Below are 113,743 nucleotides of genomic sequence, written 5' to 3'. Positions count from 1 at the left end.
ACGAACTCGCGCTCAAGGTCGAAGCCAGGTGGAAGCGCGAGTACAAGTAGCGCCGCCAACCGTCGCCTGTGTCTGGCCGGCACGCGCTCCCTTCCCACGCACCTGTTCGCCTCCCACGAAAGGGCTCAACCGATGATTCTGTTCGAAACACTGGAAGACCTGGTCTACCACTACCTCGAAGATCCCGTCCGGCCCGGCTCGGCCGTCGGCAAGGTCAATGCGCAAGACCTGGTCAGCCACGTCGTGCAACACCTCGCCGAACGCGGGGTCGACGTGGGATTTCAGGACGGTTCGCGCCTTACCCTGCTGGGCGGCACGCCCCAGCGATCGGAGCCCGAGCGGCACCGGCTTCCCTTGGTACTACAGGAAGACGACGACGGACACGTTCGCATCTACTGCGACGGACGCGACTGCGTCTGGTCCTGGCCGCTCTACCAACACGCAAGCGCCCAGACCAACGGCGACACGATCACCAACGCCGTCGATCACGCCATTCGGTGCCACCGCCACTCCTGACCACTCCGTCGACCAGATACACGCATCGGCGCGATGCCCTCCCCAGCGTTGGAAGCCCACCAGGGGAGGGCATCGCGCTGTCTGCGCACCCACTCACGCACGACCCAACGACACCAAAGTCCACTCAGGACTCCAATCGCATCACGTTGATGAAAGGGGTGACTCATGCACGCGTCAACCACGGAAGTGCCGAACCTCGCAGCCTATGACGTCATCCTCGTCAACAGCAGCGGCGGCAAAGACTCGCAAGCGATGCTCGACGAAGTCTGCACCCTCGCCGAGGCCACGGGAGTGCTCGATCGCATCACCGTCCTGCACTGCGCGCTCGGCCACGTCGAGTGGCCCGGCACCAGCGAACTCGCCCGCAAGCAGGCCGAGCACTACGGGGTGCGCTACGAACAACGCCACCGCGAGCAAGGACAGCTCCTCGACCAGGTTCGCCGCCGCGGGCGCTGGCCTTCGGCCGCGGCTCGCTACTGCACTTCGGATCAGAAGCGAGGCCCTGCAAGGAAACTCATCACGCAACTGGTCGCCGAGCTCGGCGATCTCGGCCGTCCGGCCCGCGTGCTGAACTGCATGGGCCTACGCGCCGAGGAATCGCGGGCACGGCTGAAGAAGGCAAGCCTGAGCCGTGACGAGGCCGCCAGCAGCGGACGGCGCACCGTTGACACCTGGCTTCCGATCCACGACTGGACCGAAACCCAGGTATGGCAACGCATCCGTACGTCCGGTGTGCCGTACCACCCGGCCTACGACCAGGGCATGACCCGCCTGTCGTGCTCCCTCTGCGTGCTCGCCAGTCGTGCGGATCTCGTGCGCGCCGCGCAACTACGCCCGGAGCTGGCCGCCGAGTACGCCGATCTGGAAGCCGAGATCGGACACCGGTTCCGCAACGACATGTCCATGGCCGAGATCATCGCCGCCGCCGAGCACCACCCAACCTCGGAACACACCGAGGAGACCGCCACGATCGAGCTCGGCCAGGGCGAACTGTGGTGGCCGAGGTCCGAGCGCCAGACCGACCGTTACGGCACCGTCTTCCTGCTCACCGGCCCGGACGCCGAGGACTACGTCTCGTTCGAGAACGCACCCGTCGGACAACCTGGACGACTCGTTGCCGTGGTTGTCGAGACCCGTCGCTCCGGCCACTGTGGCGATATCGCGCGGTCCCTCGCACCCGTCACGCCGATGGTTGGCGAGGAGATCACACTCGGCGCCGGCAGGTTGTTCACCGACACCGATGCCGACCTCGGCGTGCCCACTGCCGTCGGTCTCGCGCCGGACGACCACCGGAACACCGACTGGCTCGACCCACGCGCCTTGTACTGCTGCCACAGCCAAACCGTGCGGCTCGAACTCCGCATCGGCAGCCAGGCCAACGGGTGCGCACGCGACTCCACGTCACGCGCAGCCTGACAGCTCGGCAGTCGAATCAGACGCGGGCAAGTCGCGTGGCCGTCATTCATCCACCTTCAGCGTCGCGCACGTGCCTTCGCGTGCGTGCGCGACGCGACAACCCAATGGAGAAAGGATCATGAACGACATCGTCGTGCCCCCAATTCCGTTGTCGCTACAGCATCTCCCGACTGCGGGTGGACTGGTCGTGCCCTGGATCACGCCTCGCACGGCCGACGGGCGGTACCTCTTCGGCTCGGTCGATCGCGATCGGATGGGCCACGCCTTGGTCAACCGGTGGTGCGGCGTGTGCGGACGGCCGTTGGAGCACCGCGCCTTGCTGATGATGCGGTTGTCCGACCTGCCACGGCAGTGCACGAGCGAGCCAGCACTACATCCCTGGTGCGCCGCGTACACCAGCGAGTCCTGCCCGATGATCGGCGGACAACTGGATCACTACCGCTCGTCCCTGCCACGACTGAACACGAACATGCTGTCGGCGCCCGACGCGTCGGCTCGCCGAGGCGCTGCTGCCGAACCGTGGTTCGCCGTGTGGCTCGCCGGCTATCGGGTCATCACCGACCACGGCAACCTCGCCGCCTCCTACGCAGGCACGCGGCCCCTGCGTATCCGGCCCATCACCTGGCGCCTGCCGAACATCTTCTAACCACTGCAGGCGATCCACGCGGATCGACTGTCCGCACGGAAATCACGACGGAGGACAACATGCAAGGGAGGACACGAACAACCGCCGAACCCCTCGATCGGATGCCCTACATCTGGTCGTACGGGATGGGTGCGGAATCAACAGCCGGCATCCTCCGCATGCTCACCAACACGGCCGCCCGACCCGACACGATCGCGCTGGACTTCTCCAACCTGATCGTCGTCATCGCGCAGACCGGAGACGAGTGGAGCACCACCGGAAGACTGGTCCAGCACCACATTCTTCCCTTGCTCCGCAAACACAACGTTCGCCTGGTCGAAGTCGCCCGCAACGGCCCGACCAAGCAGGACGGCGTCGCCGTCCTCCAGGACACCCGGCAACCGTACCGGCTGCACCTCGACGGGGTGTACAAGCTCTCCCGCGAGAACCGCGTCACCGGCACCATGCCGCAGCTCGGCGGAGTCCGCAAATGCAGCCAGAAAGCCAAGGGAACGCCACAGGATGCCTGGCGGGCCAACGAGTTCGGCGACAGACCCTACATCCACGCGCTCGGGTTCAACGTCCACGAGCACACCAGGATCACGCGGGACTCCGCTTATTCCATGGGCGGACAACGCATCCCGACGTACCCGATCTACGAATGGGGATGGAGCCGACAGGACTGCCTCGACTACCTGTACCGCAAACTCGGCGTGGCGTGGCCGAAAAGTTGCTGCCGACACTGTCCCTACGCTGGCAACAAGTCGGGCTGGCCCGAGCAACTCGCACGGTTCGCCGCGCTCCCAACCGAAGCGGCACAGCACATCATCGACGAGTACGTCTGTCTGGCGCTCAACCCTCGATCGGGCCTGTTCGGGCCCGGCAAGTCACTGATCACCCGACTGCGCCGTGACCAGGTGACCGAGCCCATCACCCTCGCCGTAACCCGCATGAAGACGATGCCGTGGGCCATCTACCGCGTACGCCGGGTCTACTACGCACCGGCCAACGCGGCCCGATCCGTGGACAGCGTCCTGCTCGGCGGGCACCGCACCGTCCACAACGCACTGGCCGAAGTCAGCCGGCTCGTCGACATCCCGCTGACGAAGAACGAGGAGATCGCCGGAGCACCGGCCCGCGATGGCGATCGAGATACCCACCGCCGGCTATGGCTCCGCAAGCGCTGCGACGGGAACTATCCGACCCAGGAGGAGTTCTACACCGTCGCTCCCGCCCAGGCGCAGGACAAGAAGATCGACAGCTTCGCCGACGCCTGGGCCGACAACACCGACGAGGCACTGGCCCGGCTGGAGCGCCGCGTCGACACGGCCATTGGCACCGTGCAGCAAGCCCTCATCGAAAGCCAGGGCCGCAGCAGCGCGGCCTGAACCAGCCACCGCTCTTTCCGTCTCTTGAAGGGATACCGCCATGTCTCGGTTCGACCTGCACCCCGCCCACATCGATGGACTCGTCAATGCCGGTCTGCAATTCGGCTTGATCGGCGTTCTCGACGATCTCACTCCGGTCGGCCAGATGCTTCTTCAGCAGCACCGGCCCGTTCGCGACGCCGAGCAGGAGGACAGCGAGCCGCCGGACTACGTCGCGACGGTGACCGACCGCGCGCTGCATCCGATCGCAGTGCTGTGCCTGCTGGACTGCTACGAGTACCAGACCAGCGGAACGATCGGCTGGCCCACCAGCGAAGCGCACGCCTGGACAAACACCCTGCGCAAGACCGTGCTGACCCGGCTGCCCGCTGAGGCCACAACCACTGTGCGCCATGGCGCCGCCTACATACCGGCCTACCGGATTCTGGCTTCCTACACCGAAACACCCTGGGGCATCACAGAACTCGACCAGGTCCCCGAACTCGGGGACGGCGTCATCGAAGTGCCAGTCGTCCGGAAAGGACTGCGTGCGGAGATCCTGACCGGCCCATTCCACAGCCCTAACAAGGGCCTGTCCTCCCGCGTCCGCTACGTGACGATCCTCGGCGTTGGCGAGGATCGGACACTCCCCGCTGTCGCCCGGATTTCCGAACCCTCGGACGACGCACCGGGCGTGTACCTGCTGTTCGAGTACGGCCGCTACGTCGCACGCCCCCGCTGACGCCCCGTCAGGAACGTGGTTCATGGCCTCCGGTGCTCACGTGCACACCAGCGACTCCCGCTGGCGCGAACTGATCGGTCACAGCCTGCCCATCCCGCTGCACGACCGCACCGAGCCCTAGCCCGGACCAGCGCCGGCCAAGCACGGAACCCCACCGAACCGCCACACCGACCCATCCAGGAGTTTGACCATGCCTTCACGCGATGAACTGCACGCCAGGCTGTTCCTACTGCGCGCAGCCGAACCACCAGCACCAGCCATCCACCAGTACGTCGCCGTCCACGGGCCGGTCGACGCCGTCGCCCAGATCCGGCACGGAACCGCCCCCGCCACCGTGCGCAGCGAGATCACCCGGCCCGAAGCCCGGATCGACGACGACCTGCGAGCCCTCGACGACGGAACGGCGCGTTTGCTCACGCCCGAGAACGACGAGTGGCCGTTCGGCCGGCTGACCAGCCTGGCGACCGGCCACGGCGCTCCGCTGGCGCTGTGGATACGCGGCAGCGGCTCGTTGGCCGAACTCACCAGTCCCGCGGTCACGGTCACGGGCGCCCGCGCGTCCTCGGCGTACGGGAACACGGTAGCCGGGGACATGAGCTGTGAGCTCGCTCGCGCCGAGGTGACCGTCGTCAGCGGCGGCGGTCTCGGAGTGGACGAGGCGGCGCACCGTGGCGCACTGGCAGGCCAGGGCAGGACGATCGTCGTACTCGCCAACGGTGTCGACCTGACCTACCCGCACCAGCACGCCCGCCTCTACCAGACGGTGATCGACCAGGGCGGACTGCTCGTCAGCGAATATCCGATCGGCGCGCCGCCGACCCGCGTCCGCTTCCACGCTCGATGCCGGCTACTGGCTGCGCTCAGCACAGCGACTGTGATCGTCGAAGCCGGGCAGCGCAGCGGCGCTCTCACCGTCGCCCAAGCCGCCAACGAGCTCGGCCGTCGGGTCTACGGCGTACCGGGACCGATCCACTCTGCCACGTCGAAGGGCGTTCACGAGCTGCTGCGCACCGGCGCCGCGATCGTGGCCAGCTCTGTCGAGCACATCAACTACCAGGAGGGAGTGCGATGACGGCCCCTGATGCCTTCCTGGCCGCCCTGGCCGACCTCGACCTGCCGCCCGAGTGGCGGGTCGAGGTGGCCATCCGTCCGCGACGGCGGTGCACCGGCATCCAGGTCAATCCGGGAGGCGGTGTTGCCGTGCTGGTCCCGCCGGCTGCCGCCCCGGAGCAGGTTGCACGGTTTGTCGGCAATCATCGTCGATGGATCACCGAGAAGGTCGATGCGGCCAGGCGGTTGGCCCCGGATCACGCGGTTAAGGAGTTCGTCGACGGCGAAGAATTCGACCTGCTCGGCCGACGCTACCGGCTCCAGCTGGTCGACGGGTTGCCGGCGAGTGCCGCACAGCTGCCTCTGATCACGCCTGACGGCGTCCTGTCCGCGCAGAGGCAGCGGCCGGAGCTGGTCCGCGGGGCCGTGATCGGGCTGTACCAGCAGGTCGGGCTCGCCTGGGTAGAGCGCGAAGGCCGTCAGTACGAGCTGGACGGCCGGATCGACAGTCTCGACTACGTCGTGCGTGACCTGGGCCGCCGTCGGTGGGGTGCCTACTACGGGCCGCCCAAGCACACGACGACGCTCCACTGGGCAGTGTTCGGACTGCCCCTACGACTGATCGAGTACGTGCTCGTGCACGAACAAGCCCACGCGACTCAGCCACCCGGTCAAGCCCACGGTCCGGCATGGCAGCGACGGCTGAGCCTGTGGATGCCGGACTGGAAGCAGCGCAAGGCCGAGCTCGACGAAGCCGGCCGACATGCCTGGCTCGGCGACTACCAGCCACGCCAGCCATCTGCGCAGATGTCCTAGTTTATGAGGTGATAGACATGCGTGATAGACAGTCCGCGATGACCAAGTGTCGTCGTACGCGAAACGATGACGCCAGGCGAGAGAGGCTCCCCGATGAGCGAGAACGTCCCCGAGGAAGTCCTGCAGCTCCGCGCCGCTCGGGCCGAGGTCGAGGGAGTCAAGGCCGATCTGGAAGCCGCCCGCACCAGGCAGGCCGCGCTCGAAGCAGACATCGAGAGCCTACTCGCGAAGCAACGAGAGGCTCGTAAGAAACGCCAGCAGGCCGTGCTCGCGGCAGACGCAGCAGGAGTTCCGCGCTTGAGGATCTCCAAGGAGGTCGGCATGCAGCGCAGCAACGTGTACAAACTTCTCGAAGGTGCCAGCGACGAGTCCTGAGTTCCGCATGATCACATCGAATCGTCGAGGATCGAGAGCGCGTGCGCACGTATGGGCCGCTATCGGAAGGAGACGTTGACCGCGATGTCGCGCAGCAAGTCACCGTGCCAGCTCTACGAGCGGGGCGCGACGGTGTCCGGGAACCAGCTGCACGCGGACTACTTCGCCGCCGTGGAGCTGGAGAACCTGCCGACGCGTGAGCTGGCGAACCAGGGGCACATCGTCGAACGCGGCTACGCGGTCGCGACCGCCGGACAGTGGTTCTTCTTCCCTGCCAGGGAACCAGCCGTGGCATTCGGGATCGCAGCCCGCATGTCGACTGACTGTCGCAGCTGGGACATCCTCCATGCGGTCCGTGAAGTCGTTTACTGCGAACGGCACGAGATCGACGAGACCGTGCTGCTTCTCGGTCCGCGCGATGTCGTCGAACGAACTGACCGCGCCGCGCAACTGACGGCACTGAAGCGGTTCGTGCAGGCGGTGAAGGAACATGCCTGGTCCTCACACTGGCACGAGCCCACTGGCTACATCACCGACTACAACGGCGGGAAGCCGGTGAAGACCTCTCGCAAGTCGCTACCACTGTGATCAGTGCGCTCATTCGGGGCGGTGTCTTTGAGCACGCCATCGACGGCGCAGCGTCCATATTGGACTATCTGCTGAGTTTAGGTGGTGAACGATCAGCGTGAGCACTGCAGCTGAGCCGCGATGGCGTTAGAACGCGTATACACCGTGCCGCTCATCCAGAAGCTCCCGCCACCGCGGGATAGGGATCCGGGTGCGGGCAAGGCTTACCCAGCCTTCGTGTAGTGCGCGGATGGTCACGTCTTCGAGGATGTGCCAGTCAGCCTGGCACCGGCAGGAACGACACGAATTTGGGTTGAAGCTGGAGCCGCGTGCTCTCTGTGGACGTTGCCGGAGCTGCGCAGCCAGGTCGGTTAGTCCAGCTTCGTCGAGGATCAAGCGGGCGGTGTCCACGGCATTGGGCTGGTCGCATGTCACCAGTTCGCCGACCTGCGGCCGATGCCATGGCCGAAGCCCGAAAACCCAAGTCATCCCGGCACCACACGAGCTGCACGGATGGTCGTAACCCCAGACCTCGACAAACAGCTTTCCGTCGCCCAACGCGAGCCCTTCAATGACGTGTTAGCCGGGACCGACAGCCAACACTCCAACGCAGTCCAGCCTACCTCGCGCCGAACTGGTGGTCCGCCAAACCTGTGATGCCGATACGTCTCACAGCTCGGAGCCCTGGGCTTTCCGAGACCGCACATCGGCTACAAGCGCTGTAGGTTCCGGCTGAATCTGATCACGGGCCTCAGTCCCAACTGGCATTTCCGGGCCACTTGCTGGCACAACCGTAGCGATGCTGGCTTTCGCATCACGCGAACTTGCTGGCGAAGCTGACTGCGGTCCCGCACGTCTCACCGAAACGGCGCTGACCAGTTCGGTCAGCGCCGTTTCGGTGAGACAGGATCAGCCCTGGGAGCAGTAGTGATCGCCGGGGGTGATCACGTTACCGCCGGACACGATGTTGTACACGTCGTGCTGACTGGGACTCAATTGGGCTACCTGCTGGAGCGCGACGTGTCCCGCGTTGGCGTTCCAGTTGCCAAGCGCGCCCACTCCCGCCTCCTGCGAGGCCCCGAGGCACAACGGGATGCCGGGACCAGAAGGCTGAAGGTCGTCGATGGGGTCTGCCTGGGCCGCAGGGGCGATAGCCATCATCGTGGCGGCAGCGAGCAGGCTCGTAGGAATCAAACGCATGACGTAGATCTTTCCGTCGAACAGAGCAGCCGTCGACATATCGAAAGCGTGAAACTTCTTCAGCCGGACACCTCGGCCAGCAACAGGCGCTTGCCTTCTATCACGCCGATGCCGACTACGGCGACGAACTGCACAAGCTGCGCGGCGTCACGAGGAGCAGCCGTCGAGCTAGTACAGGTCCCCGTCGGCAACTGATCATTCGGCGTTGTGCCACCTGGTGATTCCGCGCTTCCTGATTAGAGTCCGCATCAAGGTTCTCCTGGTTGGTGAGCCCGGTAGTCGCCCTTGCTTCGTCTTTCCTGCTGTCGCAACAGGTCATGACCCCGGTGTTTCCGTCATACTTGATCAGGCGGTCATGTTGTGGTCATCCGCACGCGGAGAAGGTCAAGTGCGCGTGGAAACTACAAGCGCGCGTTGCCAACTGGTCGGCTGGCCGCAAGGTAGTCGTCCCCGTTCCAGCGATACCCGCCAACCTGTACTGGCTCACCGAACGTCGGAGCGTGCACCATCTTTCCCGCGCCGATGTACAGGCCAACATGGTGAACATTGCCGGGTGTGCCGTAGAAGACGAGATCGCCGGGGAGCAGCGGCTCGTTGGCGGGTACCAATGGCCCAGCGTTGTACTGTGTCTGCGCAGTGCGGGGCAAGGAAATTCCGGCCGCGTTGTATGCGGCCATTGTCAGCCCCGAGCAGTCAAACCCAGCGTCACCGCCAGCCGGTCCATTGCCGCCCCAGACGTAGGGCAGACCGCGCTGGCCGCAAGCGAAGTTGATGGCCACGATCGTCGCACGGCTGGGCGCCTGGATGTTGTTGCAGTCGCCGGTGCCGACCATTGCGTCGCCATACTTCTTGGCTTGCGCGAGGACGTCGTTGACGTACCAGTCCGCGTGGTTGTAGGCGAAGATCGCTTTGCGAATGTCTGTTGGCGCACCGGAATCGCAGAGGTAGAAGGACGCCGCGTAGATCGCGTCGTGCTTGTTCCACGGTGACGGAGGAGTTTTCCCTCCAGGTGGCAGCGGATGTCGATCAACAACACTGTCGAAAGTGGACTGAAGAAACTGCATCGGCCCTCGTGCCCCAGCCAAATTCTGAGTTCCCTCGGCGATACCGATCAGCGTACTGCGGCCGTGATCGCTCTCGATTTTGCCGATGGCAGCGAGGATAGTCCAGTCCAGGCCAGGACACACGGGGGCCGCTGCTTGATAGAGGTCGAGGTAGTCACCGGGGATGTCGGCGAGGGCTTCCTGACTGGGCTGAGTGCTGCTGCTGCCGAAGAGGGCCTTGACGACGGCTTGCCCGATGCCGCCGATGAGCATGGGGATGGTGATCATGGCCGTAACGGCGGCGATGGCGATCTTCAAGGGGTCACCTCCGGAAGCGGCTGGCGGTTGGGGATGGTGGGAGTGGCCCTGGCGCGGTGAGTTCCGCCGGCACCTGCTGGGCCGGGAGGGATGTCGTCGACGGCGCTGCGGTGGGTGTCTCGACATGGGGCCAGAGTTGGGCGAGTTCGACGAGCCGCATCCGGCCCGGTCGTCGTGATGACGGTCCGGAGATCGGCAGCCACCGGGCGACGGCGGGGTTGTTCTCGCCGACCACGCCCGCGATGTCCGCGGCGCTGGTGGCTACCGGCACCAGCGTGGGGCGATCCAACTGGGACAGTGCGTCAGCGAGTGCTCGGCGTGCGTTGGTTTCGCGGCGGTTGGTGGGCAGCCAGACCAGTACTGGTGTGGTGATTCCTGTTGTGGTGGCGAGTCTTTCGTAGCCGTGGAGCTTGCGGCCGAGCTTGCTGAGGTCTTCGGTGCCGAAGTCGAATTCGAGGAAGAACTCGATTTGGTGGCCGTCTTCGCGCCAGCGTCCGTATGCGTCGGGGCGGACCACGTCGCCGAAGAGCCGCCCGCAGCGGAGTTCGGACCACCACGCGGTCAGCCGTCCCCGTGCGCCGGGCCGTCGGCTGAGGGCCACGAGGGTGGTGAAGAACCCGTTGACGCCCACGGTGTGCGCCAGGCGTAGCGAGTGTGCGATGCCGATGGCGTCTTCGTGTCGGTAGCCCAGTTTCCTGGGATCGAGGCCGTCTTCGTAAGCCAGCGCGACCGAGCCGGCGATGTCGAGCACGTAGTGCATCGGGGCGGTGCCGGAGGTGACGAACGGCTGGAACCTGTCGAGCACTCGCCACTTGTAGAGGTCGAGAAGGCGGTGGTTGGCCGAGCGTACGCTCGGGTAGCAGAGTTCGATGATCTGCTGGGTGGTGAGCACCTTGTGCTCGTGCAGCATCCGCGCCAGCCATCGGTCCCGGAGGGTGAGCCGCCTGGCGAGCTGGGCGTGGTGCTCTCCGGTGGTGGCCGCGCGTGGCGTGGGCCGTTGCGGCATGTGTCCACGCAATGCCCGTTGAGGCGTGGGATTCGAAATCATGGGTACGCACCTCCGAGGTTTGGGCAGAAGTTGGCGAAGGCCGAGGCAGCGCAGGGCTGGCTCAAGGGCCGCGACGTGCGCTCTGGGTGACCCGCATGCGTTGCGGGAGAGCGAAACCGGCGGGCTATACCGCTCGGCGAGGGTCTACGGTTGCATGTCCGAGCCGCGCCGTCGTGTTGTCTGCGGCGGCGACCGGCGGACGGGTGTTGATCTTTGCTGCTGTGCGGATTGCCTTGGCGCGTCCGGGAATCGCGGGCCGGAGCTTTTCGGTGACAGCGGTGAACGGTGGTGCTTCCTCGCCGCCCAGGACCAGGCGGGCGGCGACGTGGTAGACGCCGAGGTTGGACAGGTCGTGATCAGAGAGCCGCGGCATGGTGTGCCGTGCGAGCCGTTTCGCGTCCTCGGGGCTGGCGTTGAAGAAGATCTTCGACCGGGCGTTGGTGCTGATGCCCTCTTCGAGCTCCTTCGGCAGCTGTCCGAGGTACTGGTGCGCCAATGCAATGGAGAGCCGGTAGCCACGGGCCTCGGCGAGCATGTCCTCCAACGGATACGCGAGGTTCAGGAAGTTGTGGCACTCGTCCACGTACAACCCGCAGTCACGGCGGTGCCGCTGCGGGACGCGAGCACGGCGGGTGGCGGCCTGCCAGGTGCGCGCCACGACGATCGAGCCGACCAGTCGGGCGGTTTCCATGCCCAGGGCGTCGCGAGCGATCCGGACGAGGCAGATGCCACCGGTGTTGAGCACCTCGTCCATATCCACTGTGGACGCGCCGCCCGCGATGGCGGCGCGGACGAATGGGCGCAGCAGGAAGCCGCGGATCTTGTTCATCAGTGGCGCGATCACCTGTGCGCGTGAGGCGTCGGACAGGTCGTCGTACCAGGACCAGAAGCCTTTGAGCACGTCGTCGTCGATCTGGTCGCAGGCCCGTTGCCGGAACGCAGGCACGGTCAGCAGCTTCGGCAGGTCGATCAGGGTCGGTGTGCCGGGCATCGCGGTCAGCGTCAGCAGCCCGGCGCGCAGGATGTCGTCGGTGCGCGGTCCCCACGAGGAGGCGTAGATCCGGGAGAAGATGCTGACGAGGTTGTCGACTGCGCGGGCCTTGTCCTTTCCTTCCAACGGGTTGAGCACCGGCGGGCGGGCTCGTGAGTCGGCGTCGAACAGCACGACCTTCTCACCGAGCTTCTCGGGCAGCCGCATCAAGATGTCCGAGACCAGGTCGCCCTTCGGGTCGACCACGACCACACCGCGGCCGGCCTCGGCGTCGGCAAGGATCATCCGCGCCATCAGCTCGCTCTTGCCGGAGCCGGTGGCGCCGAGGATGTGCAGGTGGTGCCGCGCGTCGGCGACGTGCAGGCCGACCGGGCGCGAGTGCCCGGAGTCCGACAACCCCAACGGCTTGATCAGATCACCGGTTGTCGCGATACCCGGCGGTGGCGGCACGGCCTTCGCACCTGCCCGCTGCAGGCCGGGCGTGGCCTCGTCGATCGGCAGGTGCGCGATCGCGGCCAGCTCCGGAATCGAGAGGAGATCGCCCTTGCCGAGCCGCCGCTCGGCCAGCACCCTAACCGTGTTGCGGCGGAGCCGGACCCGGCGGTAGTGGTTGTGCTCGGAGTAGGCGGCGAACGCCGAGGCGATCGCGTGCCCGCGGCCCCGTAGTACCTCCCGCACCGCTTGGATCTCGCCTGACGTCGCGTCGCTGGGGACGGTGGTGGCGACGGCGTAGCGAATGCGGGTCTCGAACTGGTTCGCCCGCAGCTTCTCCACAACAGCCCGGTCCTGGGCGGCGTACTCCAGGCTGGTCTGCCGATCGAGCTGTGGCGTCCGCGTACTGGTCGACGACTGGGGTGTCGTGCCCGGCGTGATGGCATCGAGCAACCGGCCGACCAGGTTGACCGAGCCGCCCGCGTGCACGCGCCGTGCGGCCCGGCGTGCCTTGGTTACCCGGTGCCCGGCGACCGGGCGGGCGAGAACCTGTACGCAGGCCCGCTCGTGCGGGCCGAGCCCGACCGGCGCGCCGAGCAGCGCCCGGATCGGGTCGGCTGGGTGATCGGTGCGGATAGGTAGCGCCTCCGGCCGCGCCAGCCGCAGCTCACCGCCGACCGCTTCGACCCGTCGGCCTGCCGCGGCGGTGAGCGGGATCGGTGGCCTGGCCGGGGTGGTGCGGGTATGTGCGCCGGGCCAGGCCGCTTCGATTGCGCGCTCGACCATGCCGGGTGGCACGAGGCCGGGCACCCACAGCCTGATGTGCACGCCGTCCGCGGTGAATGTCAGCTCGAAGCCGAGGTGTGGTTGCCCGCTGAACCGGCGCAGCCAGCCTGGCCGTAGCAGACCGACCAGGTTGGACCACACGGTGATCGCCCCGGATGGGTCGACTGTTGGCGGCGCCAGCACGGTGACCAGGCGGGCATCAATGACCAGCTTCTCGTGGTAGCGGCGCCGCCACCGGCACCGCGCGACGACCGCGGCGGTGATGGCGACTACGAGGAACGGCCCGACAATCGGGCCCCAGGTCAGCGCGAAGTCACGCAAGTAGGCCAGTACGTTGTGGACCGAGCCGAGCGGGTCGCGCAGGTAGTCGCCGACCGGCGAAGCGACCACACCCACTGCCAAATCGGCGCGCGGTTGCGGGACAGAGGACACGGGCGCGGCGATGATCGACCAGGACATCGGGGACCTCCGATGAAGTCGGTGACGGAGTTGGGCATGACTGGATGTGCTCGGGTCAGGCGGCCCGCGGCTTGTCGATCTGCGTCTGTACGCGATCAGTTGTGCCGGGTTCGGTGGCGGTGCGGGTGTTGTCGACGTCCAGGCGCAGATGCCGGCGGCCGTGGCGGGCGGAGCGTTCGGATCGACCTCGGCCTGCCACTCGGAGAACCGGCGGCTGGCCAACCGTTTGAGGTAGGCGGGGATCCGATTGGCCGGGACATCCACGAGTCGCGGGCCGAGTACAGCGAGCAGATCGCTGGCTTCCTGGGAGGCCCACCCGGCGGCAGTGATCGCCGCTTCGTCGGAAACACATCGGCCACGCGATCTGCGTCCGGTGTTCAGGGCGGTGCCCTGGGTTCCCCCGTAGGAGTAGACCCGCAGAGAGATTCGCGAGCGGATTCGCTTCGCTGTCGAAGGCCTCCAGGATTCCGACGTCGTGCGGAAGTGGGCGCGTTGTCAGCGTGATCCAGTCGGGTCGTGATCGGTACATCCATTGGCCGGCAGTGTGATCACGAACTTAAGGCCCCCACTATCCCGGCGGTGTTCCCAGATCGCGACGACGGCGCCAATCGCCACCAGGATGACAATGCCGAGATAGACCACAAGGGACTGGAAAGGCCAGTGTGCGACGACCGCGATCAGGATGATGAATGCTCCCAGGCGAAGTAGGAGTGCCAGCGCGCGCCAGCAGGATGCCGAATTACCGTATGTTCGTTGAGATTGCATGACTAACTCCCTGAGTAGGTGGATCGATAGGGTTACCTTGTTGTTGGCTATCACGTGGTATCGCTCTATGCTGCGTCGAGTTCGATCTGCGACGCGCCGTCGTCGTCGAACGTGTCCGCGATTCTCGCGGCGTCGTCGGTGCCGAGTTCGACGTAGGAGTTCGGGATTCCCGACAAGTTGTCGTGAATCCCGAAGATCTCTGCGGGATTAGTCGTGACCAGCTCGTGCTCGACTGGTGAGGCAATGGACTGGAACGCGACCCTTTGCGTCCCGGTCGACAGGAGCCCCTGGCCGCGATCCGCGGAGAGCAGGAACTGGCGTTCCCCCATGGACAGATCGAAGGTGCGGGTGATCTCGTCGATCGCCTGCGAGGCTTGCCTCAGCAGGATCTGCGTCGCCGCGTTCGCGACGACCGCCTTGCCCAGATCCGAGCCCAGCACGTCGGCGGTGTCCTGTGTGGCCACCGTGAGGCCCGCCCACTGCTTGCGTGACGCTTTGGCCATACGGAATAGGAATTCGGCGCCTGCGGGTTCCTTCATCAGCAGCCAGGCTTCGTCGACCACGACCAGCCGGGGTTTGCGGATGGCCGGGTTGGAGACTTGCCGCCAGACCGCGTCGAGCGTCAGCAGGGTGCCGATCGGCTTGAGCTCGTCGGCGAGATCCCGCAGCGAGAACACCACCAGGTGCCCCTCGGGCCGGGTCGAGGTAGGGCCAGAGAACATTCCGGAGAACGCGCCGGTGACATACGGGTGCAGTCGCGCGGCGAGCTCGACCCCGGCGGGGTCACCGCCGTCGGCGAGGACATCGGCGAGGTTGGCCAGCAGTGGTGCCGGGCGGGTCCAGGTCCGCGGATCGGACGTGATGCCGATGCGCTGGTAGGTCGCGGTGATCGCCCGGTCCAGCGCAGCGCGTTCGGTTGCCGTGAGCTCGCTCCCGAGTAGCACTGAGATGACGGTGTGCAGGAACAGCGACCGTCGGATGAGCGCGTCGCGGGGTGCGGTGCGGCGTCCGTCCGGGCGGGTGTGGATCGGCAGGTCCATCGGGTTGAGCCGGACCTGCTCGGCACCGAGGTGGACATGCGTCCCGCCGACCGCGGCGGCCAGCCGGGCGTACTCGTCCTCGGGGTCGATGACGTGGATCTCGATCCCGCGGTACAGCGACCGCAGCAGCTCCAGCTTCACCAGGTACGACTTGCCCGCGCCGGAGCGGCCGAGGATCACCGAGTTGTGGTTGTCCAAGGCGAACCGGTCGTGGTGCACGAGACCTTGGCTTCCGACGTTGAAGCCGTAGAGCACCCCGCTCGGTGCGCCGACCGACGTCGGGTCCGGCGGCGGCAGGTCTGGCGATGTGAACGGGTATGCGGCGGACAGCGCGCTGGTGTCGAAGGTGCGGCGCATGCCGACCAGGTCCAGGCCCATCGGCAGGCTGGTGACCCAGCCCTGCAGACTGCGGTAGGTGGTCGGTTTGCAGTCCAGCAGCAGGGACGCCGCCAGCGCACGGACTGCCGCGACCTCGTCGCCGAGGGCTTCCTCTGTTGGGGCGTGCACCGTCAGGTACAGGCCCATCCGGTACAACTTGCCCTCCCCGCGGGCGACCCGCGCGGACAAGTCATAAGCGTCCTCCGTAGCCGCTTCAACCTGGGGGTCGAACAGCCTGCCCTTCTCGCTGGTGTGCCGCCGTCCGGACTCCAGTTTGGACAGCTGTTTCTTCAACCGGTCCGCCGCGGTGACCGGGTCGATCGGCTCGATGTGCAACGAGACGTCCACGCGGCCGGGGTAGGTCAACAGCGGCTGCAGCCACCCGTTGTGCACCTCGCGCGGATAGCCGGTGACGGCGAACGACGAGACCCATTCGCCACCGACTTCCAGCGCGCGGGGGCGGACCGAGATGGCGTCCGGGGTGAACGCGCCGGCCCGCCCGAGCGGCGGCTGGACGGTCGGGGGCTTCCCGCGTCGCTTGTCCTTGGCCTTCATGAGCAGTACCTCCCTGCGGCGTTGTCGTAGTCGTCGGGCTCCTCGGCGGTGTCGTCGAAACCGTCGTCCCAGCCGTCCTCGGTATTGGGAAACTCGTCGTGAGTGGTGAGCGCGGAGCGGCCGAACGCGGTCTCGTCCCAGCCCTCATCCGGGGCGGTGGTGATGACCTCGTCCGACCCCGCCAACCCAGCGCCCGGCGGAATCAAGCTGTCGGGGTTGCAGGCCGCGGCCAGCACCGCGGTGGCCTGCCCGGCATCCAGCGGAGTGACCGTGATCCCTGACGGCGAGAGCAGCTCGACCGCCTCCCCGAGCCGGCGCAGCAGCCGGGCCTCGGCGGCCCGCCGGGTGGCGTCGTCTACCAGGCCAGCCTGTTTGGCGGCCTTACGTCGCGCCGACAGGGCGGCCAGCGGCGAGGCACCGCCCAGCCCGTCGGCCAGGCCACCGGCGAGCAACGGCTCGCGCAGGACCAGCAGGACCTGACGGCGCAGCAGATCGGTGGCGCGGCCGAGCTGGTCGAGGTACTCGGCGTGCTCGCGCGCCGCCTGTTCCAGCGCCGGGTGCGGCAGTCCACCGGCCTGCTCGCGCAGCTCTGCGATCTGCTCGGACAGGTCCAGCCGTTCCGCCCGGATGAGCACCTGCACCGGCGCGGTAAGCGAATGCAGATACCGCCCGAAACTGGCCACCAGGGACTCCTGCTCAGCAGGCGTGCGGAGCCCGAAGTTGATCGTGGAACAGACCGCGACCACAGCGACGCCGTCCTTGCCAAGGTCGATGACCCCGGTGTCGGTGACCCCCTCGGCGGGCAGCCGCAACGCGGCCGGCGACACCACCGCGCCCGCGCTCTGCTTCCGCTTGGTGTTGCCCCTGCTGCTGACGTCGACGTGATTGGTGAGCCACTCCGGTGCGGGGCGGATGCCTTCTGGTGCGGTCACCCGGTGCTGCGGACTCATCCACTGCCGCAACGCCGCCAGGGCCAGCCGGTCCAGGGTGATGCCATCGCGCTGACCGAGCGCGAGGAACGCGGCGACCGCACCGATCGGGATGGCGACGATCAGGAACACCGCCAGCGGAACGAACGCGCGGATAACCGTGTACGTCCCGTACAGCACGATCCCGGTGACGGCAAGGATGAGCAGCTGCCGCGCGGTCAGCGAACCGATCACCCTGTCCTCGCGATCGACGTCGGCGGGAATCCTTACCGGCAAACTCATTGCCCTTCACCTCCTGGGGCTGGCCTCGGCGCGCGGAACACCGGCGGCGGAGCAGAGTGCGTCCGCCGGTAGGCGTCACCGAGACGAGGCTCCGGCTGCGCCTGCCGGAACACCGGCGCAGCGGGCGCGGACGCCGGCCTGGCAGGACTCGCGGGCTGCGGCGGTGCAGACGTGACCGATTGGAACCGCAGCTGCGGCGGCACTGACGCCACCCGGATCGGACGAGCCGACGGCGATGCGGCACCACGTCGGCGCGGCCCACCTGCGACCTGGAACTGTGGTGCCGAACCGGGCCGCGGTCCTCGCCGCGACGACCGGCCGACAGGGGTGTCCGGCACGGAGGCGGAGCTGAACTCGGGCTGTGTCGGCCCCAGGGTCGCCGGAACGACAGCGGGATCGTGCACAGTCTGCTGAGGCTGCGGCTGCAGGAACTGGGGCGCCTGCGACGGCACGCGCGATCGGCGCGCGGCCCGAATGCGTTCCGCGTCGTAGGCCGCCCTCAGCCGCCGGGCGACCATCTCCGGAGTGACCAGACGTCGTGTATGCACCGGGGCTGACCGACGAGATGCGGGCACGTGGCGAGGACCGCCGGGCGAGGCGGTCGCGGAGGCAGTGGCCACGCGTCGTCCCCAGCCGCGTCCGCCGAGCAGGCCCATCGCCTTGCCGAACACAAACGCACGAACCAGCCCGCCGACAAACGAGCGACGTCCGCCGATGATCTGGGCCTGGCGCAGCACCCAGGTCGGGATCTTCACCAGGATCCACACCAGGGCGATCAGCACGATGAGGTTGATGATCCCGTCCGGAGTGGGGGCGCCGAAGAACGTGAACCCGCCGGGCTGCAGAAACACCTTCAGCGCGCAGATCAGCGTCAGGCTCTGCCCGACCTGGATGCCGAGCACCCCGGCACCGGTGCGCCAGAACCAGTGCGCCACACCCTCGGTCTGTGGCAGGCCGTGACACATCAACGCCAGCGGCGCCCCCGCGAGCAGGATCACCGTGAGCGCGACCCGCACGACGTAGCCGACCAGTAGGGCGACCAGCAAGATGGTCAGCACCAGCGACAGGAACCCGGCGAACATCCCGCCAGTGAGCAACGAGTTGGTCACCATCGTGACGAACAGTTCGCTGACCGCCCGGCCCGTTGTCTGCGGATCGAGGCTGTCACCCAGCACGGCGACCGAGACGGCGTTGGCGAAACGGATCGCCTGGTCGCCGAGGAACAGGCTGAGGTTGGCGGCGATGAACCCGACCACGACCCGCGGGGCGATCTCGCGGACCGAGTAGCGGGACTGCACACTCTCGTGCCCCATCAGCACGATCCCCGCGATGAGAACGAGCAGGGAGTAGGCGGCGACCACGAACAGCCGCGACTGCTCCCAGATCTCGCCGATGCGCGGCAACTGGTCCAGCGTCGGCGTGGACAACAACGTGCTGCCGATGAACCGCAGCAGCATGTTCAGCGACTCGCCGACCAACACATCCACAAAGGCCGCGACGCCCTCCCCGACGCACGCACTCGGGTTCGTGATGCCGCACTCCCCACCCGACGCGGCCGGTGCAGCGCTCACCGGCGGGACCGACGACGGCGTCGGCGAGGACGTGGTCGGCTGCGGCAGGCACCCTGGGGGGCGGGGCTGACCTGGCGGGGACGTCGGGCATAGGGACGACGTCGTCGGGTTCGGGGTGGGGGTGGGTTGGCATGGCGCGGGCGGCTGCGGCCCCGCGCACGGGTCGGCTGGGTTCGACGGTGCGGTGCTGGGTGTCGTGGGCTGCGCCGACGCGGAGAGCGTGAACACGCCGCCGAGCACGACCAGCAGGCTGGCGAGCAGCATCCACACCACCCGCTGCCGCGCACGACCGGCTCGCGCCACACCGGTGGGACGCTCGGCCGTCGACACGTCGAGCCTCGCGGGTACCGGCTGCCGGGGACGGCGCTGGGTGGGGTGGGTGCCGGTCATGGTCAGGCCCCCACGATCCCTTTGAGGATCTCCACCACCAGCGGCGCCAGTGCCGCGCCGCCGTAGCCCCAGCAGGCCGACTTGAAGGCAGTCTTCGACTTCTCGATCTCACCGGGATCACCCGAGCCGGCGATCCGGCGCACGAACGCGATCGACAAGAACACCGTCGCCAGACCCGCCAGGATGCCCATGATCCAGTTGCGGATGTTGGTCAAGACCTGGTCCACCGTTGCCGCCAGCGCCACTACGTGCACGGTGTCGGCCGCAGCGGACGACGCCATGCACGCGACCGTGAGCGCCACCAGCGCTGCGGTCAGCAACAGCCGCCGACACCCAGACATCGGAGTGCTGTGCGTGGTCCCGGAAGTCGGCTCGGTGAGCTCGGACTCGGTCGACAACGGCTCCGGCGCGACTGAGTATGAGCTCGGTCGATCCGATGGGATCCGCTCGGACGCGGTGGACAGGAGAGTGGTCAGGCGCATTGGGGCACCTCCGAAGGTCGGGCAGAGCGCGGGTGTGTCCCGCAGCCCTTAACTCCGGATTTCGCGTCCGTTTTGGACACCGGGCCCTGAACTTTCTGCGCGCGTCCGCCCAGCCGTGCATATACGGAAAGTGATGTCCCTTCCGGCACGCGAGTCACAGAGGCCGGTCGGGACAGAGCAACTGAGGTAGTCACTTGAGCAGTCAAGGAATCGGTTTCGCCTTCGTCGACCGCGCCATCCCGCAGGTAGGTGAGCAGGCGCGCCTCGGCACGTTTACGAACCTTGTACGCAGCCCAGACCGGGGCGTCGTGCCTAGCCGCCCAGTCCGAGAGAGCGACAAGTTCGAGCCGGGTTGTGCCGATGAGTTCGGCTTCGGTCTGGGTCAGGACGCCGTCCGCAACCGCACGGGCGAGCACCAGATCCGGGTGCCCCCACGGCGCGTGCGGCGGGGTGGATCGGAAGCCCGGTGCGACCGGAGTCGGACCCGACAGCGCCTCGGCGAGCGCGTCATAACCGGACCGATACGCGTCCCATCGCAGCCGCAACATGATCCGCGGCGGACGCAGATCGATGGTCGACAACGCGGACAGGAATCCGCGCAACACCTCGGCGTGCACGTCCGCCGGATCGCCTGCGAACCGGTCAGTCAAGGTCGCCGCCACGGAGGTCAACGCGGGTAGCGCGACCCCGACAGCGGCGACCGTCCAGGTCGCTCCTTCAGTACGGGACCGCAGTACCAGATGCGCCCACACCGCATCCCGCGTCGCCTGCGAACACTGGCGCGCCAGCAGCCGGTCGCGGACCTCGTCCAGCGGGACGTACCGGTCGGGCAGTCCCGGAAAGAGCCGACCGTTCAGCGACAGCGGATGAGGCCCGGTCACCAGCCAGTTAAACGTATCCTGCGCGATATCCAACGAGTTCGGGACAGCCCTGTCGCGACCGCGATGAAGAACAGGTTGTGCCGCCATGTCGTGACTCCTCGGCGTCGATGCAAACAACAACGACGTCAGGAAGCCACGACCGATACCAGCGAAATACCACGCCACTACTAGCAGCCAACTAGTGCGCCGCCGCAGGCACCACTAGCGAACTACTATTTCACCTAGGGCGCACCTCCAAGAAAGATCCATATCGTCACACGTTGAACGTCGAGCTTGATCAGCACTAGTAGGCACTGAACTGCGTTTATAGTCGCACACTAGTAGCGCGCTGGTATCCGACATCGCACGAGAAGCTCTCGACACAGCCCTCGCCGCAAGATCAGCGGCTTGGCTTCGGAAAAATCTTGGAAAACTTGGCCGCGTCACGTCCAGAACGCGGCTCGGAAGCCTGCCCCGATACCGCCGGATGGCCCCAATGTTCGGGCCCCGGCAAGAACCGAAGAGCCTGCTACCCGCCGGGTCCAAGCAAACCTCGGCATTCGTCAAGAAATTCAGTTCGGAGTGTCCAAAACGGGGCCGAAAAGCGGAGTTAAGGGGTGTCAGGACACACGGCACCCATCCGCCGGAGGACACCCACGATGACCCCAACACACGGCAACGGATCCCCAAGGGACGACTCTGAGCACGGTTCCACCGAGTTCCCGGCCGTCCCGATCTCGCTACCACGGACGCGGCGAACACCGCGCTCACGCACGCGGCACCTCGCGCTGCCCCACCTCCGTCCCGTCCGGCCGAGCACCGTCTGGATGTGCGCTCAAGAGGACCTCCGTGAAGGAACCGGCTCGCTCGCTAACTGGCTGCTGGCCGCAGTCATCAAGATCGTCACCACCTATACCCAGCCCGGCCAGCGGGTACTGCTGCTCGCCCCGGCTCCGTACCTCGCGCCGCCCGCGTCACGACCGACGACGCTGGTACACCACCGACCTCAGCACGACCCGTATGTCGGACTGCACGAAGCGGGCTGGACCGTGGCCCGACTCGGCCGCGGCGTCCAGACGCAGACCGCCGTCGCGCACTCCGAGCCCGTCGCCGAGTGCACCGTCAACGAGCCGGCCGAGTCGGAGTCCGGACCCGGACTGACCACCGAAAGCCCGTCCGTCGGACACACGGTCGGACCGTCCGCGGACCGCCTTCGCGAATCCGACTCGGCCACGACCGGACACGGTTCGGACCACTACGACCTGATCATCACCGCAGTCCAACCCCGCACGCTCGACTGGTTCCACCCAGCCGACTGGGCGGACGTGCTTACCCCGACCGGCACCCTCGCCATTGTTACTCAAGGTGATCGTTCGAGTGGTCGGCTCGCCGACCCAGCTGGGGCGCTCGTGCGCGCCGCGCACCACGCCGGACTGAGCTACCTCGATCGCATCGCACTGCTGCGCGAACCCGTCCGCGACGGAGCGCTCGCCGTAGCGGCACCAGCCGTACGTGACCGTTCCTCGGCCGCGTCGGGACGGTCGACGACTTCCGTTCGGCACATCCAGGTGCATGAGGACCTCTTGGTGTTCGCCCGCCAGCCCACCCCGACAGGCATGGCCGACGGCGAGGAGACCTCCGATGACTGACCGTCGCACACCGCCCTGGCTGACTCCGCCGTTGTCGGTATGGCCGACTGGGCAGCGTGCCCCTCTGGCGCAGCTGCGTGACGCCGGCTGCGTGCTCGGCACCGAGACCGACACCGACCGGATCCCGCCCGCCGTCGCCGCCTACGCGGTCGCGACCTACACGCGTCCTGGCGACCTCGTTCTGGACCCGGATTGCGGTGCCGGGACCGTGCTGACCGAGGCGTTGCGTGCTGGCCGTCACGCGCTCGGGCTGGCCGCCCGCACCCGGTGGTGGACGCTCGCCCGCGCGAACATCACCGCCGCCAAGGCTGCAGGCGCGTGGCGCGACGGCTCGGTCCTCGACGCCCGGCCGAAGATGCTCGCGACCGTCCAGGCTGCCGGGTTGGTCGGACGAGTCGGACTTGTCCTCACCACCTTGCGCACCGCGTCGGACCGCCTGAGCGGTCCGAACCACGACCCGGTCGAGTCCGCCATCGCCGACCTCACCACGACACTGCTCTACTGCGAGCCGCTGCTGCGTTCCGGCGGACACCTCGTCGTCGTCGCGCGACCTCTCCGACACCCGGACGGCTCGCTGGTCGACCTGCCCACCCCCATCATCGCCGCCGGAATGTCGGCCGGGTTGGCGCCGATCGAGCGGTGCATCGCGCTGACCGCCGGACTGCGTGGCAGCCGACTGGTCACCCGCGCCTCACTTGCCGAGCGCCGCGCCGCCGACCGAGCCCGCGCCGCCGGTGCGCCGACCGCGCTCACCGCGCACCACGAGGTGCTCGTCTTCCAACTCGCACACGACGCCGAACTCGCCGTAGCAACGGCAGCCGGCGTCCCCTGGCCGGCCGAGGACGAGGTCATCCGGCCCGCCGTCAACGGCGTCGAGTACCCCGGCTGGAGGCGAGCGGCATGACCACGCGCCTGTACTGCCGCGAGTGCGGCTGGCACCCCGCGTTCCGACGCAAGCGCGCCGCGCTGCGCGCCGCAGCTCGCCACCACTGCACCGGCACACCAGTGGTCGAGACGCGTCCACCGTGGTGGTCCCGACTGTGGACATACCTGTGGACAGACCCGGCAGATGCCTCGGCCATCGACACCGCAGGCGGTGCGGACGGCCAGCTGGTCGATGCCCGCGGTAACCGCATCCAGTGGGCCGTGCTCTCCGCGCACCACGCCGAGACCACCTTCCGCGCCCACCAGGCGATGGTCGACATCGTCCGCGCCGGCTACCAGATCGGGCCGCCGCCCTACGGATACCGCGCCCTGAGGATCCGGGTCACTGCCCCAAGTGGACACAGCAAACTGCGCGCAGTTCTCGTCCCCGACTGGCAGACCGCCGCCGTCGTCAAGCAGATCTTCAGCTGGCGCGCCGACCACGGCCTGAAGTTCGCCGTCATCGCCGCACGACTCAACAGCGACCCGCGTCAGTACCCACCCCCGATGCCCAACGGGCGGTGGACCGCCAAGTCCGTCCGACGGATCGTCACCAACGTCAAGTACACCGGCCGCCAGGTATGGGCGCGCACCATCGCCGGTCGCCCGGCACCGGTGGAGCAGTGGGTCACATCAGCTCCGAAAGTGCACGAGCCGCTGGTCGACGAGCGCACATTCCACCGTGCTCAGCCCTCACCCGCCGCGCCCCCGCCCGGCACGGTGGATCCGGTCGATTCCCCGCCGGGCGCGGCATGACTACCCGTCGGTGGACGCTCGCCGCCGTGGTCCTGTTCTCCGGTTACGCGGCGACGGTCGTCGGGGCGAACTGGGCCTCGACATTGTGGCCAGCGATCGCGGTCGCGGCCCTGCAGATTCCTGCGGGAGCACTCTTCGCCGGGCTCGCGTTCACTGTCCGGGACCTCCTACAGGATGCCGTTGGCACCCGGACAACGCTGCTCGCGATCGCTCTCGGCGCGGCGTTGTCCGGGCTGGTCGCCACACCGCGCATCGCGCTTGCCAGCGCGGCGGCCTTCGCCGTCTCCGAACTGGTCGACCTCGCCGTCTACACGCCGCTGCGCCGCCGAGGTCGCATTACCGCGGTGGGCCTGTCGAATGCGGTCGGGCTGCTTGTCGACAGCCTGCTGTTTCTGCCGCTGGCGTTCGGCTCGCTGACCTACCTCGCCGGGCAACTCGCCGGGAAGACCATCACCACCGTCCTTGCGGTCGCCGTGCTCGCGAGCGCACGCGCTCGTCGGGGGGCGGTGCCGGCGTGAAGTTCTTCCTAGGCATTCACCAACCCATCTGGCTCACACGCGTACGCGACATTCCGCTGCTGGTCTCGCACCGGCGGCTCGGCCACCGCCGCACCCTGCCCAGGTCCGTCACCGAATGGGCGCTCGACTCCGGCGGCTTCACCGAACTGCAGCTCCACGGTCACTGGCAGACCAACGAGAAGGACTACGTCCAGGCGGTCCGGCGCTACGCCGACGAGATCGGCAACCTCGCCTGGGCCGCGCCCCAGGACTGGATGTGTGAGCAGAGCATCCTCAAGCGCACAGGCCTCACGGTCCGCGAGCATCAACGGCGCACCGTGCGCAACCTCGTCCGCCTCCGGGAACTCGCGCCCGAGGTTCCTTGGGTGCCCACCTTGCAAGGTTGGAAGCTGTCCGACTACGAACGCTGCGCCGACCTTTACCACCGAGCCGGCATCGATCTGGCAGCCGAGCCCCTCGTCGGAATAGGCACGGTGTGCCGACGCCAGAGCAGCGCCGACGTCGAGCTCATCATGCGTACGTTCGCCACGCGCAACCTGAACCTGCACGGCTTCGGCATCAAGATCACCGGCCTCAACAGGTACGCCGAAACTCTCTCCAGTTCGGACTCGATGTCATGGAGTAGGCGTGGCCGATACATCCCCGGATGCGGCCCGAGCCATCGCACCGAGTCGAACTGCCTGCGCTTCGCGCTGAGCTGGTATCGGCGAATCCAAACCACGCTGGGTTCGACAGGACTACCTGCGGACGACCCATCCCCAGAGCCGTTGGCGAGGGTCGCATGAGGACCGTCGCCACGTTACCGCTGCAGGTTCGCTACTCGCCGCGCGACTCCATGCTGTCCGGTTCAACGAGCGAGACCTCATGTGGCGTATCGATACCGAACAGCTCATTGGGCGTGCACCGCAGCGTCGTACACAGCGCCTGCAAAGTCGCCACCTTCACCTGGACCGGCTGCTTCTTCATCAGGTCGGAAACCGACTGGAGGGACAGCTCGAACCCGGCGCGCTGGATGAGGAGCTCGCGCAGTTCTGTCGCGGTCCAGACGTCGCGGGAGGCCATGACCTTCCGCAGCCGCCACTCGATCTGCACCTGCTGCCGTCCCGCGCTCGTCGCTCCGCGGCGCTTCGCGCCGTCGCCAACTGACGCTCAGTGTCCCCGATGGCGGCGGACGCCTGTCGCCCATGTCCGGCGTGTTCAGCAGACACACATCCACAAACAGGTAATACATGAGTAGAACAGGCTGCACTAGATTTATTCAGGTGTTACCTTAGTTGAATGGCAGACCTGCACACGGATCGACAGAGAGGAGACGGCACGGCACCCATCACGTTCAACTCCATGCCGACGCCAAGCCGCTCCAGGTCCGCGTCGGTACTGATCGTCCGGACTCGCGTCGACCGCCCATCTCGTACGTACGAGGTGCTCCAGCACGAGTTCGGCAAGGCCTCCGGTCCTGCCGAACGGCAAGAGTCCAACACGGCCACGAGCGCCGGCTCCGCACAGACGCACTCAGGGAGCAAAGGCCCGTCGGTCGTGACAGCTTCGGCGGTCCCAGCTCATTCAACGCACGTCATGGTGCGTGCCCGCGTCGCCGCGAAACCCGCTTCGTGCGGACCGGTGACCGCAGGTGTCGACGGCTGGGAGTGCCCGCTGTGTCGACGGTTCCTGTCGCCGACCAGCAGCCCCGTGAACCTCCGCCAGTCGCGGGCTTCATGGGCACGAAGGGGGCGCTCATGTGCGCTCAACCTCACAACCCCGACCAGGCCAACTCCAACTGCGCCGACGTTCCTACTCCGGCCGACCAGGAGCAGGGAAGCCCCGTCAGCACGCCGCGCAGGCAACCCCGACGGCGCGTTGGCGCGGGCAGGACTGTGCGCAACGTGGTGGTGCGTGGCGTTCGCCGCGATCCACCGGACATCCGCAAGCTCGCGCGGGTGGTCGCAAGCCTCGCGGCAGACATGTTGGGTGCCGAATCCGGCGAGCAACCGACACCCGCCGAGCCGGACAGCGCGGGCGCCAGTCATCGCGATCACCGCAGCGATGCGGCATGACGCCGTGCGTTCGCGCTCGCTCAAAGAACGCAGCGGATCGAAGTCGCTCGTCAATGTCCCGATAGGAGGGTTCAGCACAAGGCCACCTGCCACTTGCGATCCCCACAGTCGTCGAGACGAAGACCCGCGGGCTCGACGCGCGGTGCGCGTCGGCCTTTACCAGCGCTGGCCCAATCCCCTCGAAGGCGACCGCCTGCAGACCTACGTCGAGTCCCAACCCGGTTGGCGCATCACTCTTCGCAGCAGCGACTATGCATCCGGCGGCACGTTGAAACGGCCTGGGCTGCAACGGGTATTGACGGCAGCCCGATCTGGAGTCATCGACGTCCTCGTCGTCAGCCACCTGTACATCCTTTCCCGCAAGACACAGCAGCTCGCCTTCGTGCTCAACGAGATGACGTCCCGAGGTGTGCGTGTCGTCTCGGCCGCTGACCCCACCCTGGACACCGAGACCGCGCACGGCCTCTTCCTCATGCGTGTGGTGAGTGCAGTCGCGGAGATCGAACAGGCGGGCGCGCTCGCAGATCGTCGCGACCGTCTTCGTCACGAGCAGCAATCCGCCGATGAGTCACCGCTCGCGGGATAGCCGCAATGCCCTGGGGCTCACTGCACCGAACAGCACCATCCCAGCCAGGCCGACTCACAACGAGGTGTCATGACCAGCGCTTATGCCGACTTCATCGATGAACTGCAGCAGGACGTCACCGTCCCGATCCAGCCACCGTTGGACGACCTTGCACCCGGCACTCGCGCGGTGATCTACCTGCGCGTGTCCTCGAAGGGACAGGTCGAGACCGACTACAACCCGGAAGGCATCTCCATTCCGGCCCAGCGCGAAGCGTGTCTGCGTAAGGCTCGGGACATGGGTGTCACGGTCATCGACGAGTACGTCGAGCCGGGACGCTCTGCCCTGGAGATGACCAAACGCGAGGCGTTCCAGCGCATGCTCGCGCGGGTCCGCAGCCAGGGCGACGTTGACGTCATCATCGTCTACCAGCTCTCGCGCATGGCGCGTAACCGCTACGACGACGCGATCGTCATGGCGGACCTTCGCAAGCGGGGCGTCACCCTGATTTCGGCCACCGAGGCCATCGACGACACGCCGGTCGGCCAGCTGATGCACGGAATCCTGGCCACGTTCAACGAGTACCAATCCCGCCAGTCCGGTGCGGACATCGCATACAAGATGGGCAAGAAGGCCCGCAACGGCGGCACTCTCGGCCGCGCCAAGCTCGGCTACCTCAACCACATCGATCACTCCGAAGGCCGCGTAATCCGCACGATCATCGTCGACCCCGAACGGGCGTCCTTTGTCCAGCTGGGTTTCGAGCTCTTCGCGACAGGCGACTACACCCAAGAGGAACTGGCCGACGAGCTCTACGACCGCGGCCTACGAACCAGGGCCACCCGGCGCCACCCCTCCAAGAAGGTGTCCGAGAACAAGATCTCGCAAATGCTGCGCGATCGCTACTACCTCGGATACGTCGAGTACGAGGGCGAAGAAATCCGGGGACGGCACGAGGCGCTCATCGACGAGGACCTCTTCGACACGGTCCAGGAGATCCTCGACTCCCGAACGACGGCACAAGAACGCCGCCGCGTGCACCACCACTACCTCAAAGGATCGCTCTTCTGTGGGCGCTGCCAACGCGAGGGCATCAAACGGCGGATGATCATCCAACGGACCATCAACTCGAAGGGCTCCGAGTATCTGTATTTCTTCTGTCGCGGCCGGCAGAAGGGAACCTGCCAAGCACCCCACGTCAACGTCGTGCTCGTCGAGGACGCCGTAGAGCGCCACTACAGCGCGATTCGGTTCAGCCAGCCCTTCATCGCTGAAATGCGCGACCAAATCGATGCCGTGATCGGCGAGCAGGAAAAGTCCGCACGACTGCTGCGCAAGCAGATCACCGCGCAACTCAAGGAACTCGACACAAAGGAGGAGAACTTGATCGACCTCGCAGCCGACAGCACGCTCCCACAGACCAAGGTCAAAGAGCGGCTCCGCGACATCGCCCGCGACCGCCGACGCCTGGAGGGGCGCCTCGACACCGCCAACGCCGATCTCACTGACAGCGCCCAGCTCGTCGACGCCAGTCTCACCCTGCTCGAACAGCCCGACAAGCTGTACCGACGCTGCGACGACCAGCAGCGGCGTCTACTCAACCAAGCAATCTTCTACGCCATCTACATCGAGGACGAGAAGATCACCGACGGCGAACTCCGAGAGCCCTTCGGGGAACTCCACGCCATCCAACGCCAGCGGGGCGCAGCAACCACACCACAGCTCACAAACGACAAGGCCACCCGCAATGCGGGTGGCCCATGCTCGCCATCAGGCGTCGCGGTCCTACTCCGTGGCCTTCATTCAGGCACTTGTTCTAGTAAGACCCCTAGGGTGGAGCTGAGGGGACTCGAACCCCTGACCCTCACACTGCCAGTGTGATGCGCTACCAGCTGCGCCACAGCCCCTTGAAGGTCCACGTTCCGGCGAGGTTTCCCTGCCGTTCTCGTGTGGAGATACCGTACAACACGGGCCCGAACAGATAAAAATCGGGGGTCCCCAACCCCCATCGGGCCTGGTAGGAGCCTCAGGCCCGACGGAGCCGCGATCAGCTCTTGAGGATGTCGGCCAGCCAGTTGGAGTTCTGCCAGTCGACGACCTTGCCGTCGGCGACGACGGTGGGCGTCCCGCGGAAGGACCCGTTGCGCGACAACGACGGTTCCTTGCCCACTCGAGCCATCTCGTCGTCGAGGATCTTGTTGTAGGTGCTGCCCGTGACGCACTGTTCGAACGACGGGTCGGTCAGGCCGATGTCCTTGCCCAGCTTGACGAGCGCCGCCTTGTCGTGGCCGGGGCCGCCTTCCTGCGGCTGCGCGGCGAACAGGCTTTCGAAGTACGCCGGGAACTTGCCCGCGTCGGCCGCGCAGAGGCCCGCGTTGGCGGCGTCCTGGGAGTAGCCGGGCGGCACCGACGCTCGGTTGAGCATCGGCAGCATGTGGTAGCGCACCTTCAGGGTGCCGGCGTCGAGTTCCTTGCGGATCGCGGCGCCGTACTCCTTTTCGAACGCGCCGCACGCCGGGCAGAGGAAGTCCTCGTAGAGGTCGACCGTCTTCTTCGCGGAGTCCTTGCCCACGACCACGACGGCGCCGTCGCGCACGGACGGTGCGGCGGTCACGTTCTTCTGGTCCGGCGCACCGAGATCGGCTCCGCCCCGGTTCAGGAATACGTAACCGATCACGCCCACGGCCAGCAGCGCCACTACGACGATGCCGGCGATTACGGCCGTGCGGTTGCCGGAGTCCCGAGCCTGAGTCACCGCACGCGCGGCTTGCTTCTTTTTCCGCGCATTGCGCTCTGCACCACCCACGGCGGCGAGGGTACCGAGGGAAACTGAGCAAAGCCTGAGTGGGACGTCACGCCTCCGGGTGACGTGGCCGGCCGCCTACGCGTTCGCCCGTCGGGATTTCCGCGCCCTCGTCGAGGCAGCCGCACTCGCTCGCCACCTGCTCCGCGGTGTGCTCATCAACGTGCTCCGGCAGCGTCTCCGGCGCGATCACCCAGAAGCCGAGCGCCGCGATCATGGCTATGCCCGTGGCCGTGAAAGCGGCCTGGTAGGAGAACTGGTCAGCTAGGAAACCAGCAAGCAGCGGGCCGATGATCGCGCCCAGGTCGGTGACCATCTGGAAGCCCGCCAGCACCGGGCCGCCCTTGCCCTTCGCGCCGATCACGTCCGCGACCACGGCGTTCTGCGGCGGGTTCAGCAGGCCCGCGCCGATGCCCGCGACCAGCGATGCCGCCATGAACATCGGGACGGTCGACGTGAAACCGAGCCAGATCGTGCCCGCCGCGGCGGTGGCCAGGCCCGCCATGCCGACCGGACGGCGGCCGTAGGTGTCGGCGATCTTGCCGGACACCATCAGCACTGAGGCGTTGCCCGCTGCGAACACAGAGAGCGAGACACCGGCGACGGCCGGCGAGTGGTGCAGCGCCTGCACCACGAACAGCGGGATCAACGAGATCCGCACGCCGAAGACCGCCCAGCCGTTGGCGAAACCCGAGGCCAGCGCGGCGCGGTACGCCGCCGAACGCAACGCCGTCCGCAGCGTCATCGTCGGCGCATCGGAGCGGTCCAGCGCCGCCAGGGTCGAGCGGCGCAGGAAGAACCACACGAAGGCAGCTGCCACGCAGAGCATCACGCCGTACGCGACGAACGGCACACGCACCGAGAACGACGCCAGCCCGGCGCCGATGATCGGGCCCGCGATGTTGCCCAGCAGGAACCCGGTCGCCCACAACCCCGACGCGCGTCCGCGCATCGGTGGCGGTGTGATGCGGATCAACAGGCCGAGCGCGGCGACGGTGAACATCGTCGAGCCGACTCCGGCCGCCGAACGGTAGATCAGCATCTCCGGGTAGCTCGACGCGAAGCCGCAGGCCGTCGTGCCGAGGGCGACGATCAGGATGCCGGCGATGTAGACCCTGGGCTCGCCGAAACGGCTGACGAGCCGCCCGCTCACCGGGGCGAACGCGAGCCGCACGAACGCGAAAGCGCTGATCAGGGCGGATACCGCGGTCGTTCCGACGTTGAACGCCGCGGCGTACGTCGGTAGCACCGGCGCGACGATGCCGAAGCCGACGGCGATGATGAAGCTCGCCGCGACCAGTACCCACACTTCGCTCGGTAACCGCTCCCGCACCCGCGCCTCCCTTAGCCCTGCTAAGGATATGTCACGCGGCAACTAAATATTCCCCGCAAATCGGATGCAACCTCCGTGCCCCCTCGCGCGACCTATCTGCAGCGACAACTGGGGGAAAACCAAATATGAGCACGTCAACCGACCGGCGTCCGACGGACGTCGGGCCGAAGGCTGCGGCCACCACAAGCCGTGGCAACGGATTTCGCACGGACATCCAGGCACTGCGGGCGGTCGCGGTGCTGGCCGTCGTCGTCAACCACCTGTGGCCCAAGGGCCTGACCGGCGGTTACGTCGGCGTCGACGTCTTCTTCGTCATCTCCGGCTACCTGATCACCTCGCACCTCGACCGCGAGATCATTCGCACCGGACGCGTACGACTGAGACGCTTCTACGCCAGACGCGTGCGGCGGCTGCTGCCCGCCGCGTTCGTCGTCCTCGGCCTCAGCATCGGCCTGGCGTACCTGCTGCTGCCCTACCCGCGCTGGGAGGCGACGGCCTGGGAGTCGTTCGCCGCCGCGACCTACTGGGAGAACTGGCTGCTCGCGGCCAAGTCCGTCGACTACTCGGCGGCGAACGCGGCGGCCAGTCTCGTGCGGCACTACTGGTCGCTGTCGGTCGAGGAGCAGTTCTACCTGTTCTGGCCACTGCTTCTGCTGCTGTTCTTCAAGATCGGCCGCAGGCGCTGGGTCGTCGCGGGCGTCGCCGTGATGGGCGCGCTGTCGCTGGCGTTCAGCGTGTACTGGACCAGCGCGCACCCCAGCGAGGCGTACTTCATCACACCCGTGCGCGTCTGGGAGTTCGCGATCGGCGCGGGCGTCGCGCTGGCCGCGAGCAAGCTCGTCTTGTCCGAGAAGATCGCCGGGCTCGCGGCGTTCCTCGGCTTCATGTTGATCGTCTTCTCCGCGCTCGCGTACGACCACCACACGCCGTTCCCCGGCTACACCGCGCTCGTGCCGGCCGCGGGCACCGGTCTGGTGATCATCTCCGGACTGCGGTCCGGACGGCAGTGGCACACCGCGGTGACCGCGTCCTGGCCGGTGCAGTTCGTCGGCGGCATCAGCTACTCGCTGTACCTGTGGCACTGGCCGGTGCTGCTGGTAGCGCCGTTCGTAGTGGGCGAGCTCACGACGCCGCAGCTGCTCGGGGTGCTCGCGGTGTCGCTGGTGCTCGCCTGGGTGTCGAAGGTGGTGATCGAGGACCGCGGCATGGAGTGGGGGCCGCTGGTCCGGAGCTCGCGGCTCACCTTCGCGGGCATGGTGGCCGGGCTCGTCGTCGTGTCGGTGCTGGCCGGCGGCCTGCAGTGGACCTACACCAGGCACGTGGCGCAGGCCGAACGCGACGCGGCGGCCGGTATCGGCGGCCCGTGCCACGGTGCTGCCGCGATGATCGCGACGAACGGCTGCCCGAACCCGCTCGGACCGGCTCGCACGGTCGCGATGGGGCCCGTCAACGAGTACTGGCGCAACGCGCCCGAGTGCCGCCTGACCGACGAGCACAAGGCGGGCGACAAGCCCACGACGTCCATCTGCGACTTCAGCGGTGGCGCGTCATCGGCCGAGAAGGTCTGGCTGGTCGGCGACTCGCACGCCCAGCAGTGGCAGGCACCGCTGTTCGAGCTGGCGCGCGAACGGAGGTGGGTGCTCAAGCTCGGACTGCTGGGCGGCTGCCCGTTCGCCGACGTGCGGTTCACCGGTTACCGCGGCAAGGCGTCCGAAGAGGACACGAAGCGGTGCACGGACTGGACTTCACGGATGACCGACGTGGTCGCGGCCGACATGCCGTCGATGGTGTTCCTGTCGTTCTTCGCACGCCGGGAGTCCGTGGACGACCGCAGCGGCCGCTCCCAGACCGAGCAGTACCGCGCGGGCCTGGAACCGCGCTGGCGCAAGTGGACGGACGCGGGCGCGCGCGTCGTCGTGCTCACCGATCCGCCGCTCAACGGCGAGGTGCGCTCACCGGACTGCGTCGCGCTCAACCCGGCGAACCCCGGCGCGTGCGCGGTCGAACGTTCGAAGGCGCAGCCGGCCGACCCGCTCACCGAGGTGGCGCGGTCGAACCCGAACGTGACGCTCGTCGACCTGACGGATCACTTCTGCGACGAGCAGCGGTGCCACGCGGTCGTCGGCAACGTCGCGGTCTACTACGACCAGGACCACCTCAACGCCGAGTTCAGCCGCACCCTGAAGCCGATGCTGGCGGCCTCACTCAAGTAGCTCGTCGACCCGGCGCACGTAGGCGGTGACGGGGTAGGCGGCGGTGAAGCCGCACGCGTCGGCGAACCGCTCCCCCGCACCGCCCTCGTCGACCTGGGCCGCGACCAGCAACGCCCCGGCCGACCGCAGCGCCATGACCGTGCCGTGCACGAGGTCGCGCCCGACGCCACGCCGGCGCCGGGCGGGCCGCACGACCACCTGCTCGACGAGCCCGACGCCGCGTTCGGCGAAACCACCGGCGAACCCGGCCAGGCGCTCGCCGTCGTCCACGACGAGCAGCACGCACCGCGGATCGTCCAAGCGGTGGCCGAGGTGCTTGAGCAGCCGCGACCTGGCGCCGACCAGCTCGTCGGACAGCAGCTCCGCGATGCCCGGCAGGTCCGCGTCGACCGCGCGCCGGACGTTCGCGACCTCGACGGTTCCGCGGTGCACCATGGCGAGCAGTTCCTCGACGGCGTACCAGCCGGAGTCGTCCGCGATGCCCTCGATCTCGTCGACGGTCGTCGGCGACGCGTACACGACGGCCTCGGCGCGACCCACGTCCGCAAACGTTTGCTCCAGCCGCAGCAACGTGCCCGCGACCTCGACGGACGATCCGTCCAGCGCGCATGCGAAGTTGCCGGACGGCAGCGGGTTCTCGCGGTTGACCACGACCTGGGCGCAGCCGACGCGGCCGACCTTGCCGTAGCGCACCGCGCCGGAGGCGAGCCGCGTCGTCTCGATCAACGACGCCAGCTCGCGGGCCCGGTACGGGTCGAGCAGTTCCGGGTCGTCGGGGTCGCGGAGCGGGTCAACCAACGCGGCGGCCCTTCCACGTCGTGTCCCGGTGCAGCGCGCAGTCCAGCAGGAACACGCCGATCGCGGCCCACGAGAACGGCGCCAGCACGGCCGAGGCCTTCGGCTGGCCGACGCGGCGGACGAACTCGAGGTGCGCCGCCGACTGCGCCGCCCACGCGATCAGCGCGAGCTTCGACCGCCGGGCCGCGAAGACCGGCGCCAGGCCGTACAGGATGTGCAGCACGCCGGCGATGCCGAGCAACAGCTTGGCGCGGTCACCGAGGATCTCGTGCGATCCCCCGACGATGCTCTTGCGCAGCGACCGCCAGGTCTGTCCGACACCGGCGAGGCCGGACGTCGTCAGCGCCGCGCCGCCGTCCACGAACCGCGGCACACCACCGGAGTCCCGGATCGCGGTGGCGATGCCGACGTCGTCGGCGTGCGAGGCCGCCAGCGCCTCCCAGCCACCGGCGAGCTCGAAAGCCTTGCGCCGCACCAGGATGCAGTGCCCGACAGCGAGCGCCGTCACGCCCCTGCCGTCCGGCGGCGAGCCCTCGAAGACCAATGTGTTGAACGCGGGCAGCAGGAACCACCACCCCGGGTCGGCCGTTTCCGATCGTGCCGATATGGACACCAGATCCGCGCCGAGCTCCTCGGCGGTCGCGACGAGGCGCGGCACGAGGTTCGGCGCCGGGACGCAGTCCGCGTCCATGAACAGCAGCCACTCCTCGTCGTTCGTCGCCCGAACACCGAGGTGCATCGCGTGCACCTTGCCCGCCCAGCCCTCCGGCGGCCCGTCCGCGTGGACGACCTCGGCGTGCTCGCCCGCGATCTCACCGGTGCGGTCGGTCGACCCGTCGTCGACCACGATCAAGCGGCTGACCTGGCGCTTCAGTGCGGGCAGGAGCTCAGGGAGCGTCGCCTCCTCGTTGCGCGCGGGCACGATCGCGGCGACCGTGGCCGTCGCTTCCGCCGCGGACAGGTCCGGCACGCGCCGCCACTGTGCGAGCGTCCTCGCTGTCCGCGCGACCGCCGCCAGAGCCAGCACACCCCTCAGCACCATGGTCCAACCCTGACACACTCACCTGCTGTGGAGCTGCCCGATCTGCCGGTTCGTGCCGTCCTGCCGGACATCGTCGCCACGCTGTCGTCGGCCGGCTGCGCGGTGCTCGTCGCGCCGCCGGGCACGGGCAAGACGACGCTCGTGCCGCTCGCCCTGCCCGGCCGCGTCGTCGTTGCCGAACCCCGCCGACTGGCCGCCCGAGCCGCCGCCGCGCGCATGGCCGCCCTGCTCGGCGAACCCGTGGGGCGGACCGTCGGCTACTCCGTGCGCGGCGACCGCAAGGTGTCTCGCGCTACTCGCATCGAGGTGGTCACCTCGGGTCTGCTCGTGCGGCGGCTGCAGAACGATCCCGAGCTGTCCGGTGTCGACACCGTGCTGCTGGACGAGTGCCACGAACGTCACCTCGACGCCGACCTGCTGCTCGCTCTGCTGCTGGACGCTCGCGCCGGTCTCCGTCCGGACCTGTCGGTGCTCGCGACGTCCGCAACCGTTGCCGCGCAACGCCTCGCCGCTCTGCTGGGTGACGCTCCCGTGCTCTCGGTCGCGGCGCGTACCTATTCGACTGTCGTGTCGCACGTCCCCCCGGTTCGTGGTGAACAGCTCGCCGGAACCGTCGTGCGGGCTGTTCGATCAGCTTTGTCCGAAGTGGACGGTGATGTGCTCGTGTTCCTGCCCGGTGTCGGGGAGATCAACCGGGTGGCCGCCGCGTTGGATGTGGACACCGTGGTGTTGCACGGGCGGCTCGGCTCCGCCGCGCAGGACCTCGCCTTGCGGCCCGGTCCGCGGCAACGGGTCGTGCTGGCGACCTCGATCGCCGAGTCGAGTCTGACCGTGCCGGGTGTGCGTGCCGTGGTCGATTCCGGGTTGGCCCGCGTGCCCCGTGTCGACCATCGGCGTGGCCTGTCGGGGCTGGCGACGGTCCGGGTGTCCGCCGCCGTGGCCGACCAGCGCGCGGGCCGGGCGGGGCGTGAGGCGCCGGGGCGGGTGTATCGGTGCTGGCCCGCGCACGAGCACGCGACGTTGCCGCGTTATCCCGAGCCCGAGATCCGGACGGCCGACCTCACCCGGCTCGCGCTGGAACTCGCGTGTTGGGGTACGCCGGATGGTGCTGGACTGGCTTGGTGGGACGCGCCGCCTGCCGGTGCGCTGTCGGCTGGGCGAGAGGTGTTGCTGGCGCTCGGGGCTTTGGATTCCGACGGGGCCACCTCGCGTGGGCGGCGGATGGCTCAGGTCGGGTTGCACCCGCGGCTGGCGCGGGCGTTGCTTGATGGGGCTCCGTTGACGGGGGCGCGGACGGCCGCCGAGGTGGTCGCGTTGCTGGACGACTCCTCGGCGACCAGTACGGATCTGGTGGCCGCGCTGCGATCGGATGGGCGGTGGCGGCGGGAGGCGCGCCGCCTGGAGAAGCTGGTCTCGGCGAACGCTTCGCAGAGGTACTCCCCGTCAGGGGGTCCCCCTGATTCAATTCTCCCACGCGACACCGACAATTCCGGGGCCGCGCGGAACGACCCGGCCCTCATCGTCGCCCTCGCCTACCCGGAACGCATCGCCCGACGCCGCACCCCAGGCAGCCCCGTCTACCTCATGGCCGGCGGCACCGCGGTGGAAGCCCAGGGCTTCGGCGACGCCGAGTGGCTCGCGATCGCGACGGCGGACCGCGAACCGGGCCGGACCCACGGCAAGGTCCGCCTGGCCGCACGAGCCGACGAACAACTGGCCAGAACCGCCGCCCCGGCCCTCATCCAGACCGAGGACGTCATCGCCTGGGACGGCGACGTCAAAACCACCAGGCAACTCAAGCTGGGCGCGATCGTCCTCGAAGAACGCCCCATCAAAGACCCGGCAGCCACCCGACAAGCACTGAAACTGGGCCTGGAACAGGAAGGCATCAGCCTCCTGAACTGGACCGAAGAAGCCAAACGCCTCCGGACCAGACTCGACTTCCTACACCGGACGAGCAACTGGCCGGAGATCACCGACGAGCACATCATCGCCCGCATCGACCTGAGCGAGGCTCGCAAACGCTCCGACCTCGCCAAGATCGACGCCAAACACGTTCTCCGACAGCTGCTGCCGTGGCCGGAAGCGTCTCAATTGGACGAAAAAGCGCCCGACCAGATCGTCACCCCGAACGGCAGACGAGCCAAAGTGGACTACACCGGCGACGGGCCACAGATCAGCCTCAAGCTCCAGGACGCCTTCGGCTGGCGGGAAACCCCTCGTATCAACGGAATCCCGGCCACGATCCACCTGCTCTCCCCCGCCGGACGCCCGGCCGCCGTCACGAGCGACCTCAAGGGGTTCTGGCAGAACGGCTACCTCCAGGTCCGCAAAGAGCTCAAAGGCCGATACCCGAAACACGACTGGCCCGCCTATATTGATCCAACATGAAACTGACCCGCCGGTCCTTCCTGACGGCAGTGGGCCTCGCACCACTCATTCCCCAGCCCGAACCGCAGGCGATCATCGTCGGCACCGGCTACGGAGCCGCCGTTGCCGCCAAGCGGCTGGGTGAAAAAGGCATCAAGACCCTGATGCTCGAGATGGGCCAGTCGTGGGACCAGAAAGGTCCCGACGGCAAGGTCTTCTGCGACATGCTGCACCCGGACCGGCGGTCGATGTGGTTCAAGGACCGCACCGAGGCTCCACTCGAGACGCTGCTGTGGCTGGACGTGGTCAACCGCGACATCGAGCGGTACGCGGGCGTCCTCGACAAAGTGCACTACCCGAACATGTCGGTGTACGTCGGCCGGGGCGTCGGCGGCGGGTCGCTCGTCAACGGCGGCATGGCCGTCACGCCCAAACGTGAGTACTTCGAGAAGATCCTGCCGCAGGTCGACGCGGACGAGATGTACGGCACGTACTTTCCGTTGGCCAACAAGAATCTTCGCGTCAACACGATCGACCGGACGTTCTTCGAGACCACCGAGTACTACCACTTCGCGCGCGTCTCCCGTGCCCACGCGGGCAGAGCCGGCAAGAAGACGACCTTCGTGCCGAACGTCTACGACTTCGAGCACATGCGCAAGGAAACACTGGGCGAGGCGCCACGATCCGCGACGGCGGGCGAGGTGATCTACGGCAACAACCACGGCAAGGCGAGCCTCGACCAGACCTACCTCAGGGACGCGCTCGCCACCGGCAACGTCACGATCCTGCCGCTGCACCGGGTCACCCGCATCCAGCCGGGCTACCGGCTCACCGTCGAGCAGATCGACACCGACGGGAAAGTGTTGCGCACCAAGGAGTTCAGCTGCCGGTACCTCTTCCTCGGCGCCGGCAGCCTCGGCACCACCGAGCTGCTCGTGCGGGCACGCGAGACGGGCGACCTGGACCTCAACGAGCACATCGGCCAGGGGTGGGGCCCGAACGGCAACGTCATGACCGCACGCGCGGTACCGACCGGGTTCCGGCAGTCCACGATCCCGGTGCTCGCCATCGACGACTGGGACAACGGCGTGTTCGCCGAGATCGCACCGATGCCCGCGGGAATCGAAACGCTCACGGCTCTGTATCTCGCGATCACCGACAACCCCGAGCGCGCCGGCTTCCGGTACGACCGGAACACGAACACGGTCACTCTCGACTGGACGAGCGAGCAGAGCCGGCCCGCGGTCCAGAAAGCCAAGGCACTCTTCGACGAGCTCAACCGGTCGAATCTCACCACATACCGCTACGACCTGTTCGGGAACAACAAGGCGTTCTCGGACGACTTCACCTACCACCCGCTCGGCGGTTGCGTGCTGGGGCGCGCAACTGATGAATTCGGGCGGGTCCGCGGGCAGCAGAACCTGTACGTCACGGACGGTTCGCTGATCGCCGGGTCGGTCGGTGCGAACCCGTTCGTGACGATCACCGCGCTCGCCGAACGGAACCTCGCGCGGATTTTGACCGAAGACTTGAACCGTTAGGAACCGAACAACGTTAATGACAACATGGCGCACATAGCGGTTTTCGTCCTGCCGGAACGGGGTCACGTGTACCCCGTTCTCGGGCTGCTCGCCGAGCTCGTGCGCCGCGGCCACCGCGTCAGTTGCCCGGTCACCGACCGATTCACCGACGCGGTCCGCAGCACGGGCGCGTGCCCGGTCCGGTACGAGTCGACGATCCCCGAGATGCTGCCGCCATCGCTCTACGACGCGGCCCGGCTCGTCTACGAGGAGACGGTGACCACGCTTCCCGTGCTCGGCAAGGCTTTCGAGCACGACCTGCCGGACATGGTGTTGTGGGACATCGGCTCCTGGGCGGGCGCGCTCATCGCCCGCCGCCACGACGTGCCGGACATCCAGCTCGCCACGATTCTGAGCAGCAACCAGGTGTGGTCGCTCGGTCAGGCCGGCGTACCGGTGGACTGGGGCAAACCCGAGGTCATGACGTTCTTCACCGACGTGCACGCGCTCGTCGGCGGGCCGCTGCCCGAGTTCATGTCGTTGTCGCGCCGCAGGATCGCGTTGTTCCCGCGCGAGTTCCAGTACGAGGGCGACTCGTTCGACGACCGCTTCGCGTTCGTCGGGCCGTGCGTCGGCGACCGCGGCTTCCAGGGCTCGTGGACCCCGCGCAACGGCGGCGATCCGGTCGTACTGGCGTCGCTCGGCGGGTTCGAACACGAGTGCGTTGGCGCCGTGGAAGGCATGCCGTGGCACATGGTCGTCGTCGGCCGCCCACCCATGATCGTGCCGCCGAACGTCGAGGTGCACGCGTGCGTGCCGCAGGTCGACGTGCTCGCGCACGCCGGCGTGTTCCTCACCAACGGCGGCATGAGCGGGGTGATGGAGGCGCTGGTGCACGGCGTGCCGATGATCGTCGTGCCGCGCATGGCGGACCAGGCCCTCAACGGCATGCGCGTCGAGGAGCTCGGGCTCGGCGTGTTGCTCGATCCCGACGCGGTGAGCGCGGAAAGCCTGCGATCCTTGGCGCACCAGGTGATGGCCGACCCGGCGATCACCGCGCGCCTCAAGGACATGCAGGCGATGATCCAACTGGCCGGCGGCGCATCAGCGGCAGCGGAAGTGATCGAGGCCGAGCTCCGGTGAGGGAGGAGTGGCTCGCGGCGGGCGGTTCCGAGGACGGCGCTGACGAGCTGGAACAGCGTTACGCCGAGCCACATCGCAAGTACCACAACGCGGACCACGTGAACGCCGTGCTGCGCGACGTGACGTTGCTCGTCGAGGACCTCGGCCTGGGGATCGTGGATTTCGCGGTGCTCGTGCTGGCCGCGTGTGCGCACGACGTGATCTACGACGGCAAGCCGGGCGACGACGAGCGGGCCAGCGCGGCCTGGGCGCGCGAGCACGTACCCGCGTGGGCCGCGGACCGCGTCGAGCACATCGTGCTGGCCACGATCACGCACTCGTCGGAAGACCCGGTGGCGCAGGCGTTTCTGGACGCCGACCTCGCGATCCTCGCGGCGGACCGCGACGAGTACGACCGGTATGCGAGCGCCGTACGCGAGGAGTACTCGATGTACGACGACGAGGCCTGGCGCACCGGCCGCGGGAACGTCCTGCGGCGCCTGCTCGCCCGCGACCCGATCTACCAGACCGAGGCCGCCCGGACGCGCTGGGAACAGCGCGCCCGAGCGAACCTCGAACGCGAGCTCAGGAGCTGTACAGCGTCCGGGTAGCGGTCGTGAAGCGGCGCAACGTCCCTGGGATCGGATCGATCCCGATGCCCGGCCCGGTCGGCACGATCTGGTACCCGTCGACCAGCTCGAACGGTTCGGTGATGTCCTCGGCGAAGTAGCGCTTCGACGCCGAGACGTCGCCGGGCAGCACGAAACCGGGCAGCGCGGCGAGCGCCAGGTTCGGCCCGCGCCCGACGCCGGTCTCCAGCATTCCGCCGCACCACACGGGAATCCCGTGCGCCACCGCGACGTCGTGAATCCGTCGCGCTTCGAGATACCCGCCGACGCGCGCCGGTTTGATGTTCACGACGCGGCACGCGTCGAGCGCGATGGCCGTCGCCGCGTCCTTCGCCGACGTGATCGACTCGTCGAGACAGATCGGCGTGCGAACCCGTTGCGCCAGCAGCGAATGCCCGCGGATGTCGTCCTCCGCGAGCGGCTGCTCGATGAGCAACAGGTCGAACTCGTCCAGCCGCCGCAGGTGTTCGGCGTCCGCCAGCGTGTACGCGGTGTTCGCGTCGACCTGCAACAGGATGTCGCCGAACCGTTGCCGCACCTCGCGAACGGGCTCCACGTCCCAGCCCGGCTCGATCTTGAGCTTGATCCGCAGATATCCCTCGGCGAGGTAGCCCTCGACGTCTTCGATCAACGCCTTGATCGAGTCCTTGATGCCGACCGACACCCCGGACGGCACGCGATCCTTTGTGGCACCGAGGAAAGCACCGATCGGCATGCCGTACGAGCGCAGCTCGGCGTCGAGGATCGCGGTCTCCAGCGTGGCCTTGGCGAGCTTGTGTCCCTTGATCGCCTCGGTCAGCGGCGCGACCTGGGCCGAGGTGATCTCGGGGGTCACGCGCGGCACCAGGTGGTCCGCGAGCACGATCTCCGCCGCGGCGACGAACTCCGAGCAGTACAACGGTTCCGGGTCCGCCGCGAACTCCGCCCAGCCCTCCGCGACGTCGGTGACGACGCGCAGCAGGAACGTGTCCTTCGTCGTCATCGTGCCGAACGAGGTGCGAAACGGCGACACCAGCGGGATCGCGACGTGCAGCAGCTCGATGCGTTCGATCTTCACTTGCGCTCCAACCGGTACCAGCTCGCCCTGGACATCGATGTCGCGACGTACCCCTCGGCGAACGCCTCGGTCAGCACATCGCGCACGGCCTTGCGCCACGCGAGCGCGGCCTCCCGGTCCTCGCCGCGCAGGGTGACCACATCGGACGGCACGCGGCACCAGATCGTCTCGCCGTCGGTGACCTCCAACGGCCCGCCGTCCGGTGCCACGCGCAGGGTCTGCCCGGTCGGACCACCCAGGGGTTCGGGCCGCGGCTTGGCGGTGAGGTCCCAGCTGACGGTCAGCCGGTCGCTCTCGTCGCCGTCGTTGACGCCGTCGTTCATCGGCCCGTAGAAGTCCACTGTGTACTCGGTGACGACGGCGCCGAGCTTGACGAGGTTGAACCGCGCGTTGCGCGACACCAGCGGGTCGTAGGTCCAGCGCATCGTCGTCGCGCCCGCGGCCAGCGCCCAGTCCCGCTGCGCGAGCTTCAACGGCAGCCCGACGCCGGGTTGCGCGGCCGCGATCATCGAGTACACCGATCTGTCCGCGGGTGGCCCAAAGACCGCGACGGTCGCCCCGACCAGCCGGTCGTGCTCGAACCCGCCGATCACCGCCCCTCCCGCGTGCCGGATGCAGTGCAGCGTCTCCGACGACAGCACCGACTCCGTGGTGTTCCAGACCTCCGAGAAGTACGCGGCGACGCGGGCGATCCCCGCGACGTCACGTACCTCGGCGAACTCGACGCTCACACATTCGCCTTCCTGATCCCGTACCCGAAGTAGATGACGAACCCGACGAGCATCCACAGCAGGAACGCCACCCACGTGATCGCACCAAGACTGAACATCATGTAGACGCAGAACGCCACACCCAGCAACGGCGTGATCGGCGAGAACGGCACCCGGAACCCGCGCGGCGCGTCCGGCCTGGTCCGCCGCAGGATGATCACCGCCACGTTGACCAGTCCGAACGCGAACAGCGTGCCGATGCTCGTCGCGTCCGCCAACGCCCCCAACGGCACCAGCGCGGCCAGCACGCCGATGAACAGCCCCACGATGATCGTGTTCGCGAACGGCACACCCGTGTTCGGGCTCAGCCGCGCGAACAACGACGGCATCAACCCGTCGCGCGCCATGGAGTAAAGGATGCGCGTCTGTCCGTAGAGGACGGTCAGTACGACGCTGGTCGTCGCCACGACCGCGCCGACAGACAGCAGGATCGGCCAGATCGAGCCGCTCACGTTGTCCGTGAGAACGCGGCTCAGGGCCGCCTCGGAGCCCTCGAACTGCTGCCACGGCATCGCGCCGACGGCCGCGAGCGCCACCGCGCAGTACAGCGCGGTGATCACGACGAGGCTGAGGATGATCGCCCTGGGAAGGTCTTTCTGAGGGTTCTTCGCCTCTTCGCCCGCGGTGGACGCCGCGTCGAACCCGATGTAGGAGAAGAACAACGTCGCCGCACCCGCGCTCATGCCGGCGAGGCCGAGCGGGAAGAACGGCTTCAGGTTGCCGGCCTTGAACGCCGTGAACGCCACCGCGCAGAAGATCACCAGGGCGCCGACCTTGATGAACACCAGGATCGTGTTCGTCCGCGCGCTGCCCTTCGCACCGCCCAGCAGGACGAGCATCGAGATGACCACGATCAGCACCGCGGGGATGTTCACCACGCCGCCCGCACCCGGCGGCTGGCTCAACGCGTCCGGGATCCGGAAGTGGAAGAGCAGGTCCAGCAGCTCGTTCACGTACTGGCCCCAGCCCACCGCGACGGCGGCGACGGATACGCCGTACTCGAGGATCAGGCACCAGCCGCACACCCACGCGACCAGTTCGCCGAGCGTGGCGTAGGTATAGGAGTAGCTGGAGCCGCTGGCGGGAATCAGGCCGGCCAGTTCGGCGTAGCTCAACGCGCTGAACAGAGCGGTGAAGCCGGCCAGCACGAACGACAGCACGATCGCCGGCCCCGCGGCGGGAACCGCCTGCCCCAGCACCACGAAGATGCCGGTGCCCAGCGTGGCCCCGATGCTGATCATCGTGAGGTGGCCGACCCCGAGACTCCGGTGCATCCCACTACCAGGATGCGTCAGCTGCTCAATCGGCTTCCGCCGCAACACCCGCGCCCGCACGCCCAGTCCGCTGCTCATCAGGTCAACCTAACCCCTACAGATTGACCTATCGGCCACCTATACCCCGATGGCTCATGCTCCTTGGGGAGGACTTGAGGTTGCAGGGAGAGGGACTTGGGAGAGCAAGAAAGGGGCGAGATGAAGGAGGAGGAGGGGCGGAAGGGGTGAGGGGCAAGGGCTTCGCTTCGCTCGCCGTTGCGTTTCGTAGTTGGTCCTGGTCCCGTGGCTCGCCTTCGGCATCGTGATCACTCGCCGCCCCGAATCGCGCTGCGCGCGTTACGGGCGCCGAGCGAAGCATGCGGACGAGAGGAACCACCGGAGGAACCCACCGGGGGTCCGGGGGCTTGCCCCCGGCGCGGGGTCTGGGGGCTCGGCCCCCAGAAAACACCCGAAACGAATGGGGGCGAGCGCTCTCCGCGAGCACTCGCCCCCCATGAGTGGACCTCATTAGCCCTTACTCGAACCGCACAGACCTGCTGTTCGAGCTTGAGACGGTGATCAGGAAGCTCACTGGGGTAGGCGGCTTGGACAGTGGACAGCGGCTCAGTGTGCAGTCAGATGAGCACGTGGCGCAGCGGACGACATTCGGGGAACGGCTGGGTGAGGACGGGGTCGCGGAGCTGGCGGCTGCGTACCTAGACGGAGCGACACAGTCAGAACTAGCGCAGCGCTACGGAACAGGAGAGAAGACGATCAGGCGGCTCCTGCGGGAGATCGGTGCGCGGAAGCGACGGCCACGCGCGGCGTAGCGTCAATGGTCGAAACACAGACAGCCGGGCTGCGCCACGGTAGCCGGGCTGTCTGTTACATGCTATTGACATTCGACAGAGAATACGTTTGATCATACAATATCCACAGATGCCATCAATGCCTGCAAATTTTGATCCAGAAGAGACACGCCAAGCGTGGCTACGCCACGGCCTAGGTGAGCTTGACTTCTGGCTTCAGCACATGGATACAAAACTTGCGAGACTGAAGAGCGAAGCACGCGCAGGCAGGTATCACTATCTCGAAGAAGCGGAGCTGATATTTTGGCACTCCGCCCTCCTTAACCGCCTGGCCCACATAAGCAAGAAGAGCGTGAAGCCCCTGGGTATTGACGATACTCTTGTACCCTGGCTTGCCAGAAAAACCGGTTGGCCAAAAGCTGTCGCCGACGCGTTTTGGTACTGCGCACGAAATCCCGTCGTGCACGTCGGCCGCGCTTGGGTAATGGCCGATTATGGGCGAACTCTGGACGGAGCCGTACTAAAAGCAGGATTCAGACCTGACATTCTCGACGAGACTCCGGCCACGGAGATGCCCGAACCCAACGGAACGGGATGGTACATGATTGATTGCCGCGACATTGAAAGCGAGATCACCATATACTTCGACTTCACAGGCCTGAGGGTGGCAGCCGAAGAAGTACTAGCGAAAGTCAAAGATCAGGTCCGCGAGATGACGCCAGGGGAGTTGAATAAACTTCGCAGCGTCAACGAACGGATTCCATTCCTATATACGAATCCGGAGAGCGAAGCGCAAGATAGCTCTCCGACTGAGGGTTAGTCGGCAATCATCTTAGCTGCGTCCTGACCTGTCTCCCGGACCCAATCATCATTCGGCCCCATGCCACGGGCATAGATACGGTTGATATGGTCGCGGATGATGCGAGTACCGTCATCGGCCACTTGGACTTCAACGGCGGAACCAGCTGCGGCATCGGGCTGCCAGCCGTCCATGTTGAGAGCACCGCTCTTCCGCCAAATTTCCCCGGCGTAGTTGCGAACGACTCGCAGGCCGCCGTTGGTGGCTATTTCTGCTGCTCCGCCTGGATTCGACTCTCTAACCCAGTCACCCTCTTTCCGGGTATAGACTTCATCAATGTAGTTGCGGATCATAAGGGTGCCGTCGCTCCCGACTTCCAGCTCACGGGCGGAGTATTCATTTGTGGCCGCATACCAATAGCCATTAGTGATGGAGCCGCTACGGATCTGGATTTGATCGGCATAGTTGCGGAGGGCCATCACGCCACCGTTGGTTTCGATGTCCTGGGCAGCCCCTTCGTCGGCAATCTTTACCCAGTCGGCTTCACCATACTTCTTGGCGTAGATACGGCTGGCAAAGTCCCGCAGCATCATGGTGCCGTCGCTACCCATTTCGATTTCAACGGCTGAAGGCTCTTGGGTCTCCATACGCCAGCCCTCTTTCCCGAGTGTGTTGCGTGACCAGACACGACCTGCGTGGTCAAGTACGAGTTGCACCCCACCGCCGGTTGCAACGTCTTTGGCACCGCCTGCATTGGTTTCTTCTACCCAGCCTTGCTCTCCAATGGTGTCACGGGCTTGGACTCGATCGAGGCCATCGAGGAGCATGTGGGTTTTGGCGGGATTGGAACCACCGTTACCTGAACCGTTATTCAAGTCTGCACCGTTGATACCCTTGCCAGCACCGTTAAGATCGAGGAAAGTGTCCCACTTCTTGCCTGATCCACGCGGATATGTACCATCGGCGGCACGATTATATGTGTTGAGCTGATACTCTCCGTTTCCACCTTTGTTGTACTCAGAAACAGTTATGGAAGTTACGACTCCCTGCGCGTTCTTAACGTAACCCTCTACAACACCTACATGACCATAAGGCGCGGTGGTCTCGCTCTGCGCTATGTCACCAGGTTCGGGCGTGGTGGCGTCCTTGTCCCATGATGAGGGAGCATTGTTATCCCAGCTGGCGGCGTTCCCCAGCCCGGCAGGTACGCCCTTTCCTGAAAGTTGGGGTGCTCGCCATGCAGCCCAGTCAGTGCAGTTTTTATAGTCGTAGCCGCGGGGACTCCACTGTTCACCATTGCCGAAACTACCGTTATTGTTTTCATCTTTGCACCACGAATACTTATCAAACATCGCTGAACAGTCGGCAGCGTCCGAGTCTGGATAGCCTCCCGTTTCAGCGACGGCACTCGGCGGGTTAGCGACCGATTCGACGGTGATTACACTCGTGGCAATACCGATAGCAGCTATAGCTCGAACAGCCAGATTCTTGCCAGCATCGAGAACGGATTGAAAGCGGGCGTGTGAGGCAACATCCAATTGCGACATCAGTTGATCGACAGGATGAGATTCAGGATTAGTAGACAAGTTGTGCTCCTTGCCCACCCCCTAGTTATTTTGCTTCTTATTTCTTCTATTGGCGCGGTACGGCTTCGAGGCGGGTTAGCGACGTCAAAAGAGCGAACCCAGCGTCAAGTTCCAACTGTTGGCTCGCCTCGGTAGGAGAGCACGAACCTCTGGATCTTCCAACGTAATACCAGTAGTCCCCAACGTGGGGCACAGTCGAGTTATAGACTCCGGCTTCGTCAGCGGGAAGTGGTTGACTCTCCCTTGAGAGAACAACTCCGATACCACCAGATTGCCCGGTGCTATTAACGCCAGCCGCATGAAGCTTGCAGTTACTATCCGGCAAGTTTGCAATCTTTCCAACTTCAAACCAGGCGGCTTGTGCGCCATCGCTCTTGTAGGTCTCAATGCCGTACTTAACGTCGCCTCGTTGGCTTTCAGGTAATGGGAACCTCACGCCCCACTCAGAGATGACGAGATACTTTCCACCTTCCGTGGGATCAGCAGGCTTCTGCTCATCGGGTTTAGGTTGGTCTTGGTTCTGCGCAGTTTGGCCGGTTGGCTTGGTGTCGTCTTTCTTGCTCTTGTTCCAGACGTACCAGCCTGCGAACGCAACGACGGCTATAACCAGGATAATTGCAACTACCCCGATAGCGCCGAATCCCTTTTGTGACTGTGTTTTCGACATAGATTGTCTCGTTTAGGTTGATCTATGCCGAATTATGCAGGAACTACACGATTTTCTGCAAGCGCAAAGCTGTGCCGATCAAGATTGCGTGCCGACTCCCAGAGGAATGCGAGACACTTCCTCGTACCGATACACGCGGTCTTCAAGTCGCAATTCCACCAGCGAAGCCGCGGTGACTTTCGTAGGAGCCGTTCCGAACGTACGCAGCTCATTCATAAGCGGGAGGAGGCCAGCCAGGGGTACATCCGCATTACTGTAGGCAATGCTGATGTGCGGCCTGAAACGCTCGGTATCGAGCCGATCGGCGCTACCGAGCTGTTCGCTCGTGACAGCACTCAAGCGGCGGTGTAGTTCGAGCAACGGCGACCACGGCGCAACCGAGTAGCGCAGTGCGCCGCGTGAACCGGTCAGCGGCCCTACGGTGAGATCAAAGGCGGGCAGCGTGGCACAACTGGCCTGCGCTGCCTCTGCAAGCCGCGCAATCGTCGGACGGTCAATCTCGTCAGTAAAGGCAATCCGCCCGATGGTCATATGGACGAGGTCAAGCGGGATGAGATCGAACTCGGGTCGGTCGATGTTGGCTTGGCATTTCGCGGCCAGCTCCCGCACATCGGGCGCATCGTGAAACGACAGCATCCAGTGATACGTCCGACGCGGAACCGTCCAGGTGGCGCGGCTCCAGTGGTTCTGCATGTGTCCGGCGCTGCGGAACGCCTCCCAGTCATGGGCCTGGATAACCGTAGGGTCATCGAGACTGGCAGGGGGCTGCGCCGGAAACGTCACCGACCGATCTCCTTTGGTTTATGCCACTCGCGTACTGCGTCCAGAAAGTTCACGCTTGCGTGGCCCCAGCCGCGTTGGTGCAGGCTCATTGCCAGCTCACGCGCCCGAGAGCCGACCGAAGCAATCGGCTTGGCGGCCGACATCTCCAGGGCCTCCATGCCGACGGCTGCCGCGTGCTCCAGATCAGCACGGGCGCTCATCGTCAGGGCGGTTGCCTCGTCCAGGCTGACGAGCGATCGGCTCCAGTCGGATTGGGACGCGGCCACGATCGGCCGGAGTTCCTGGGTCAATTCGAGCACCCGCGCGTAGTCGCCAACGGCCAGATACGCCGTCGCAGCGTTCGAGGCAGTACGCGCCCAACCGTACGGTTCGAGGTCGATGCAGGAGCCCATGCCGGCTGGGCCGTTTGCCCTGGTAGCGAGGTCGAGCGCTTCGCTGACCGCCCGTTCGACCGTTCGCCGATCGCCGAGCTTTCCAGCCGCCCGCGCGACGCCGTTCGACAGTAGCCGGATGCGCTGCGAGTCCGATCCGGCGATCTCAACACCAGCCTCGGCCAGAACCAAGGCCTCCCGGTACTGCTTGCGGTAGTAGGCCGTGAAGCTCTGTGTGCCCTTAACCCATGCAAGCATCCCGTTGTCGCCGAGCGCCGTTGCCAGCAAGCCCGCTTCAAGCGCGAAGTGATCGGCGTCGGCATACCGACTGAGGTTCACCGCCATGTAGGCCAGCAAGGCGGCCTGCTGCGCACTGAGCTTTGTCAGCGCTGCGCGGTCGGCTTCTTCGATGCGCTTACCGAGCTCCTGGTTGAGCTGCCGCAGGCTGAACAGCTCCGGGGCAAGACGCTGCGGCCCTTCCAGCTCGTAGCGCTGGATGATCCCCCTGGTGTACTCGGCGGCGGTGGTGAGCGTCTGGGCTGGGCCAAGCACGTCGATGAGTCCAGCGAGCGACTGACCGGGTGCAGAAACTCCATGCGCAGTAAATGGCTCGTCTCCCCCGAGTGGCACCGTTCGCCAGGTCTCTAGGCGCTCATGGACAGCGGCCAGTTCAACCATCTTGGCTTGGTGCAGGTGAGCTTGCCGCTGCGCCTCGAACTCCTGGAACGCAGCGAGTAGTGCGCCGTCTGCCTGACAGGCTTCATCGGCACGCGCCCACAAGTCTTCGTCGGCACGGCCGCGCCCGATCTCCAGGTGGGCGAGGGTCGTCCGGTGGCAGTGCACGGCTGCCCCAAGTTGGGCCTGCGTGAGCTTGGCGGCCTTGCGGAACCCGGCGAGTCGCTTACCGAGGGTGCGGCGCAGCTCCGCGATTGCTGCCGCTTCCCGCGTCATGTCGTTCACCCGTCCAGTGTCGCCGCGATTGCTCCCCCAGAAGCGTAGTCGCAGGTGGCGGTCTGTGTGGCAATGCGTCGCCACACACTTACCCACAGTCCGAGGGCCGGGCTTGAGTGGGTTTCAGGCACCTGGACGTTGGCGGCACCCCGACCGGGGCGCGGGCGGGGCTTCTCTCCCTCGACCCTTGCCCGCACAACCCCCGAAAAGCCCTGGCGTTCAGGTGCCGCCCATGCCCGCCACGCTGACGACAGAGGTAGCGCTGTGATGCCGTTCCCGGCCGACCCAACAACCGGCGGACTGCTCCAGAAGGTGATGTACGGCTACATCCGCATGGAAGAGCCGGACGAGATCGAGATTGCCTTGCTGCGTAAGCAGATGGCGGTGGTGGCAGCCGCGCACGGGTGTTGGCTGGGTGCGGTCTTCATAGATCGCCAGGTGCCCGCTGACACCGTGGCGCGGATGGGGTTCACGGCCCTGGTCGACGTGCTGTCGTTCCCGGACACGTTCGGCGTGGTCGTGCCGACGCTCGACGACCTGTCGACCGAGAGCGGCCTCCGGAACGTACTGAAAGACCGCATCACGAGCGCCGCGTGCAAGCTGTTCGTCATCAGCGGGAACGGCGTGTCGGCGTGATCCGCATCGTCCCTACGCTCACACGGCGGTTGCCTCCTGGTACGGAAGTCTTCGGCTACGTACGGGTGTCAGCCGACCAACTCGGCTCGGTGCCTGACGCACGGTTGGCGCTCAAGCGCTGGGCAGTCGAGCACCGATTGGTGCTTGGCACCGTGTGCGCTGACACCGGCGTACAGGCTCCGCTTCGACGTCCGGGATTTCACGCCTTGCATCGGCTCGTGAGCATCCATCGCCCCGCAGGCGTTGTCATGCCGTCACTTGGGCACCTCTCGGGCTATCACGGTGAGGTGCTGGGCGCTGCGGTGCTCCTGCGGCAACAGGGCTGTCTGCTGTTCGTCGTGCAGCCGAGCATTGCGGATATTCGGGACGCTCACACGACGCCAACACTCCCGTGGTAGCCGGGTTATGGCGCGTGCAGCGAAGCCCAAGAAGCCACCCGCAGAGGACCTGTCGGCGGTGACGGTGCAACTCACCGCCGCCGAGCTGGCGGCGATCAGCCGGGCGGCCGTCGTGGTGACCGCGTCCGGCGAACCGGCCTTTATCAACGCGGCTGAGAGCGCCCTCCGCAAGCTGCGTGAAGCGGCGGCCAGACATCCAGATTCCCCGATAGCAACGCTTGGACAGACACGATGAGCGGACGATCTGCGGCGGCTGTCCAGCCTGTCGAGTCGGCGAACCGACGATGCACAGCCAAGCATGACGGCTGCCGACCGGGAGCCGTTCCGGTGGCCGAGCTGCTTGAGCGCGAGGCAAATGCTGGGCACTCGCTCCGCCTGCACTGGCGAACGCAAGACCTTGACGCACAAGGGATTGCGCGCCAACGCGACGATGACGACTGGCCGACAGGAATCATGCCGACGATCCCCGCCATGCGCGGCGAAGAGGTCACCGCGGATTCGGCCGGCGAGCTGCCCCAGCGACCACGAAACACCGTCTTTCCGGAGCCTGACGAGACAAACGAACCGCTGTGGTTTCAACGTGATCCGCTCGTGTTGAGCCAGGTGCTCAACGGGCTGCGGAAGCTGGCTTAGACCGGCACGCGGTAGGTCGGTAGCTCTTCTTCGAGCCAGGCCGGATCGAACGCCAACCCCGTGACGCGTTCGACGGCTTCGAGGCTCGCAGACTTCAAGCGCTCCAGGGGAAAGTCTTCCGGCTCCACCCAACCGGGAAGCATGTCATTCGCTCCGGCGGGCAGCCCGATGAACGTCGGGTCAAAGCGGCCGGTGATCTGGCCGTCCGTGGCTTGTACGAACTGGTGGCCGCTCGGACTCCAGTACAGCGAGAGGAACAACCCCTCGGGGCTCGAAAGCTTGCGGGCTACCTCTGGGGCGTTGCCGACCCAGCCGTTCGGCTCGATCACGAGTGCGTAGTCCAGGTGGCGCTTCACCTGGATGAGAGCAAACGCGTCTTCGTGCTCGCTGCGCAGCTCGAACGCCGCATCGAACGTCAGCGACTCGGGCGCGTCGTTAGTAACGCCGTATGCGTCGCGCAACTCGTCGTCCGTCCGGCCCTGGACGACCGCTAGCGACCAGGCGAGGTCATAGGCCGCGTCCGCCCAGGCGTAGTCACTCACACGAGGCATTGTGCCTGATCCTCCGCGATGTCATCGCCCGTGAAGGCAGTTGGGGCGATCTTGTCCGGGTTCGAGATCACCACGAGGAACTGATCTCCCTGCCCAATCTTGGCCTTGGAGTAGCCGCCTGCAATCGCACCGCCCTGGCAGCGCTGTTCGCGGAGCGGCACTTCCTCGATGCGGGAACCGTTGCCGCCCTCGTCGGTGGTGGCAAAGGCGTACTCATCACAACTGCCGCCGTACTTCGGCACGAAGCTGCCGCAGGCCGCTGCGCGGTTGGTGGCCTGCTTGGCAGAGTTGCGGGTCAGCACGGCGGGGATGCCCTGGCCCCAGGCGAGTTGAATGTTGCGACCGATGAACGACATCCGCTTGGCGTCGATGACCAGAATCTTGAGATCCCCACAGCGGCGGTCGTTCAGCACCTGGGCGGCCGTGCAGGTCTTCGTTTTGCCGTGACCGTCCGGCGACGTGACGTACTCCGAGGCCGGTTCATCGCCGATGCCGAGCAAGTCCTTGCCGGTGTCGATGACCGTGTTCGCGCCGAAGACCGCCATGAGACCGACGACGATCACGACGGGCCAGAAGAGGCCAGTTCCAGACTTGGTGCGTGCCATCTGCCTTCGCGTCCCCCTGCTACTGACTGTCGCTGTGCTGGCACGGCGAGTTGTAGCAGTGGTTCGGGCACGAACTGTGCTGCTCGGTCGGAGGTACGCCCGGATGGAGCAGCGGAAATAGGGTTTCGGGGTCTTCAAGCAACCCTAAGTAGAAACGAATCAGCTACGAGCTAGTCAGATTTTGGGCGTAGTGCCCGGTCGCGGCCGAGAAAGTCTTTACCAGGCGGAAAGTCGCTGGGCAGTGATGCCGGGTCTACTTGCTCCCAATAACCGCGCGCAACGTCCGGATGATACTTCACGTCGAGAATCGGCAATCGCTCACCCGTGAACGGGTCGACTGCGTACGATCCATCTTCGTACTGCACGTATTCATCCGGCAGGTGTTGCCAGATCATCTCTTTTGCATCGCGTCGCGCACCCTCGCTCGGCTCATAGAGCCTGGTACGGAGGATGTGGGACACGGCCGGCGTGGCCGAACTGCTGAGTCGTTGCAGGTTATCTACAAAGCCTGTCAGCCTGCCCAGAAGTTCAGCGCTATCATCAATTCGAAGATAGTTAATCCGGGCGTTCAGGATGCCAAGACGCAGCGCATTGGCCAGGTTTAGAACACATTGCGTGCGCGAGGTGATGAGTCCTGCCGGGCCGATGCGCATCGCTAGGTCCAGGTACGCACGGTCAATGAGACCGTTGTAGAGATCGTACTTCTCGGGGCTTTCCTCCTCGAACCGCAGGAGGCTGAGCATTTCCGTGTGCTGCTCGTGCGAAAGGGCCAGATCGAATCGTCCAGCGCGCTCCGCGGCTTCGGAGATTTTCACCACGAGCGGCAAAGCTGGCGCCATCGCTCGATACATTTCGAGAACGGTCTTGTGTACCTGCGCAACGCCAAAGTACCCGGCTTCAGTCTGCGCAAGTCGGATGGCCGCGTCTTCTTGCTTTTTCCGGCCGTAGCTGCCGTAGCGCTTGACGGCAAGCGAAGCGTGGTCAATGTCGGCGTCCGGCGTGTCCGAATCCAGGTCAAAGCGCGTGCGGAGTCCGGCCATGACTGCACGTCGGTTCGGGAAAGTCTGGGCCTGCAAGATGCGCTCGGGTGTGGACTCCTTGATGAAAGCCGGTTGCGGGAGTGGCGGGAGTGGTGTTGTGGGCGGGAGCTTCTGCGCTGGCTTGGGGGCGGGCGGGGTTTCTGGAACGTCGGCTGGCGCTGCTGTTGCGTCCTGGGTAATAACGGGCTGGTAGTCGGGTGCGGTTAGTTGGTCAACGATTATCCCGATTGCTTCCGCAAGGTAACGACGCGCGGTGCTTACAGACATCCTCACGTGCCTAGGCGCTGCATCTTGTAGCCAAAGACGCCGCTGGTCGAGTCCGGTCTCATGCAAAGCTTGCGATCCAGTCAGGTTGAAACTGATCCATACGGCGCTATTGAATTTTTCGCCTCGTGCAAGTGTTTCCAGATGAACCTTAAGGTTCGCAGCCACAGTTCTACGCGCGAACTCTGCGCTACTTAGGTTAATTCCCCATTTCCGCTGAAGCGGGGCCAGTTTTTCCTTGAAGAGGGACACCAGGTCGTCACGCTGCACGCCGCGTCCCTGGGCAAGTTCAGTCAGGCACGCGCGCAGTACGTCAGCCTCAGAAGTTTGCAAGTCCCTCCTTCCATCTGCCGGACGCACATCATACGCCAGCGGGTTCACCTACGACGCCGGAAATGTTATAACTAGTGCAGTAAGTAGGATAAACGCAAGTGCCCGAAAGACGTCGTGGACAAGAACCAGAGATTCAAGGCGTAGATGTCTATGGTGAGCCATTGGATAGCAGCGACGCGCGAATGCGCGCCATATGGGATCAGCATCTCCTTGAGAAGGCCAAAGAAGAACCCGGCGTCGATGTCGTGGCCAAATATGGCACTGGCGAAACGATCGACGAGTATCAGTCAGGGCTGAGTGAGACACTTGCTCGCGAACGGCTAGCACGACTCCTCGAAGCCGACGCCGCCGCCGAGGCCGCACAGCGGATCATCGGGGATACCCCAGGCCCTGGCGACATACCTCCGCCTCCAGGTGAGGCAGGCCCCATGCCTCCTGCGCAACCCGAGTAGCCCCGCTACGGCACTGTTCAAGCTGTTCACTCTACTGTTCAGTTCCCGCGCACTCCAACGCCGCAACCTGCGCAGACGCGCTGTGCACGTGCTGTTCTGCTGTTCATTTGCTCGACCTCCCAATTTCCCTCGTGCAATCTGGGATGCGTCAGGGCAATCGCCCGGCACTCCCCATCGGATGATTCTTCTCCGGGGAGTTGTCGTTTGGTAACTCCATATAAGGAAAGCTATGCGCCAAGGTATCGGGGCAATTCTGTTCCGTGTAGCCGCGGTGGCGGGCGTGCTCGTTGTGGTGGGCATTGTGCTCAAATTGCTGGTGGCAATCTTGACGCCGGTGCTTCCTGAGTCCATGAACCGTGACCTGTTGGCTGGCTGGGATCTGCTGTACGGCTACGTCGCATCGGCGATGCCGGCCATGATGGCGGGAGTCATTCTCATTTCACTGCTCTGGGTCATCTCGAACCGGCGGCAGTGATTCTTTTTCCTTCTCGAACCTCGGAGGGAGGTTTGTCATGTTCGTGTTCTTCGTGAAGGTGTTCTTCTGCTTTTTCGTCGTTCTGGTCGCCGTGCAGCTCATGTACGAGGTGGCCGTCTTCGTCGCACCGTTCGTCATCGCGCTCGTCCTGATCGGCGTGGCCATCTGGGTTGTGCGGCTCGTTCGCAAGCGCCTGGCCTGAGAGGAGACGTACCGATGCAAGACCAGGAACCGGCCCCCGATGGGCTGGACGCGCTCCAGGCCGCAGTCACCGAGCTGCGGGACGGGCAGGATGAGCTGCTGCGGATGTACGAGGAACTGCGGGAGCTGTACCCGCAGAACTGCCGCTGTGCGCTCCAGGCTGAACGGGCACGGGCGACGGCTTTGGCCGCTGACCCGCTTGCGTGGGAGTTCGCGCGTGAGGACTACGTGCCGGGCGAATAGTCGTTCCATATCCCGCGTACGGCGCGAGTGACCGATCATCTCTGTCATTCGCGCCGTTGTCGATTCTACCGCTTGACCCTTGCCTGTAGGCAAGGCATAAGAACAAATAAGGGCCTTGCCTGCGGGCAAGGTCACTGACTTATCAACGGCAAGCGCGAGGGCAACGGATGGGAGATTGGTATATACGAATTACAGGGTCGCGGCGCAAGGAGATTGACTTGGATCTCTTAGCGCAGGCCGTGATCGCTTTAGGCGAGCAGATACACGGCGAGGAACAAACTCGTGGCGATGAGTGCCACGAGCACGACGGAACTGAGGAGGAGGCGTCATGATGATGGCATTCCTACTCGTGCTGCTGGGAACGATCCCCATGCTCGCTATCGTGGCCGCACGTCGGCTTGAAGCGATGAGCTGGCGAAGATCCTTGGTGGCCTATCGGCTACAGCCATCGTCAAAGCTCACCGCTGAGCAGGTCGGTTCATGGCTCGGGCATATCGCAGCTATAACCCATCCGACGCGGCTGGCACTCCTGCCTTTACCGCCTGTCTGTGTAGAGGTTTCGAGCACCGCGGCCGGCATCGCCATATATGTGCTCGTCACCAAGGGCAATGAGGCCAGGATTCTGGCTGGTATCCAGGCGACCATGCCCGGCACGGCTGTAATAGAGGCTGCGGACTATCTCAATGAGCGTCCGGCGTTCAACGTCGCGGGAGAAGCACGGATCACTAACTTGCGGCGTCCACTTGCTGACGTTCGCGCCGAGGTCACAAACGCAGCCCTGATTTCATCACTTCAGCCTGTATCCGGTGATGCGGTGATCCGTATGCAGTGGATAGTGACCAGCGGAGGCACGCCGCGCCCAGTTTCGACACCAAACGCTGTCGCGAATGCATCGCCCGCCTGGATGTGGGAGAACGCATCACCACATGACGCGGAAGCAGTCAAAGCGGCACGTCTGAAGTCACGCGAACCGCATCTGCTGGCAGTGGCACGTATTGGCGTGGCCGCGCCAAGCAGCGCGCAAGCACACGCGTTGTTCGGTAGGGTGTGGAGCAATCTGCACGGCCTGAACAACCCTGGCGTACAGCTCGTGCGGCGGTGGCTCCCAACTACGACTGTGGCGCAGCGACTGACTGAGCGAGCAGTGCCGCTCATCCATTGGCCGGTGCTGCTGCGAACCAGTGAAGCGGCTGGCCTCGTCGGCCTGCCCGTCTCCGGCCTGGTGCTGCCGGGCATGGCTCCGAGTCCTGCGCGACAACTGCCGCCAGGGCCACAGGTACCAAGTGGCGGCAACGTGCTCGGGGTGTCGAACTACCTCGGACTCACCAACCGCCGCATTGGGCTGCGGCCGAATGATCGGCTGCGACACATGTCGGTGATTGCGCCGACCGGTGCGGGCAAGAGTTGGTTGCTGGCACGTATGGCGTTGCAGGACATCAAGGCTGGTTTCGGCACGGTCGTCATCGACCCGAAAGGCGACCTGATAACGGACATCCTCGGCCGGATAGATCCAGCCGACACCGACCGGGTGGTCATGATCGACGCGAGCCAGCGTAACCAGCCCATCGGGCTGAACATCCTCGGCGGTGCGCACGATGAAACGAGCCGTGAGCTCCTGGCCGACAACGTGCTTGGGGTCTTCCGCTCGATCTGGTCGGACTTCTGGGGGCCCCGAAGCGACAGCCTGTGTCGTGCTGCGTTGAACACCCTTGTGCACGCACGTGGCGTGGATGGGTCAGCGTTGACGCTGTGCGAGTTGGTGCCGCTCCTCACCGAGCCGTCCTTCCGACGTTTCGTCGTCCGCCAGGCTGGGGTACCCGATACCGCACGGGCCTACTGGCAGCGGTTCGAGGCACTGTCCGAAGGGGAGCGACAACAGGTCATCAATCCCTTGCTGCACAAGGTTGAGGCGTTCACAAGTCGAACGCCAATCCGCCTCATGCTTGGGCAGACAACCGGCTTCGACTTCCGCGACGTCTTCACGAAGCGGAAAGTCGTCTTGGTCTCGCTGGCCAAGGGCAGCATCGGTACCGAGACCGCGAATCTGCTGGGATCGCTGTTGGTCATGCTGTTGTGGCAGGCAACGCTGTCACGCACAGCCGTGCCCCAGGAAGCACGGCGACCAGTCTTCGCCTACATCGACGAAGCACCTGACCTGATGCGCTTGCCGGTGCCGCTGAGCGAGATGCTTAGCCAGGCGCGCGGCTTGGGCCTCGGGATCACCTTGGCCACGCAGTTCATCGACCAGGTGCCGCAGGCCATCAGGACGGCCTTGCTCGGAACGGTGCGCAGCCAGCTCGTGTTCGCGGTCGAGCGCGACGATGCGACCGCCCTTGCATCCCGGTTCGCCCCGCTGAGTGCTGATGAGCTTCAAGGCTTGCAGCCTTACGAGGCTGCGCTGAGGCCATGCGTCAACGGAGTCACGGTGTCCCCGGTGACGCTCACAACGCTGCCCCTGGAGAAGCCGCTCCGAGACGCGTCCGAGCTGGCCGCCCACAGCAGGGACAGGCACGGCATGGAAAGGACGGCTGTAGAAGCCGGACTGCGAGCACGAACAGCAGCAACCGGCAGTACGTCACCGGTCGGCCGCCGCATCCGCGGAGGTGGATCATGACCGCTGTTGGTATCGGTGTTGTCCTCGGTGTTGGTGCCGCTGGGAACCTCGTTGGCTGGACGCCACTGGTCAGGGGCACGATCAGCTGGATAGCGCCAGGGACACTCTGGGGTTCCCCATGAGTACTTACACGAGCGGGGGCCGCCAGCCTCAGCGCGTACGACATGCCCACGTCGCCTGGCTCTCCGAGCACCTGGCCGGCCGCGATCATCGGATCATGGCTGACCTGCACGCCGTCCGTCTCCTGACCAGCGCCCATATTGAACGGCTTCACTTTTCTGAATTGACTGGCAAAAGCCGTTCTGTTGTTCGTGCTCGTGTACTCAAGCGTTTGGCAGATTGGCGCGTCATTGTTCCTTTTGATCGCCGCGTTGGCGGTGCGCGACGCGGTTCCGCGCAAATGATTTGGGCGTTGGATTCTGCCGGACTCGCTCTCATGTCCAGCCTATCAAAGGCTGACAAGGTTCGCGAGGGAAGAATGCGGCGGCCTGCGCTGCCCGGTGAGCGATTCTTGCAACATTCGCTCACCGTGTCGGAGCTGTACGTGCAGTGCATTGAAGCGCAACGGGCAGGACTATTTGAGCTGAGTGGATTTCTTGCTGAACCTGCGGCCTGGCTTCGGGACGGATTAGGCGGTTGGCTTAAGCCGGACGCGTATGTGGTCGCCGGTCGTGGCGAGATTGAAGACCACTGGGCCGTTGAAGTCGATAAGGCTACCGAGCATTTGCCGACCATCCGGCGCAAGCTGGACACCTACATAGACTTCATGCGTCGCGGTCAGCTCGGGCGCGACGACGTCATGCCCCGTGTTCTCTTCACAGTGCCGAACGAGCAGCGACGGCAGGATATTGCCGCACTCGTGAACGGCCTACCGGATACGTCCGGGGCACTGTTCCGGGTAGCGCTCGAATCGGACGCCGTGAAACTCGTTGCGAACGAGCTTTCGGCGTGAATGTTGCCGATTCTACGGCGTTATGAACCTTGCCTGTAGGCAAGGGTTGGCGGATAATGGAGGGCAGTAGCAGGAGGAAAATGGAATGAGTGAAGACCACTCGATAGCACTGGGTGAGTATCTGCGGGCAGCGCGTGAGACAGCCAAGCTGTCAGGTGAGGAACTTGCTCGCCGCATGGGAATCACCGGCGGCTACCTGAATCGCCTGGAACGCGGAGAGCGTAGCAAGCCAACACCCGAGATGATGCAACGGTTCGTAGACGAACTCGGACTTGATCCGGCCGAAGCATTCGCCTTTATCGGCGTGAAACCGGCTGCGGTGATGCCTACGAGACGGGCATTCTTCCGCAGTACATACGGCGTGAGCGACGCAGAAGCAGACGAGATCATCAGCAGGATTGAACAGTACATAAAAGCGAAAGATAAGGAGGGAGCCAATGGCAACAACAACCAAGAAAGCGGTCAATGAGCTAATCACGTCGTTGCGCTCGCTCGCACCAAAGCGCGCGATCAGCTACGGAGAAGCGATACAGGTAGCGCGTCTGCAAGCGGCTCGATTTCGCCGATGGGCGGAAGCTGACCAGCCAGACATAAACCTCATCTGGCTGATCGAGCAACGCGCCGTACCCGTGCACTTCGTCCCGGCCCATAAGCTCAGCGAAGAGAGCGGACTGACCACGAATGCGGTCGGGGGTAAGGTTCAGGTCTTCATCAACCAGAACGAACCGCTTACGCGGCAACGGTTTTCGCTGCTCCACGAGTTCAAGCACGTGCTTGACTTCACCGATGGCGATCACCTGTACGAACGGCTTGGCAGCGGCGACCAGAAGCGCAAAGAACTGCAAATGGAACTGATCTGCAACCACTTTGCTGCGCACGTCTTGATGCCTACTGCGCTCGTCAAGTCGCATTGGTTTGCAACGCAGAACGTTGACCTAATGGCCGGACTGTTCAATGTGTCGCCAGAGGCAATGAGCAAGCGGTTACGGGATCTGGGGCTGATCGAGCGTCCCGAAGAGAAGCCACGCACGTATTTCCGGCAAGCAGGTGCAGCATTGGGCGACGCGCTGTGCTGCGCGGCCTAGAACCTAGGAGGGAGGGGTTATGCGATCAACGAAAGTGGACGTGACAAGCGTTGCGGTTGGCGTTAGCTATCTACGCGTCAGCTCTAAGCGTCAGATGGATACGGCGTCGGACGTCGACCGCGACGGCAATTCGATCGCGACACAGCGGGAGCACACGGGCGCAAAGGCAACTGCCATGCGTGTGCCGGTCGTCAAAGAGTTCATAGAGCCGGGTAAGTCTGCGCAAAGCATCGCCAAGCGCAAGGTCTTCAAGGAGCTGCTGGCCTATCTCAAGGAACACCCAGAAGTCCGCTACGTTTTCATCTACATGCGGTCACGGGCGTTCAGGAACTACACCGATGCCGCAATCACTAAGCGGCAGCTTGCTGAGATGGGCGTCAAGCTCATTTCAGCCAAGGAAGATTTCGGTGAAGGCATCATGGCTGACGCTATGGAGGCTGTCACTGACATCATGAACGAAGTGCAAGTGCGGCTCAGTGGGCAGGACATCTCAACCAAGATGCTGCACAAAGCACAGAATGGCGGCACGAACGGCGTTGCCAAACTCGGCTACTTGAATGGCATTAAGTTTGTCGAAGGGCGGCGAGTCAACACCATCGTCAAGGACGAAGAACGCGCGCCGTTCGTGGTCATGGCGTTCGAGCTGTTCGCGACTGGTCGCTACCCGAACATTGTCACCCTGCAAGACAAGCTGACGACTGCCGGGCTGCGGATGCCTCGTACTGGCAAGCCGATTTCCGAACAGACGCTCTACAAGCTGTTGCGGGACAAGTACTACCTCGGCAACGTCATCTACAAGGGCATTGAGTACGAGAATGGGCGACACGAACGCCTAATCTCCGATGAGCTGTTTGAGAGAGTGCAACGCATCTTGGATGCACACTCAGGAACCGGGACTAGGCAGCACAGCCACCCGCACTACCTCAAAGGGCTGATGCGCTGCTTCCGCTGCCGCCGTCAGTTCACGGTGCAGCGAACGAAGAACCGTCACGGCACGGTGTACTACTACTTCTTCTGCATGGGACGACAGGACGGTGAGTGCAACCAGCCGTACATCCCCGTGGAGCTGATGGAAGCAGCCGTCGCTGACCACTACCGCCGTGCCGTGTGGCTAAGCACTGAAGAGCTGTCGGCCGCGCGCCTGATCGTGGACGCGTCGGCCACGGATGGCCAAGCGCTGACGGCAGCACTCCGAGAGCAGCTTGAGAAGCGCTCGGACAAGCTGGACGCCAAGGAGAGCTACTTCCTCGACCTGGCCGCAGAGGAAGGGTGGCCGAAAGACAAGCTGCGAGAGAAGATCGGCACGCTCCGCACCGAGCGCGAGACGATCTCACGACAGCTCGAACAGGACGGCAGCGGCCTGGCTACTGGCCGGAACGTCCTGCACCGGGCGCTTGACCTCCTGGAGCGTCCAGAGGCGGCCTACCGGGCGGGCAATGAGACCGTGCGGAGCCTCATGAACAAGGTCTTCTTCACGCGGCTGTACGCCGATGGCAAGAAGGCGGCCGTTCTCGAACACGCGCTACAGGAGCCGTTCGACGGCATCCTGTCCGCTGAGTACCGCCTATACAGCAGGGGCGATGAGGCACGGAGCTACCACCGGCGCAGCCTGGTGGTGGACATGGAAAGAGCCACCGTGCCTTGCGGCACCGGTGGCTCTGACCTGGGTGTAACCCTCGCAGACGCACTAGAGCGTTTCCTTGCGGACAAGGGTTCTAGTAAGCCTGCTGTGGTGGAGGTGCCGGGAATCGAACCCGGGTCCTCTGGCGTCTCAGCAAGGCTTCTCCGTGCGCAGTCCGCTATGTCTCTGCTTGACCCCACCAATCACGCGGACTAGCTGGTGTGACGGGCCCAGTCGCTGTGAGTGTCCCGAACAGTCCCCGCGACCGGAACTGCTGGTAAGCCCTCTAGCTGATGCCGGCTACTGGACCGAAGGCACTTCCAGGCCGACAGCGTTGCTACTCGCCTCAGGCGGCGAGAGCGAACGCGCGCTTGTCGTTAGACGTGGCGCTTATTGGTTTGCGATGACGCTTGCGGTGGTCTCTCGCCTGCACCGGCACGCTTCCCTTGCATCAACGTCCACAGTCGAAACCGTTCACCCCCGTTGTGTTGGTACCGCCTAGCATAACGACGGGGGCCAACGAGTTCATTCCCAGTGCCGGTAGGGCTGTCCCCACCCTCTGCACGCTGGTTGGCCGCATGGTCTCTGACCAGCTACAACGCCATGCTTGGACCCATGACGAAACCGAACCCGCTCGCAGCCGGCCTGTATCTGCTGCTCAACCTGGCCTCCGGCATCTTCTGGTTCGTCCTGCTGGTGACTCTGGTGGCCGTGGGACTGGGCCTGGCGCCGCTGGGGATCGGTCTGGTGCTGCTCTACGGGACGGTCGAGCTCACGCGCGGGGCGGCGAAGCTGGAGCGGGCGTGGGTGCGGTCTGCGCTTAAAGTCGACATCGCGACACCGCCGCTACCTGCGGAAACGACGGGCCTCCGGGGTGCGCGGCAGAAGGCGTTGGACCCGGCCGTGTGGCGGTCGTTCCTGTACTTCGTCCTGTTGCTGCCGGTCGGGGCGCTGGAGTTCAGTGCGGTCGTGGCCATCTGGTCGGTCATCGCGACCCTCGTCGGAGTGCCGTTCTGGATCGAGTACTCGATGTTCGACATCGTCATCTCCGGGTGGGTGATCGACTCGTTCGTGACGGCGTTGCCGCTGGCCGCGCTGGGTCTGCTGCTGGTTCCGCTGGGCATTTACGCCACGCGGGCGCTGGGTATGGCGCACGGGCGGTTCGCGCACGCTCTGCTCGGGCCGAGCCGGGCCGAGCTGCTGAGTGTCGAGGCGGAACGACTGCAGTCCAGCCGGGCGCGGGGCGTCGAGGCGGCCGAGGCCGAGCGGCGGCGCATCGAGCGGGATCTGCACGACGGGGCTCAGCAGCGGCTCGTGGCGGTGGCCATGGGGCTGGGACGCGCGAAGTCGAAGATGGGGAGCGACCCCGAAACAGCCAAGAAACTGCTGGAAGAGGCGCATGCGGACGCCAAACTGGCGATCAAGGAGCTGCGGGACCTGGCGCGGGGTATCTACCCGAGCGTTCTGGGTGACCGAGGGCTGGACCCGGCCCTGAGTGCGCTGGCGGCGCGGTGCCCGATCGAGGTGGAACTGCAGGTGGACGTGGAGCCGCGGCCGCCGACGAGCGTCGAGAGCGCGGCCTACTTCACGGTCGCCGAGGCGTTGACCAACATCACCAAGCACTCGAACGGGACCAGGGCCACGGTCAAGGTCAACCGAACCGAGACCGGGGTGCTGGTCGAAGTAACCGACAACGGCCAGGGTGGGGCGACGTTGCGGCCGGGCGGCGGGCTCGCGGGTCTCGCGGACCGGGCCGCCACGATCGACGGTGTTGTTGTGGTCGTCAGCCCCGAGGGCGGGCCGACCGTGATTCGAGCGGAGTTGCCGTGCGCGTGGTGATCGCCGAGGACTCGGTCCTCCTCCGGGAGGGCGTCCAGCGCCTGCTGGCCGACGAGGGCATCGAGACGGTCGCGGCCGTCGAGAACGGGGACGACCTGCTCGACGCGGTCGCCGAGCACGAGCCCGACCTGTGTGTCGTCGACGTGCGGATGCCGCCCACGTTCACCGACGAGGGGTTGCGCGCGGCGATCGAGGCGCGCAAGCGCACGCCGAACCTGCCGGTGCTCGTGCTCTCCCAGTACGTCGAGGAGCGGTACGCGGTCGAGCTGCTGGCCGGCGGGGCCAGCGGGGTCGGGTACCTGCTGAAGGAACGCGTCGCGGACGTCGCCGAGTTCGTCGAGGCGGTGCGCCGCGTCGCCGACGGCGGCACCAGCATCGACCACGAGGTGATCACACAGCTCATGGTGCGCAGCAAGAAGAGCCCGGTCGACTCGCTGACCCCGCGCGAACGCGAGGTGCTCAGCCTGATGGCGCAGGGCCTGTCGAACGCGGCGATCGCGTCGTCGCTGGTCGTGTCGGACGGCGCGGTGGAGAAGCACGTCGGCAACATCTTCGCCAAGCTCGGCCTCGAGCCGAGCAACTCCGAGCACCGCCGGGTCCGCGCCGTCCTGGCCTACCTCAACCTGGGCTGACGCTATGGGGGGAGCTTTCCAAGCGCCCAGCGCTTGGAAAGCTCCCCCCATAGCACTAAGCCACGCGAGGCTGAGCCCGGCTGTTGTGCAGCATCGTCGCGCGGCCCGTGCCGTCGTCGCCGAGCAGGACGTGCACGTGGTGCAGGCCCCGCACCGGTTCCACCGCCACCAGGTGATCCGGCAGCAACTGCACCGCGCGCACGGTCTGCTCCGGGATCAGCTCGGCGACATCGGGCCGCAGCGGCTCGACGTGCAGCCAGACCTCGCCGTCACGGACCAACACCTCCTCCCGCAACGACATCGAGGCGTACACCCCGACAGCGCGATGCGGATCGACCGGGATCGGAGTCGCCGGTGGGCCGGGGAACCGCGGGATCTCCGGCAACAACGACCGCAGCGACGCGTGCACCTTGGCAGGCTCACCGCGCAGGGCGACCGCGAACGACGGCGTCACCACCAGCATCGCGTGCTCCCCCGGCGAGTTGCCCTCGTGCCCGGCCACACCCGGCGCCAGGATCCGCCAGCCCAGGCCCCACGCCCCGCCGAGATACCGGTCCGGCACGGGAGCGTGCACGTCCCGCATCACCGCCAGCGCCGGATCCTCCATGTGCAGCCGGGCGAACTCCAGCAGCCCGCGCGTCGAGGCGCGCAGGCCGTAGTGCCCCCGCGCCTCCCACGCGTCGATGCCGGGCAGCCCCAGATCGTCGATCAGCACTGGCAACGGCTTGCCGCGCAACGACTCCACGAGCAAGCCCGCGACCTGCCAGCCGGTCTGGCTGTAGGAGTGCACGGAACCCGGCGGCGTGATCTGCGGCAACCGCGTCAGGTCGCAGTCGACGTACACGTCGCCCTCGAACCCGGCCGAGTGCGTCATCAGGTGCCGCGTCGTGAACGGCACCTCGAACTCGGGCAGGTACGTGCGCACCGGCGCGTCGAGGTCGAGCATCCCGTCGAGGACGAGCCGCTGCACGAGCGTCGCGGTGAACAGCTTGGTGATCGAGCCGACGGAGAACAGCTCGTCCGTGGCGCCGGAGACGACGCCCTCCGACAGCACCGCGGTCACAATTCCTCCACTGTGGACACGAACGACGAAGGCGGCGGCAGCGAGGCGATCTCCTGGGCGACCCGAGCCGCCGCCTCGCGCACCTGCGGTTCCAGCACGGCCGACACGTCGCCACCGACCACCCCGGCACCGGACCGCACGACGGCCGAGGCGTTCACGAAGTGGTCCGCACCCTGCGGCAGCAACAGCTGCGGCACCCCGAGCGCGAGCGCCGTCAACGTCGTTCCCGCACCACCGTGATGGATCACCGCCGAGCAGCGCGCCAGCAACGACCCGAGCGGCACCCACCCCAGCGTCCGCGCGCCCGCTGCGGTCTGCGTCCCCGCGATCACCACCTCGTAGTCGCCGAAGTCCAGCTGCGGCAACGAAGGCAGCACGGTTCCGAACGTCAGCGCGATGCGCGGCCGGTCGTCCAGCACCGGCATCCGCCCGCCGGAGGGCGGCACGTACCGCATCGACCGGCCGAGTCCCTCGGCCAGCCGCAGCGACGGCGGCGTCACGTCGAGCGACAACACCGGTGGCCGCCAGCTCTCCCCCATCGCCGAGGCGATCAGGAACCCGGTCCGCGTCGTCTCCGCGAAGCTCATCCCGTGTTGCACGGCGGGCACGTCGAGCTTGGCCGCGACCAGCGGGCCGGCGCCGTCCAACGGCGTGTGCACCACGACATCCGGGCCCCACGTCTGCGCGAACGCCAGCAGCCCGTCACGCATCAGCGCGGCCAGCTCGGCGAACACCGTCGCGGCGAACGCGAGGTCACCCGGTGAGCGCGCCTGCCGCGTGGTCGCCCGGAAGCCCGGATCGGACGTGAACCGCCCGAACACCCGGTCGACATCCGCCGACGGTGCGACGTCCACGACCGGCAGGCCGCACGACAGCACGGCGTCCAGGCCCGCGGCACCACGTCCGGTCGTCGCCAGCACGACGTCGTGTCCCGCCGTACGCATCGCCCACGCCAGCGGCACCAGCGGCAGGCAGTGCCCGACGCCGGCCGGAGCCGAGAACAGGACCTTCATCCGATCACCATCCGATCCCCCGCCACGACGAGCTCGAACGACCGCCCGCAGGCGGCGCACCAGCAGGAGAACCAGCTCTCGTCGCGCACCCAGAACTCCTGCACGAGGGCCAGCTCCTCACCGCACCACGGGCAGCGCGCCGGAGACGTCAAGGCCCACCTCCGCGTACCGCCGGACGATCTCGTCCACCCGCGTGCTGAACCTGGCGTGCGCGGCGGACAGGAAGTCGCGCACGAACCCGGTGCCCTCGCCGAACTTCTCGTTCTCCTGCGGCAGGTCGATGACGCCGCCGCTCCGGTGCACGCCCATCGGGTCCATCCCGATGCGCACCCGCTCCATCTGCTCGAAGTACATGCGCCGCAACATGATCACGCCGCGGTCGACGGTGCCGAGATGCTCGCGCGAACGGTCGCTGATCCGCCCCTGCGTCACCCACGCCATGATGTCCTGGCCCTCGACGTGGTCGAGGCGGAAGCTGCCGTCCTCCCACTGCCACGGCACCTCGTAGCAGGACACCGGTCCCGGCGAGGGCACGGGCAGCCCGCCCGGCTTGTACGTCGTGTACCAGAGCAGCAACGTGTGCTCGTCGTCGATCGGCGTGCGCAGGTGGAAACCGAAGCTGCCGCCACCGCCGAGCCGCAGCATGTTCGGGAACACCAGCGGATGCCCGACGGACCAGTCGTCCGCGGAAGCGTCCTGCCCCTCCAGCTTGCGCCGCATGAGGATCCCGTAGTCGGTCTTCTCGAACGCCGTCTCCTGGTTGAGCTTCGAGAACGTGCGCGGGATCTCGACGGGCATGCCGCGGCTCGCCAGCCACTCGCTGTACCGCCCGTGCAGCCACGCGACGTGGTCGAGGTCGACCGCGTTCTCCATGATCTGCACGAAGTTGCACGGCACGACCGCCCACCCGACGTCACGGATGGCGTCGTCCCACGTGAAGAGGTCGTACAACGGCAGCACCGGCGCCGGCTGCGGACCGAGGTATGCGAACACGAGGCCGCCCAGTTCCTCGACCGGGTAGGCCCGCGCCTGCACGCGATGCGCGAACGTGGACGACTCGGGCTCACCCGGCTGTTCGAGACACGAGCCGCTGCCGTCGAAAAGCCAGCCGTGGTAAGGACAACGCAGCCCGTCGACCTCGACGATGCCGTGCGACAACGCGGCGCCGCGGTGCGGGCAGCGGTCTTCGAGCAGGTGCACGCTGCCGTCGAGCAGCCGGTACAGCACGAGGTCCTCGCCGAGCACGCGGACGGGCATGAGGTCGTGCGTGCGCACCTGCGAGCTGATCGCGACCGGCCACCAGTACCGGCGCAGCAGCTCGCCCATCGGCGTGCCCGCGCCGAACCGCGTCAGGGTTTCGTTGCGCTCAACGGAGAGCATCAGCAACCACACACCTTGCGCAGCGCGCCGTCGCGCACCATCTCCGTCACCGCGGCGACGTCGTGGTCGAGCCTGCGGTCGCCGTCGAGGAACGCGACCTCGGAGCGCACCAGTTCGTACGCCGCCCGCGTGCCCGCCCCGAGCTTCGCCGGATCACGCAGGTCAGCGGCCTGGCACAACGCCAGGAGGTGGATCGCGACGACATTCTGCACGAGCTCGACGACGGTGCGCGCGTCGCGAGCCGCGATCGTGCCCATGCTGACCTTGTCCTGGTTGTGCGCCTCGGTCGACCGCGAGAACGACGTGGCCGGCATGGTGTTGCGCAACGCCTCGGCGGTCAGCGCCGAGCATGCGATCTGCATGCCCTTGAACCCGTGGTGCAGGCCCTGATCGTCGTCATCGGTGAACCGCGGGATGAGGTTCGGCGTGAGCCCGTTGTTGAACTTCTCGTCGACGATCAACGCGAGCTGGCGGTCCAGCAGGTCACCGACGGACGCGACCGCGGTCTTCAGCGAGTCCATCGCCTGCCCGACGTGCCCGCCGTAGAAGTTGCCGCCGTTGTACACGTTGCCACTGTCCACATCGAACAGTGGGTTGTCGTTGGTGGAGTTCATCTCCACCTCCAGCCACTCGCGCGCCCACCGCGTGGTGTCGCGCAGCACGCCGACCACGTGCGGCGCGCACCGCACCGAGTAGCGGTCCTGGATCGAGTGGTTGAGCTCCAGGAACGACCCGTCCTCGATCGCCGGCAGAGCGCCGAGGACCTGCGGGTAGTCCTTGGACAGCCCGGAGCCGGCGAGCAGCTCCCGCACCTGGGCGGCGCTGCGCACCTGCCCTTGGTGCGGCTTCTGATCGTGGATCACGGCATCGAAGTGCCCGCGGTTGCCCAGCAGCACCTCGGACGCGAGCGCGGTGCACAGGTCCGCCGCGAACGCCAGCTCCTCGGCGTCGTGCAACGCGAGCGCCGCGAACCCGGTCATGAACGACGTGCCGTTGATCAGGGCGAGCGCTTCCTTCGCCTCCAGGGTGACCGGCGTGAGCCCGCACTCCTTCAGGGCTTCCTCGGCCGTGGTCTCCCGGCCCCGGAACAGCACGTCGCCCTCGCCGGTGAGCAGGTTCGCCAGGTAGCACAACGGGACCAGGTCGCCGCTGGCGCCGACCGAGCCGCGCTCCGGGATCAGCGGCAACACGTCGTGGCGCAGACAGTCGAGCAGCAGCCGGACGACCTCGGGCCGCACCCCCGAATACCCGCGCGCCAGGCAGTTCGCCCGGACGGCCATCGTCGCCCTGATCACGTCCGGCTGCGCGATCGGTCCGCTGCCGTTGAGGTGGTACTGGACCAGGTTGCGCTGCAGCGCAACGGTCTTCGCGGCACCGATCTGCCGGATGCAACTCGCACCGAACCCGGTGGTGACGCCGTAGATCGGCTGCCCGGTGGCGATCAGGTGGTTCTTCAGCTCGACCGATGCCGTCATGCGGGCGGCCGCCGCGTCGTCGAGCCGCACGTCCGGCTTGCCCCCGCGGGCGATCCGCACGGCGTCCGCGACGGTGAGCAGGCGGGCTCCGATCGCGATCTGTTCGTTCATGCGCGGCACCTTCTCGGCACCGTGCACAAAAACCGCACAGACACGAATCTCGCCAGGCCCGGTGCTAGCGAACGTGACGTTCGCGGACATCTATGTCCCCATACGTCACGTTCGCTCGTGCGGGAGCAGATCCGGCGGCCGAGTCGGGTGATTCGATCAGGGGTTGGTGGTACTTGCAGACGCGATCTCCCAGCACACGGACGAGATCTGCTGACCGGCCGGCCCGCGGGCTTCGCCAACGCCGTGCACCGCGAAGCGGGCGTCCCCGATCCGAAGGGGGACCCCTTGTCTTAATTCTCCCAGACAGGTCTGACAATTCCGGGCCGCAAGCCGCCTCACCCGGCCGACCGCAGCCCCGCCAGCAACGCCGCCGCCCGCGCCACGGTCGGATCATCCAACGCCGTCAGCAACCCGAAAGCCTGCTCAGCCGCGGTCCGAGCCGCCACGTTCCGCCCCAGAGCCCGCAACACGGGCACGAGCTCGCACAAAGCCTCGGCCTCGATCCGCCGCATCCCGAACCCGTGAAAGAGGTGCCGGGCGAAGTGCAGATCCCGCAACGCCTGCCGGTGCCCACCCAGCGAAGCGCGCACCTTCCCCAGCCACAAAGCGCAGAACGCCTGCCCACGCCGATCCCGGCACTCGGCGAAGATCACGGTCGCGCGGTCGAGCAGCTCCAGGGCGTCGTAGAGCATGTCGAGCTCCCACAGGCAGCGCGCGGTGTTCAGCATCGCGTAGGCCTGACCGGGCAGCTGCCCGACGGCGCGGAACAGCATTCCGGACCGCTCGAACGCCTCCGCGGCCGAGGTGAACGCGCCCAGCCCGAGCTGCGTCCCGCCGATCGCGCTCCACACGTCCGCCTGCAAAGCCTGGTCGCCCAGCTCTCCGGACATCCGCAGCGCCTCGGCCAGGCACGATGTGGCCTCGTCGTAGCGTTCCAGGTACACCAGTGAGGTCCCGATCCGCCGCCGGGCCAGCACACTCCCGTACCGGTCGTCGGCGGCGGTCATCAGGTCCAGCGCCCGCGTCGCGTCCGCCAGCGCCTCGCTGCACCGGCCCGCCTCGTTGAGCCACGTGCTGCGGTACGCGAGCACGTACCCCGCCTCTCCAGGGCAGCCCTCGCTGAGGAACGTGGCCAGGCTGTGGTCGAACAACGCCAGCGCCTCGTCGATCCGGCCCTCCTCCGCCGCCTTGCGGCCGAGTGAGCGTTGCGCCACGGCGAGGTCCAGCGGGTCCACCGCCGAGCGCAGGTCGACCGGGCGGACGTCGAGCACGAAATCGTTGCGCAGCAAGGTCTCGTGCAGCTGCCGCAGCCGTGGTCCCGGCGACACCCCGAGCTGGGTGGAGAGCACATCGGACACCTGCGCGTACGTGTCGAGCGCCTCGGCGTGCCGGCCGCTGCGGTACTGCGCGACGACCAGTTGTTCCCACAGCCGTTCCCGCAGCGGGAACTCGCGCACCAGCCCGAGCAGCTCCGGAATCAACGCGGCGTGCTCGCCGAGCTCCAGCCGCGCCTGCACGTGGTCCTCGACGGCCGCGCGGCGCAGCTCGTTCAGGCGCGCTGCCTCGGCGTGCAGCGCGGACTCGTCCGGGATGCCGTCCAGGGCGTCGCCCTGCCACAGGTCCAGTGCTTCGCCGAGCCGTTGCGCGACGACGACCGGGTCACCCGTCTCGGCGGCGGTCGTGAGCAGCCGCTCGAACTCCGTCAGGTCGCAGTGGTCGACCTCCAGCCGGTAGCCGGGCCGCTGGCTGACCAGCCGCAGCCCGAGCCGCCGCAGCGCGGCCGCGTACGTCCGCAGGTTCGCCGCCGACGAGCTGGGCGGCTCGTCACCCCACAGCGCGCGGCACAGCCGGTCCACGGACACCGGGCGTCCGCCGCCGAGCACGAGGGCGGCCAGGAAGGCCCGCTGCTTGGGCCCACCGAGCGCGACCGATCTGCCGTCGACGATCACCTGGACGGGGCCGAGCAGCCGCGGGCTGACTCCGTCGTGTATCGCCACGACTGCGGATCGTAACGATGATCAATTGAGACGGAGTAGGGCCGAGGGGTTGAAATAGAGCACGGAACGCAGGAAGTCAGACCCTATTTCCCACTCGGCGATCGCTCGCAGCTGCGTCGCGTAGTCGTACGGGATGTTCGGGAAGTCGCTGCCGAACGCGACGCGGTCGCCCAGGTCGGCCAGCCTGAGGGCCCAGTCGTCCGGCAACGGCGCGAACGCCTCGGAGAACGGGACGCCGACCATGGTCGTGTCGATATGCACGCGCGGGAAGCGTCGCACCAGGTCGAGCGCGGGCAGGTAGTCCGGCATGCCCGCGTGCGCGATGACGGCGGTGAGCCGCGGATGCCGTTCGAGCACCTGGGCCAGCACGTCCATCCCGGTGTGCGCGCCCGGAATCGGCCCGTTGCCGGCATGCGTGACGACCGGGACACCCGCCTCGGCGATCATGCCCCACACCGGGTCGAGCAGTGGGTCACGCGGGTCGTAGGCGCCGACCTGCACGTGCACCTTGAAGCACCGCGCGCCGGCGTCCAGGGCCTTGCGCACGTATTCGTCGGCGTCCGGCTCGGCGAAGAAGGTGGCCGTCGGGACGGCCTCGGGAACGCGGGTGCCGAAGTCGAGCGCCCAGTCGTTCAGCCACGCCGCCATGCCGGGCTTGTGCGGGTAGACGAGCGGCGCGAACCCCGTGACGCCGAGGTTCCGCAGCGTCTGGAGTCGCTCTTCCTCGCTGGTCCGGTAGTTGATGGGCCAGATACCGGTTCCGTCGAAATACGACCAGACCTTGTCGAGCACGTTCTGCGGCATGAAGTGAACGTGGATGTCGACGAGGCCCGGCAGCCCCAGCTCGTCGAGCCAGGGCCGGACCTCGTCGTCAGTACCGACCCTTGAGGGCACGGCCGTGCGCCTTGGCGATCTCGCGGTTCGCGTCGCGCTTGGCGATCGCCTGCCGCTTGTCGTAGGCCTTCTTGCCCTGCGCCAGCGCCAGCTCGACCTTGACGTACCCGTCCTTGAAGTACATCTGCAACGGGATGAGCGTCAGGCTCGACTCCTTGGTCTTGCCGATCAGCCGCTCGATCTCCTTGCGGTGCAGCAACAGCTTCCGCTTGCGCCGCACCTCGTGGTTGGTCCAGGTCCCCGCCACGTACTCGGGGATGTGCAGCGCGTGCAGCCAGATCTCGCCGTCGTCGACCTGGGCGAAGGCGTCCACAAGGGACGCCCGCCCCATCCGCAGGCTCTTCACCTCGGTGCCGACGAGCACGATCCCGGCCTCGTAGGTGTCCAGAATGGTGTAGTCGTGCCGAGCCTTGCGGTTCGACGCGATCACCTTCTGCCCGCGTTCCTTGACCATGCTCTGACTCTACGTGACCGCGCCAGCCGTTAAAGCCGCACGTAGAGGCGCAGCGTGACGTAGCCGGTGACCGCCGAGATCATGATCGCGACCAGGAACATCCACGGCGCCGCGTACACCAGGATGTCGAGGTAGCCGATGTTCGGCACGATCCCGGACTCGGTCAGGCTGCCCGACACGCGGCCGAGGAACGCCGCCTTCAGGCCCGCGAGCAGCGCCACGCCGCCCAGCGCACCGACCAGGCCGGTGACCACCGCCTCGATGAGGAACGGCAGCTGCGTGTACCACCGCGTCGCGCCGACGAGGCGCATGATGCCGACCTCGGTGCGCCGGGTGAACGCCGACAGCTGGATCGTGTTCGAGATCAGCAGCACGGACGCGATACCGACGATGAGCGCCATGAGGAGCACGAAGTCGCGCACGCCGTTCAACGCGTCGAAGAACCGCTGCAGGAACTTGCTCTGGTCGTCGATGCTCTTCACGCCGGGCTTGCCGGTGAACGCCTGGACGATCACGTCCGTGCGCTCCGGGTCCGCCAGCTTGACGCGGAACGTCGCCGGGATCGCCTCGGGCCGGGCGAGCTTGAGCAGCTCGGGCTGCGACTCGAAGATCTGCTTGAAGCGCTCGTAGCCCTTGTCGCGGTTCTCGAAGATGACCGAGTCGATGCCGGACGTGGTCTCCAGCTCGGAGCGCAGGCCGGCGCAGGGCTGCTGCGCGCAGTCCTTGTCGTTCGCGCTGACGTCGTTCGTCAGCACGATGGAGACCTCGAGCTTGCCCTGGTAGTTGGCCTGCATCTTGTCGATCGTGCGGACGACGAGCAGGCCACCGCCGAGCAGGAAGAGCGAGATCGCGGTCGTGAGGATCATCGCGATCGTCATCGTGACGTTCCGGCGCAGGCCGGTGATGACCTCGCTGAACACGAAGCTGGTACGCATCGGGGCCGGTGTTCCTTGGGGTCGGGGTCGGGGGTGGGTGTCCTAGCGGCCTACGCCGTAGACACCCCGCGCGTCGTCACGGACGACCTTGCCGAAGCTCAGCTCGACGACGCGGCGGCGCATCGAGTCGACGATGGAGTGGTCGTGGGTCGCCATGATGACCGTCGTGCCGGTGCGGTTGATGCGCTCCAGCAGCAACATGATGTCCTGGCTCGTGTCGGGGTCCAGGTTTCCGGTGGGCTCGTCCGCGATGAGCACGAGCGGCCGGTTCACGAACGCACGGGCGATCGCGACGCGCTGCTGCTCACCACCCGACAGCTCGGTGGGGAAGCGGTCCGCCTTGCCGTCGAGGCCGACCAGCTGCAGAACCTCGGGCACCACCTTGACGATGGTGTTGCGGGGCTTGCCGATCACCTCGAGAGCGAACGCCACGTTCTCCGCCACCGTCTTGGACGGCAGCAGGCGGAAGTCCTGGAACACGCAGCCGATCGACTGACGCAGGCGGGGGACCCTGCGCCGGGACATCTTGGCGACGTCGAAGTTGGACACGTAGACGCGTCCCCTGGTCGGCACTTCCTCGCGCAGCAGAAGCCGCAGGAAGGTCGACTTGCCGGACCCGGAAGGTCCGATCAGGAACACGAACTCACCCTTGTCCATCTCGACGGACACGTCGTCGAGTGCGGGACGCGTGGAGGTCTTGTAGACCTTGGAAACGTGTTCGAGGCGAATCACGAGCGGCGAGTCTACCCGTGGGCTGGGTAAAGCCCCCGTTCCGGTTAACTTTCCCGGTCGATCGGCGAGATCGAAGGAGGCTTCACCTCAGGTGATGCCACGTCGTGAGGCTAAACACCAGATCAGCTCTGGGACTGCTTGCGCCACCGGATGCCGGCCTCGAGGAAGTCGTCGATCTCGCCGTCGAGCACCGCCGACGGGTTGCCGACCTCGTGCTCGGTCCGCAGGTCCTTCACCATCTGGTAGGGGTGCAGCACGTAGGAGCGCATCTGGTTGCCCCAGCTGGAGCCGGAGTCCTTGAGCGCGTCCATCTTCGCCTGCTCCTCCTGCCGCCTGCGCTCGAGGAGCTTGGCCTGCAGGACGTTCATCGCGGTCGCCTTGTTCTGCAGCTGGGAGCGCTCGTTCTGGCAGGAGACCACGATGCCGGTCGGGATGTGCGTCAGGCGCACGGCGGAGTCGGTCGTGTTGACGCCCTGCCCACCGGGACCGGACGAGCGGTACACGTCGACGCGCAGGTCCTTTTCGTCGATCTCGACGTGGTCGGTCTGCTCGACGACCGGAACGACCTCGACGCCGGCGAACGACGTCTGGCGGCGGCCCTGGTTGTCGAACGGCGAGATGCGCACGAGCCGGTGCGTGCCCTGCTCGACACTCAGCGTGCCGTAGGCGTACGGGGCGGTGACGCGGAAGGTCGCGGACTTGATGCCCGCCTCTTCGGCGTAGGAGGTGTCGAAGACCTCGACGCCGTAGCCGTGGCGCTCGGCCCAGCGGGAGTACATGCGCAGCAGCATCTCGGCGAAGTCCGCGGCGTCGACGCCACCGGCCTCGGCGCGGATGGTGATCAGCGCGTTGCGCTCGTCGTACTCACCGGACAGCAGCGTGCGCACCTCGAGGCTCGCGATCTCCTCGCGCAGCTTCGACCGGTCGTTGTCGGCGTCGGCCAGCGCGTCGGCGTCGTCCGCTTCCTCGGCGAGCTCGTAGAGCAACGGGAGGTCGTCGAGACGTTCGCGCAGGCCCGTCACGCGGCGCAGCTCGCCCTGCTTGTGCGAGAGCGCGCTGGTGACCTTCTGAGCCTTCTCCTGGTCGTCCCAGAGGTCCGGGCGCGCGGCCTGCTCTTCCAAGTCGGCGACCTGCGCGCGCAGTCCATCGAGGTCCATCACCGCCTCGATGCTCGAGAGCGTGGCGGAGAGGTCCTTGATGTCAGCTTCGACGTCCGGGTTCACGGCAGAAGATTACGCCAGCACCGGTCGCGGGGTGCGACCGGTGCTCGCACGTGCCGTGAACACGGCCGCTCAGGGGTGTGCCGTTATGGCCACCTTCACGGACGTGAGGTCCGTGAAGGTGGCCATAACGGCACCACCTCAGGCCGTGGGGATGGCGTCCAGGAGCTTGAGGACGGCCTTCGCGTGGGCCAGGCCGAACTCGGCCACCGCCTTCGCGTAGGGGTCCTCCGCGGTCTTCGCGGCCAGCTTGGCGGTCTCCTGCTCCTGCCCGTACGAGGCGCGCGCCGTGTCGATCAGGCTCTGGCGCTGCTTCGCGGTCAACGAGCCGGCGTGCACGAGCCGCAGGATCAGCGGGCTGCGCAGGTGGTCCGGACCGGGCTCGGAGAGCAGCCAGGTCTTGAAGGCCTTCTTGCCCGCCGCGGTGAGCACGTACTGCTGGCTGGAGCGCGGCCCTTGCTTGCCGAGTCGCAGCAGGCCGGCGTCGGCCAGCGCGGGCAGCTCGCGGTACACCTGGCTGCGGGTCACGCTGAAGAACGCACCGAAGCGCTCCCCGGCCTCCGCCACCAACTGGCCACCGGTCTTGGGTCCGTCGTGCAGCAGCCCGAGGAGGGCGGCTGCGGTCGCATTCAGGTCTGACACAACGACAACGTTCCCACGTCCACACCGACCTGTCCACAATGGTCAGCCGTTGAGTCCACAGTGGCTGATCACGGGCTAGCGTTGTTGGGCCATGCGGAGCAACGAAAAGTCGCACTGAGTCGCCGCGTCTCGATCGGCGCCCCTCGTTTGGCCGCTTGACCGTCAGTATCCACCTGGGATGGAAAACCCCTTCGGCGGCAACGAAAACCCGTCCCCCTCACCCGATCGGCGGCACATTCTCACCGGCCGGAGCCGACCGACTACTGCTCCCCTGCACTCCTGTTCCCACAACCCGGTGAACCCGGCGCCGACCCCTGGCCCATCCCAGGTGGACTGAGAAAATGATCACTGCCGGGTCAGGTCTGAGCGCAGGAGGTCGGGGACGATGGGCATGAACATGAAGTGGAAGGACCACAAGGTCGTGCAGCACGCGGCGGCGTGGGCGGCGGGGACGATCCCGGAGCAGCGCGGCAACGACGAGTGCATGGTGTGCGGCAAGACGATCAAGAAGCACCGCACGGTCCACGGTCAGGGGCGGATCTGCAGCAGCATGCTCTGCGCGCGCTACTGGGCGGAGAACATGACCTGAATCACCGCGCCCTTCGCGGGGGCTTGGGGGGCTCGGCCCCCCAATACCATGCGAAAAAGCCCTGTTCGCGATCTCCGCGAACAGGGCTTTCCCACTTTGTAGCGGGGACAGGATTTGAACCTGCGACCTCTGGGTTATGAGCCCAGCGAGCTACCGAGCTGCTCCACCCCGCGCCGCTGTCTTGCTACATGAAGAACTATACACCCTTCAAAAACCACTTTTCACCGCCCCCCACAACCGCCCATTTCCGCAGGTAGAGGGCGACATTTGGTGAGCGCCGAACATCGAGCGATCACCAAACATCTGGTGGGCATCTCCCGCAGGTGGGCCACATCTAGCGGGCGCAGCCGCCCGACGGGCGCAGCCCGAGGGCGGCAAGCCCGCACGTGGGGGGCTTGGGGGGCTCGGCCCCCCAAAATAATGCGAAAAAGCCCTGTTCGCGCATTCCGCGAACAGGGCTCTCCCGGCTTTGTAGCGGGGACAGGATTTGAACCTGCGACCTCTGGGTTATGAGCCCAGCGAGCTACCGAGCTGCTCCACCCCGCGTCGGTAAACAGAACCCTACGGGGTGGAGCATCAACAATGCAAATCGGGTGGTCAGCCCGACGGGGTGGGCGATGGAACGACCGACGAGGGCGGCGGCGTGGACGGCGAGCCGCCCCCGTTCGTGTTGGCCTTGTCGAACCGTTTGATCGCGTCGTCGAGGCGCTGGTACGCCGCGCCGAGCTCGGTGAAGTTGCCGTTCTTCTGGGCGTTGCGGATGTCGGTGAGCGCGGACTGCATGTCCTTGATGGCCTGCTGCAGTTCGGGGCTCAGGTTGGCGTTGGGCGGCGTGGGCGTCGACGGCGTGGTCGACGGCGGCTGGCCGTTGTTGTTCGGGTCGGTCGGCGCCGGCACGGTCGTTCCGGCCCCGGTGAGCACCTGGTCCAGCGCGTCCTTCAGCGTCGAGCCGTAGCCGACCTTGTCGCCGAAGCTGACGAGCACCTTGGACAGCTGCGGGTACGACGTCTGTTGTGAGGCCCGCTCGATGTAGACGGGCTCCACGTAGAGCAGGCCGCCGCCGACCGGCAGGGTCAGCAGGTTGCCGTACACGACGTTCGACTTCTGCTGGTTGAGGATGTTGAGGTCCTTGGAGACCGTGTCGGACGTCAGGAACTGCGTCTGGATCTGCTGCGGGCCCTTCGCGTCCTGCTGCAGCTGCAGCACGCTGATCTTGCCGTAGGTGTCCGGGTCGGAGCTGACCGAGACGTACGACGCCATGAACTCCCGGTTCTGCCGCACCAGCGAGCTGGTCAGCTGGAAGCTCACCTTGTCCGAGTCGTTCGGGTCGCCGGCGAGCACGTAGAACGGCGGCTGCCGGTCCTTGCGCTGCTTGCCCTGCTGTTCCTGGGCCTGCGCCGTGATCACGTTGTCGATCGTCGGGTCACTGGGGACGCCCCAGAACGAGACACCGGAGAAGAAGTCGCGCGGGTTGGTGACGTGGTAGGACGCCAGCGTCTGCCGCTGGACCTTGAACAGGTCCTCCGGGTAACGGAAGTGCGCCCGCAGCTCGGCGGAGATGTCGCTGGACGGCTTGACGGTGCCGGGGAAGACCCCCTGCCACGCCTTGAGCACCGGGTCCTTCTCGTCCATCGCGTACAGGGTCACCGTGCCGTCGTAGGCGTCCACAGTGGCCTTGACCGAGTTGCGGATGTAGTTGACCGGGCGGTTGACCTGCTGGACGACGCCGCCCTCGGTGGTCAGCGAGTCGTTGGTCGCCTCACCGAGCTGCTGCTTCTGCGCGTAGGGGTAGTTGTCCAGCGTGGTGTAGCCGTCGACGATCCAGATGATCTTGCCGTTGACGACGGCCGGGTACGGGTCGCCGTCCACGGTCAGCCACGGCGCCACGGCCTGCACGCGGTCGCGCGGGTGCCGCTTGATGAGGATCTTCGACTCGTCGCCGATGGCGGAGTTGAACAGGATGTTCCGCTCGCCGTAGTTCGCGGCGAAGACGAGCTTGTTGAAGATGCTGCCGACGGACACGCCACCGGTGCCGGTGTAGGTGTACTGCGAGGTGTCGGTGTCGTACTCGCCGCTCGACCCCGCGGGACGGCCACCGACGATGGCGTAGTCGTCGGCGCCGAACAGCTCGCCGTAGTAGGTGCGCGGCTCCTTGACCTCGATGCCGTCGGTGCTGTTGAACAGCTTGCCGTTCGAGGCGATCTCGCCGACCTTGAAGTCGGGGTAGCCGCCGTTGCCGGTGTCAGAGGCGATCGCGTTGACCTTGTTCGCCTCGGCGTAGACGAAGCCGTTGCCGTGGGTGTAGATCAGGTGCCGGTTGATCCAGTCACGCTGGTTCTCCGGCAGACCGCCACTGTTGAGCTCGCGGACGGCGACGATGTAGTCGCGAACCTTGCCGTCCACTGTGTACCGGTCGATGTCGAGCTTGGTCGGGAACCCGTAGAACGGCCGCTGCTGCTGCAGCTGCGTGAACGTCTTCGCCAGCACGGCCGGGTCCAGCAGGCGGATGTTGCCGAGCGTCGCCTGGTCGCCGCGCAGCTCTTCGAGCGACACGTTCTGCTTGCCCTCGTAGGGCTTCGTCTGAACCTTGTCCTCGGTGAGCCCGTACGCCTGTTTGGTGGCGTCGATGTTGCGCTGGATCGACTGGGCTTCCTTCTCGATCGCGTTGGGCTTGACCGAGAACTGCTCGAGAACCGCGGGCCACGCAGCACCGACCAGCACGCTGGACAGCACCAGCAGCACGGTCGCGATCGCGGGCAGCTGAACGTTGCGCATGAACGCGCCGGCGAAGAACGCCGCGGCGCAGAACACCGCGATGCACAGCAGAATCAGCTTGGCGGGCAACACCGCGTTGAGGTCGGTGTAGCTGGCGCCGTCGAACTTCTCGTTACGGTTGGAGAAGAGCAACTCGTACCGGTCGAAGAAGTACGCGACGGCCTTCAACAGCACGAACGAGCCCGCGACGAGCGCGAGGTGCAGCCGAGCGGGGCTGGACAACTGCCCACCGCGCCCGGCGAGCCGGATGCCCCCGAACAGGTAGTGCCCGACAACCGCGCCGATGAACGAGATCGCGGTCGTGATGAACAGCCACGACAGCAGCCACTCGAAGAACGGCAGCTTGAACGCGTAGAACCCGATGTCGTGCCCGAACTGCGGGTCCGTGACACCGAACGAAGTAGCGTTGAAGAACAGCTGCACCTGCTGCCAGTCGGCCTGCGCCGACGCACCCGCGATCAACGCGATGAACAGCGGAATGCCAAGCCCGAACAGGCGCATCCGCCGCATCACGACGGTGCGGTAGCGCGCCACCGGGTCGTCCGGCCCGGCGACCGGCACGAACACCGGACGCGACCGGTAGGCGAGGTAGAGGTTGAGGCCCACGACGCCGCCGACGAACACACCGACCGCCAGGAACAACCCCAGCTTGGTCAGGATCTCGGTGGTGTAGACGTTGCGGAAACCGACCTCACCGAACCAGAGCCAGTTCACATAGGTGTCGAGCAGCCGTGATCCGGTGATCAGTCCGAACAGCAGCACCACACCGACGATGAGCAGGATTCGGCTGCGCCGGGACAGTTTCGGCAGTCCGACCGGAGGCCTAGTGGCCACGAGGCACGCTCCTGGATCGCGGTCTTGAGATACGTACGTTTAGTCCAACTCTACGGACGGCGCCGCGGGTTCCCGGCCGGGTCCGTCGTTTTACTATGGCCCGCGTGTCACCGAGTGAAACGCCCGCAGTCGTGCTGCCCACCGTCGCCCGCGAGGTGGAGGAGTTCGTAGCCTCCGGCGGCTGGGACCAGGCCCCCCAGCTGTTCGCCCTGGTCTCGACCGCGGACCTGATCGCGCAGCAACCCTCACTGGCCGCGCAACTCGACCCCGTGGCGTCCCCGCTGACACCGATCGCGCAGGACTCCCTGCCCGAGTCAGACCTGGGTGAGGCGCTGGCCGGTATCGAGTGGCCTCCTGCCGTGCACGGATGCGCACTCGCTCAGGAGATCGTCGTACTGCCTCCGGACGCCGAGTCCGAACTGGCTTCGTCGTCTTTGGATGACGAGGCCGCGAGGCGGTTCGCCGCTGAGCACCCGCAGCGGCGGGAGGCAAGGTTGGTGGCGGCCGTCGTGCGGGATGGGACCGTCTCCTGCGTGCTTCGGCTGCGTGGGACCTCCGAGATTCCCGAGGAGGTCGTCGAGCACCCGGAGCTGGCACCGAACCTGACGAAGGCGCTGCTACAGACGCTGCAGCCCTGAGCTTGGGCGGCCACCGGGGTCCGGGAACGTACAACTCACCGGTCGGGAACCTACGACTCACGGCCCGCGAACGTACGACTCGCGATGCGAAGCGAGCCCCCACCCCGCGCGCCAGCGCGCACAACCACCAGGTGGTGGGCCCCTCCCGTCGCATCGCAGGCGAAGCCCTGCCGCATCCGAGACCCCAGGTCAAGCACGCTTTTCGCTTGACCTGGGGTCTCGGATGCGGCTGCCTCAGGTGCGATGCGACGGGAGGGGCACACCACCCCAACGCAACCCACTACGAAACCGGACCACCGGGAGGGCCCCTCTTTGAGCTGAGCCGGGGTCCGGGGCGGAGCCCCGAGCAGGAAAAGGCGACCACGCACGAAACCGACAGCCAAGGCGCAACCACGCACCCAACCGGCAGCCAAGGCGCAACCACGCACGAAACCGGCAGCCAAGGAAAGTCAGCGCGTCAACCCAAACCCAGCCACGAACGAAAGCCGCCGCGTCACCACAACGAAAGCCTCAGCAGCCCGGCGTCGGCTTCCCGCTAGCCAGAGCCTCCAACGAGGACACAGCATCGGCCAGCTTCTCGACCTTGATCAGCTTCATCCCCTCAGGCGTCTGCTGCCGAGCATCCACACAGTTAGCGGCCGGCACGAGGAACGTAGTAGCCCCAGCCTCCCGAGCCGCAACCATCTTGAACGCAATCCCACCGATGGGCTTCACAGTCCCATCACCCTGAATCTCCCCGGTCCCTGCAATGTTCTGCCCACCGTTGAGCTCCCCAGGCGTCAACTTGTCAACAATCGCCAAAGCGAACATCAACCCGGCAGACGGCCCACCCACATCCGACAAACTAATCTTGATCTTGAACGGCGTATCCGCCCGATCCACCGGCAGGATCCCGATGAACCCGGACGGCCGACCATCGTCACGAGTCCCGAGCACCAGCTGAGTCGACTTCGAAGTGCCATCAGCCTCGAACGACACCTCAATCCGATCACCGGGCTTGGTGTTCTCCAACGCAGCACGCACGTCATCCGCACTAGCGACCTGCTTGCCATTCACATTGAGCATCCGAGCACCAAGCGGGATGACCCCATCGGCCGGACTACCCTTGGTGATCTCGTTGGCGACGACCTTCCCCGGATACCCGAGGTAGTGCAGAGCGGCCACCTCAGCGGAGGTCTGCGAGTCGCTGAACGCCTTCTGGTTCTGCTGCTGGACCTGTTCCTCGGACTCGCCCGGCTTGAAGAACTCCTCGCGCGGCGCCAGCGCGTAGCGGCCGCTGAGCCAGAGGCCCAGGGCGCCGAACAACGAGACGTCGTCGGTGAGCGACACCGTCGTCATCGTCAGCGTTCCCTTGGTGGGGAACGTGTTCTGGCCCTCGACGCTCACCACGGCGGTGCCCTTGGCCTCGCCCAGCGTGTCGTAGGTCGGCCCCGGTCCGAGCGCGACGTACGGCACCTTCGCGAAGCCGCCGAGCAGGCCGAGCACGGCTACGACCACGAAGCTGATGATCAACGTCCACGTGCGTCGGGTGAGGCCGCGCTCCTTGGGCGGAGGGGCCGCGGGCACCGGATCGGTCGTGACGGTTTCACTCACGGCTGAACAGCGTACGACCAAGTGGATCCGCGTACGGTAGAGGCATGAGTGACGTGCCGTTCGGGTTCAACCCGCACGATCCCGACGACAAGAGCGGACAGCAGGGAAACCCCTTCGACTTCAGCCAGCTCGGCAACATGCTGAGCCAGCTCGGAGCGATGCTGAGCAGCGCCGGTTCGTCCAGTGGCCCGGTCAACTACGACCTGGCCAAGCAGATCGCGTTCCAGCGGCTGTCCTCCACGACGACAACGATCGGGTTCGCGCCCGACCAGACTTCCGCCGTGACCGACGCGGTGCACCTCGCCGAGATGTGGCTCGACCCCGTCACCGCGCTGCCCGCGGGCACCCGCGTCACGCAGGCGTGGACGGCCCGCGACTGGGTGGAGCGCACGATCCCGACCTGGCAGCGCCTGTGCGACCCGGTCGCCCAGCGCATGTCCGGCGCCTGGGTCGACGCGATGCCCGCCGAGGCCAAGCAGGCCGCCGGGCCGCTGCTGTCGATGCTCGGGCAGATGGGCGGCATGGCGTTCGGCTCGCAACTCGGCAACGCGCTCGCGCAGCTCGGCTCCGAGGTCCTCACGTCCACCGAGGTCGGCCTTCCGCTCGGCCCCGAGGGCACTGCGGCTCTGCTGCCCGCGAACATCGAGAAGTTCACCGAGGGACTCGAACGGCCCGCCTCCGAGGTGATGGTCTTCCTCGCCGCCCGCGAGGCCGCCCACCAGCGCCTGTTCTCGCACGTCCCGTGGCTGCGCCAGCGCCTGCTCGACACGGTCGAGGAGTACGCGCACGGCATCAAGGTCGACACCTCGGCGCTCGAGGACCTCGCGGGCAAGATCGACCCGGCCAACCCGGCGTCGATCGAGGAGGCCATGTCGTCCGGCGTGCTGGAGCCCCAGACGACGCCCGAGCAGAAGGCCGCGCTCGCCCGGCTGGAGACGCTGCTTGCCCTGGTCGAGGGCTGGGTCGACGTCGTCGTCGACGCCGCGGTCTCCGAGCGCCTGCCCGGCGCCAACGCCCTGCGCGAGACCCTGCGGCGCAGGCGCGCCTCGGGCGGTCCGGCCGAGCAGACGTTCGCGACGCTGGTCGGACTGGAGCTGCGGCCGCGCCGGCTGCGGGCCGCCTCCGCGCTGTGGAAGCTGGTCGGTGACCAGCACGGCCTCGAGGTCCGGGACGGCATCTGGGAGCACGCTGAGCTCGTGCCGACCGCCGAGGACCTGGACGACCCGCTGGAGTTCGTGGAACGCCTCGCGGAGACGCGCAAGGCCCTCGAGGACCCGATCGCGGAGCTGGAGCGCACGATGCGCGAGGCCGAGAGCAAGGATCCGGAAAGCGAATAGTCGCTGGTCGCGGGGCTCTCCCGGCCCCGCGAACCGCGTGTCGCCCGTTCCGCCCCCGCGTGTTGCCCACTCAGCACCGCCGAGTGGGCCGTTCAGTCCTCGGTGATCCCCAGCCCGGCTGCCGCCGACAGCCCTTCGAGGTACCCGATCGCGCGCTCCGACTTCGGGTACCGGTGCACCAGCGCCCAGAAGTCCTTCCCATGCCCCGGCACCCGCAGGTGCGCCAGCTCGTGCACCAGGACGTAGTCCAGGACCCAGCCCGGCACCTCACGCAGCCGCTCGGACACCCGGATGGTGCCCTCCGTGGGCGTGCAGGACGCCCACCGCGTACGCATGGGCGGCACCCAGCGCACGGACGTCGGCTCGAACGCCTCGTCCAGGTACTTGGCGTTCAGCTCGGCACATCGGATCAGCAACGCCTCGTCCGACGTACGCGCAGGCGAGCGACGGCGCGTCTCGCTGCGCTGCAGGCGGCTGAGCATCTCAGCCACCCAGTGCTTCTCTTCCCCCTTGGTCATTCGTGCAGGTAGGAGCACGACTACGGTGTCGCCCTCCCGGTACGCACTGACCATGCGACGGCGTCTGGGGCTCCGTCGCACCTCCACCCGCGGTTCGGCCATGGAGCAACCGTAAAGCCCAGCACCGACAATTCGCGGCCACCAACCGGCGGCTCGTGGGCACCCGGCGGGTGAAGTTACACCGATCGGCGGCTAGACACGCGCCGCTATACATGCGGCGAATCGCACCCTTCCGGAGGTACGGTCGCGGCAAGGTCCCCGAGTGTGTCCGCACTCACAACTGCAAGGGAGGGGCTGTGGCCGAGAAATACAACGGCTACTGCGTGAAGTGCCGCGAGAAGCGTGACTTCGACGGCAAGGTCGAGGAGACCAACGGCCGGCGGATGGCCAAGGGCACGTGCCCTGTCTGCGGGACGAAGATGACGCGGATCCTCGGAAAGGCCAAGGTCTGAGTTTCCGCTGGCAGGGGGCCTGGCCCCCTGCCAGTCTCAGCACCGTGGACCAACGTCCGAGAACCCGGCCGGGCCTCGCCGTCGTGCGGCGCGGGCCCGGTGAGCTGCAGATCGGTGTAGATCCCAGGCACGCGGTCGTCGTCGGCGAGCTGCCCGAGGCGTTCGTCGACGAGCTGCTCGCGTTGGACGGCCGGCACACTGTCGCTGAACTGGGTGAAAGAGTGCGAGAGCGGGGCGAAGATCCCGCCGAGTTGATGTCCGTGCTCGCCCACCTCGACGAGGCCGGTGTGCTCGACCGGCCACGGCCGAGCGCGCCGCCGGGCATCGCGGTGCACGGCGAAGGCGAGCTCGCGGAGACGATCCGCGCCCTGCTCGGCGAACCGCCGGCGAAACCCGAGCTGACGATCGTCACCGGCTTCCCCGCCCCCGAGGTCGTTGCCCGGCTCATGCACGACCGGACCCCGCACCTGGCCGTACGCGCGAGAGAAGGCGTCGGTGTCGTCGGACCGCTCGTCCTCCCAGGCCGCACCAGCTGCCTGACCTGCGCGGACCTGCACCGGACCGACCGTGACCCGTGCTGGCCGGCGATCGCCGCGCAGCTCGTGGCACGAAAACCGCCGGAAGACAAGATCCTGGCGACCGCGACGGCTGCGCTGAGCGTCACACAGGCGCTGCTGATAGTGGATTTCGTGCGTGGCGGGCGCACCAGGCCGCCTACCTGGAACGCGGCGCTCGAACTGCACCCGGCGTCCGGAGAATGCTCTCAGCGAAGCTGGCAGCCGCACCCTGACTGCGCGTGCTCCGCACATAACATGACCTGGTGACCGAGATTCCGCGCAAGGCCGTGCAGCGCACCGCCAAGCTCGCCAGCCTTCCGCTCGGTGTCGCCGGTCGCGTGGTCGGCGGCTGGGGGAAGCGCCTGACGGGACGCAGCTCGGAGGAGGTCAACGCCGAGGTCACGGCGAAGACCGCCGAGCAGGTGTTCGCGGTGCTCGGCCAGCTCAAGGGCGGCGCGATGAAGTTCGGCCAGGCGCTGAGCGTGTTCGAGGCCGCCGTGCCGGACGAGCTCGCCGCGCCGTACCGCGAGGCGCTCACCAAGCTGCAGCACGCCGCGCCCCCGATGCCCGCACGCACCACGCACCGGGTGCTCGCCGAGCAGCTCGGGTCGTCGTGGACCAAGCGGTTCGCCGAGTTCGACGACGAGCCGGCCGCGTCCGCGAGCATCGGGCAGGTGCACCGCGCGGTGTGGCATGACGGACGCGAGGTCGCGGTCAAGGTCCAGTACCCCGGCGCGGACGAGGCCCTGCGCGCGGACCTCAAGCAGCTGCTGCGGTTCTCCCGGCTGATCCAGGCGATCATGCCGGGCACCGAGGTGCGCCCGCTGCTGGAGGAGCTGCGCGACCGGTACCTCGAGGAGCTCGACTACCGCGACGAGGCCAACAACCAGCGCGCGTTCGCCAAGGCGTTCGCGAACGACGAACACGTCGTCGTTCCGAAGGTCGTCGCGTCGTCGCCGAAGGTCATGGTCACGGACTGGATCACCGGCACCCCGCTGTCGGCGATCATCCGCGAGGGCGGGGTCGAGGAACGCGACCTTGCGGGCAAGCTGTTGTCGGAGTTCCACTTCTCGGCGCCGTCACGGTCCGGCCTGCTGCACGCCGACCCGCACCCCGGCAACTTCATGCTCGGTGAGGACGGCCGCCTGCGCGTGATCGACTTCGGCGCGGTCGCCCGCCTGCCCGACGGGCTGCCGAAGACGCTCGGCCGGATGACCCGGCTGGCGCTCGAAGGCCGGTCCAACGACCTGCTCGACCTGCTGCGATCAGAGAACTTCATCCGTGAGGGCACGGTCCTGCACGCTGAGGACGTGCTCGGCTACCTGGCGCCGTTCGTCGAACCGCTGCGCGCCGAGTCGTTCCACTTCACCCGCCGCTGGCTGCAGAAACAGGCGGAACGGGTGGGCGACCTGCGCAGCCCGGACTCGCAGACGGGCCGGTCGCTGAACCTGCCGCCGCAGTACCTGCTGATCCACCGCGTGACGCTGGGCGCGACCGGCATCCTGTGCCAGCTCGACGCCCACGTGCCCGCGCGCGCGATCGTGACGCGCTGGCAGCCGGGGTTCGAAGAGGACTAGTTGTCCACAGATCGCCGAGCGGCGGCCCGCGGACGTGGCCGCTGCTCCACGATCGACGCATGGACACCATCACCACTACCCGTGACCTGCGCAAATCCGGAGTCGCCCCGCGAGTGATCGCCGCTCGCTGCCGTCCCGGCGGCCCGTGGCAGCAGGTGTTGCCGGGCGTCGTGCTGTTGAAGGACGGCTACCCGACCCGTGCCGAACGCCTGAAAGCCGTGCTCGCGTTCGCCCCCGGCACGATCATCACCGGCGTCGACGCCCTGCGCGTGCTGGGCGCCGACTTGCCCGAGCCGTCGTTGATCCACGTGCTGCAGGGCCCCAACCAGCGCCTGAACGGCCAGGGCCTGCTGTTCGAACGCACCTCGCGCCCGCCCGCGACGGTCGAGGCCGACGGGCTGGTGGTCGCCGAACCCCATCGGGCCGCCCTCGACGCCGCCCGGCGCGAGTCCGAACCGATGCGGGTTCTCCGGATCTTGGGCGCGGCGCTGGACCTGTGCTGTCTCGACGGTCTGCGCACCGAGCTGGACGCGGGCACGAGCCGCGGTTCCGCCGTGGTGCGGAAAGCACTTACCGCATTGTCCTACCAGTACTCGGCGGGCAGCTTGCCTTCGATGTCACGCACGTGCTTCTTGGCGCACACGTGACACAGCCAGCGTTCGCTGACGCCTTCGCGTTCGACGGACCACGCGAGCAGCTCGAGCGGATCGGTCACCGAAGATCTCAGCCGCCCGCAGTAATAACAGGACGCCGTCACGGCTTACGTCCCATGTGGACGGTATCGGTCATGAGCATGAAGACGTCGTCGCGCGCACCGAGGAACTCGGAGTCGCGCGGGTTCAGCAACCGCCGCAGCGCGGCGCGGTCGGACGCGTGCAGCCGCGGCCCGCACACCTCGGCGAGCCAGCCGAGCCGCTCGACGGCCCAGTCCCGCACGACCTGCTTCGCCGGCGCGGGGTGGTCGATCACGAAGCTGAACGCGCTGATCTCCCCGAGCCCGGCGTCGCCGAGCGCGACGTTCCAGCCCACCGGCAGCTGCACCGCGCCGGGAATCCCCTCGCGCATCGTGCAGAACCACTCCGCCCGCGCCGCGGCGAGCCGATCCTGCAGCCCCGGCTCGCCGACGCCGAGGTCCCACGGCAGCATCCGCCCCTCGAGCCCGCCTTCGGCCAGCGCCAGCCAGCCACCCGGCGCCAGGGCTCCGACCAGGCGTTTCACCGCTTTGAGTTGATCAGGCAGGTGATGCACCACCCGCGACGCCCACACGAGGTCCGCCGGCTTGCCGAACCCGGCCGGGTCCTCACTGGCGAGATCGGCCAGCACCGGTTTCACGGTCAGCGCGCCCAGCGAGCGCGCCGCGGACGTCGCCGCGTCCAGCACCTCGGGCACCGCGTCGACCAGCACGAGCGTCCCGCCACCGCGCGCCGCGAGCGCCTCGGCCAGCGGCACGCTCATCGCGCCGACGCCGCACCCCACGTCGTAGACCGTCGGGTTGTCGGGCAGCGGCCGGACGAGTCTGCGCGCGACCACCCGCAACGCCTCGGCCTCCAGCTCCGCCGTCCGCCGTGCCGCGGCGACGCGCGCTGCCCAGTCGATTCCGTCATGAGTGTGTTGCGCCACACGACGACGGTACGGAGGAACGGCCCGGCCCGCCATCCACTAACCCCGTGGATCAAGGACCACGCGAGTCCCACCCTCGCGCACCCCGTGTCCCACCTTCATGCAGTCACGAAGGTGGGACACGGGGTGCGTAAAGGTGGGACTCGCGGGTAGGAGCGGGGCCGCCACCCCGGAGGAGTGGCGGCCCGGCTGTTCAGTTGTGGTTAGAGGGAACGGTCGAAGCGCGCCGCCCTGCGAGCGGCCCAACTCGACAGCCGCCGCCACCTCTGGGCGGACGACAGCCGATGGGCCAGGCGTTGCTCCTCGGCGTACCTCTGTGCTTCATGTATTCGTATCCGGACCAGCTCTTCGTTGAGAGACATGGTGTTCATTCCCTTGCTGTCGTAGTCATGGCGCGGCAGGTCGATCAGCTGGGTGTTCACGCGGCGGCCTCCGTAACAGCGGCGTCCTTGCGGGGACGGCCACGGGGACGCTTGCGCGCGATCACGACACCGCGCTCGAAGATCTCGCCACCCCAGACGCCCCACGGCTCGTGCCGTGCGAGCGCACCGGCGAGGCACTCGGCGAGGACCGGGCAGGTCGCGCAGAACGTCTTCGCCTTCTCGAGGTCGGCGGGGGCGTCGGCGAACCAGAGGTCCGGGTTGTGGGTGCGGCAGGGCAGGTCAAGGCCCTCCGCGACGTCCGGCAGTGTCTCGCCCGAAAGCGGGACAGTTGCGGTCAACATCAGGTTTTCTCCTTGTGTGGGGTAGTGCAAAAAACACGAAGGCCGCGGACTCTGTGCGAGTCCGCGGCCTTCGTGAGTCAGGATGGGTCCTGATCGACGTCGGGTCGTCAGGTCCTTCTCACGTGATGTGCGGACAGCACACTCGTGTAGTTGTTCGGAACGTCAGTGGTGATCGGCACCAGGACAGACTGCGCCTGCGCGCGGTCACGAACCTGGATGAGGGCAGACTTGTCCCGCTGAGCGGCACTGCCGGCTGGCACGCAAAGACCCCCGGACATGAGGTGGCCGAGAGCGCGCGAAGTCGTGAAGATCTCCACGGGTGCCACCTCCTCTAGAGGGCTGATGCGAGTAGTAGTTCTTCTTCCCCAGACGGGCCTTCCGGCCCGGCCAATGCAGGTTATGACCCCCTGCTAGGGGTGTGCAACCGATTTAACGAAACTCGTCCGAAGTTGTGGGTCAGTACCCGCTACCTGCGCGGACGAGCCCGAGGACGTCGCTGCCGAACTTGTCGAGCTTCGACGCGCCGATGCCGGAGATCGCGACGAGTCCCGCCGTGTCCATCGGCCGCTGCTCGGCGATCGCCACGAGCGTCGCGTCGGTGAACACGACGTAGGCGGGCACCTTCAGCTCACGCGCCCGCTCGGACCGCCACGCGCGCAGCCGCGTGAGCAGCTCCTCGTCCACATCGGACGGACACGACAGGCAGCGCCCCAGCTTGACGGCCTGCGCCTCGACCAGCACGCCGGCACACACGCGACAGGTCGGCTTCTCCTTCTTGGGGGTGGCGGCACGGGCCACCCGCGCCGCCGGGTGCTCGTCGGGCAGCAGGCCGTAGAGAAAGCGCGAGCGCCGCCGGTACTTCCGGCCGCCCGCGGCACGCGACAGACCCCATGAGAGCCAGAGGTGTTCACGCGCACGGGTGACGCCTACATAAAGCAGCCGGCGTTCTTCCTCGACCGCGGCCTCGTCGCCGTCGGCGTACTGGATGGGCAGCGTCCCCTCGACGAGCCCGACGAGGAACACCGCGTCCCACTCGAGGCCCTTCGCCGCGTGCAACGACGCCAGCGTCACGCCCTCGACGGTCGGCGGGTGCTGCGCCTCGGCGCGCATGTCGAGCTCGGCGCAGAACCGGGGCAGGTCCGCGCCCGGCAGCGCGGCCTCCAGTTCCTCGGCCACCTCGACCAGCGCGAGCAGCGACTCCCACCGTTCCCGCGCGGCACCACCGGCGGGCGGCTCGTCGCTCAGCCCGACCCGTGCCAGCACGGAACGCACCACAAGAGGAAGCGAACCCTCGACGGAGCCGGCGGACCGCAGGGCGATCATCGCCTGCCGCACCTCCGCGCGTTCGAAGAACCGCTCGCCGCCACGCACCAGATAGGGAATGCCGAACGAGGCGAGCGCCTGCTCGTAGGCCTCGGACTGGGCGTTCACCCGGTAGAGGATGGCGATCTCGGACGCCGCCACCCCGTTGTCCATCAGCTTCTTGATCTTCGCGGCGACCGCGGCCGCCTCGGACGGCTCGTCGTCGAACTCGTGGAACACCGGCGCGGGTCCCTCGGGACGCTGGCCGACCAGCCGCAGCCGCGACCCGGCCGGACGTCCGCGCGCCCACTTGATGACCTCGTTGGCCAGCGCGACGACCTGCGGCGTCGACCGGTAGTCGCGTTCCAGCCGGACGACGACGGCCTCGGGGAACCGGCGCGGGAAGTCGAGCAGCGGCCGCGGCGACGCCCCCGCGAAGGAATAGATGGTCTGGTTGGCGTCCCCGACGACGGTGAGGTCGTCGCGGTCGCCGAGCCACGCGTCCAGCACGCGCTGCTGCAACGGCGTCACGTCCTGGTACTCGTCGACGACGAAGCACCGGTACCGGTCGCGGAACTCCTGCGCGACCTCGGCGTTGTCCTCCAGCGCGGCGGCGGTGTGCAGCAGCAGGTCGTCGAAGTCGAGCATCTGCGCCTCGGCCTTGAGCGCCTCGTACCCCTGGTAGACGCGGACGATCTGCTCGGCGGGCGCCGGGATGTCGCGCTGCGCGCGGGCGGCCGCGGCCGGGTAGTCCTCGGGCGCGATCAGGGATGCCTTGGCCCACTCGATCTCGGACGCGAGGTCGCGCAGCGCCTCGGCCTCGGTCGGCAGGCCGAGGCGGGTGGCGGCGCGGCCGATGATGCGGATCTTGTGGTCGACAAGCTCCCAGCGTGGTCCGCCGATCACCCGCGGCCAGAAGTAGCGCAGCTGCCGCGAGGCGGCGGCGTGGAACGTGACGGCCTGCGCGCCGTGGACTTCGAGCGCGCGCAGCCGAGTGCGCATCTCGCCCGCGGCGCGCTTGGTGAACGTGACGGCGAGGACCTGACCGGCCGCGACATGCCCCCGTTGGACCAGGTGGGCAATGCGATGGGTGATGGTCCGCGTCTTGCCGGTCCCCGCCCCCGCCAGCACGCACACCGGACCGCGGGGCGCCTCGACCGCGGCCCGCTGTTCCGGATCGAGTCCCTCCAGCAGCGCGTCCACGTCCGGCAGTCTCGCAGATGGCCGAGTGATGCCTGAGAACGGAGCGCCGTATCCTGGTGGGTATGGCTGGAAAGCAGGACAAGTCGGCTGCCAAGGAAGCGACGAAGGCCCGGCGCGCGGCATCTCGCGAACGGCGCAAGCAGATCTTCGAGGCGTTCAAGATGCAACGCCGCGAGGACAAGGCGCTCGTTCCGCTGATGCTGGCGGCGGTGCTCGGCGCGACCGCGGTCGCCGTCGTCGCCGGCCTGCTGCTCAAGATGGTCTGGGTGTTCGTCCCGCTGGGCATCGCCGTCGGCCTGCTGCTCGCGGTCGTGATCTTCGGCCGCCGGGTGCAGCGCAACGTCTACGCGAAGGCGGACGGTCAGCCGGGCGCCGCGGCGTGGGCGCTGGAGAACCTGCGCGGCCGCTGGCGCGTTACCCCCGCCGTCGCGGGCACCACCCAGCTCGACGCCGTGCACCGCGTGGTCGGCCGGCCGGGCATCGTGCTCGTCGCCGAGGGTGCCCCGCACCGCGTGAAGGGCCTGCTCGCCCAGGAGAAGAAGCGCATCGCCCGCGTGGTCGGCGAGACGCCGATCTACGACGTGATCGTCGGCGCCGAGGAGGGCCAGGTCCCGCTGCGCAAGCTGCAGAGCCACCTCATGAAGCTGCCGCGCAACATCTCCACCGCGCAGGTCGACAGCCTGGATACCCGCCTCGCCGCGCTGGCGAGCCGCGGCGCCGCGATGCCGAAGGGCCCGCTGCCGCAGGGCGCCAAGATGCGCAACGTCCAGCGCACGATGCGCCGCCGCTAGTAGCCGAACGACTCCATCACGGCCCCGGAAGGCGAATCGCCTCCGGGGCCGCGTTGTCGTCGAAAGTTTCAACCGCGTGCGGCGCACCCCCAGAGGTGAACCCGCCGTCTGTCTCGAATCGCCGTTGGACTGTCCCAATTGGACCTTGTCTTAAGTGTTTCCCGAACACCCGAGTGGATCTATCGGCACCTAATGTGACCTGCATGACAACGAGGTCAGCGGGTCTCCCCTACCGGCTCCCCTACGACCCCTAGGCACTTCACCAGCCTTGGGGGCGGCGATTGCCGCTGGTCAGTAACTTTCGATAGCGTCAGTGCACCGCCGCTGCACACCCACGGTGACCGAAGGGCTCCACCATGTGCTCGGTCTGCGGTGCGGCAGCCAACGGCCGTGCCCGCTACTGCTCCAACGCCTGCCGCCAGCGCGCCTACCGCAGTCGCAGCAGAGAGACCGCCCCTGCGACGCGTTTGACACCACCAGCCACTTTGGACAGCTTCGTCGGCCGCGACGACGAGCTCGCCGAGCTCGGCAAGCTGCTGCGCCGCGTCCGGCTGCTCACCCTCGTCGGTCCCGCCGGCGCCGGGAAGACGCGGCTGGCGCTCGAGCTCGTGGCGCGACAGCCCGAGGTGCGCCTCGTCGACGTCGCGAAGTACGGCCCGGCCGAGATCGCGGACGAGGTCGGCGAAGGGAAGTGCTTGCTGTTGCTGGACAACTGCGAGCACGACATCGACGCGTGCGCCCGGCTCGCCGAGACGCTGCTGGGCCGCTGTCCCGGTCTGCGCATCCTCGCGACGAGCCGCGAGGCCCTGCTGGTGCCCGGCGAGACCGTGTTCGGGGTGCCTCCACTACGGCCGGACGCGGCAGCGACGTTGTTCTCCGACCGCGCGCAGGGCGATGTCGGACGGTCGGAGGTCGTCGACCGGATCTGCACGCGGCTGGACCGGCTGCCGCTCGCGATCGAGCTGGCCGCGCGGCTCGTGCCCGCGTTGCCGCCGGCGGAGATCCTGGCCCGGCTCGACCAGCGGCTCGACCTGTTGACCGTCGGCGGCCGCACGTGCGCGTCGCGGCACCGCAGCCTGCGGGCCGCGATCGAGTGGAGCTACCGCTCGCTCGACCCGGCCGAGCAGCGCGTATTCCGCACGCTTTCCGTGCTGCCCGGCGGGTTCGACCTCGCCACGGCGAGCGCGATCTGCGAGATCGACGCGGCCCGGCTCGCCGTGCTGGTGACGTCGCTGGTGGCGAAGTCGCTGGTCGTCGCGGGCGACGGCCGCTATCACCAGCTGGAGTCGATCCGGCTGTACGCGCACGAACGGCTCGTCGAGGCGGGCGAGCGGGAGGCGGCGCAGGACCGGGTCGTGGCGTGGCTGGGTGAGGTCACCGGCCCGGTGTTCACGCCGGCCGCGGTCGGCGACGGCCGCTGCGACCTGCCGATCGCGACGACCCCGTCGCTCTACTGGTGGAGCCAGGGGCACACCGCCGAGGGACGGCGCCTGCTGAACGAGACGCTCGCGCGTGGTGACGCGCCGGAGGCGGACCGCTGCCTCGCGCTCACGCACGCGGGCTGGCTGGCGTGCGTGGAAGGTGATCACGAGGAGGCCCTCGCCCTCACCGAAGCGGCCGTCCTCGCGGCCGGCGATGACCGGGCGCAGATCGGCCGGGCGCTCAGCGCGCTGGCCGGCGTGCACCTCTCGCGCGGCGACTTCGCCCGTGCCCACGCGACCTACACGGATTGCCTGGACGTGCTCGACGATCCGCTCGATCGCGCGACCTGCACGCACCACCTCGCGTGGGCGGTGCTGCAGGGCGGTGACGCCGCGCTCGCCGACGAGCTGGTGAACCGGGCGCTGCCGGTGTACTGGCTGTACGCCGAACCGGCGAAGCTGCCCGCGATCCTGCACACCGCGGGCACGATCGCGTTGCACCGAGGCGACGTCGGCAGGGCCGAGGCGCTCTTCCTGGACGCTCTGCGCATCGCACCCGACAACGCGCACGACCTGCCGTTTCTCGTCGAAGGACTGGCGATCGTCGCGGCCCGGGACGACGACCCCGAACGCGCACTGCGGCTCATCGGCGCCGGATCGGCGCTGCGCGGCCCGCTGTCCACCGGCCAGAACCCCGGCTGGCGGCAGCTCGTCCGTGCCGCCGACCGGCTGGCGCGAGGCCAGCTGCCCGACGCGGAATCCCGCGCTGCCCTCGCCGCGGGCGCCCGGCTCGACCGCGACCGGGTCATCAGGTACGCGCGCGACGGCGAATGGCCGGAGGGAACGGAGAACTCACCGCTGACGCCGCGGGAACGGCAGATCGCGGCGCTGGTCGCGCGCGGGGACACCAACCGGCAGATCGCGCGCGTCGTACGACTCTCGGAACGCACGATCGAGGCGCATTTGGCCCGAATCAGGGAGAAGCTCGGATTGCGGACCCGAACGCAGGTGGCGGCCTGGCTGCTCTCCGCCAGTGCGTAACGCAGCGGGTTTTGCGAATATTCGGGTAAGTCACCGGATGGCAACGTTCTCACCGCAAGCGACATTCTCGACCGAAAAGAGCTGCCATGAACCTCAAGAAGATCATTGTCGCGACCGGCGCGTTGTTCATCCTCAGCGGCGGCGGTATCGCGCTGGCCGATTCGGCCGACTCGCAGTGGTGCCCGATCCCCGGCCGCAAGCACTGCGGAATCCAGAGCGTCGAGCCGGACGGTCGCGGCGGCACCGCCCAGGACGTCCGCCCGGACAGCCGGGTCATGGGCGTGACCGGTGACCGCCCGGACAGCCGGGTCATGGGCGTGACCGGTGACCGCCCGGACAGCCGCGTCATGGGTGTCACCGGTGACCGTCCGGACAACCGCTTGGGCGGCGTCAGCTGAACCATTTTCCGCGGAAGGCCGGCAACGGCCTTCCGCGATTTGGCGGAACTAACGCGATACCTAGTAATTCCCTCGCTATCTTCAGCGGACGCCGCCGTTTACACGCAAGGTCGACCGAAAGGCCTGCCTATGTGTTCGAACTGCGGTTTCGCCGGACGCGCTGACGAACTCGTCGAGCTACGCAGGCTGTTACGCAAGGACCGTCTTGTCACGTTGGTCGGACCGCCGGGCGTCGGCAAGAGCCGCCTCGCGGCCGAGCTGCTCTCCCGGCAGCGCCCCGTACCCGTCGCCGATCTCGACATCGAGGCGATCGGCGAGCGCCGATGTGTCGTGCTGCTCGACGGGTGCGAGCAGGACATCGACGAGTACGCCCGGCTGGCGACCGAGCTGCTCACCCAATGCCCGAACGTGCGGATCGTCGCGACCGGCCGCGAGGCGTTGCTCGTGCCCGGCGAGGTCCGTTTCCCGGTCGGCCCGCTCCCACCGGCCGACGCCGTGGCGCTCTTCCGGCACGACACCGCCCCCGACGTCGCCGAGCGGATCTGCGCGCAACTGGACGGGTTGCCGCTCGCGATCGAAGCGGCGGCGCGGCTCCGGCCCTCCCCCGCCGAGCTCCTGCCCGCGGTGCTCGATGATCAACGCCTGCGTGCGGCGATCGACCGCGGTCACGACGGCCTGACCCCGCGGGAACGACGGGTGTTCCGGACGCTGGCCATGCTGCCGGGCTGGTTCGACCTGCGCACCGCGGGTGCGGTGTGCGATCTCGACCCGACGCGCTGCGCGGCCACGGTCGCCGCGCTGGTCGCGAAGTCGTTGGTGGTCGCGGACGACGGCCGGTACCGGCTGCTGGCGCCGATCCGGGAGTACGCGCGGGAACGTCTCGCCGCGGCGGGCGAGGTGGCCGTCACCGAGCTGCGGATGGTGCACGGACTGAGCGTCATCGCGCGCGAGTTCACCGAACCGGTGTTCACGCCGGCGGGCCGGCACGAACAGCTGATCGGCCTGGTGGACCTGCTGGAGTTCGCGGCCGACTCCGCCGCGCGGCTGGGCCGTCCGGTGCTCCCGCTCGTCACCACCCTGGCTATCTGCTTGTGGATCAACGGCGAGACGGCTCGGGGCCTGACGTTGCTGAAGGACACGCTCGACCACGCGGACGCCGACCCGCACGACCGGTGCGTCGCGTTGACCCACGCGGGCTGGCTCGCCAGCGCCGACGGCGACCGCGACGAGGCGCTCGTGCTCGCCGAACGCGCGGTCGAGGTGGCGGTGTCGACCGGCGAACGTCACCTGCTCGGCCGGTCCTTGAACGTGCTCGCCGCCGTGCACCTCGCCCGCGGTGAGCTCGCGTCCGCGCGCGCCACCTACGAGGTGTGCCTCGACCAGCTCGACGCGCCCATGGACAAGGCGACCTGCCTGCACAACCTGGCGTGGGCGGTGCTGCAGGACGGCGACCGGGAGCTCGCCGACGAGCTGGTCAACCGCGCGCTGCCGATCTACCGCCTGTACGCCGAGCCGCCGAAGCTGCCCGCGTTGCTGCACACGGCGGGCACCGTCGCCGTGCTGCGCGGCGACCTCGCGCGGGCGGAGAGCCTGTTCACCGAGGGCCTGCGTTCCGCGCCGGACAACGTCTACGAGACGCCGTACCTCGTGGAAGGTCTCGCCGTCGTGGCCGCCCGGACCGAACGCCCGGAGCGCGCGCTGCGGCTGGTCGGCGGCGCGACGACGTTGCGCACCACCGACGACCCGCGCTGGGCGCCGATGGTGCGGGCCGCCGAGGACCTCGCCCGCCAGGTGGTTCACGCACCGACCGCACACGCGGCCGTCGCGGGCGGCGCGAGCCTCGAACGCGACCAGATCATCGCGTATGCCGTTCACGACGAATGGCTGCTGCCGACCGAATCCGACTCGCCGTTGACGGCTCGCGAACGAGAAATAGCCGCACTGGTCGCGCGCGGTGACACCAACCGGCAGATCGCACGCATCGTGGGTGTGTCCGAACGAACCGTCGAGGCGCATCTGGCCCGGATCAGGGAGAAGCTCGGCCTGCGCACCCGCACGCAGGTCGTGGCCTGGTCGATGTCCGTCGGCGCATGAATTTCGGCGTCGCGACACGTAACGCAACGCTGCGGGTTTCACCACTGACTACGAAACGGCCGATCTCGCTACCTTCAGTTCAACGAAGAATTCTCTTCAGCCAAGCTGAAAATCAACGAAAGCGAGTTCTGGCATGCGTTCGTTCACGAAGTCGGTCATCGTCGCCGCCGCTGCTCTGTCCGTGATCGGTGCTGGCATGGCGCTGGCCGGTGCGTCGGAGCAGCAGGCGCCCGGTGTTCACCCGGCGGGCGGCCGGGCGAACATGGTCGCCATCGCCGGCCACCCCGAGGGCAACCGCACGAACGCGGTCGCGGGCGGCCGGCTGAACGGCATCACGTCCGAGCGTTAACGCACCTCGATGACGGTGCCTGCTCACCTCGTCGTTGCAGGCACCGTCAACCACATATATCGTAACGCTGCGTTTTCTCTCGCACCCGCGCTGTGTAACACCTGCGGGTTTCACCTATTTTCTCAGGTCAGTATCGAAAGATACTTTTCCGTTGTCGCCGGAAACCTCCAGACGCAACGGAAAAGAGTCGAACAATGCGCAAAATCACGATCCGAGTTGTTGTCGCCGCCGCGGCCCTGCTGACTGCCGGCGGGGCGGTCGCGTTGGCCGGCGACGACGACACCCGCCACTGCGCTCAGACCCGCGCGATCAGCCTCAAGAGCTACGACGGGGGCAGGCACTCGGAGCAGACTCGCGTCGGCGGCATCCAGGGCGGCAACGACCTGGGCGTGCGCCCGGAGCAGACCCGCGTCAGCGGTATCCAGAGCACCGAGCCCGGGAGCTGCTGAGACCGCGCGTCATCGAACCCTGATGACGACGGTGCCTGCCGCCTTGTCGTGCAGGCACCGTCCGTCGGAGTCCCACACGAGCGCCGGGATGATCGGGAAGATGAGCACGGTGCGCACCAGCGCCCGCAGCGGCCCGACCGTCCCGCTCCCGTCGATGCGCGCCACCCGCAGGCCGAACAGCGCGTGACCGGGCGTGAACCCGAAGAACGCCACGGCGATGACGGTGATGACGAACCAGGCCAGCAGACTCCAGTTCTTCGGCAGCTCAGGCCGGGTGAACAGGCCGGCCACTCCGGCCGCCAGCAGGAAGTCGACCAGGATCGCGAACGTGCGTCGCCCGATCGAGGCGATGGAGCCCGGTCCGTCCTTGGGGAAGCCGTGCCGCTCCCCGCGCCATTGCTGCTGCTGGGTGCCCTCGCCCGGTTCCAGTACGGAACGGGGTCCGGACAGCCACGAACCGGTCCACCTGCTCACCCCACCAGAGTAAGCCTGTGCTCAACGGGTGAGGATCGGCAGGTCGTCTTGCCCCCTGGGACCGCCCCGTTAACACTGGCGAAACATCCGAGTGACCGACGGGCAACACCATCGACATACGGTCGCTCGCGATGACCAGCCGTATTCCATAGTCAAGGAGTCGACGAGGGTGTTCAAAAATTCCGACGAGGTGCTCAAGTTCATCTCCGACGAGGGCGTGAAGTTCGTCGACGTGCGGTTCAGCGATCTGCCGGGCGTTATGCAGCACTTCACCCTGCCCGCGGCGGCGTTCGACGCCGACGCGATCAACGACGGGCTCGCCTTCGACGGCTCCTCCGTGCGTGGTTTCCAGTCGATCCACGAGTCGGACATGCTGCTGCTGCCCGACCTCTACACCGCGCGCCTGGACCCGTTCCGCATCGAGAAGACGCTGATCGTCAACTTCTTCGTGCACGACCCGTTCACGCGTGAGCCGTACAGCCGCGACCCGCGCAACATCGCGCGCAAGGCCGAGCAGTACATCACCGAGTCGGGCATCGCCGACACCGCGTACTTCGGTGCCGAGGCCGAGTTCTACATCTTCGACTCGATCCGCTTCGACACCACCGCGAACGCGGCCTTCCACGAGATCGACTCGATCTCCGGCTGGTGGAACACCGGCCGTGACGAGGAGGGCGGCAACCGCGGCTACAAGGTCAAGTACAAGGGCGGCTACTTCCCCGTCACGCCGACCGACCACTACGCCGACCTGCGCGACAAGATGGTCCTCAACCTCGGCGACTCGGGCTTCAGCGTCGAGCGCGCCCACCACGAGGTCGGCACGGCGGGCCAGGCGGAGATCAACTACCGCTTCAACACGCTGCTGCACGCCGCCGACGACCTGATGCTGTTCAAGTACATCATCAAGAACACGGCGTGGCAGGCGGGCAAGACCGTCACCTTCATGCCGAAGCCCCTCTTCGGCGACAACGGCTCGGGCATGCACACCCACCAGTCGCTGTGGAAGGACGGCGCGCCGCTGTTCCACGACGAGTCGGGCTACGCGGGCCTGTCCGACACCGCCCGCCACTACATCGGCGGCATCCTGCACCACGCGCCTTCGCTGCTGGCGTTCACCAACCCGACCGTCAACTCGTACCACCGGCTCGTGCCGGGCTACGAGGCCCCGGTCTCGCTGGTCTACTCGCAGCGCAACCGCTCGGCGTGTGTCCGCATCCCGATCACGGGCAACAACCCGAAGGCCAAGCGCATCGAGTTCCGCTGCCCCGACTCCTCGGGCAACCCGTACCTCGCGTTCTCCGCGATGGTCATGGCGGGCCTCGACGGCGTGAAGAACAAGATCGAGCCGCCGGCCCCCATCGACAAGGACCTCTACGAGCTCCCGCCGGAGGAGGCCCGCGACGTCAAGCAGGTCCCCGCGACCCTCGACGCCGTGCTCGACAACCTGGAGGCCGACCACGAGTTCCTGCTCGAGGGCGGCGTGTTCACGCCGGACGTGATCGACACCTGGATCTCGTTCAAGCGGGAGCAGGAGATCGACCCGCTGCGCCTGCGCCCGAACCCCTACGAGTTCGCGCTGTACTACGACGTGTGATCCGTTGATCTGACCGAGGGCCCGGTGGATTCGTCCGCCGGGCCCTCGGCCGTTCGCCGCCGAACCCACGCACCGGCGCGTTGCCACAACCGGTCCGGGATGAAGACGAAGTCCGCCACGATCATGGCCGCGGAGAACTGCGGCAGCCCCATCAGCACCGCGATGCCGAGATGCATCGAGACCAGCATCAGCAGCGCGGGGTACTTGAGCCAGCGGGAAAACAACGTGAACGGGAACGACGCCGACACGAACACGGCGGCGTACGAGGCGACCATCACGAGCAGGCCGTTGGAGCGCACTAGATCCGAAAGCTCCGGCCACACCCGGAGATTCGACAGCTGCAACGCATAGCCGAGAGCCGTGCCGTCGCGCCACGTCGGTCCCTCCAGTTTGGACAGACCGGCCCAGAGGTAGGCGGTGCACACCTGGGCGGCGATGACGAACATCGCGAGGTTGTGCAGCGCGATCGTCAAGGGCCGCAAGGAAGACCGGTGCAGCGACCACACCTGACCGCAAGCGGCGAAGATCAGGTAGATGGCCAGCAGCTGGATCATCCGCTGCCCGCCGAGCACCATCATGGGCGCGCGGAAGTTGAACGACACCACCACGAGCGCGAACAGCACCGACGTGAGCCTGGGGTGCCAGCCGAGCGCGAACAGCGCGCAGACCAGCAGTGAGGCCAGGTAGAACAGCTCGAAGTACAGCATCGAGGACGACAGGTCCAGCAGCCCGAACCGATCGTAGGACGTGCCGCGGACGTACTGCGGCCACGGTGATGCCGGCCCCCACGCCTCGCGCCGCGAGGGGAACTCGCGCACCAGCTGCAGCAGGACGAGCAGGGCACAGCCGATTCGCAACGCAGCGGCGGCGTAGAGCCCGACCGGTCGCTCACACAAGCGGTCCAGGACCCTCATCCCACCCTCCACCACGGCAACTCGACCTCTTCCGAAGGCGGAGGAGCCCCGGACAGCACGACCCGCGTGTAGACCGCCTTCACCTGCACGGCGACCGCGGGCGTCGGATATCGGGGCGCCAGGCGGTGCAGCACGATGTTGCCGAGGTAGATCTCGGTGGCGCGGGCGTCCTCGGGAATCGCGCCCTCGCGGTGCGTGTCGTTGTAGTACCCGAGGGCGTAGTCGAGCTGGACCTGCGGAACCTGCCCCGGCAGCAACGAATGCCGGACGGCCTCAAGGTCCTCCGCGGTCAGGTCGACCCATGGCGTGATCGTGCCGTCCGCGAGCTCCAGCCGGGCGACGACGGCCTGGTTCTCGGTTCCCGGATCGGGCGCGAAGAGGCCCCAGTCCTGCCGGAAGTACGGGTCCGCGTAGGAGTTCGCCGCGGCGCGCAACGGCAGCCGGAACGGCGCCGTGTGCACGAAGATCAGCACCACGTGCACCACGGCGACGAGCGCGAACAGCGCCACGGCGGTCCGTCGTAGCTTCATACGACGACGTTAGGAACGGTGGCCGCGGTCACACCATTGGTGAAACCCGCCGCGTTACATCGTCAACAGAGACGCCCGGACCTCGGTCAGCGCGGCGCCGAGCAGGTTGAGGCCCTGCCACTGCTCCGGGTCCTGGGCGCGCGGGTCGTCGGCGGCGAGACCGATGCCCCACACGCGGTCGAGCGGGCTGGCCTCGACGAGCACGCGGTCGCCGGTGCCGAGCAGGAACCGGCGCAGGTCCTCGTGCTGCGAGAACTTGGCGAGGTTCCCGCGCACGACGATGGCGAGCCGCTCCCGCTGCCAGACCGCGTCGTCGAACCCGCGCACCTCGCGCCCGATGGCCTTGGCCTGCTTGGGATCCGTCGTCTCGAGCACGCGGGCCGCAGTCTCCGTGTCACCGAAGAGCATCGCCTTGCCCCACATCATGTAGTGCTCGGCGGTCGCGTACGTCAGACCGTCCACAACGAACGGTGCCGGCCACCACTGGCTCAGGCACCCCTTGCCGGCACTACCGTCGCGCTCGGGCCGATGGCCCCAGAAGAACAGGTATCTCACGCCGACCAGTGTCACCCGGCGCACGAGCGATTTACTGGGCCGCGCCGGACAGCAACCACTTCGAGACCGGCACCTCGTAGAGCACGCTCTCCCCGGTGTCGATGTTCCACCCGTACTTCACGTGGAACGCCTCCACGACGGCGTCCGGGTACCCGGACCGGTGCACGACCGCACGTCCTTCCGCGACAACGGGAGCGTCGCCGTCGGACAGGTGCAGTGCCACCCGTGGGTCCGCGTGGATGTTGCGCAGCTTGGCGTTCGGCCGTTCGCTGGCGACCCACCAGGTGTCGTTCAGGTACACGAACCAGACGGGCGTCACGTGCGGCGAGCCGTCCGGCCGCAGCGTGCACATCCAGGCGTTGCGCTCGGTCCCCAGCCGGTCGATCACCCGAGCTCCCTCGGCGCGACGGCATCCGGCGAAGCGACCCGGAGTTGCTTGCGGGCGGCCACGTACAGGGTGTTGAGGGCCTCGTGCATCCGCACATCGGGAGCCTGACCGGGAAACTCGCCGGCCCGCGGATCCTCCCGGCCCTCGCCCACCTCGCGCACCGCGAAGGCGTGCCGGATGACCCACCGCGCCGCGACCTGCACGTCGTAGCTGCCGAGCAACCGCAGCTGCTCGCACAAAGTGCGCAGCGACTCGTGCGTCTCGTCCACGTCCGGCGACTTCTTCGCGCACAGCTCCAGGAAGCGCCGGGCGGTCGACGTGAACTCCGAGCAGAGCTCGAAAAGCGGGCTGTCCCACCGAGTCCGCAGCAGCGTCCGCTCCTTGCGGCGTTCGATCAGGTAGTTCGGCACAAAACCGATCAGGGCGCCGACGACGACCGTCAGCACGGGTAACCACGTCACCCGTTGATCAAACACTCTCAGCGGGGTACCGGGATACCGGTCACGGAGATCGCCGCTCCGGTCGGCGCGAACTGGCCCGAGATCGACGAGAACGTGAGTGTGAGAGTCGTCACGTCCGGCGACACCTTCTCGTCCAGGGTGACCGTTCCGGACGCCCGTCCGCCCTGCGTCAGCAGTCCTTCCCACTTCGAGTGGGACGCCACATAGGTGCGATTCGCGTTGTCCACCACGATGATCCCGGTTACGGGGAGTGTCATCCGGGCGGTGGAGGCGTTGGTCGCGGACACCTCGAGGGAGATCTTGCCGCCCGCGTTCTCGATGCGGGTCACCTCGACGGTCAGCATGCCGCGCTGCTGCCGGAACACGCCGGTCGCGACCTTGGTGTCGACCGACGGCTGGGTGGTCTCGTCCAGGCCAAGCGCGCCTTCGGCGTTGCCTTTGGACGTGTTGCTCGTACTCACCGCGGGGGTCTGCGTCGCCTCGGGCTTGTTACCGCTGAGTGCGAACTGGATCACGCCCAGTAAGACCAGCACGCCGAGTATCACCGCCGCGATGGTGATCGCGGTTCGACCACGGTGCGTCACGCGGTGCTGATGCATCTAGTTCCCCGTCTGTACCCCCGGCATGACAAACACAGCTCCCCCGACGAGCGCAGATAGTGTCAACTCGATCGGGTGAAGAGTCAATGCGTTAGGGTCCGCGCGTGTCTGAAGAAGTTGCCGAATACACGGCCACGCAGCTGCTGACCACGAACATCGTCGACTCCGCCCAGGAGGCCATTGAGGCCGTCCAGGCCGCCGACGTGCTCGGGCTCGGCGTGAAGTTGTACAACCGCCTCGTTCCCGACTCCGAGGACAGCGACTCGCTGGAGGAGGAGTGGGTCGTCGAGGTGTTCACCAGCGCGCCCGCGGTCGATCCCGACGCGGACGAAGAGTGATCCGAGTGAGGGGGCCTGTCGCGGCCCCCTCATTCGTCGTCAGACCGTGAGCACGACCTTGCCGCGCACATGCCCGCCTTCGAGCAACCGATGCGCGTCCGCCGCCTGCTCCAGCGGGAACGTCCGCTGCACTTCGACCTTCAACGAACCCGCGGCCACCAGGTCCACCAGCCACTGCAGGTCCTCCTGCGAGGCGTGGCCCCAGACGTGCTTCGCGCCCTGCTCGACCGTGCGCGGTCCATCCACAATGGACACGATGCGGGAACGGTCCCGGACCAGCTGCAGCGAGTCGTCCAGCGCGGGTCCGCCGACGAAGTCCAGTGCCGCGTCGACCTTGCCGTCGCCACCGACCACCTCTGCCACCGCGTTCAGCAGCGCGTCGCCGTACGGGACGGGCTCGGCGCCGAGCGAACGCAGGAAGTCGTGGTTGCGCGGCGACGCCGTGCCGATCACGCGCTTCGCGCCGAGCTGGAACGCGATCTGCACCGCGAGGTGACCGACGCCACCCGCGGCCGCGTGCACGAGAACCGTGTCACCCGACGACACCCCGGCCGTCCGCAACGACTGCACCGCGGTCAGACCCGCCAGCGGCAGCGCACCCGCGACCTCCCAGTCCACAGTGGACGGCTTGCGCACGAGCATCCGGGTCGGCACCGAGACGAGCTCGGCGTAGGCGCCGTGCTGCACGTGGTCCTTGCGGATGTACCCCAGCACCTCGTCGCCGGCCTTGAAGTCGCGCACGGCGGTCGGGACCGACCGCACGACGCCCGCGACGTCCCAGCCGGGGATCAACGGCGTGTGATGCGGGAGAATGCCCTGCAGGTAGCCCTGGCGGATCTTGAAGTCCACCGGGTTGATGCCCGCCGCCTTCACCTCGACCAGCGCGTGGTCGGGGCCGACGAGCGGGTCGGGCAGGTCCTGCAGCGTCAGTACGTCGGGGTCACCGTATTCGGTCAACGCGATCGCTTTCACAACCAAGACCAACTTCCGTGAGGCTCCGCCTATTCCTCACCGTAAAACACCCGCTCGACCACCGCGCGCGCACGACGGGCCGTCCGCCGGTATTCGTCGAGGAACTCGCCGGGATCGCGCTCGACGGGATGTCCCATGATGGACGCCACACCCGACAACTCCCGGCCAGACGTGGGCAGCTGATCGGACGACTTGCCGCGCACCAGCATCACGGCGTTGCGCGCGCGGGTCGCGAGGTTCCAGGCCGTCTGCAACGCCGAGGCGTCCTCTTCGGTCAGCAGACCGGCGGAGACGGCGGCGGCCATTCCGGCCATTGTGGACGGTGTACGCAAGGCGGGCACGGCACCGGAGTGCCGCAGCTGCAACAGCTGCACGGTCCACTCGACGTCGGCGAGCCCGCCACGCCCCAGCTTGGTGTGCGTCGACGGATCCGCGCCGCGCGGCAGGCGTTCCGCGTCGACCCGCGCCTTGATCCGCCGGATCTCGCGCACGGCCGCGGCGTCCAGCCCGGCGTCCGGATACCGCAACGGATCGATCATCTCGACGAACTCGGCACCCAAGGAGACATCACCGGCAATGGGCCGGGCGCGCAGCAGGGCCTGGCGTTCCCAGATCTCGCCCCACTGCCGGTAGTACGCGCGGTAGGACTCGAGCGTCCGCACCAGCGGCCCCTGCCGCCCCTCCGGCCGCAGGTCCGCGTCGACCTGCAGCGGCGGGTCCTGCGACGGCGAGCCGAGCACGCGCCGGATGTTCTCCACGATCGGGCTCGCGTACCGCACGGCATCCGAGTCGGAGACACCGTCCAACGGCCGGCACACGAACATCACGTCGGCGTCCGAGCCGTAGCCCTGTTCACGCCCGCCGAGCCGGCCCATGCCGATCACCGCGATCGTGGCCAGCGGCGAACCCGACGAGCGGATCGCGGCGTCCAGGGCGGCCTGCAGGACGGCGGCCCACACCTCGGACAGCGACACGCACACGGTGTCCAGCGACATCAGCCCGAGCAGGTCGGCCGCCGCCACGCGCAACAGCTCGTGGCGGCGCAGCGACCGCGCGGCCGACGCGGCGCGTTCCAGATCCGCGTACCGGGAAACGGCGCTGCGCAAGGGATTCCCGACGATCAGCGGATCACGGCCGACCAGGGCGTCCGGGTCGGCCAGCAGCCGCAACACCTCGGGCGCGCGCACCAGGAGGTCCGGCACGAGCTTCGACGTGCCGAGCAACGTCGCCAGGCGCTCGACGACCGCGCCCTCGTCCCGCAGCAGCCGCAGGTACCAGGGCGTTTCCGCCAGTGCCTCGGACACCCGCCGGTACGCGAGCAGCCCGCCGTCCGGGTCGGGCGTCTCGGCGAACAGGTCCAGCAGCACCGGCAGCAGCGCCATCTGGATCTTCGCGCGGCGCGACACACCGTGCGTCAACGCCTGGATGTGCCGCAGCGCACCGTCCGGCGACGTGTAGCCCAACGCCTCCAAGCGCGCGCCCGCCTCGGCCGTGGTCAGGCGCAGCGCCTCGGTCGGCACCCCGGCGACGGCCTCCAGCAGCGGCCGGTAGAACAGCTTCTCGTGCAGCCGCCGCACCTGGTTGGCGTGCCTGCGGAACTCGGCGACCAGCACCTCGCTCTCGGACCTGCGGCCCTCGGCGGCGAGCCCGGACGCGCGGGCGAGCCAGCGCAGCGCCGACGTGTCGTCGTCGGCGGGGAACAGGTGCGTGCGCAGTAAACGCTGCAGCTGCAGCCGGTGCTCGAGCGTGCGCAGGAACCGGTAGGAGCGGCCGAAGTCCGCCGCGTCGGTCCGGGCGACGTAGCCGCCCCGGCCCAGAGCCGCCAGCGCCGCGGTCGTCGCCTGGATGCGCAACGCCTCGTCGCTGCGGCCGTGCACGAGCTGCAGCAACTGCACCGCGAACTCGACGTCGCGCAGGCCGCCACGGCCGAGCTTCAGCTCGCGCTCCGCGAGCCCGGACGGCACGTGGTCCTCGACGCGCCTGCGCATGGCCTGCACGTCCGCCACGAAGTTCTCACGTTCGGCGGCCTGCCACACCATCGGCCGCACGACGTCGAGGTAGGCCTGGCCGAGCTCGGCGTCGCCCGCGACCGGCCGTGCCTTGAGCAGCGCCTGGAACTCCCAGGTGCGCGCCCACTTCTTGTAGTACGACGCGTGGCCGTCCAGTGTCCGGACGAGCGCGCCCGCCTTGCCCTCCGGCCGCAGCGCCGCGTCCACCTCGAAGCACGCCTGGCCGGCGATCTGCATCATCGACGACGCCAGCCGCGTCGCCACCCCGAGATCACCCTCGGCGACGAACACGACGTCGACGTCGCTCACGTAGTTCAGCTCGCGCGCGCCGCACTTGCCCATCGCGATCACCGCGAGCCGGCAGTCGGCCACCTTGTCACCGATCCGCTGCGCCGCCAGCGTCAACGACGCGCGCAGCGCGGCCACGGCCAGGTCGGACAGCTGCTCCGCCACCTCGTCGTACGGCACGAACGGCAGCTCGGGCTCGACGATGTGCGCGAGGTCCGCCGCGGCGATCAGGCACAGCTGCATGCGGTACTCGACCCGCAGCTGAGCCGCCCCGTTCAGGGACTCGAAGTCGAACGGCGCGGTCAGCGAACGCCAGCGATCCGGGTTCGCGATCAGGAAGTCCGACAGCGCGGTCGACGACCCGAGCACCGCGAGCAGCCTGCCGCGCAGCACCCGGTCGTCGTGCAGCCGGCCCGAGAGCTCGGGCCAGGCGTCCCCGACGGCGTCGCGCAGCCGGTCCAGCCCGCGCAGCGCGAGGTCGGGATCCGGGGTGCGCGACAGGGCCGCGAGGACGTGCTCACCGCCCTCGGCGGGCCGGCGGTCCGCCCACCAGCCCGCCGCGTGCAGCATCTCCTCGCTGCGCGGCTCGGTGAGCCCGAAGCGGGCTGGTGACGCGGCGCGGACCGGTTCGCTCATCGAGAGCAAACTTAGTCGGCGTTGCTACGCCACGATCAGGTAGAGACCGAAAAGGACTACCGCGCTGCACCCGCCGAAGCTCGCGTACGCGACCGGCTTGCGGTCCGCCGACAACGCGCGGATGCCGATCACGAAGAGCACCACCACGGCGAGCGTCGTGAGCAGCGTGGCGCCGAAGACGGTCAGCAGCGCCATCCAGTTGATTTTCACGCCGCCACCTTGTGCAGCTCGGCCTGCGCGGCGACCTCGTCGACGATGTGCTCGGGGCGAACGGGCTCACGCCGCGACGCGATCCAGATTCCGACCGACACGGCGATGCCGACCACCGCGACGCCGATGACACCGGAGGTGCCGCTCGACGCCCACTTGCCGGCGATCGCGCCGACGATGCCCGCGGCGGGCAGCGTGAACGCCCAGCCGAGCACCATCTTGCCCGCCATGCCCCACTTCACGCCGCGCCGGTCGCGGCCGAGGCCGGAGCCCATGATGCCGCCGGACGCGACGTGCGTCGTGGAGAGCGCGAACCCGAGGTGCGACGAGGCCATGATCGCGGCCGCGGTGCTGGTCTGCGCCGCGAAGCCCTGAGCGGGCTCGATCGTGGTGAGGCCGCGGCCCATGGTGTGCGTGATGCGCCAGCCGCCGAGGTAGGTGCCGAGCGCGATCGCGAGCGCGGCGCTGACGATCACCCAGGTGGGCGGCGGCGAACCGGGTGCGAGCGAGCCGGACGTGATCAGCGCGAGGGTGATAATGCCCATCGTCTTCTGCGCGTCGTTCGTGCCGTGCGCGAGCGACACCATCGACGCCGACGCGACCTGACCGACCTTGAACCCGACGTGCGAGACGCGCGGGTCGGTCTTGCGCTTGAGCCGGTAGGCGACGTTCGTCGCGATCGCCGCCACGATTCCCGCCACGAGCGGCGCCGCGACCGCGGGGATGACGACCTTGTCGAAGACCTTGGCGAAGTGGATCGAGTCCATGCCCGCGGCGACCCAGGCCGCGCCGATCAGACCGCCGAACAACGCGTGCGAGGAACTCGACGGCAACCCTATGTACCAGGTCACGAGGTTCCACATGATCGCACCGACGAGCCCGCCGAAGATGATCGCGGGGGTGATCTTGGCATCGTCCACGATGCCGCCGGAGATGGTCTTGGCCACCTCGACGGAGAGGAACGCGCCGACGAGGTTCAGCACCGCCGACAGTGCGACCGCTGTTCTCGGTCGCAGCGCGCCTGTCGCGATGGAGGTGGCCATCGCGTTGGCCGTGTCGTGGAAACCGTTGGTGAAGTCGAAGATGAGGGCCGTCGTGATGACGACGGCCACTATGAGTGCGGGATCCACACTGATCCTCCGGCTGGATCGAAACAGGCCAACTTGAAGGTACCGGGAACTTTGCGTACCGATCGAGCTACGAAAGTAAGGTCACACAAGGGGAAGCTGTATTCCCGCCGGGGCCATCTCACCGCGCGTCAACGCCGTGAATCTCGCCACGAAGGGCCGCCAGACCTCCTCGATGTCGCGGTGCGCCTCGACCAGGAAGCCGGGATCCAACTGCCCAGGACGGGCGAGGGCCGCGCTCTCCGGATTCTTCTCAGCCCAGTTGAGCACGATCTCGGGCGTGGTTTCAATGTGGAACTGCAGCCCGTAGGCGCTCTCCCCGACGCGGAAGGCCTGATGCGGGTACATGGGTGACGCGGCGAGGTGTTCTGCCGCCGGAGGCAGAACGTGCACCTCGTCGTGATGGAACTGCAGGACGTCCGGAGTCCACGGCAGCTCGGCGAACAACGGGTCGCGGCCGGCCACGTCCCGCTTCGCGACGAGCAGCACACCGATTTCGCACCCGTTCGGCCCACGCCGCACCTGCCCGCCGGTGGCCACCGCGAGCAACTGCGCCCCGAGACAGATCGCGAGCACGGGCACACGCTTCGCCACGGCGCTGGACAGCAACCGCCGCACGTCCGCGAGCCAGGGGTACTCGAGATCGTCGAGCGCCCCCATCTCGCCGCCGAGGCAGACCACGCCCTGGTACCCGTCGAGGCTTTCGGGCGCGGCCCGCTCCCACAGTCCGACGACGTCCAACTCGGCACCGCCGGAGGTCAACCACTCGCCGAGCCGGGCGAGCGGGTCCGACTTCGACGGCTGCAACACGAGGATGCGGGTCACGGATGTGAGCCTAGGTCGCGTTGCCTCAGCAGCTGCAGGCGACCTGCACGCCATTCCCCTCGACGGGGTAACCGGCGGCCCGCCACGCGGTGATGCCTCCGGCCAGCCGCTTCACGCGGTACCCGAGCTCGGCCAGTTTCAAGGCTCCCTTGGTCGCCGCGTTGCACTGGAAGCTCTCGCAGTAGCAGACGTACACGAGGCCGGGGTCCAGCTTCGTGTGCTCGCCGATCTCCCGGTACGGCAGGTTGATCGCGCCCGGAATCCGCAGCGCGTCGAACGCTTCTCCGGCTCGGGTCTCCACGAGCACGTACCCCTCGGTCGTGCCCTCCTTCATGTCGCGGACGACGTCGTCCGGGTCGGCCTCGAAGGCCAGTTCGGCGGCGAAGAACTCGGCGGCCTTGGCCGGTGCGGCTGGGGCGTGGCGCAACACGTTGCTCATGCTGTTGATCGTGCTTGCTAGGTTTTTCTGTCTCCATGGAGAAGTCCAGGCGTTTCTTGGCTTCGGCCTACGATTCCACGGTGGAGCTCGATGATCTGGACTGGAAGATTCTGGCCTTCCTGCAGGAGGACGGCCGGATGACGTTCACCGAACTGGCCAAGCGGATCTCGCTCTCGGCGCCGGCCGCTACCGAACGGGTGCGGCGCCTGGAGTCCCTTGGGGTGATCACCGGGTATGCGGCCGTCGTCGACCCGCAGCGGCTTGGGCTGCCGATCGAGTCGATCGTGCGGGTTCGGGTTCGGTCGCTCGACACGCCTCGGTTTCGGTCGCACATCCTGGCTCTGCCTCAGATTCGCGACGCCGACCACGTGACCGGTGACGACTGCTGGCTGTTGCGTGTGGTGTGCCGGTCGATGGTCGAGCTGGAGCAGTTGGTTGAGGAGGCTCAGCGGTACGGCGACACGACCACGTCGCTGGTGTTCTCGTCGGCGGTGCGCAACCGGCCGGTGGTCATATCGATTTTCGACGGTGTTGTTGATCGATAGGAGCGATGACAAGCCTGCTGAGCGTCATATCCGTGCTGATCGCGCTCGCGGTCGTCAGCTGGAAGTGAGCGGCGTGCTACATCGGCCAAAGCGCCTCACGGCCATGCTGACCTTGCCCGCCTGGTGGTCGCGGCGGTCGCCCTGTTCGTGACGAACCGCCTGGTCAACCAGGTCGCGCCGGCCGGTTTCCAAAACGCCGGAACGGCGGGCGGTGCGCGCATGCTGAGCCTGTTCCTGCTGATCGCCGACCCGCTGGCCACGCTGCTCGCGTCGGTCATGCGCATCACGCGGCAGGCCGGCGCCGCCCCATCTCCCTGCGCGAGAGCTCCCGCATGGCCGAGTACCTCGAGGGAACCGTGTGATCATCGAAGTGCACCTGGACAAGCTCCTGGCCGAGCGCGGCATGACCCTCACGCAGCTGGCCGACCTGGTCGGCGTCACCGTGGTCAACCTGTCGGTGCTCAAGAACGGGCGCGCCAAGGCGATTCGCTTCAGCACGCTCACGCGCCTGTGCGAGGTGCTTCGGTGCCAGCCTGGCGATCTGCTGACCTACCGGAGCACGGCTCAGGAAAACGTCCAGTAGGACCAGTCGCCGATGACCTCGAAGCCGAGTCGGCGGTACAGCCTGTTCGGCCCGGCCGCGTCGGCGTTGGTCATGAGCACGACCTCGTGCGCGCCTGCATCCAGCGCCCACCGCGTGATCGCCGCCGTGGCCGCGGCGGCGTATCCGTTCCCTCGCTGGTCGGGCGGGGTGTAGACGGGGCCGATTCGCGACACGCCTCCCACCGGGACTGTCGTGGCGGCCCAGGCGACCGGCGTGCTGTCGACCTCCCACACGACGTGGCGCGTCGGCATCGCGCGGTTCGCCTCGACGAACGCGAACGCCTCCTCGTCCGTCATCTCGGTGGTGTCCCTGAGGAAGGCTCGCCACCAGTCGCCCAGCGACGAAAGGGGCACCTCGCGCGCGTCGCCTGGCACGTTCGGGGATATGAGCGCGTCCAGCCGGTACAGCAGGGTCGCGACGGTCTCCACGCCGTCCGGGGACCAGGCCGCTCGGAACTCCGACACTCGATCCCGCGGCCCGACCACGGCCGGCACCTCGGGATCGGCCGAACGCAGCAGATTCGCCAGTGCTTCAGCGCCACCAGGAGGCATGCCGGCCACCTGGACCGGGCGCGCCGGGCGCAGACGCGTCGCTACGCCGGCGAGGTTTCCGTTGTCGTGTAGCGAGATCAGGGTTGCATCGGAACCTCGCAGCGCCAGGTCCACGGTCGTCAGGTGCACGCTGTATCGGGCCGGGTCTGTCGCCAGGAACGGGGTTACGAGGTCGGCGAACTCGACTGCGTCGGCGTGGGCGACTGCTTCCATCGGGCTGGCTCCCCCAAGAACGCAAAAAGCCCTGTGGGGGTCCAGCGTACTGGACCCCCACAGGGAAATTTTGTCCGGCGGCGACCTACTCTCCCACACCGTCACCAGTGCAGTACCATCGGCGCAGAAGGGCTTAACTACCGGGTTCGGAATGGGACCGGGTGTTTCCCCAACGCTATAACCACCGAAACACTATGGAATTCAAACCAGCACCCCGAGAGATGCTCGATCGGCCTGGTTCGTTCTCCCAGAACCGCACAGTGGATGCGTAGCGTCTTTGTAACAAGTCCTCGGCCTATTAGTACCAGTCAACTCCAACCGTTACCGGTCTTCCATCTCTGGCCTATCAACCCAGTGGTCTAGCTGGGGGCCTT

At 67.2% G+C, this 113,743-nt stretch carries 113 protein-coding genes, 3 tRNA genes, 2 rRNA genes, 1 other RNA gene and 2 pseudogenes (1 of these 121 cut by a window edge); 56 read left to right on the top strand and 65 right to left on the bottom strand.

The window, feature by feature from the left end; translation table 11 throughout:
• The 11 genes from QSK35_RS14965 to QSK35_RS14920 form a co-directional block, all read left to right on the top strand.
• Positions 1-50: the 3' portion of a hypothetical protein gene (locus QSK35_RS14965; protein WP_285746369.1), read on the top strand. It extends 757 nt beyond the left edge of the window; only the last 50 of its 807 coding nucleotides appear in the window; the start codon falls outside the window, past its left edge; the stop codon is at positions 48-50.
• Positions 51-132: 82 nt separating this feature from the next.
• Positions 133-516: a hypothetical protein gene (locus tag QSK35_RS14960; protein WP_285746367.1), complete on the top strand. Its 384-nt coding sequence runs from the start codon at positions 133-135 to the stop codon at positions 514-516.
• Positions 517-681: 165 nt separating this feature from the next.
• Positions 682-1,932, top strand: coding sequence for a phosphoadenosine phosphosulfate reductase domain-containing protein (locus tag QSK35_RS14955; RefSeq protein ID WP_285746365.1), 1,251 nt, complete (start codon positions 682-684; stop codon positions 1,930-1,932).
• Between the two features lie 118 nt (positions 1,933-2,050).
• Complete coding sequence (locus QSK35_RS14950) at positions 2,051-2,578, top strand: hypothetical protein (protein WP_285746363.1); 528 nt, start codon at positions 2,051-2,053, stop codon at positions 2,576-2,578.
• Between the two features lie 101 nt (positions 2,579-2,679).
• Positions 2,680-3,945: a hypothetical protein gene (locus QSK35_RS14945; protein WP_285746361.1), complete on the top strand. Its 1,266-nt coding sequence runs from the start codon at positions 2,680-2,682 to the stop codon at positions 3,943-3,945.
• Between the two features lie 40 nt (positions 3,946-3,985).
• The gene (locus tag QSK35_RS14940; protein WP_285746358.1) at positions 3,986-4,666 is read left to right on the top strand and encodes a DUF8317 domain-containing protein; all 681 of its coding nucleotides are present in this window, start codon (positions 3,986-3,988) and stop codon (positions 4,664-4,666) included.
• Between the two features lie 22 nt (positions 4,667-4,688).
• Complete coding sequence (locus QSK35_RS42835; RefSeq protein ID WP_502881656.1) at positions 4,689-4,787, top strand: DUF8317 domain-containing protein; 99 nt, start codon at positions 4,689-4,691, stop codon at positions 4,785-4,787.
• Positions 4,788-4,856: 69 nt separating this feature from the next.
• A complete protein-coding gene (dprA, locus tag QSK35_RS14935) occupies positions 4,857-5,738 on the top strand; it encodes a DNA-processing protein DprA (RefSeq protein ID WP_285746356.1) in 882 nt (293 codons plus the stop codon).
• On the top strand, positions 5,735-6,532 hold the full coding sequence (locus QSK35_RS14930) for a M48 family metallopeptidase (protein ID WP_285746354.1): 798 nt from the start codon (positions 5,735-5,737) through the stop codon (positions 6,530-6,532). Before dprA ends, QSK35_RS14930 begins: the two co-directional genes overlap by 4 nt.
• A 93-nt stretch (positions 6,533-6,625) precedes the next feature.
• Entirely contained in the window at positions 6,626-6,907 is a 282-nt protein-coding gene (locus QSK35_RS14925; RefSeq protein ID WP_285746352.1) for a hypothetical protein, read from the top strand.
• Between the two features lie 51 nt (positions 6,908-6,958).
• The gene (locus QSK35_RS14920) at positions 6,959-7,495 is read left to right on the top strand and encodes a hypothetical protein (RefSeq protein WP_285746350.1); all 537 of its coding nucleotides are present in this window, start codon (positions 6,959-6,961) and stop codon (positions 7,493-7,495) included.
• Positions 7,496-8,383: 888 nt separating this feature from the next.
• On the opposite strand, the gene QSK35_RS14915 is transcribed toward QSK35_RS14920, so the two are convergent.
• From QSK35_RS14915 to QSK35_RS14865, 11 genes and pseudogenes are all read right to left on the bottom strand, one after another.
• On the bottom strand, positions 8,384-8,713 hold the full coding sequence (locus QSK35_RS14915; RefSeq protein ID WP_285746348.1) for a hypothetical protein: 330 nt from the start codon (positions 8,711-8,713) through the stop codon (positions 8,384-8,386).
• 362 nt (positions 8,714-9,075) lie between these two features.
• Positions 9,076-10,035: a C40 family peptidase gene (locus tag QSK35_RS14910; protein ID WP_502881655.1), complete on the bottom strand. Its 960-nt coding sequence runs from the start codon at positions 10,033-10,035 to the stop codon at positions 9,076-9,078.
• A 4-nt stretch (positions 10,036-10,039) separates the two neighbouring features.
• The gene (locus QSK35_RS14905; protein WP_502881654.1) at positions 10,040-11,083 is read right to left on the bottom strand and encodes a replication-relaxation family protein; all 1,044 of its coding nucleotides are present in this window, start codon (positions 11,081-11,083) and stop codon (positions 10,040-10,042) included.
• Between the two features lie 124 nt (positions 11,084-11,207).
• Positions 11,208-13,751, bottom strand: coding sequence for a helicase HerA domain-containing protein (locus QSK35_RS14900; protein ID WP_285746344.1), 2,544 nt, complete (start codon positions 13,749-13,751; stop codon positions 11,208-11,210).
• Between the two features lie 55 nt (positions 13,752-13,806).
• Positions 13,807-14,171, bottom strand: a pseudogene (locus QSK35_RS42830) (GP88 family protein); the annotation flags it as partial.
• Positions 14,172-14,246: 75 nt separating this feature from the next.
• Positions 14,247-14,516: a hypothetical protein gene (locus tag QSK35_RS14890; RefSeq protein WP_285746342.1), complete on the bottom strand. Its 270-nt coding sequence runs from the start codon at positions 14,514-14,516 to the stop codon at positions 14,247-14,249.
• A 65-nt stretch (positions 14,517-14,581) separates the two neighbouring features.
• Entirely contained in the window at positions 14,582-16,489 is a 1,908-nt protein-coding gene (locus QSK35_RS14885) for a VirB4 family type IV secretion system protein (RefSeq protein ID WP_285746340.1), read from the bottom strand.
• The gene (locus QSK35_RS14880) at positions 16,486-17,700 is read right to left on the bottom strand and encodes a PrgI family protein (RefSeq protein ID WP_285746338.1); all 1,215 of its coding nucleotides are present in this window, start codon (positions 17,698-17,700) and stop codon (positions 16,486-16,488) included. The genes QSK35_RS14885 and QSK35_RS14880 overlap by 4 nt, the downstream gene beginning before the upstream one ends.
• Positions 17,697-19,661 carry a TrbL/VirB6 family protein gene (locus tag QSK35_RS14875; RefSeq protein WP_285746335.1) on the bottom strand — a complete coding sequence of 655 codons (1,965 nt, stop codon included), beginning with the start codon at positions 19,659-19,661 and terminating at the stop codon, positions 17,697-17,699. The genes QSK35_RS14880 and QSK35_RS14875 overlap by 4 nt, the downstream gene beginning before the upstream one ends.
• A gap of 2 nt (positions 19,662-19,663) precedes the next feature.
• Positions 19,664-20,002, bottom strand: coding sequence for a hypothetical protein (locus tag QSK35_RS14870; RefSeq protein ID WP_285746333.1), 339 nt, complete (start codon positions 20,000-20,002; stop codon positions 19,664-19,666).
• A 131-nt stretch (positions 20,003-20,133) separates the two neighbouring features.
• Positions 20,134-21,189 carry a serine/threonine-protein kinase gene (locus QSK35_RS14865; protein ID WP_285746331.1) on the bottom strand — a complete coding sequence of 352 codons (1,056 nt, stop codon included), beginning with the start codon at positions 21,187-21,189 and terminating at the stop codon, positions 20,134-20,136.
• 641 nt (positions 21,190-21,830) lie between these two features.
• Here QSK35_RS14865 and QSK35_RS14860 point away from each other — a divergent pair.
• From QSK35_RS14860 to QSK35_RS14840, 5 genes are read left to right on the top strand one after another with little or no spacing between them, the layout of a single operon-like run.
• The gene (locus QSK35_RS14860; RefSeq protein WP_285746329.1) at positions 21,831-22,652 is read left to right on the top strand and encodes a hypothetical protein; all 822 of its coding nucleotides are present in this window, start codon (positions 21,831-21,833) and stop codon (positions 22,650-22,652) included.
• The gene (locus QSK35_RS14855; protein ID WP_285746327.1) at positions 22,645-23,556 is read left to right on the top strand and encodes a DNA methyltransferase; all 912 of its coding nucleotides are present in this window, start codon (positions 22,645-22,647) and stop codon (positions 23,554-23,556) included. Before QSK35_RS14860 ends, QSK35_RS14855 begins: the two co-directional genes overlap by 8 nt.
• Entirely contained in the window at positions 23,553-24,332 is a 780-nt protein-coding gene (locus tag QSK35_RS14850; protein ID WP_285746325.1) for a recombinase family protein, read from the top strand. Before QSK35_RS14855 ends, QSK35_RS14850 begins: the two co-directional genes overlap by 4 nt.
• 26 nt (positions 24,333-24,358) lie before the next feature.
• Complete coding sequence (locus QSK35_RS14845) at positions 24,359-24,850, top strand: VUT family protein (protein ID WP_285746323.1); 492 nt, start codon at positions 24,359-24,361, stop codon at positions 24,848-24,850.
• On the top strand, positions 24,847-25,635 hold the full coding sequence (locus QSK35_RS14840; RefSeq protein ID WP_285746321.1) for a deazapurine DNA modification protein DpdA family protein: 789 nt from the start codon (positions 24,847-24,849) through the stop codon (positions 25,633-25,635). The genes QSK35_RS14845 and QSK35_RS14840 overlap by 4 nt, the downstream gene beginning before the upstream one ends.
• Before the next feature lie 31 nt (positions 25,636-25,666).
• Here the strand turns inward: QSK35_RS14840 and QSK35_RS14835 are convergent, their stop codons facing one another.
• The gene (locus QSK35_RS14835; RefSeq protein WP_285746319.1) at positions 25,667-25,942 is read right to left on the bottom strand and encodes a helix-turn-helix domain-containing protein; all 276 of its coding nucleotides are present in this window, start codon (positions 25,940-25,942) and stop codon (positions 25,667-25,669) included.
• Between the two features lie 782 nt (positions 25,943-26,724).
• Here QSK35_RS14835 and QSK35_RS14830 point away from each other — a divergent pair.
• From QSK35_RS14830 to QSK35_RS14820, 3 genes are all read left to right on the top strand, one after another.
• On the top strand, positions 26,725-26,904 hold the full coding sequence (locus QSK35_RS14830; RefSeq protein WP_285746317.1) for a hypothetical protein: 180 nt from the start codon (positions 26,725-26,727) through the stop codon (positions 26,902-26,904).
• A gap of 142 nt (positions 26,905-27,046) precedes the next feature.
• The gene (locus tag QSK35_RS14825) at positions 27,047-27,490 is read left to right on the top strand and encodes a recombinase family protein (protein ID WP_285746315.1); all 444 of its coding nucleotides are present in this window, start codon (positions 27,047-27,049) and stop codon (positions 27,488-27,490) included.
• 69 nt (positions 27,491-27,559) lie between these two features.
• The gene (locus QSK35_RS14820) at positions 27,560-29,350 is read left to right on the top strand and encodes a recombinase family protein (RefSeq protein WP_285746948.1); all 1,791 of its coding nucleotides are present in this window, start codon (positions 27,560-27,562) and stop codon (positions 29,348-29,350) included.
• Here the strand turns inward: QSK35_RS14820 and QSK35_RS14815 are convergent.
• The 3 genes from QSK35_RS14815 to QSK35_RS14805 form a co-directional block, all read right to left on the bottom strand.
• Positions 29,304-29,376, bottom strand: a tRNA-Ala gene (locus tag QSK35_RS14815). The genes QSK35_RS14820 and QSK35_RS14815 overlap by 47 nt on opposite strands.
• Positions 29,377-29,516: 140 nt before the next feature.
• Positions 29,517-30,275, bottom strand: a complete 759-nt coding sequence (locus tag QSK35_RS14810; RefSeq protein ID WP_285746313.1) for a DsbA family protein — start codon at positions 30,273-30,275, stop codon at positions 29,517-29,519.
• A 46-nt stretch (positions 30,276-30,321) separates the two neighbouring features.
• The gene (locus tag QSK35_RS14805) at positions 30,322-31,605 is read right to left on the bottom strand and encodes an MFS transporter (protein ID WP_285746311.1); all 1,284 of its coding nucleotides are present in this window, start codon (positions 31,603-31,605) and stop codon (positions 30,322-30,324) included.
• A 125-nt stretch (positions 31,606-31,730) separates the two neighbouring features.
• Between QSK35_RS14805 and QSK35_RS14800 the strand changes: the two genes are divergently transcribed.
• Complete coding sequence (locus tag QSK35_RS14800; protein ID WP_285746309.1) at positions 31,731-33,818, top strand: acyltransferase family protein; 2,088 nt, start codon at positions 31,731-31,733, stop codon at positions 33,816-33,818.
• On the opposite strand, the gene QSK35_RS14795 is transcribed toward QSK35_RS14800, so the two are convergent.
• Together QSK35_RS14795 and QSK35_RS14790 are read right to left on the bottom strand one after the other, a co-directional pair.
• Positions 33,807-34,616 (bottom strand): GNAT family N-acetyltransferase, encoded by an 810-nt coding sequence (locus QSK35_RS14795; protein ID WP_285746307.1) that lies wholly within the window; start codon positions 34,614-34,616, stop codon positions 33,807-33,809. The genes QSK35_RS14800 and QSK35_RS14795 overlap by 12 nt on opposite strands.
• Positions 34,609-35,658 (bottom strand): glycosyltransferase family 2 protein, encoded by a 1,050-nt coding sequence (locus QSK35_RS14790; RefSeq protein ID WP_285746305.1) that lies wholly within the window; start codon positions 35,656-35,658, stop codon positions 34,609-34,611. Before QSK35_RS14790 ends, QSK35_RS14795 begins: the two co-directional genes overlap by 8 nt.
• 27 nt (positions 35,659-35,685) lie before the next feature.
• Between QSK35_RS14790 and hrpB the strand changes: the two genes are divergently transcribed.
• From hrpB to QSK35_RS14770, 4 genes are read left to right on the top strand one after another with little or no spacing between them, the layout of a single operon-like run.
• Positions 35,686-38,049: an ATP-dependent helicase HrpB gene (hrpB, locus tag QSK35_RS14785; RefSeq protein ID WP_285746303.1), complete on the top strand. Its 2,364-nt coding sequence runs from the start codon at positions 35,686-35,688 to the stop codon at positions 38,047-38,049.
• The gene (locus QSK35_RS14780) at positions 38,046-39,569 is read left to right on the top strand and encodes a GMC oxidoreductase (RefSeq protein WP_285746301.1); all 1,524 of its coding nucleotides are present in this window, start codon (positions 38,046-38,048) and stop codon (positions 39,567-39,569) included. The genes hrpB and QSK35_RS14780 overlap by 4 nt, the downstream gene beginning before the upstream one ends.
• 24 nt (positions 39,570-39,593) lie before the next feature.
• Positions 39,594-40,691 carry a macrolide family glycosyltransferase gene (locus QSK35_RS14775; RefSeq protein WP_285746299.1) on the top strand — a complete coding sequence of 366 codons (1,098 nt, stop codon included), beginning with the start codon at positions 39,594-39,596 and terminating at the stop codon, positions 40,689-40,691.
• Positions 40,688-41,281 (top strand): HD domain-containing protein, encoded by a 594-nt coding sequence (locus QSK35_RS14770; protein ID WP_285746297.1) that lies wholly within the window; start codon positions 40,688-40,690, stop codon positions 41,279-41,281. The genes QSK35_RS14775 and QSK35_RS14770 overlap by 4 nt, the downstream gene beginning before the upstream one ends.
• Here QSK35_RS14770 and menC read toward each other — a convergent pair.
• The 3 genes from menC to QSK35_RS14755 are packed head-to-tail and all read right to left on the bottom strand — an operon-like array spanning position 41,256 to position 44,466.
• The gene (menC, locus tag QSK35_RS14765; RefSeq protein ID WP_285746295.1) at positions 41,256-42,356 is read right to left on the bottom strand and encodes an o-succinylbenzoate synthase; all 1,101 of its coding nucleotides are present in this window, start codon (positions 42,354-42,356) and stop codon (positions 41,256-41,258) included. The two genes, QSK35_RS14770 and menC, sit on opposite strands and share 26 nt — an antisense overlap.
• The gene (locus QSK35_RS14760) at positions 42,353-43,087 is read right to left on the bottom strand and encodes a hypothetical protein (RefSeq protein WP_285746293.1); all 735 of its coding nucleotides are present in this window, start codon (positions 43,085-43,087) and stop codon (positions 42,353-42,355) included. The genes menC and QSK35_RS14760 overlap by 4 nt, the downstream gene beginning before the upstream one ends.
• Positions 43,084-44,466 carry an amino acid permease gene (locus QSK35_RS14755; RefSeq protein ID WP_502881661.1) on the bottom strand — a complete coding sequence of 461 codons (1,383 nt, stop codon included), beginning with the start codon at positions 44,464-44,466 and terminating at the stop codon, positions 43,084-43,086. Before QSK35_RS14755 ends, QSK35_RS14760 begins: the two co-directional genes overlap by 4 nt.
• Before the next feature lie 852 nt (positions 44,467-45,318).
• Here QSK35_RS14755 and QSK35_RS14750 point away from each other — a divergent pair.
• Positions 45,319-46,008, top strand: a complete 690-nt coding sequence (locus QSK35_RS14750; protein WP_285746289.1) for a hypothetical protein — start codon at positions 45,319-45,321, stop codon at positions 46,006-46,008.
• On the opposite strand, the gene QSK35_RS14745 is transcribed toward QSK35_RS14750, so the two are convergent.
• The 4 genes from QSK35_RS14745 to QSK35_RS14730 form a co-directional block, all read right to left on the bottom strand.
• Positions 46,005-47,591: a CHAP domain-containing protein gene (locus QSK35_RS14745; protein WP_285746287.1), complete on the bottom strand. Its 1,587-nt coding sequence runs from the start codon at positions 47,589-47,591 to the stop codon at positions 46,005-46,007. The genes QSK35_RS14750 and QSK35_RS14745 overlap by 4 nt on opposite strands.
• A 28-nt stretch (positions 47,592-47,619) precedes the next feature.
• Complete coding sequence (locus tag QSK35_RS14740; RefSeq protein WP_285746285.1) at positions 47,620-48,240, bottom strand: hypothetical protein; 621 nt, start codon at positions 48,238-48,240, stop codon at positions 47,620-47,622.
• A 78-nt stretch (positions 48,241-48,318) separates the two neighbouring features.
• Entirely contained in the window at positions 48,319-49,023 is a 705-nt protein-coding gene (locus QSK35_RS14735; RefSeq protein ID WP_285746283.1) for a 2'-5' RNA ligase family protein, read from the bottom strand.
• Positions 49,020-50,345 carry a helix-turn-helix domain-containing protein gene (locus tag QSK35_RS14730; protein ID WP_285746946.1) on the bottom strand — a complete coding sequence of 442 codons (1,326 nt, stop codon included), beginning with the start codon at positions 50,343-50,345 and terminating at the stop codon, positions 49,020-49,022. The genes QSK35_RS14735 and QSK35_RS14730 overlap by 4 nt, the downstream gene beginning before the upstream one ends.
• A gap of 267 nt (positions 50,346-50,612) precedes the next feature.
• Here QSK35_RS14730 and QSK35_RS14725 point away from each other — a divergent pair, with 267 nt between their 5' ends.
• The 4 genes from QSK35_RS14725 to QSK35_RS14715 all read left to right on the top strand — a co-directional run bounded on the left by QSK35_RS14725 (position 50,613) and on the right by QSK35_RS14715 (position 52,012).
• Complete coding sequence (locus tag QSK35_RS14725) at positions 50,613-50,981, top strand: recombinase family protein (protein ID WP_285746281.1); 369 nt, start codon at positions 50,613-50,615, stop codon at positions 50,979-50,981.
• Positions 50,939-51,379 (top strand): recombinase family protein, encoded by a 441-nt coding sequence (locus QSK35_RS42725; protein WP_352243876.1) that lies wholly within the window; start codon positions 50,939-50,941, stop codon positions 51,377-51,379. The genes QSK35_RS14725 and QSK35_RS42725 overlap by 43 nt, the downstream gene beginning before the upstream one ends.
• Before the next feature lie 58 nt (positions 51,380-51,437).
• Positions 51,438-51,614, top strand: a complete 177-nt coding sequence (locus QSK35_RS14720) for a hypothetical protein (protein ID WP_285746279.1) — start codon at positions 51,438-51,440, stop codon at positions 51,612-51,614.
• 92 nt (positions 51,615-51,706) lie between these two features.
• Positions 51,707-52,012: a hypothetical protein gene (locus QSK35_RS14715; RefSeq protein WP_285746276.1), complete on the top strand. Its 306-nt coding sequence runs from the start codon at positions 51,707-51,709 to the stop codon at positions 52,010-52,012.
• Here the strand turns inward: QSK35_RS14715 and QSK35_RS14710 are convergent.
• The 3 genes from QSK35_RS14710 to QSK35_RS14700 all read right to left on the bottom strand — a co-directional run bounded on the left by QSK35_RS14710 (position 52,009) and on the right by QSK35_RS14700 (position 54,742).
• The gene (locus QSK35_RS14710; RefSeq protein ID WP_285746274.1) at positions 52,009-52,554 is read right to left on the bottom strand and encodes a DUF6461 domain-containing protein; all 546 of its coding nucleotides are present in this window, start codon (positions 52,552-52,554) and stop codon (positions 52,009-52,011) included. The two genes, QSK35_RS14715 and QSK35_RS14710, sit on opposite strands and share 4 nt — an antisense overlap.
• On the bottom strand, positions 52,551-53,168 hold the full coding sequence (locus tag QSK35_RS14705; RefSeq protein ID WP_285746272.1) for a NucA/NucB deoxyribonuclease domain-containing protein: 618 nt from the start codon (positions 53,166-53,168) through the stop codon (positions 52,551-52,553). The genes QSK35_RS14710 and QSK35_RS14705 overlap by 4 nt, the downstream gene beginning before the upstream one ends.
• Before the next feature lie 170 nt (positions 53,169-53,338).
• Positions 53,339-54,742, bottom strand: coding sequence for a hypothetical protein (locus QSK35_RS14700; RefSeq protein ID WP_285746271.1), 1,404 nt, complete (start codon positions 54,740-54,742; stop codon positions 53,339-53,341).
• Positions 54,743-55,486: 744 nt separating this feature from the next.
• On the opposite strand from QSK35_RS14700, the gene QSK35_RS14695 reads away from it, so the two are divergent.
• From QSK35_RS14695 to QSK35_RS42720, 8 genes and pseudogenes are all read left to right on the top strand, one after another.
• On the top strand, positions 55,487-55,732 hold the full coding sequence (locus QSK35_RS14695; RefSeq protein ID WP_285746269.1) for a hypothetical protein: 246 nt from the start codon (positions 55,487-55,489) through the stop codon (positions 55,730-55,732).
• A 37-nt stretch (positions 55,733-55,769) separates the two neighbouring features.
• Positions 55,770-55,934 carry a hypothetical protein gene (locus tag QSK35_RS14690; RefSeq protein WP_285746267.1) on the top strand — a complete coding sequence of 55 codons (165 nt, stop codon included), beginning with the start codon at positions 55,770-55,772 and terminating at the stop codon, positions 55,932-55,934.
• Positions 55,935-55,948: 14 nt separating this feature from the next.
• On the top strand, positions 55,949-56,176 hold the full coding sequence (locus QSK35_RS14685) for a hypothetical protein (protein WP_285746265.1): 228 nt from the start codon (positions 55,949-55,951) through the stop codon (positions 56,174-56,176).
• A 328-nt stretch (positions 56,177-56,504) separates the two neighbouring features.
• The gene (locus QSK35_RS14680) at positions 56,505-58,790 is read left to right on the top strand and encodes a type IV secretory system conjugative DNA transfer family protein (RefSeq protein WP_285746263.1); all 2,286 of its coding nucleotides are present in this window, start codon (positions 56,505-56,507) and stop codon (positions 58,788-58,790) included.
• A 217-nt stretch (positions 58,791-59,007) separates the two neighbouring features.
• Positions 59,008-59,742: a replication-relaxation family protein gene (locus tag QSK35_RS14675; protein WP_285746261.1), complete on the top strand. Its 735-nt coding sequence runs from the start codon at positions 59,008-59,010 to the stop codon at positions 59,740-59,742.
• Positions 59,743-59,827: 85 nt separating this feature from the next.
• Positions 59,828-60,211, top strand: a complete 384-nt coding sequence (locus tag QSK35_RS14670) for a helix-turn-helix domain-containing protein (RefSeq protein ID WP_285746259.1) — start codon at positions 59,828-59,830, stop codon at positions 60,209-60,211.
• Positions 60,180-60,827, top strand: coding sequence for an ImmA/IrrE family metallo-endopeptidase (locus tag QSK35_RS14665; RefSeq protein WP_285746258.1), 648 nt, complete (start codon positions 60,180-60,182; stop codon positions 60,825-60,827). Before QSK35_RS14670 ends, QSK35_RS14665 begins: the two co-directional genes overlap by 32 nt.
• Positions 60,828-60,846: 19 nt before the next feature.
• A pseudogene (locus QSK35_RS42720) lies at positions 60,847-61,914 on the top strand (recombinase family protein); the annotation flags it as partial.
• A 243-nt stretch (positions 61,915-62,157) separates the two neighbouring features.
• Here QSK35_RS42720 and QSK35_RS14655 read toward each other — a convergent pair.
• Complete coding sequence (locus QSK35_RS14655; RefSeq protein WP_285746253.1) at positions 62,158-62,346, bottom strand: hypothetical protein; 189 nt, start codon at positions 62,344-62,346, stop codon at positions 62,158-62,160.
• Positions 62,347-62,557: 211 nt separating this feature from the next.
• Positions 62,558-62,930: a transfer-messenger RNA gene (gene ssrA / locus QSK35_RS14650) on the bottom strand.
• Between the two features lie 133 nt (positions 62,931-63,063).
• Here ssrA and QSK35_RS14645 point away from each other — a divergent pair.
• Together QSK35_RS14645 and QSK35_RS14640 are read left to right on the top strand one after the other, a co-directional pair.
• Positions 63,064-64,287, top strand: a complete 1,224-nt coding sequence (locus QSK35_RS14645; RefSeq protein WP_285746251.1) for a sensor histidine kinase — start codon at positions 63,064-63,066, stop codon at positions 64,285-64,287.
• The gene (locus QSK35_RS14640; RefSeq protein WP_285746249.1) at positions 64,275-64,919 is read left to right on the top strand and encodes a response regulator transcription factor; all 645 of its coding nucleotides are present in this window, start codon (positions 64,275-64,277) and stop codon (positions 64,917-64,919) included. The genes QSK35_RS14645 and QSK35_RS14640 overlap by 13 nt, the downstream gene beginning before the upstream one ends.
• A 55-nt stretch (positions 64,920-64,974) precedes the next feature.
• Here the strand turns inward: QSK35_RS14640 and QSK35_RS14635 are convergent, their stop codons facing one another.
• From QSK35_RS14635 to QSK35_RS14585, 11 genes are all read right to left on the bottom strand, one after another.
• The gene (locus QSK35_RS14635; protein ID WP_285746247.1) at positions 64,975-65,982 is read right to left on the bottom strand and encodes a serine hydrolase domain-containing protein; all 1,008 of its coding nucleotides are present in this window, start codon (positions 65,980-65,982) and stop codon (positions 64,975-64,977) included.
• Positions 65,979-66,995 (bottom strand): nucleotide disphospho-sugar-binding domain-containing protein, encoded by a 1,017-nt coding sequence (locus QSK35_RS14630; protein WP_285746245.1) that lies wholly within the window; start codon positions 66,993-66,995, stop codon positions 65,979-65,981. The genes QSK35_RS14635 and QSK35_RS14630 overlap by 4 nt, the downstream gene beginning before the upstream one ends.
• Before the next feature lie 117 nt (positions 66,996-67,112).
• Positions 67,113-68,375 (bottom strand): Rieske 2Fe-2S domain-containing protein, encoded by a 1,263-nt coding sequence (locus QSK35_RS14625; RefSeq protein ID WP_285746243.1) that lies wholly within the window; start codon positions 68,373-68,375, stop codon positions 67,113-67,115.
• Positions 68,375-69,961: an HAL/PAL/TAL family ammonia-lyase gene (locus QSK35_RS14620; RefSeq protein WP_285746241.1), complete on the bottom strand. Its 1,587-nt coding sequence runs from the start codon at positions 69,959-69,961 to the stop codon at positions 68,375-68,377. The genes QSK35_RS14625 and QSK35_RS14620 overlap by 1 nt, the downstream gene beginning before the upstream one ends.
• Positions 69,962-70,296: 335 nt before the next feature.
• On the bottom strand, positions 70,297-71,958 hold the full coding sequence (locus QSK35_RS14615; protein ID WP_285746240.1) for an AfsR/SARP family transcriptional regulator: 1,662 nt from the start codon (positions 71,956-71,958) through the stop codon (positions 70,297-70,299).
• 21 nt (positions 71,959-71,979) lie between these two features.
• Positions 71,980-72,852: an amidohydrolase family protein gene (locus QSK35_RS14610; RefSeq protein ID WP_285746238.1), complete on the bottom strand. Its 873-nt coding sequence runs from the start codon at positions 72,850-72,852 to the stop codon at positions 71,980-71,982.
• Entirely contained in the window at positions 72,830-73,306 is a 477-nt protein-coding gene (gene smpB, locus QSK35_RS14605) for an SsrA-binding protein SmpB (protein ID WP_285746236.1), read from the bottom strand. The genes QSK35_RS14610 and smpB overlap by 23 nt, the downstream gene beginning before the upstream one ends.
• Before the next feature lie 29 nt (positions 73,307-73,335).
• On the bottom strand, positions 73,336-74,241 hold the full coding sequence (gene ftsX / locus QSK35_RS14600) for a permease-like cell division protein FtsX (RefSeq protein WP_285746234.1): 906 nt from the start codon (positions 74,239-74,241) through the stop codon (positions 73,336-73,338).
• Positions 74,242-74,283: 42 nt separating this feature from the next.
• Positions 74,284-74,973 carry a cell division ATP-binding protein FtsE gene (gene ftsE, locus QSK35_RS14595; protein ID WP_285746232.1) on the bottom strand — a complete coding sequence of 230 codons (690 nt, stop codon included), beginning with the start codon at positions 74,971-74,973 and terminating at the stop codon, positions 74,284-74,286.
• Between the two features lie 122 nt (positions 74,974-75,095).
• Entirely contained in the window at positions 75,096-76,196 is a 1,101-nt protein-coding gene (prfB, locus tag QSK35_RS14590; protein ID WP_285746230.1) for a peptide chain release factor 2, read from the bottom strand.
• Positions 76,197-76,334: 138 nt separating this feature from the next.
• Entirely contained in the window at positions 76,335-76,835 is a 501-nt protein-coding gene (locus QSK35_RS14585; protein WP_285746228.1) for a PadR family transcriptional regulator, read from the bottom strand.
• A gap of 391 nt (positions 76,836-77,226) precedes the next feature.
• Between QSK35_RS14585 and QSK35_RS14580 the strand changes: the two genes are divergently transcribed.
• Entirely contained in the window at positions 77,227-77,424 is a 198-nt protein-coding gene (locus QSK35_RS14580) for a hypothetical protein (protein ID WP_285746226.1), read from the top strand.
• A 99-nt stretch (positions 77,425-77,523) separates the two neighbouring features.
• Here the strand turns inward: QSK35_RS14580 and QSK35_RS14575 are convergent.
• The 3 genes from QSK35_RS14575 to QSK35_RS14565 form a co-directional block, all read right to left on the bottom strand.
• A tRNA-Met gene (locus tag QSK35_RS14575) sits at positions 77,524-77,597 on the bottom strand.
• 299 nt (positions 77,598-77,896) lie between these two features.
• A tRNA-Met gene (locus QSK35_RS14570) sits at positions 77,897-77,970 on the bottom strand.
• Positions 77,971-78,021: 51 nt separating this feature from the next.
• Positions 78,022-81,033, bottom strand: a complete 3,012-nt coding sequence (locus QSK35_RS14565; RefSeq protein ID WP_285746224.1) for a UPF0182 family protein — start codon at positions 81,031-81,033, stop codon at positions 78,022-78,024.
• A 95-nt stretch (positions 81,034-81,128) separates the two neighbouring features.
• On the opposite strand from QSK35_RS14565, the gene QSK35_RS14560 reads away from it, so the two are divergent.
• Positions 81,129-81,671 (top strand): PPA1309 family protein, encoded by a 543-nt coding sequence (locus tag QSK35_RS14560; RefSeq protein ID WP_285746222.1) that lies wholly within the window; start codon positions 81,129-81,131, stop codon positions 81,669-81,671.
• A 510-nt stretch (positions 81,672-82,181) separates the two neighbouring features.
• Here the strand turns inward: QSK35_RS14560 and QSK35_RS14555 are convergent.
• Positions 82,182-83,264: a YlbL family protein gene (locus QSK35_RS14555; protein ID WP_285746220.1), complete on the bottom strand. Its 1,083-nt coding sequence runs from the start codon at positions 83,262-83,264 to the stop codon at positions 82,182-82,184.
• A 44-nt stretch (positions 83,265-83,308) separates the two neighbouring features.
• Between QSK35_RS14555 and QSK35_RS14550 the strand changes: the two genes are divergently transcribed.
• Positions 83,309-84,601 carry a zinc-dependent metalloprotease gene (locus tag QSK35_RS14550; RefSeq protein WP_285746218.1) on the top strand — a complete coding sequence of 431 codons (1,293 nt, stop codon included), beginning with the start codon at positions 83,309-83,311 and terminating at the stop codon, positions 84,599-84,601.
• Positions 84,602-84,693: 92 nt separating this feature from the next.
• Here QSK35_RS14550 and QSK35_RS14545 read toward each other — a convergent pair whose 3' ends face one another.
• Positions 84,694-85,119 (bottom strand): M48 metallopeptidase family protein, encoded by a 426-nt coding sequence (locus QSK35_RS14545; protein ID WP_502881653.1) that lies wholly within the window; start codon positions 85,117-85,119, stop codon positions 84,694-84,696.
• Between the two features lie 296 nt (positions 85,120-85,415).
• Between QSK35_RS14545 and QSK35_RS14540 the strand changes: the two genes are divergently transcribed.
• Genes QSK35_RS14540 through QSK35_RS14525 form a run of 4 tightly spaced genes read left to right on the top strand, consistent with a single transcriptional unit; the run spans position 85,416 to position 88,352 of the window.
• Entirely contained in the window at positions 85,416-85,571 is a 156-nt protein-coding gene (locus QSK35_RS14540; protein WP_169774275.1) for a DUF5679 domain-containing protein, read from the top strand.
• 44 nt (positions 85,572-85,615) lie between these two features.
• Positions 85,616-86,395 carry a hypothetical protein gene (locus QSK35_RS14535; RefSeq protein ID WP_285746213.1) on the top strand — a complete coding sequence of 260 codons (780 nt, stop codon included), beginning with the start codon at positions 85,616-85,618 and terminating at the stop codon, positions 86,393-86,395.
• Complete coding sequence (locus QSK35_RS14530; protein WP_285746211.1) at positions 86,392-87,705, top strand: ABC1 kinase family protein; 1,314 nt, start codon at positions 86,392-86,394, stop codon at positions 87,703-87,705. The genes QSK35_RS14535 and QSK35_RS14530 overlap by 4 nt, the downstream gene beginning before the upstream one ends.
• Before the next feature lie 59 nt (positions 87,706-87,764).
• Positions 87,765-88,352: a hypothetical protein gene (locus tag QSK35_RS14525; protein WP_285746209.1), complete on the top strand. Its 588-nt coding sequence runs from the start codon at positions 87,765-87,767 to the stop codon at positions 88,350-88,352.
• Positions 88,353-88,458: 106 nt separating this feature from the next.
• Here QSK35_RS14525 and QSK35_RS14520 read toward each other — a convergent pair whose 3' ends face one another.
• The 4 genes from QSK35_RS14520 to QSK35_RS14505 form a co-directional block, all read right to left on the bottom strand.
• A complete protein-coding gene (locus QSK35_RS14520; RefSeq protein WP_285746207.1) occupies positions 88,459-89,325 on the bottom strand; it encodes a class I SAM-dependent methyltransferase in 867 nt (288 codons plus the stop codon).
• 203 nt (positions 89,326-89,528) lie between these two features.
• The gene (locus tag QSK35_RS14515) at positions 89,529-89,747 is read right to left on the bottom strand and encodes a hypothetical protein (RefSeq protein WP_285746205.1); all 219 of its coding nucleotides are present in this window, start codon (positions 89,745-89,747) and stop codon (positions 89,529-89,531) included.
• Positions 89,744-90,049, bottom strand: a complete 306-nt coding sequence (locus tag QSK35_RS14510) for a WhiB family transcriptional regulator (RefSeq protein WP_285746203.1) — start codon at positions 90,047-90,049, stop codon at positions 89,744-89,746. The genes QSK35_RS14515 and QSK35_RS14510 overlap by 4 nt, the downstream gene beginning before the upstream one ends.
• A 456-nt stretch (positions 90,050-90,505) precedes the next feature.
• On the bottom strand, positions 90,506-92,554 hold the full coding sequence (locus QSK35_RS14505) for an ATP-dependent DNA helicase UvrD2 (RefSeq protein ID WP_285746201.1): 2,049 nt from the start codon (positions 92,552-92,554) through the stop codon (positions 90,506-90,508).
• A 62-nt stretch (positions 92,555-92,616) separates the two neighbouring features.
• On the opposite strand from QSK35_RS14505, the gene QSK35_RS14500 reads away from it, so the two are divergent.
• The 6 genes from QSK35_RS14500 to QSK35_RS14475 all read left to right on the top strand — a co-directional run bounded on the left by QSK35_RS14500 (position 92,617) and on the right by QSK35_RS14475 (position 99,097).
• Positions 92,617-93,345: a DUF4191 domain-containing protein gene (locus QSK35_RS14500; RefSeq protein ID WP_285746199.1), complete on the top strand. Its 729-nt coding sequence runs from the start codon at positions 92,617-92,619 to the stop codon at positions 93,343-93,345.
• Positions 93,346-93,830: 485 nt separating this feature from the next.
• Positions 93,831-95,807: an ATP-binding protein gene (locus QSK35_RS14495; protein ID WP_285746197.1), complete on the top strand. Its 1,977-nt coding sequence runs from the start codon at positions 93,831-93,833 to the stop codon at positions 95,805-95,807.
• 86 nt (positions 95,808-95,893) lie between these two features.
• Positions 95,894-96,205, top strand: coding sequence for a hypothetical protein (locus tag QSK35_RS14490; RefSeq protein WP_285746195.1), 312 nt, complete (start codon positions 95,894-95,896; stop codon positions 96,203-96,205).
• Between the two features lie 129 nt (positions 96,206-96,334).
• Positions 96,335-98,299, top strand: a complete 1,965-nt coding sequence (locus QSK35_RS14485; protein WP_285746193.1) for an ATP-binding protein — start codon at positions 96,335-96,337, stop codon at positions 98,297-98,299.
• 133 nt (positions 98,300-98,432) lie between these two features.
• Complete coding sequence (locus QSK35_RS14480) at positions 98,433-98,648, top strand: hypothetical protein (protein ID WP_285746191.1); 216 nt, start codon at positions 98,433-98,435, stop codon at positions 98,646-98,648.
• 194 nt (positions 98,649-98,842) lie between these two features.
• The gene (locus QSK35_RS14475; RefSeq protein ID WP_285746188.1) at positions 98,843-99,097 is read left to right on the top strand and encodes a hypothetical protein; all 255 of its coding nucleotides are present in this window, start codon (positions 98,843-98,845) and stop codon (positions 99,095-99,097) included.
• 9 nt (positions 99,098-99,106) lie between these two features.
• On the opposite strand, the gene QSK35_RS14470 is transcribed toward QSK35_RS14475, so the two are convergent.
• Complete coding sequence (locus QSK35_RS14470) at positions 99,107-99,571, bottom strand: RDD family protein (RefSeq protein ID WP_285746186.1); 465 nt, start codon at positions 99,569-99,571, stop codon at positions 99,107-99,109.
• 169 nt (positions 99,572-99,740) lie between these two features.
• On the opposite strand from QSK35_RS14470, the gene glnA reads away from it, so the two are divergent.
• On the top strand, positions 99,741-101,165 hold the full coding sequence (gene glnA, locus QSK35_RS14465; protein ID WP_285746184.1) for a type I glutamate--ammonia ligase: 1,425 nt from the start codon (positions 99,741-99,743) through the stop codon (positions 101,163-101,165).
• Here the strand turns inward: glnA and QSK35_RS14460 are convergent.
• Genes QSK35_RS14460 through QSK35_RS14435 form a run of 6 tightly spaced genes read right to left on the bottom strand, consistent with a single transcriptional unit; the run spans position 101,153 to position 104,612 of the window.
• On the bottom strand, positions 101,153-102,079 hold the full coding sequence (locus tag QSK35_RS14460; RefSeq protein WP_285746182.1) for an HTTM domain-containing protein: 927 nt from the start codon (positions 102,077-102,079) through the stop codon (positions 101,153-101,155). The genes glnA and QSK35_RS14460 overlap by 13 nt on opposite strands.
• On the bottom strand, positions 102,076-102,609 hold the full coding sequence (locus tag QSK35_RS14455; protein ID WP_285746180.1) for a DUF5819 family protein: 534 nt from the start codon (positions 102,607-102,609) through the stop codon (positions 102,076-102,078). Before QSK35_RS14455 ends, QSK35_RS14460 begins: the two co-directional genes overlap by 4 nt.
• A 54-nt stretch (positions 102,610-102,663) precedes the next feature.
• Positions 102,664-103,164, bottom strand: coding sequence for a riboflavin biosynthesis intermediates N-glycosidase (gene ybiA, locus QSK35_RS14450; protein WP_285746179.1), 501 nt, complete (start codon positions 103,162-103,164; stop codon positions 102,664-102,666).
• A 31-nt stretch (positions 103,165-103,195) separates the two neighbouring features.
• Positions 103,196-103,552, bottom strand: coding sequence for a pyridoxamine 5'-phosphate oxidase family protein (locus QSK35_RS14445; protein ID WP_285746176.1), 357 nt, complete (start codon positions 103,550-103,552; stop codon positions 103,196-103,198).
• Positions 103,549-104,013, bottom strand: a complete 465-nt coding sequence (locus QSK35_RS14440) for a hypothetical protein (protein ID WP_285746174.1) — start codon at positions 104,011-104,013, stop codon at positions 103,549-103,551. Before QSK35_RS14440 ends, QSK35_RS14445 begins: the two co-directional genes overlap by 4 nt.
• A 17-nt stretch (positions 104,014-104,030) precedes the next feature.
• Entirely contained in the window at positions 104,031-104,612 is a 582-nt protein-coding gene (locus tag QSK35_RS14435) for a hypothetical protein (RefSeq protein WP_285746172.1), read from the bottom strand.
• A gap of 104 nt (positions 104,613-104,716) precedes the next feature.
• Between QSK35_RS14435 and QSK35_RS14430 the strand changes: the two genes are divergently transcribed.
• Positions 104,717-104,950, top strand: a complete 234-nt coding sequence (locus tag QSK35_RS14430) for a hypothetical protein (RefSeq protein ID WP_285746171.1) — start codon at positions 104,717-104,719, stop codon at positions 104,948-104,950.
• Positions 104,951-104,989: 39 nt separating this feature from the next.
• Here QSK35_RS14430 and QSK35_RS14425 read toward each other — a convergent pair whose 3' ends face one another.
• From QSK35_RS14425 to QSK35_RS14400, 6 genes are all read right to left on the bottom strand, one after another.
• The gene (locus QSK35_RS14425; protein WP_285746944.1) at positions 104,990-105,922 is read right to left on the bottom strand and encodes an NADP-dependent oxidoreductase; all 933 of its coding nucleotides are present in this window, start codon (positions 105,920-105,922) and stop codon (positions 104,990-104,992) included.
• A gap of 29 nt (positions 105,923-105,951) precedes the next feature.
• A complete protein-coding gene (locus tag QSK35_RS14420; protein ID WP_285746169.1) occupies positions 105,952-108,855 on the bottom strand; it encodes a bifunctional [glutamine synthetase] adenylyltransferase/[glutamine synthetase]-adenylyl-L-tyrosine phosphorylase in 2,904 nt (967 codons plus the stop codon).
• A gap of 24 nt (positions 108,856-108,879) precedes the next feature.
• Positions 108,880-109,065, bottom strand: a complete 186-nt coding sequence (locus QSK35_RS14415) for a hypothetical protein (RefSeq protein ID WP_285746167.1) — start codon at positions 109,063-109,065, stop codon at positions 108,880-108,882.
• Positions 109,062-110,195 (bottom strand): inorganic phosphate transporter, encoded by a 1,134-nt coding sequence (locus QSK35_RS14410; protein ID WP_285746165.1) that lies wholly within the window; start codon positions 110,193-110,195, stop codon positions 109,062-109,064. The genes QSK35_RS14415 and QSK35_RS14410 overlap by 4 nt, the downstream gene beginning before the upstream one ends.
• A gap of 81 nt (positions 110,196-110,276) precedes the next feature.
• The gene (locus QSK35_RS14405) at positions 110,277-111,017 is read right to left on the bottom strand and encodes a type 1 glutamine amidotransferase (RefSeq protein ID WP_285746163.1); all 741 of its coding nucleotides are present in this window, start codon (positions 111,015-111,017) and stop codon (positions 110,277-110,279) included.
• 25 nt (positions 111,018-111,042) lie between these two features.
• Positions 111,043-111,456 (bottom strand): rhodanese-like domain-containing protein, encoded by a 414-nt coding sequence (locus QSK35_RS14400; protein WP_285746161.1) that lies wholly within the window; start codon positions 111,454-111,456, stop codon positions 111,043-111,045.
• Positions 111,457-111,536: 80 nt separating this feature from the next.
• Between QSK35_RS14400 and QSK35_RS14395 the strand changes: the two genes are divergently transcribed.
• Positions 111,537-112,001, top strand: coding sequence for an Lrp/AsnC family transcriptional regulator (locus QSK35_RS14395; RefSeq protein WP_285746159.1), 465 nt, complete (start codon positions 111,537-111,539; stop codon positions 111,999-112,001).
• 358 nt (positions 112,002-112,359) lie between these two features.
• The gene (locus QSK35_RS14390) at positions 112,360-112,584 is read left to right on the top strand and encodes a helix-turn-helix domain-containing protein (RefSeq protein ID WP_285746157.1); all 225 of its coding nucleotides are present in this window, start codon (positions 112,360-112,362) and stop codon (positions 112,582-112,584) included.
• Here QSK35_RS14390 and QSK35_RS14385 read toward each other — a convergent pair.
• From QSK35_RS14385 to QSK35_RS14375, 3 genes are all read right to left on the bottom strand, one after another.
• Positions 112,566-113,369, bottom strand: a complete 804-nt coding sequence (locus QSK35_RS14385; protein ID WP_285746155.1) for a GNAT family N-acetyltransferase — start codon at positions 113,367-113,369, stop codon at positions 112,566-112,568. The genes QSK35_RS14390 and QSK35_RS14385 overlap by 19 nt on opposite strands.
• Positions 113,370-113,441: 72 nt before the next feature.
• A 5S ribosomal RNA gene (gene rrf, locus QSK35_RS14380) occupies positions 113,442-113,558 on the bottom strand.
• An 89-nt stretch (positions 113,559-113,647) separates the two neighbouring features.
• Positions 113,648-113,743: ribosomal RNA gene (locus tag QSK35_RS14375) — 23S ribosomal RNA — on the bottom strand; the annotation flags it as partial.

The organism is Lentzea sp. NBRC 105346, assembly GCF_030269605.1.
In the GTDB taxonomy this organism is placed as follows: Bacteria; Actinomycetota; Actinomycetes; order Mycobacteriales; family Pseudonocardiaceae; genus Lentzea.
This window is presented reverse-complemented; position numbering and strand designations above follow the sequence as displayed.

Bases quoted from the DNA above. Each gene is read 5' to 3' on its own strand.
- QSK35_RS14960 (WP_285746367.1), top strand. From the start codon at position 133: ATGATTCTGTTCGAAACACTGGAAGACCTGGTCTACCACTACCTCGAA.
- QSK35_RS14955 (WP_285746365.1), top strand. From the start codon at position 682: ATGCACGCGTCAACCACGGAAGTGCCGAACCTCGCAGCCTATGACGTC.
- QSK35_RS14950 (WP_285746363.1), top strand. From the start codon at position 2,051: ATGAACGACATCGTCGTGCCCCCAATTCCGTTGTCGCTACAGCATCTC.
- QSK35_RS14945 (WP_285746361.1), top strand. From the start codon at position 2,680: ATGCCCTACATCTGGTCGTACGGGATGGGTGCGGAATCAACAGCCGGC.
- QSK35_RS14940 (WP_285746358.1), top strand. From the start codon at position 3,986: ATGTCTCGGTTCGACCTGCACCCCGCCCACATCGATGGACTCGTCAAT.
- QSK35_RS42835 (WP_502881656.1), top strand. From the start codon at position 4,689: ATGGCCTCCGGTGCTCACGTGCACACCAGCGACTCCCGCTGGCGCGAA.
- dprA (WP_285746356.1), top strand. From the start codon at position 4,857: ATGCCTTCACGCGATGAACTGCACGCCAGGCTGTTCCTACTGCGCGCA.
- QSK35_RS14930 (WP_285746354.1), top strand. From the start codon at position 5,735: ATGACGGCCCCTGATGCCTTCCTGGCCGCCCTGGCCGACCTCGACCTG.
- QSK35_RS14925 (WP_285746352.1), top strand. From the start codon at position 6,626: ATGAGCGAGAACGTCCCCGAGGAAGTCCTGCAGCTCCGCGCCGCTCGG.
- QSK35_RS14920 (WP_285746350.1), top strand. From the start codon at position 6,959: ATGGGCCGCTATCGGAAGGAGACGTTGACCGCGATGTCGCGCAGCAAG.
- QSK35_RS14915 (WP_285746348.1), bottom strand. From the start codon at position 8,713: ATGTCGACGGCTGCTCTGTTCGACGGAAAGATCTACGTCATGCGTTTG.
- QSK35_RS14905 (WP_502881654.1), bottom strand. From the start codon at position 11,083: ATGATTTCGAATCCCACGCCTCAACGGGCATTGCGTGGACACATGCCG.
- QSK35_RS14900 (WP_285746344.1), bottom strand. From the start codon at position 13,751: ATGTCCTGGTCGATCATCGCCGCGCCCGTGTCCTCTGTCCCGCAACCG.
- QSK35_RS14890 (WP_285746342.1), bottom strand. From the start codon at position 14,516: ATGCAATCTCAACGAACATACGGTAATTCGGCATCCTGCTGGCGCGCG.
- QSK35_RS14885 (WP_285746340.1), bottom strand. From the start codon at position 16,489: ATGAAGGCCAAGGACAAGCGACGCGGGAAGCCCCCGACCGTCCAGCCG.
- QSK35_RS14880 (WP_285746338.1), bottom strand. From the start codon at position 17,700: ATGAGTTTGCCGGTAAGGATTCCCGCCGACGTCGATCGCGAGGACAGG.
- QSK35_RS14875 (WP_285746335.1), bottom strand. From the start codon at position 19,661: ATGACCGGCACCCACCCCACCCAGCGCCGTCCCCGGCAGCCGGTACCC.
- QSK35_RS14870 (WP_285746333.1), bottom strand. From the start codon at position 20,002: ATGTCTGGGTGTCGGCGGCTGTTGCTGACCGCAGCGCTGGTGGCGCTC.
- QSK35_RS14860 (WP_285746329.1), top strand. From the start codon at position 21,831: ATGTGCGCTCAAGAGGACCTCCGTGAAGGAACCGGCTCGCTCGCTAAC.
- QSK35_RS14855 (WP_285746327.1), top strand. From the start codon at position 22,645: ATGACTGACCGTCGCACACCGCCCTGGCTGACTCCGCCGTTGTCGGTA.
- QSK35_RS14850 (WP_285746325.1), top strand. From the start codon at position 23,553: ATGACCACGCGCCTGTACTGCCGCGAGTGCGGCTGGCACCCCGCGTTC.
- QSK35_RS14820 (WP_285746948.1), top strand. From the start codon at position 27,560: ATGACCAGCGCTTATGCCGACTTCATCGATGAACTGCAGCAGGACGTC.
- QSK35_RS14800 (WP_285746309.1), top strand. From the start codon at position 31,731: ATGAGCACGTCAACCGACCGGCGTCCGACGGACGTCGGGCCGAAGGCT.
- QSK35_RS14790 (WP_285746305.1), bottom strand. From the start codon at position 35,658: ATGGTGCTGAGGGGTGTGCTGGCTCTGGCGGCGGTCGCGCGGACAGCG.
- QSK35_RS14780 (WP_285746301.1), top strand. From the start codon at position 38,046: ATGAAACTGACCCGCCGGTCCTTCCTGACGGCAGTGGGCCTCGCACCA.
- QSK35_RS14775 (WP_285746299.1), top strand. From the start codon at position 39,594: ATGGCGCACATAGCGGTTTTCGTCCTGCCGGAACGGGGTCACGTGTAC.
- QSK35_RS14750 (WP_285746289.1), top strand. From the start codon at position 45,319: ATGCCATCAATGCCTGCAAATTTTGATCCAGAAGAGACACGCCAAGCG.
- QSK35_RS14740 (WP_285746285.1), bottom strand. From the start codon at position 48,240: ATGTCGAAAACACAGTCACAAAAGGGATTCGGCGCTATCGGGGTAGTT.
- QSK35_RS14730 (WP_285746946.1), bottom strand. From the start codon at position 50,345: ATGACGCGGGAAGCGGCAGCAATCGCGGAGCTGCGCCGCACCCTCGGT.
- QSK35_RS14725 (WP_285746281.1), top strand. From the start codon at position 50,613: ATGCCGTTCCCGGCCGACCCAACAACCGGCGGACTGCTCCAGAAGGTG.
- QSK35_RS14705 (WP_285746272.1), bottom strand. From the start codon at position 53,168: ATGGCACGCACCAAGTCTGGAACTGGCCTCTTCTGGCCCGTCGTGATC.
- QSK35_RS14695 (WP_285746269.1), top strand. From the start codon at position 55,487: ATGCGCCAAGGTATCGGGGCAATTCTGTTCCGTGTAGCCGCGGTGGCG.
- QSK35_RS14690 (WP_285746267.1), top strand. From the start codon at position 55,770: ATGTTCGTGTTCTTCGTGAAGGTGTTCTTCTGCTTTTTCGTCGTTCTG.
- QSK35_RS14685 (WP_285746265.1), top strand. From the start codon at position 55,949: ATGCAAGACCAGGAACCGGCCCCCGATGGGCTGGACGCGCTCCAGGCC.
- QSK35_RS14680 (WP_285746263.1), top strand. From the start codon at position 56,505: ATGATGATGGCATTCCTACTCGTGCTGCTGGGAACGATCCCCATGCTC.
- QSK35_RS14675 (WP_285746261.1), top strand. From the start codon at position 59,008: ATGGCTGACCTGCACGCCGTCCGTCTCCTGACCAGCGCCCATATTGAA.
- QSK35_RS14670 (WP_285746259.1), top strand. From the start codon at position 59,828: ATGAGTGAAGACCACTCGATAGCACTGGGTGAGTATCTGCGGGCAGCG.
- QSK35_RS14665 (WP_285746258.1), top strand. From the start codon at position 60,180: ATGGCAACAACAACCAAGAAAGCGGTCAATGAGCTAATCACGTCGTTG.
- QSK35_RS14645 (WP_285746251.1), top strand. From the start codon at position 63,064: ATGACGAAACCGAACCCGCTCGCAGCCGGCCTGTATCTGCTGCTCAAC.
- QSK35_RS14630 (WP_285746245.1), bottom strand. From the start codon at position 66,995: ATGAAGGTCCTGTTCTCGGCTCCGGCCGGCGTCGGGCACTGCCTGCCG.
- QSK35_RS14625 (WP_285746243.1), bottom strand. From the start codon at position 68,375: ATGCTCTCCGTTGAGCGCAACGAAACCCTGACGCGGTTCGGCGCGGGC.
- QSK35_RS14620 (WP_285746241.1), bottom strand. From the start codon at position 69,961: ATGAACGAACAGATCGCGATCGGAGCCCGCCTGCTCACCGTCGCGGAC.
- smpB (WP_285746236.1), bottom strand. From the start codon at position 73,306: ATGGTCAAGGAACGCGGGCAGAAGGTGATCGCGTCGAACCGCAAGGCT.
- ftsX (WP_285746234.1), bottom strand. From the start codon at position 74,241: ATGCGTACCAGCTTCGTGTTCAGCGAGGTCATCACCGGCCTGCGCCGG.
- QSK35_RS14580 (WP_285746226.1), top strand. From the start codon at position 77,227: ATGAACATGAAGTGGAAGGACCACAAGGTCGTGCAGCACGCGGCGGCG.
- QSK35_RS14560 (WP_285746222.1), top strand. From the start codon at position 81,129: ATGGCCCGCGTGTCACCGAGTGAAACGCCCGCAGTCGTGCTGCCCACC.
- QSK35_RS14550 (WP_285746218.1), top strand. From the start codon at position 83,309: ATGAGTGACGTGCCGTTCGGGTTCAACCCGCACGATCCCGACGACAAG.
- QSK35_RS14545 (WP_502881653.1), bottom strand. From the start codon at position 85,119: ATGACCAAGGGGGAAGAGAAGCACTGGGTGGCTGAGATGCTCAGCCGC.
- QSK35_RS14525 (WP_285746209.1), top strand. From the start codon at position 87,765: ATGGACACCATCACCACTACCCGTGACCTGCGCAAATCCGGAGTCGCC.
- QSK35_RS14510 (WP_285746203.1), bottom strand. From the start codon at position 90,049: ATGTTGACCGCAACTGTCCCGCTTTCGGGCGAGACACTGCCGGACGTC.
- QSK35_RS14500 (WP_285746199.1), top strand. From the start codon at position 92,617: ATGGCTGGAAAGCAGGACAAGTCGGCTGCCAAGGAAGCGACGAAGGCC.
- QSK35_RS14490 (WP_285746195.1), top strand. From the start codon at position 95,894: ATGAACCTCAAGAAGATCATTGTCGCGACCGGCGCGTTGTTCATCCTC.
- QSK35_RS14485 (WP_285746193.1), top strand. From the start codon at position 96,335: ATGTGTTCGAACTGCGGTTTCGCCGGACGCGCTGACGAACTCGTCGAG.
- QSK35_RS14480 (WP_285746191.1), top strand. From the start codon at position 98,433: ATGCGTTCGTTCACGAAGTCGGTCATCGTCGCCGCCGCTGCTCTGTCC.
- QSK35_RS14475 (WP_285746188.1), top strand. From the start codon at position 98,843: ATGCGCAAAATCACGATCCGAGTTGTTGTCGCCGCCGCGGCCCTGCTG.
- QSK35_RS14460 (WP_285746182.1), bottom strand. From the start codon at position 102,079: ATGAGGGTCCTGGACCGCTTGTGTGAGCGACCGGTCGGGCTCTACGCC.
- QSK35_RS14455 (WP_285746180.1), bottom strand. From the start codon at position 102,609: ATGAAGCTACGACGGACCGCCGTGGCGCTGTTCGCGCTCGTCGCCGTG.
- QSK35_RS14435 (WP_285746172.1), bottom strand. From the start codon at position 104,612: ATGCATCAGCACCGCGTGACGCACCGTGGTCGAACCGCGATCACCATC.
- QSK35_RS14420 (WP_285746169.1), bottom strand. From the start codon at position 108,855: ATGAGCGAACCGGTCCGCGCCGCGTCACCAGCCCGCTTCGGGCTCACC.
- QSK35_RS14400 (WP_285746161.1), bottom strand. From the start codon at position 111,456: ATGAGCAACGTGTTGCGCCACGCCCCAGCCGCACCGGCCAAGGCCGCC.
- QSK35_RS14385 (WP_285746155.1), bottom strand. From the start codon at position 113,369: ATGGAAGCAGTCGCCCACGCCGACGCAGTCGAGTTCGCCGACCTCGTA.